Below are 115343 nucleotides of genomic sequence, written 5' to 3'. Positions count from 1 at the left end.
ACCAAGGCTGCCTCGCAGCTCGGTTCGATCTCCACGCGCATCGAACTGCAGGAAAACTTCGTTGGAGCACTGAGCGACTCGATCGACTCGGGCGTCGGCCGCCTCGTCGATGCCGACATGGAGGAGGAATCGAGCAAGCTGACGGCGTTGCAGACACAGCAGCAATTGGCGATCCAGTCGCTGTCGATCGCCAACTCCAGCGCGCAGAACATCCTTACCTTGTTCCGCAGCTAAATCGGCCGCTGAAGCTGGACCGAATCTTGCGCCGCCGTCCGGCGCTACGCCGAAAACCATCTGGACCGCGCCCGAAACGGCGCGGTTCTTTTTTTTATATCAACAACTTGTCAGGACTCATGCTTCGCTGATTTGCGCTTTGCGCCGCGCTCTTGCCGAACAGGTTGATATCGAGTTAACCTCACCTTGAGTTGATTTGCTTTTGCGACACCGGTGGAAATTTCGCCGGAGGCATGACGCCACTTCAGTCGCCGCCGGCAACCCGGCCTGCCCTTTCATCTTATTCCGAGACCCTGTCGATGACCGTAAAGATTACCAGCGCGGCCGCGGTGAATGCACTTGCAGTGCTGCGCAGCATCAACAAAGAAGCCAGTCAGACCCAGCAGCAAGTGTCTTCCGGATATCGGATCGAGACGGCCGCCGATGATGCCTCTTACTGGTCGGTCGCGACCGTCATGCGCTCGGACAGCACCAATCTCGGCACGATCGGCGACGCGCTCGGTCTCGGCGCCGCCAAGGTGGATGCGACCTATACGGCGATGACTTCGGCGATTGAACTCGTCACCCAGATCCGCGCCAAGCTCGTTGCGGCAAGAGAGCCTGGCACCGACAAGGACAAAATCAACGCCGAGATCAGCGAATACAAGGAACAGCTGAGGACCGTCGTCGAATCGACGTCCTTTGCAGGGGAAAACTGGTTGCTGAACAGTGACAAGGCAGCGCCGCCGACATGGTCGGTCATCTCCGGCTTCGTGCGCGCCCCGACCGGCGAATACCAGGCTCAGAGCATCGACTTCCCCTCATCGCAGACCATCCTCATCGACAAGAACAACGCGAGCGGCGGCCTGTTCACCAAGGCAATCGATGCCCAGGCGATCAACAACAGCGGCACAGGACCGCGGAACTATTACCTGCTGGACGCCCATTCGACGACGCCGGCGACGGGCACGGAAGTCGCGATCGGCAAGAACACCACCGACGCCCAGCTCGCCGACATGCTTGATGTGACCGACTCTCTGCTCTCCTCACTGACGACGACATCCGCCTCGATCGGCGTGATGAAGGCGCGTGTCGACGATCAGATCGATTACACCGCCGATCTGTCCGATTCGATCGACAAGAGTGTCGGCGCGCTCGTCGATACCGATATGGATGAGGCTTCGATCCGGCAGAAGGCGATCGAAACCCAGAAGCAGATGGCCGTCGAAGCGATCTCGATCCTGAACACGGCTGCCAGCAAGATCCTCATTCTGCTGGAATAGAGTTGCGCGCGATCGCGGGTGGCGGCGGCGCCATTCATCCTCGCGCAAGTTTGACTTCCTAGTTTCCGGCATGAAGGCATCGTCCGAAATCATGCCGGCGCAAGGTCAAGCCTTGTTCGCCGCGAAGGACATGTCGCGCGCAAGGTCATTTTGAACGGGGGGCAGCATGCCGCATGTCCCCCGGATGCTGGATGGTTTCTATGAGCATTTCGCTTTCTCGGTATTTGAAGGATTTCGGCGAACCGAAACCGTCAGCGCCGATCATCGACATCGACGATTTCCCCGGCGATGTTTTTGCCGAGACGCCGAGCGAACCGCCGGTCGACGTCGAGGCGGAGCGTCGCGATGCCTATGCGCAAGGCCATGCCGCGGCGACCGCTGATTTGACCGAGAAATATGAAAGCGATGCGCGCGCTCTGGCCGAGGTTCATGCGCGCGAGCTCGAAGAACTGAAGCTCCGCTATGAAGTCGAGGCGGCCGCGGTCATCGCCTCGCGCGTCCGTGATATCGCCGAAGAGGTTGCGCAACTGGTCAGTGCCGGCGCGGCTGCGGCCATTGCGCCCGTCATGACGGAAGCGCTTGCGGCCAAGGCCGCCGAAAACCTCGCCACATTGCTGCGCGACGCCATTCTCGAGGGCGCGGCCGGGCCGATCGTCGTCAGGGGGCCGACCCGGCTCTTCGACATATTGAAGGCCGAGCTCGGCGAACATGCCACGGCGGTTCGCCACTTGGAGAGCGACGATATCGATCTTGCCGTCGAAATCGATGACTCCGTCATCGTCACCCGTATGTCCGCCTGGGCGGCCAGCTTGAAGAAAGTTCTCGAATGAGCGAAGGCGAAAACCATCACCACGGCAGGAACGAGATCATCATCGTCAAGCGGCATGGCGGCGGTGATCACGATGGTGCCCATGGCGGTGCGTGGAAAATTGCCTATGCCGACTTCATGACGGCAATGATGGCGTTCTTCCTGGTCATGTGGCTGGTCAACGCCGCCAACGAGGAAACCAAGGCCGCCGTTGCGACCTACTTCAATCCGATCAAGCTCGCCGACGAAAAGCCGACGGAGAAGGGCCTGAAGAAGCCTGTCGACCATGCCGAGGGCGAGGAGAAGAACGAAAAGTCCAAACAGAAGGAAGACAATCCGACCGAGGGCAAGTCCGCCGCGGACGGTGACGACCAGACGTCGACTTCAGGCGACCAGACCAATTATTCTGAAGCAGACTTCTTCGAAAATCCTTATTCGGTTCTTGCCGAGATCGCACAGGAAGTTGGTCAGCAGGCCAATGTCAGCGCCAAGGGCGATGGCGGCGCGGCCGATTCCGGCCCGGCGACCGGCGCCGATGGCGGCGAAGCCTATCGCGATCCCTTCGATCCGGATTTCTGGACGAAGCAGGTCGAAGTGACAACGGCCGGAAAAACCCTGCCGCCCGGCAAGAGCGAGCAGCAGGCGACCGAGAGCGAAACAACCGAGGTCGCCAAGGCTGAGGATATGAAGCCGGTGCCTTTGGCGACCGACCAGCAGCCCGCCAAGGACGTCAAGGAGAGCAAGGACACCAAGGGCGCCGCCGAGACCAAGGAGGCCAAGGCGGACGGCAAGGTGCCTGACGAGAAGAAGGCGGAAGCTCAGAAGGACGCCGATCATCAGAAGGATGCCGACAAGAGCGCGGCCGAAACCGAACAGCAGAAGAAGGAAGCGGATGCGCTTCAGGAGCAGATCGCCCAACAGATCGGCGGCGTTGCCGGCAAACTTGCCGAAGGCCTGACGGTGACGGCGGCCGAAGGCGGCCTGCTGGTCAGCATCTCCGACCAGAACGACGACTCGATGTTCAATATCGGTTCCGCGGTTCCGCGCCAGGAGATGGTGCTCGCCATGGAAAGGATCGGTACCATTCTGAAGGAGAGGGGCGGCGCCGTCGCCATCCGTGGCCACACCGACGGGCGTCAATACAAGGGCGCGCAGAACGAGAACTGGCGGCTGTCGATGGACCGCGCCCAGAGTGCCTACTACATGCTCGTGCGCGGCGGGCTGGACGAGAAGCGCATCTCGCAGGTCTCCGGCTTCGCCGACCGTCGGTTGAAGCTGCCTGCCGAGCCGTTCAACGCGGCCAATCGCCGGATCGAGATCCTGGTGCAGGCGGATTAAGGATATTCGGATGGCGCGTCGGCAGCATCGCTACTTCGGATTTATGGCCCTCGGCCTGGCGATGTTTTCGCCGGCCGCAGGCCAAGCGCAGGATCCGGACGATCTCTCGCCGTACAAGATGTTGCGGTCGCTGCAGTTCGTGCAGGATTCCGTCGTTGCCGGCGATCATTCGGCCGGCGAGATGCAGCGCTTCATGCTGGGTACGATCGACGAGCGGCTACGCACGGCCGATACGTCGATCTACGACGACGACCGCAATGTCGATGCGGCGCTGATTTATGCGATGAGCGGCGGCAATCCCCAGACGCTCGAATATCTGATCGCCCATGACGTCAACGGCTATTTCGACAACCGCGTCACCGACGTGCTGCGCAAATATCTGAGCGGCAAAGGGCTCCTTGTCGCCAAGACGCTGGATGAAACCGCCAGGGAATATCGCGACAAGAAGATCGGTCCTTACCTGGCGCTGATCGGCGGCAATGTGCTGGTCGCCACGAAGCCGGCAGATGCGCTGGAACTCTACGACCAGGCGCGTCTTGCCGCGCCGGGCACGATCGTCGAGGAGGCGGCCTTGCGCCGGTCCGTAGCCATCTGCGTCGACAAGGGAATGCTCGACCAGGGGCTAGCCTACTCGCAGCGCTATGCTCGCCGTTTCCTGCATTCGCCCTATGCCAGCCAGTTTGCCGATCTTTTCGTCAAGCTCGTCGTCGCCCATGATCGCGACGTGAAACCGCAGGATGTCGTCGACATCCTGTCCTTCATGGATGCGCCGCGCCAGCGTGAGGTCTATCTGCGCATCGCCCGTGCTGCAGCGATATCGGGCAAGCCGGAGCTGGCGCGCATGGCGGTCGAACGCGTGCAGTCGCTTGGCGCAGGCACCGACAATGCCTTCGGCCCGCTCGCCGATTTTTATGGAGGCATGGCCGGCCTTCCCACGCAGGATATCGATCAGGCGGCGAAGAATGTCAGCGGCATCGACGGCAAAGCGCTGTCGCCGCGGGATCAGGCGCTGCAGGCGGCGGCGCGATCCGTCGCCGAGCAGATCCTGCGCGCGCCGGACCCGGCAAGCCTGACGCAAGCATCCGACCCTAATACTTCTCATCAAGAAATCACTTCTGACAAGGCTGCGGCAAACGCCATGCAACCGGGAGCGCCAGGCGCGCATCCCGAGCCTGTTCCGGGAGGTGTGGCATCGACTGGCCAGAGCCAGGATACCGACCCCTCATTCAACGCATTTGTGACGACCAGCCGATCCAAGCTCGACGAGATCGATGGTCTTCTGGCGCAGGAAGGCAACGAACAATGATGGATTTGAGCGTCTCGGGCGGAGCCTCTGGTGCGGAGGCGGCTGCGGCAGCGAAATCCGCCAAAACGGCGGGAAAGGGTGACGCCGCCGGTCAGAAGGGCGACTTCTCCGATGTGCTCGCCAAGGCGAGCGGCAGCGCCGCCAACGAGGCGCCCGACGATGCGCAGCCGGACCAGGGCGCGGTTGCCGATGGCGACGCGGCAAAGGTGGCGCGGACGATCCGCAGCCGCGCCAAACCGTTGATCGATCTGAGTGACGCCGCCCTGAGGGCGCAGGCCGAGGTGCAGCCAGAAGTGATCGCCCATGGCGAAAAGACATTCGCAAAGCCTGCAAAGGATCAGCGCAAATTGCCGGCCGATCTCGGCAAGCTCGATGCCAAGGATCCGTCCGCCGACGAGGCCGGGCAGGTGGCCAAGGGCGTCAAGCACGTCAAGAGCGACCTCTCGAAAACAGATGCGGATGCCGACAGCGAGGATGATGACGGCGGCATTTCCGATGTACTCGGCCTGCTGAAGCAGGAGCCCGCCGCCGAGACGGTCGCCTTGCCGACCGCAGCCGCTGCACATCTCGCCGCCACGGCCGGGGAGGCCGGGCCTGTCGACAAGAAGACCGCGGCTGACGCCAAAACGAGCGGCCACGCATCCGACGCTCTGGCCGCCGTCAGCGGCAATGTCGAAGACGTCAAGACGGATGAGATCGGGGTTCCGGGTGCGGAGAACGCCGAAGCCGCTGACGGCAGAACCTTCCGGCTCAGCCGCGCCGACGGGCGTGGCCTATCGATGGATGTTCACATCGGTGCGGATCAGGCTGGACCGAAGGACGGCGCGAAGAAGGCCGATGTCGAAAACGTCTCGGTCCTCGAATCGCGCCGCTATATCGGCCTGGCGCAGAATACCAATTCCGCCGCCGTCACCGCAGCCCTTTCCGGCGATTCCGAATGGGCGCGAGCGATGGAGCCGAGTTCGGCCCTCTCCAACGCGGCGGAATGGACGAGCACCGGCAAGGTGGTCAACACGCTGAAGATCCAGATGAACCCGATCGATCTTGGCCTGGTGACGGCGACCATGCGGCTGTCCGGCGACGCCCTGAACGTCGACCTCAAGGTCGATACCGGCGCAGCCTATCGGCAGCTGAAGGAAGATCATGGCAAGATCCTGGAAGCGCTGCGCAGCCAGGGCTATGCGGTCGACAACATCACCATCAGCATGGCCCCCGTCGAGCGTACCGACGCCGGCAACCAGGCCAGCGGTCAGGGGCAGGCCTCCCAGCAGCAGTCGCTCGCCCAGCAAGGGCAGGGCGGGGCGGCGCGCGAGCGCTACAATCAGACGGGCCAGCAGACGGATGGAGGCTTCAATGGCGCAGGCGAGACCGGTATTGAAGACGTTTCTGCTGGCGGGGCTCGCAGCAGCGGCGCTGGCGGCGTTTACCTCTGAGGCGTCCGCCTCCACCGGCGCCTGCGAACGCGAAATCCAGTCGGCTGCCGCCAAATACGGCATCCCGGAAGGCATCCTCTATTCGGTCGGTCTGACGGAGACCGGCCGCAAGGGCTCGCTCTATCCCTATGCCATGAACGTCGAAGGCAAGGCGATCTTCCCGCCATCCGAGCAGGACGCGATGAGGCAGTTCGATGTCGCCCGCAGGAGCGGCGCCAAGCTCATCGACATCGGATGCATGCAGATCAACCACTATTATCACAGCGAGAATTTCGCTTCCGCGGAGGATATGTTCGATCCGCACCGCAACGTGGAATATGCGGCGAGGTTTCTTCGCAACCTGCATGACCGTCACGAGACCTGGACGATGGCGGTAGCAAGATACCATGCGGGACCGAACAACGACCCCGCGCAGAAGCAATATGTCTGCCGCGTCATCGCCAATCTGGTGGCCACTGGCTATGGCAAATGGACTCCTAATGCGAGTAACTTTTGCCGAAATTAAATCAACCCAAGATAGAAGACACGCATTGTGACGGAAATGTGTCGTAATATGGCAGGATTCCGGCACCAATTGCATGCGCAAGCCATAATTAACGGGTCGTTAACTTTTCCACGAAATTTTTGTGTGCATAATTCCGGTCGGCCACTAGATATAGACCAAATCGCCATGCGGATCTTAATCAATTATTAGTTTCTGCCATTAACTTTAACGAGTTGTCGCCGATTCGTGCGATTCGTACCCATAGATCATCGAAGTGCCACACTGATTCGGAGGCGGACGAATGATCGTAGTGGTTGATGAGCGTGAGCTCGTGAAAGACGGATATACATCTCTGTTTGGCCGGGAGGGCATTCCCTCTACCGGTTTTGATCCATCGGAATTTGGCGACTGGGTTCAGACCGCCGCCGATTCGGATATTGCGGCCGTCGAGGCCTTCCTGATCGGTCAAGGCCAGCGCAGCCTGGAGCTGCCGAGGGCGATCCGGGATCGATCGATGGCGCCGGTGATCGCCGTCAGCGACCAGCCCTCGCTGGAAAACACGCTGGCGCTTTTCGATTGCGGCGTCGACGACGTCGTGCGCAAGCCGGTGCATCCGCGCGAAATCCTGGCCAGGGCGGCTGCGATCCGGCGCCGGCTGAAGGCGATCGCCAATTACACCGATATCGGCGGCATCCGCGTCTTCTCGGATGGTCGTGACCCCGAGATCAACGGCGAAGTCTTCGCGCTGCCCCGGCGCGAGCGCCGCATCCTCGAATATTTGATCGCCAATCGCGGTCGCCGGGTCACCAAGACCCAAATCTTCAACGCCATCTACGGCATCTTCGACGAAGAGGTCGAGGAGAATGTCGTCGAAAGCCACATCTCGAAGCTGCGCAAGAAGCTGCGCAAGAAGCTCGGCGTCGATCCAGTCGATTCCAAGCGCTTCCTTGGTTACTGCATTGATTGGGCTTGATTTTTTAGCCGGACGGAAACTGCCGACTGAAGTTGAATATTTGGCCTCGCTGTCCGCATAACAGACAGCTTCACGCAAGGCCCGCCAAATACTCTTGAGCTTAACAGGTAAAACGAGGTTTTCAGATGAGCATTTTCGGCAGCATGAAGACGGCAGTATCGGGGATGAACGCGCAGGCGAACCGCCTCAGCACCGTCGCCGACAACATCGCCAACGTGAACACCACCGGTTACAAGGCCGTTTCGACGAGCTTCTCGTCGCTGGTCCTGCCCTCCTCGGGCGGCAACTACAATTCCGGTGGCGTGCAGACCTCGGTCCGCCAGGCTGTCTCCGATCAGGGCGACATCTCCTACACCACCTCCACCACCGACCTTGCGATTTCCGGCGACGGCTTCTTCATCGTCCAAGGCCCCGACGGCACACCGGTGCTGACTCGCGCCGGCGATTTCCAGAAGGATGACGAAGGCAATCTCGTCAACGCCGCCGGTTTCCAACTGATGGGCTATTCCTACGATTCCGGCGCTCCCGCCGTCGTCGTCAACGGTTTCGATGGCCTCGTTCCCGTCAATGTCAACCAGGAAGGCCTGACCGCCATCGCTTCGACATCTGGTGTCTTCAAAGGCAACCTCGATTCGAATGCCAAGGTGGCTCCGGTCGCTCCTGCGACGCTGCCTAGCGCCAACCTGGCCACGACGACAGCCGATACCAAGAAGTTTTCGATGGTCGCCTACGACCGCCTGGGCAACAAGGTGATGTATGACTTTTACTTCACCAAGACCGCAGTCGTCACTCCGCCGCCGGCACCTCCCGGTGTTGCCAGCACCTGGGAAGTCTCGATCTATCGCAATGCCGATGCGGCGGTTGGCGGAACGACGTCGTTTCCTTACTCTACCGCCGTCGGTGATGTTGGTAACGGCTCACTAACCTTCGACGCAAACGGCAAAATGATTTCGTCCGGCGCAATTCCGATCACCGATCCTGTAACCGGTCTGACGATTAATATGGATCTCTCCGGTTTCACTCAGCTCGGCGCCGACTTTGCCGGCACCGGCACTCCCAATGGCCAGGCTGCAAGCCCCGTCAAGGACGTGACCATCGACGGCGACGGCATCGTCTACGCCAAGTACGAGGACGGCAGCACCAAGCCGCTCTATCGTATCCCGCTGGCCAATGTCGCAAGCCCGGACAAGCTGACGCTGATGAGCGGCAACGTCTACAGCGCCAACGGCCAGTCGGGCGTCACCGTCACCGGCTTCCCGCAGACCAACGGCCTCGGCACGATCAAGTCAGGCGCTCTCGAAGGTTCCAACGTCGACCTCGCCGGCGAACTGACCGAGATGATCGAATCGCAGCGCAGCTATACCGCCAATTCGAAAGTGTTCCAGACGGGTTCCGACATCATGGACGTACTCGTCAACCTCAAGAGATAAGTAAGGTAACGGATAAGCCATGTCGCTCACGTCCGCACTTAATACCGCGCAGAGCATATTCAACAATACCGGCACGCAGAGCAGTGTCGTATCGAACAATATCTCCAATGCCGGAAACAAGGATTACGTGCGCCGGCAGGCAATGCTTACCACGTCCCTGAACGGCGCTCAGGTTGTGCAGATCAACCGGGCACAGGAAGACGCCCTGCTGCGCCAGTACCTCAAGACGTCCTCTCAGGACAGCGCCCAGCAGACTTTGCTGGGCGGTCTCGAGGACCTCAAATCGATCATGGGTGGCAACGACTACGAAACGTCGCCATCCACCTATCTCGGCGTTTTCCAGGAAAAACTTCAGGCCTTCCGCACCACGCCTGGCAGCACGGTCGCTGCCCAGGGCGCCATTACTGCCGCCCAGGACGTCGCCAACTCGCTGAACAATGCCTCGCAATCCGTCCAGGATGTTCGCGCCAACGCCGATAAGGAAATCGCCACCGCGGTCGATAAGCTGAACACGCTGCTCAGCCAGTTCGAAAAGGCCAACAATGCGGTCAAGACTGCCACTGCCTCCGGCACGGACGCATCCGGCGCCCTCGATGAGCGCGAGAAGGTCCTGAAGCAGATTTCTGAGATCGTCGGCGTCAGCGCGACGACGCGCGACAACAACGACATGGTGTTGAGCACGCCTGACGGGACGATCCTCTTCGAGACGGTCCCGCGCAAGGTGACTTTCAAGTCCCAGGATGTCTATACCGCCTCCATTGTCGGCAATTCGGTCTATATCGACGGCGTTGCGCTGCCGCTCGGCAAGGGTTCGACCACGACGGGGCAGGGGAGCCTCCAGTCGCTTCTCCAGATCCGCGACGAGATCGCCCCGAACTTCCAGAAGCAGCTCGACGAAATCGCCCGCGGCCTTGTCTCGCTCTTCAAGGAGCAGAATACCGCTGCGCCCCCGGCCTATGTGCCCGGCCTTTTCACCTGGAGCGGCGGCACGGTCGATACCGGCGCCACCGCAGTTGCCGGCATGGCCTCGACCATCAGTGTCAGCAGCCGGGTGATCACCTCGCAGGGCGGCGACCCGATGCGCCTGCGCGATGGCGGCGTCAACGCCTCCGGCGCCGTCCTGAACACGTCAGGCGTCAGCGGTTACACGGCTGAACTCGACCGTCTTTATACCGCGATGAGCGCCGACATCGATTTCGATCCGGCGGCCGGAGCGCCGGTCGGTTTCGACGCGACGACGGGCATTGATTCGAATGTCAGCATCATGGAATACGCTACGAATTCCCTTGGCTGGCTCGAGCAGTATCGCAGCAACGCCACGACGGCTGCGGAAAACACCTCGGCGGCCCTGTCGCGCTCCAACGAAGCCTATTCCAACGAAACCGGCGTCAACCTCGACGAGGAACTGACGCTGCTTCTCGATATCGAACAGTCCTACAAAGCGGCGACCAAAATCCTTAACGCTGTAGACGAAATGTTGAAGTCATTGCTGGATATCGCGAGTTAAGCCATGAAGAGCTCATTTATTTCAAGTACCGCCATTCAGAATGCGATGCGCTTGACGATCCGTCAGGCGCAGAACCAGATGACGAAGGCGACGATGGAAGCAACGACGGGAGTCTATGCGGATATCGGTGTCTCGCTCGGCGGCAATGCTGCCAGAAGCGTCGACTTCACCCGCGAGACCGACAGGATCGACTCGATCAAAGCAAGCAATTCGCTTGTCAGCGCCCGCATGGAATCCTCGCAGCTCGGCCTGTCCAAGATGAAGGACGTCGGCGACGGCCTCGTTTCGAAGCTGACGGCACTCCAGGGCAGCAAGGACCCCGGCAGCATCACCGTCGCCATCCAGTCGGCAACCAGCGCGCTCTCCACCATGATGGACACGGCCAATACCATGGTGAACGGCGAATATCTGTTCTCCGGCATCAATACCGACGTGCAGCCGCTGACCGACAAGACGACCGCCACGAGTGCGGCCATCGTCACGGCGCTGAACAGCTATGCCGCTGCTCTTGTCCCACCTAAGGCCGTCAGCGATCTCACCGGCGCCGAAATGCAGACCTTCATCACGACGACGGTCGAGCCGATGTTCAGCCAGGCCAATTGGACCAATGCGGCGACCGGATGGTCGCAGGCATCGAGCCAGAACATGACGAGCCGCATCAGCAACTCGGAAGTGATCGAATCCTCGACCAACGCCAATTCCGAAGGCATGCGTTATTTTGCGCTCGCCTCGGTCATGACCTCCGCGCTGCTCGGCCAGAACCTCAGCACGGATGCAATGACGACTGTCTCCAAGCAGGCAATCAGCTACACGGCCAAGGCGACCAGTGGGCTGGTGACGCAGGCAAGCCAGCTCGGTCTTTCCCAGGAGCGTGTCAAGAAGTCCAACGACGCTCTCGACGCCCAGTCGAACATCATCAAGAACAAGCTGGTCGATCTCCAGGGCGTCGATCCGTACGAAGCCTCGACCCTCGTCAAGACTTTGGAAACACAGCTTGAAACCGCTTACACGATCGTTTCGAAGATCCAGCAGTTGAGTCTCGTAAACTACCTTTGATGAGCAAAGGCGCGCATTATAAAGAAGGATGCATGAATGTATCAGTTCTCGTATGCCGAAGTCATGCAGGACTCGGTGGCCGACGCGAAAGAGCGGGAATGGCAGGTTCTTGACCGGTCCATAGAACTGCTGGCGTTGGCGCGCGACAAGGAAAAATACGGTCGGGAAGCCATTGAAGCCCTGTTTTATACGCGTCGGGTGTGGATCAGCTTCATCGAGGATCTGAAGCATCCTGATAACCAGCTGGATGTTCAGCTCAGGGCCAATCTCATCTCGATCGCAATCTGGATTTTGAAGGAATGCGACAGGATCAGAAAACGTCTGTCTAATAACTACCAGGGCATCATCGACGTTACCACCATCATCAGGGATGGACTTAAATGAAAAGTACACTACGCATTTCTCTGAAAGCCGGAGAAAGAATCTTCATCAACGGCGCCGTCCTACGTGTCGACCGCAAGGTCGCGCTGGAATTCCTGAACGATGTGACGTTCCTTCTCGAAAATCACGTCCTCCAGCCGGAAGGTGCGACGACGCCCCTGCGCCAGCTCTACTTCATCGCGCAGATGATCCTCATCAACCCCGAGGGCAAGGACCAGTCGACGGCGATGTTCCGCAAGTCGATCACCATGCTGCTCACCTGCTTCAAGAATGAAGAGATCCTCGCCGAACTGAAGCGCGTCGATGCGCTCGTCTCGACCGGCCGCGCCTTCGATGCGTTGAAGGCAATCCGCGGTCTCTATGCGATCGAAGACAATATTATGAACAACCACGAAATGCCGCCGACGATGGTCGAGCAGATTCGCAGGGAGATCGCACCATGGCGGTAGATGCAACATCGAGTGTGAGCACTTCGACGACCAGCTCGACGAGTTCGGCCCAGAAAAAAGCGACGCTGAATTACGACAATTTCCTGCAGCTGCTCATCGCGCAGATGAAGAACCAGGATCCGACCGATCCGATGGATGCCAGCGAGCAGATGTCGCAGCTGGCAAGCTTCTCGCAGGTCGAGCAGACGATCCAGACGAACACCAAGCTCGATACGCTTCTGTCAAGCTCGAGCCTCACCCAGGCGAGCAGCTACGTCGGCAAATACATGGAAAGCGCCGACGGCACCGTCAAAGGCACCGTCGAATCCGTCAAGGTTTATTCCGACGGCATCATTGCGACGACCACGGATGGCGGTAAGATACTCGTACAGGCGGGAATCACCGTTGCTGACAAGGCGCCGACCACGACGACCACGACCAGCGACAGCAGCGATACCTGATACCGCGGCGCCGACGCGTCGGGTGATACAAATCAACAGTGGCCCGGCCATGGCGGGCTGCTTCGAGGCGATATGAGGTTGCCTTCAGATGAATGAAGCTGATGCATTGGATCTGTTCCAGGCCGCGATCTGGACCGTCCTGATTGCCGCCGGTCCCGCCGTTATCGCCGCGATGGTGGTGGGGTTGGTCATTGCCCTGATCCAGGCATTGACGCAGGTGCAGGAAGCGACGCTGACCTTCGTGCCGAAGATCGTCGCAGTGCTGATCACCGTCGGGGTCACAGCACCCTTCGTTGGCTCGCAGATCTCGATTTTCACCAATCTGGTCTTCTCGCGCATCCAGTCAGGCTTCTGAGCCACCTTCGCGCAAGCTTCGCCATTTAACTGTCGGTCCGAATTGGGCGGACCGAGTCCGCTTCCTCTCATGAAGAGACGGATCTGTTATGGCGCAACCACCTGCACTCCCCCTTCCGAAAGTCGCCCCGAGCCTGCGCGATGTCGGTTTTGCCCTGGGCATTATCGGCATCATCTGCATTCTCTTCCTGCCGATCCCGCCATTCCTGATCGACATGGGGCTGGCCTTCTCGATCGCCTTCTCGGTGCTGATCCTGATGGTCGCGCTGTGGATCCAGAAGCCGCTTGATTTCTCGTCCTTCCCGACCATTCTGCTGATCGCGACGATGACGCGGCTGGCGCTGAACATCGCCACGACGCGCGTCATCCTGTCCCACGGCAATGAAGGCCACGACGCGGCCGGCGGCGTCATTGCTGGTTTCGCAAGCCTGGTGATGTCCGGCGACTTCGTCATCGGTCTGATCGTCTTCCTGATCCTCATCACCATCAACTTCATCGTCATCACCAAGGGCGCGACGCGTATCGCCGAAGTCGGCGCACGCTTCACGCTCGATGCCATCCCCGGCAAGCAGATGTCGATCGACGCCGATCTTTCGGCCGGCATCATCGATGAAAGGGAAGCCCAGCGCCGGCGCAGAGAGCTCGAAGAGGAAAGCTCCTTCTTCGGTGCGATGGACGGTGCCTCGAAATTCGTGCGCGGCGATGCCGTCGCCGGCCTCATCATCACCGCCATCAACGTCTTCGGCGGCATCATCATCGGTTATTTCCGCCATGGCATGCCGATCGGCGAAGCCGCTGACGTCTTCGTCAAGCTCTCCGTCGGCGACGGCCTCGTCTCGCAGATGCCGGCCCTCATCGTCTCGCTCGCGGCCGGCCTGCTCGTCTCGCGCGGCGGCACCACCGGCTCTACCGACCAGGCGGTCGTCAACCAGCTGAGCGGCTATCCCCGTGCGCTCTCGGTCTCGGCGGTGCTGATGTTCGTCCTGGCGCTGATGCCGGGCCTGCCGTTTGTCCCCTTCGTGATCCTCGGTAGTCTTCTCGCCTTCGGCGCCTGGTTCATCCCGCGTCAGGTCGAGGTTGAAAACAAGCTTCGCCGCGAGCAGGAGGAAAAGAAGGTCGTCCAGAACAAGGAACTGGAAAAGGATTCGGTGAAGTCGGTGCTGCGCACCTCGGAAATCGAGCTCGCACTCGGCAAGATGGTCTCCACACGCTTGCTAGGCGCCCACCAGGAGCTCGCTTTCCGCGTCGGCAAGATGCGCAAGAAGTTCGCCACGCAATACGGTTTCGTCGTGCCCGAGATCAAGGTCACCGACGATATCGCAATCGCCGAGAAGTCCTACCAGATTCGCATCCACGGCACGACGGTCGCTTCAAATCTCTTGCGCGTCGGCGAAGTCCTGGTCGTCACCGGCGCCGGCCGCCGCCCGAGCATTCCCGGCGACGAAATTCGCGAACCCGCTTTCGGCATGCCGGCCGTCTCGATTCTCGAAAACTTCGCCGACGACCTGAAGCGCGAAGGCTTCCAGCCGATCGACAACGTCTCCGTCGTGCTGACCCACATGAGCGAGGTCATTCGCAACAACCTGCCGCAGCTTCTGTCCTACAAGGACGTCAAGGTGCTGATCGATCGCCTCGACCCGGAATACAAGAAGCTCGCCGACGAGATCTGCTCGTCGCATATGTCCTATTCCGGCCTGCAGGCGGTGCTCAAGCTCCTGCTTGCCGAACGCGTCTCGATTCGCAACCTGCACCTCATTCTCGAAGCGGTGGCCGAGCTCGCCCCCCATGTCAGGAAGACCGAGCAGATTGTCGAGCACGTCCGCATCCGCATGGCCCAGCAGCTCTGCGGCGATCTAGCCGACAATGGCGTGCTGCGTGTGCTGAGACTGGGCAGCAAGTGGGATCTCGCTTTCCACCAGGCGCTGAAGCGCGACGCCAAGGGCGAGGTGATCGAGTTCGACATCGATCCGAGAAGCCTGGAAGAGTTCAGCGAGCAGGCGAGCAAAGTTATCCGTGAGTTCATGGATCGCGGCCTGCCATTCGCCCTTGTCACCTCGCCGGAAACGCGCTCCTATGTGCGCATGATCATCGAACGGCTGTTCGCCACGCTGCCGGTCCTGTCGCATGTCGAACTGGCCAAGGGCATCGAGATAAAGATTTTGGGCTCGATTTCATGATATCAGACCCGCAAGGGACCGTTCTCGCGCTGTTTCTGGTTTTCTGCCGGATTGGCGGCTGTGTGCTGGCTCTTCCGGGATTTTCCTCGGCGCGCGTGCCCGAGCAGCTGCGCGTCTTCATTGCCGGGGCGCTGTCGATCGCCGTCTTGCCGCTGCTCTGGGACACGGTTTATCCGGCTGTCCACACGGGAGCCGGAACCTATATCGGCCTGATTTTCAGCGAATCACTGATCGGCGTGATGTATGGAATGCTGGCGAGAATCTATACGCTCGGCATGCAGTTCGCCGCGACGATCATCGCCATGATGGTCGGTTATACCCAGCCGGGCTCCGCCGACGTCATCGAAGACTCGCCGGAGACCAGCCTTTCCGCCTTCATCACCTTTGCCGGCATCATGATTCTCTTCATCATGGATTTCCATCACATCGTCTTCCGTGCGCTGATCGATTCCTACACGACCATGCCCTTCGGCGGATTGACGCAGATGCGCGCGACGCTGATCTCCTTCACCGATACGCTGGAGCAGACCACCTACATCATGCTGCGGCTGTCGAGCCCCTTTCTGATCTACGGCATGATCTTCAACGTCTCGATCGGCTTTATCAACAAGCTGGCGCCGCAGATCCCGGTCTATTTCATTTCCACGCCCTATCTGCTGATGGGCGGGCTCTTCCTGTTTTATGTCTCGGTCGCGGCGCTGGTCAGCCAGTTCGGTCAGGCCTTCAGTTCGATCTATATCGGACGATGAGGCTGATATGATCGAGAAGAGCCGCTCTCAAAAACTCAAGCGTCTGCTGTCGGTGCAGCGGCATATCGAGAGGATGGCGGAGAACGACCTGGCCGAAACCAGCCGTCAGCGCATCGAGGTCAATGCGGCGATGGACGATGTCATCGTTGCTCTCGGTTCGATGGACCCGGTTCACCACGCCTTCTCGCAGAATTATGCCGACCGATTCGGCAGGCTGACGATCAAGGATCAGCAGCTGACCGGCATGCAGCAGATCCACGAGATGCGGCTGACGCGCGAACGCGCCAAGGCCGATCGCCTGGAAGAGGGCATGAAAGAGGCCCTCGATGTCGAGCGCCGCGAGGCCGACGACAATGCCGTCTACGATGTCATCGACCAGCAATTCGCAACGCCAGCCTCCAGCAAGCTTCAAAAACCATAATCGTTACGATCTTAATTTAGAGGATTGTAACGTGGCTATTTCGCCCCCCAGTGATCTGGTCCTGGACGTTGTCAAAGCCGCCGACCCAATGGAGGTTCAGGCGGCCCAGGAAAAATTGAAGGCAAATCGCGCGGCCTTTGCCGCAACGAGCCTCGCCGAGAACGGCAAGGGCTTCTCCAATACGGTCGACGTTCTCGATCATATCGGCCAGAAGAGCGGCCTCGCCAACATCCAGAACCGCACCAAGGCCGAGGAGGTTCCGGAAAGCTACCGGAAGTTCGAGGCCATGGTGCTGCAGAACTTCGTCAAGTCGATGCTGCCAAGCGAAAGTGAAGACGTCTACGGCAAGGGCGCGACCGGCGATATCTGGAAGGGCATGATGGCCGAGCAGCTCGGCAACACCATGGCCAAGGGCGACGGCATCGGCATTGCCAAGCAGATGTACAGCGAGCAGTTACGCCGGCAGGAAGGCAAGATCGTCAATGCTTCGACCGATGATCGTGACCGCAACACCGCGCTCAGCATGATCGACGAATTCCAGCGCAAGACCTTTGGCACGCCGACGGCGGACGCCAAGGCCGATAGAACAGGATGATTTTAGGCCCGTTGGCCTGATATCTGAATCCTGTTCTAAATTAAATAGTTAGAGGATGATGTCGTCCGAAAACCGCGCACACTTTTCGGCATCATGCTCTAAGCGACGCATAATCGAGGGTACAATGGAAATAATTTCGAACGAATACAGGATCAAATCCGTCCTCGGACGCCTCGAAATGATCATCGACAATGAGAATACCCGGATCGGCAACGACCCGCAGTTCGATCTCAAGGTCTCCAATGCGCATAAGAGCCGCTGCCTCTACGAGCTGTCGATGCTTTTCCGCGATACCGATCCGGCCGAGCTTGCCGCTGCCCATCTCGATCAGCTGCACGACCTGAAGAAGAAGCTGGTGCTCAACGCGAGACGAGTCGAAGCGCATCTCGAAGCGGTTCGCGCCGTCGCCGACCTCCTGAAGAATGCCGTTCAGGACGCCGACGCCGACGGCACCTATTCCCAGGAACAATTCGCCGCGCGTGGAAACTGATGATCAAGCTCGTCCTCACCGGTATCTGGGTTTGCGCCATCACCTTGGCCTCGGTTTACTTTTCGGTGTACATGGCGACGGCGCCAGCACCTGCGGCAACGGATACCAAGCAGAGCGCGCTCGAACTGGTGAAGGGTGAAACGATCACGGTGCCGGTCATCGGCGACGGTGCGATCACCGGTTATTTCCTCGGCCGCGTTTCCTTCATGATGAACAAGGACATGCTGAAGGGCGTGACCTTGCCGCTGACCGAGATGACCACGGACCAACTTTTCAGCCTGCTCGTCGGCAACAAGATGGTCGATCTCGCTCACATCAAGTCCTTCGACCCGAAGGCCTTCCGCGAGGAGATCAAGAAGGGCATGAACGAGCGCCTCGGCGGCGAATATGTCGCCGAAGTGATGCTGGAGCAGCTCGATTATCTCTCCAAGGAAGAGGTCAAGCAAAACGCGGCCGGCGAGCCGAAGAAGCTCGGCACTCCGGTCAAGATCATCGAAGCCGCCCCGGCTGAGGATGCCCCGGCCCCGGCCGCCCATTAATATCCCAGATCAGATACATGAACGGCGCCTTCGGGCGCCGTTTGTCGTTGAGCCCGATGTGGTTAATAAACTACTTATGCGAGCATAAAAATCCAAGGAATTTTCCTAAGGGTTGTTTGAAAGCCTCCTGTTATATCAGCTGTCACAGCTTGGTATGCGCCGTTTTCCGTGATCGGGGCGACGCCGTCCATGCATGACGCGACCGGTCCTTTCGAGACCTCCGGGGTGCGGAAAAATGGGCTTGGTTTCCGGGATTTCGGGCGCATGACGCACCCTCGGCAGGAGGTAGGAATGAATTTGATTGCAAACTTCGCGGTGCTCGCGTCGCGGCGGACGATCTTCGATCTGCCGGTCTGCGATCTCGGCTGGGACGATGCCCTCGTTTTTATCAACGAGCTGGCTTCCATTCCCGTCGGCCAGACCGTGGTTTGCTTCGTCAACGCCCATAATATGCTGACGGCGTTGCGCGACGACGAATACTACCGGATCATGTCGCACAATCTGGTGCTGCCTGATGGCATCGGCCTCAACATCGCATCGCAGATTGCCCATGGCTCGCCGTTTCCCGCCAATCTGAACGGCACCGATTTCGTGCCGGCCTTCCTGACCTTCATGGAGGCTCCGCGCCGGATCGGCCTGATCGGCGGCGCGCCTTCGGTCGTCGAAGCAGCGGCAGAAAATTTCCGCAGGCACACACCCTGGCATGAATTTATCGTCATTTCCGATGGTTTTTTCGACAAGGTCGACTCCACTGATGTCACCCAGGAGATCGAGCGCCAGAAGCTCGACATTCTGATCGTCGGCATGGGGACGCCGCTGCAGGAGAAATGGGTCCACGACAACATTCGCGCCGACCATGCGCGGCTGGTGCTGACGGTAGGCGCGCTCTTCGACTTCGTATCCGGCGCCGTTCCGCGAGCGCCGAAGACGGTGCGGATGATGCGTCTCGAATGGGCCTATCGGCTGATACAGGAGCCTGCGCGCCTCTGGCGGCGCTACATCATCGGCATTCCGGTCTTCCTTTTCCACGTCCTGCGCTACCGCTTCCGCCGCCGCGAAAGAATTCTCAGCCAGCCGGAAGAGCAGCGCAGCGTCTCACAGCCGATTGTGGATCGCAGGAAGGCGAGCTGAACAGGCCCGGCTCGGTTCCCGGACCTGCGAAGGGCGTCACCGGTTCAAATTTGAGACGTCGGACCGCAATTTTTGCCAGTCGCGGTTAACCATTTCTTTGCCATGAATATTTAGAGTAGCTTAATCATCTGCATCGCATGCGGATGATTGAACTCGGCCATCATGTGCATGAGATGTGGCGCAAATGTACGATATCAGGGCGAGAAACAGCTTCCAGGATCGCGCAGCCGCGGGGCCGCGCACCTTTGACGTCCCCTATCGCCGGCGGTCGAAGGGGGCCGGTATCGCGCTGCCCGAGGCCGAATTGCTGCGCGCGATCGGCCGCGCGCTCGAAGAGCAGCGCGCAATGGCGGCGCGGCCAGTGCCACTGGTCGACCGCATCGAAACCATTCTCGGCAACCGCCTTCGGGCTGCCAACGATATCGGCCGCCCTCTTGCGCCGGAGCCGGCTGGTCATGAGGAGCCCATCGCTGCGGCCGAAGGGGCCGCACTCCCGCCCCAGCCGTTGGCCGCGATCCGTGAGGAACTCACCGGATTCCAGCCGGCAGCGCCGCGCCGCCGCGCCGGCAGCTTCGGCCTTGTCATGACGGTCGTCGCCGCCACGATCATAGGCGCAGGCCTGCCGGCATTGATGCCGGTCTCGCCCGCCCTCTACCGCGCCGAGACGACGCTTTCGGTAAAGACGGATGCGGCAAGCCGCGCTGCCTTCACCCAGGCTGCGGCCAAAGGCCTGCTGTCGGCGCGGGTGATGGCATCGACGGTCGCTGCGCTGAAACTCGATCACGACCCGGAATTTGCCGGCTCCAGTGCCAATGCGCTCGTCGTTGCGCTCGATCTGCTCTCGGCCACCGGTGCTGCAGCCGATCCGGCCTCGCGCGCCGAGGCGGCGCTGAAACATGCGGTCGAGATCGTGCCCGATGTCGCCGCCGGTGCGATCCTCGTCAGGGTGACGACCGGCGACAGCGCCAAATCCATGCGCATCGCCGCCCAGCTTGGCGAAGCGGTGTCCGCAGTGAGCGGTCCCGGCCGGAGCGCCGAAACCGACACCGCGTTGCGCAAGGCCTATGACGAGGCGAAGGCGGAGCTTGCCGCCTTCGCGGCCAAAAGCGGCGAGGGCAACGTCAAGGTGGCGATCGACCTTCGCCGCCAGATCGACGGGCTCGATGCCGATCTGAAGCAGGCCGACCAGAATATCCTTGCCGCCAAGGCGCAGGCCGACCGGCTGAAGGCGGCAAAACTCGCCGGCGTGCTGGATGGTTCGCTCCCTTCCGATATGCTCTCGCCGGCGCTGCAGGATTGGCGCGACAAATATGCCGTCGCCAGGACGACGCTGGCGCAGCTTTCGGCCGAGCTTGGCCCGCGCCATCCGCGTCTGCTGCAGCAGCAGGCCGAAACGGATGGACTGAAGGAGAACATGGGCAAGGAGCTTGCTCGTCTGGCCCAGCTCGCCAATGCCGCCGCCAAGGCTGCGGTCGATGCGCGCAAGGACCTGAACGATCGCCGCAACACGCTGATTGCCCAGAGCCGGGACACCGGCGTCGATCTGTCCCGGCTGACCGAGCTGCGCGAAAAGGCGAATGCCGCGCGCTCGCGCCTGGAAGAAGCGGCGCCGACACCGGGAAGCGATGATGGCCATTTGACCGTCCTGAAACCGCCGCTTGCGGCGGCGGTGCCGGGAACGAATGGTCTGATCGGCCGCGTGCTGGCCGGGGCCGCGACAGGCCTTGCGCTCGGTCTTGGGCTGGCCCTTCTGCTGTTCTGGCGCAAATCCGCCGCGGCTTCCGCAAGCGAGGAAATGCGGGCGCCGCCTTCGCTCGCCTCTCCGCCGGCGCTCGCGCCGGCCCCGTCGTCGGCCGACGAGATGGAGGTGCTGCGCTCCGAGATCTCCGGCCTGCGCGACCGGCTTCGACTTCACGTGATGGAAGCACGGCAGCCGCTGCGCTGAACCCGACATTTCCTTGCAAGTTTGATATTGCCTTGCCGCTTTCCGACAGGATAGGGCGTTAGCGGGCATTTGACGCTCGTCAACTATCAATAGATTGGCGCGAAACAGGGCGGAGAGACGCGTGGCGACAGTAATCGACGGCAAGAACGTAGCTGCATCAGTCATTCAGACGGTCAAGAGTGCGACGGCGGCGCTGGAAAAGAGCAGCGGCGTCACCACCGGCCTGGCCGTCATCATCGTCGGCGACGACCCGGCAAGCCACGCCTATGTCGGCTCCAAGGGCCGCATGGCCAAGGAATGCGGCTTCAAGTCCGTCCAGCACACGTTGCCGGCCGAGACCAGGCAGGAGGAACTGGCAGCTCTCGTCGCCACCCTCAACGCCGATCCGTCGATCCACGGCATCCTGGTGCAGCTGCCCTTGCCGAAGCCGCTCGACAGCGAGCCGATCATCCAGTCGATCCTGCCGGAAAAGGATGTCGATGGCTTGAGCGTCGTCAACGCCGGAAAGCTCGCCACCGGCGACCTGAAGACCGGACTGGTCTCCTGCACGCCGGCCGGCGCCATGGTCTTCGTCCGCCGCACCCATGGCGAGGATCTCTCCGGCCTCAATGCCGTGGTCATCGGCCGCTCCAACCTGTTCGGCAAGCCGATGGCGCAATTGCTGCTCAACGCCAATGCGACGGTGACGATGGCCCATTCGAGAACGAAGAACCTCGCCGACGTCTGCCGCAACGCCGATATTCTGGTGGCCGCCGTCGGTCGTCCGGAAATGGTCAAGGCCGATTGGGTCAAGCCGGGTGCGACGGTGATCGACGTCGGCATCAACCGGGTGCCGGCGCCCGACAAGGGCGAGGGCAAGACCCGGCTCGTCGGTGACGTCGCTTTCCGTGAAGTCTCCGAGGTCGCCAGCACCATCACTCCGGTTCCCGGCGGCGTCGGGCCGATGACCATCGCCATGCTGATGGCCAATACGGTCATCGCCGCCCATCGCGCCGCAGGGCAGACGCCGCCGCAGTTCTGATTATGGCTGCTGCGGGGCAGGGCCGGTCGAGGCCCTGACGATCAGCTCGGTCCTCCAGAGCTCCTGCTCGGGGAAGGGGGCGGCGTGTTTCACCGTGCCGATCAGCCGCTGGGCGATTCGAACGCCGGCGGCGCGCAGCGAGGAGCGCGTCGTCGTCAGCGGCACGGAGAAGTTTTCCGGCTTCAACAGCGGCAGCACGTCGTCATGAGCGATCAGCGAAATATCCTCGCCGAGGCGCAGGCCCGCCTGGTTGACGGCGCGGATTGCCCCCAGCGCCATGACCGTGCTGGAGCAGAGGATCGCCGTTGGCCGCTGCGGCAGCTGCAGAAAGCGTTCCATCGCCAGCATGCCCTGTTCGTCCGTCATCAGCGCGTTGCTCATGCAATCCTCTTCGAGCGTGAGGCTACGTTCGGCGAGGGCTGAGATGACGCCGTTCCTTCTGCGGATGGCGAAGTCGAGGTGTGTCGGGCCGTTCATCAAGGCAAAGCGCGTATGACCGAGCTGCAGCAGCAGCCGTGTGGCGTCGTAGAAGGCGCCTTCATTATCGATGTCGAGATAGGGATAATCCGGCTCCGCGCCGAAGGATCGGCCATGCACGACATAGGGCATGGAGAGCGATTTCAGCATGGCGAGCCGCGGGTCGTGAGCGCGCATATAAGCGATGAACAGAGCATCGACATTGCCGCTGATTGCAAGCCGCCGGAGCGCGGCCACCTCGTCATCGGGATCAGCCGGCATGATGACGAAATGGAAATCGTGGCGGACGGCCTCCTCGCCGAGCCCGGCCAGGAATTCGCCGAAATGCACGTCTGACTGGTGGCCGGGCGCCGTCGGCATGACGAGGCCGATCGAGCCTGCCTTGCCGGTCGCAAGCCGCTGGGCAGCCTTGTTCGGCCGGTATCCGGTTTCCTTGACGGCCTGGAGCACGCGCTCTCTGGTCGCTTCATTGACCTCGGGATAACCGTTGAGTGCCCGGCTCACCGTCGTCTGCGACAGCCCGAGCAATTCCGATAGCTGTTTGAGATTCACCTGTTATGCTTCCCTCCCGGCCCGCCGTCGGCCGCTCCAAAAAGGCCTGCCGCCTCCCAATGGCATCCAAAGCGCTTTCAATTATGTAGCATCTCGCGCGCTTGACTCAAGAAAAATCGCTCCATATTCCCCGATAGGAGCCTTCGGGCTGCGATATCCCGCCGCTTTAGGGCAGGTTTTCGCGAATTGACTTGACTCCATTCCACTGGAAGTGAAATGAGTTGGGTGTCAAAGCGCTTTGAAATTTCCGTTTGCGAGAAATTCGGCGCGGGTTGGGATTGTGATGGGAGGTTGATCACATGAAAAAGTCATTTCTGATGGGCGTTGCCGTTGCGGCGCTATTTGCCGGTGCTGCGTCCGCGGCCGATCTGAAATTTGCCCCGGGACAGGATTCCAAGTTCAACTGGAAAAGCTATGACGAATTCAAGGCCGCGCATGCCGATCTGAAGGGTCAGCCGCTGACGATCTTTGGGCCGTGGCGCGGCGAAGACGAGGCGTTCTTCATGAGCGTTCTTGCCTATTTCACCGAGGCGACCGGCATCGAGGCGAAATATTCCTCGTCCGAAAACTACGAACAACAGATCGTCATCGACACGCAGGCTGGCTCGCCGCCGAACATCGCCATTCTGCCGCAGCCGGGCCTCCTCGCCGACCTCGCCGGCAAGGGCTTCCTGACGCCGCTCGGCGACGACAACTCCAAGTGGATCAAGGACAATTACGGCGCCGGCGACAGCTGGGTCGGGTACGGCACCTATAAGGGTAAGGACGGCAAGGAAGCCTTCTACGCCTTCCCTTATAAGGCCGATGTGAAGTCGCTCGTATGGTATGTTCCGGAGAACTTCGAGGAAGCCGGCTACAAGATCCCGACGACCATGGAAGAGCTGCATGCCCTGACCGACCAGATCGTCAAGGACGGCGGCGTTCCCTGGTGCATCGGTCTCGGTTCCGGCGGCGCCACCGGCTGGCCGGCGACCGACTGGGTCGAGGACATCATGCTGCGCATGCAGCCGCCGGAAGCCTATGACAAGTGGACGACCAACGAGCTGAAGTTCACCGATCCGGCCGTCGTTGCCGCGATCGACGAATTCGGCAAGTTCGCCAAGAACGAGAAATACGTCAATGGCGGCGTCGCGGCCGTGGCCTCGACCGACTTCCGCGACAGCCCGAAGGGCCTCTTCTCCGTTCCGCCGAAGTGCTACATGCACCATCAGGCCTCGTTCATTCCGTCCTTCTTCCCTGAGGGCACGAAGCTCGGCCAGGATGCCGACTTCTTCTACATGCCGACTTATGCTTCGCATCCCGAACTCGGCAAGCCGGTTCTCGGCGCCGGCACGCTTGTTTCGATCGCCAAGGACTCGAAGACGGCCCGCGCTTTCATCGACTTCCTGAAGACCCCGATCGCGCATGAAGTCTGGATGGCCCAGTCGAGCTTCCTGACGCCTTATAAGGGCGTCAGCACCGAGGCTTACGCAAATCCGCAGATGAAGAAGGAAGGCGAGATCCTGACGTCTGCCACCACCTTCCGCTTCGACGGTTCCGACCTGATGCCCGGCAAGATCGGCGCCGGCGCCTTCTGGACCGGGATGGTCGATTTCGTCGGCGGCAAGTCCGCCGAGGAAGCTGCCGGCGAAATCCAGAGCGCCTGGGACGGCATCAAGTAATCTTCCAACATTATGCCGCCGGCTTGCAGGCGGCATGACCTGCCTGAGTGGCCGGGCTCATGAGCAGCCCGGCCAGTCAGGATATATTGTGATTGGGCAATATAATGGATTGACGGTGACCGGCACTGACCGGTCAGAATGACAGCCGGTCTGATTTAAGATCAGGGGAAGCAGGGGAGGGACGAAATGCTGTCGCAGATAGTGTCCGCTTTGGGCGTCGTGGTGTTCGCCGTTTTTGCGTGCTCGGCCTATTTCTATTTTTCCAACAAACTCCTGGATCTCGCCCTGCCGGTCAAGGATGGCGACATCCGCGCCGCCTCGCGCAATCTCAACCGCCGCGCCCTCATCCGGCCGTGGCTGTTCATCGGCCCGGCGCTCTTCCTGCTCTTCGTCTACCTCGTCTATCCGGTCGTTGCGACCTTCATTCTCTCCTTCTATGACCGTACCGGCCTGCAGTTCGTCGGCCTCGCCAACTATAAATGGGCGATCGGCGACCGCGAATTCCGCCAGTCGATCTTCAACAACATCCTCTGGCTCGCCGTCGTGCCGGCCGCCTGCACCTTCTTCGGCCTGGTCATCGCTGTCATGACCGACCGCATCTGGTGGGGCAATATCGCTAAAAGCATCGTCTTCATGCCGATGGCGATCTCCTTCGTCGGCGCCTCGGTCATCTGGAAATTCATCTATGAATATCGCGGCGGCAACGACGTCCAGATCGGTCTGTTGAACGCCATCGTCCAGTTGTTCGGCGGCACGCCGGAGGTGTGGATCTCGGTTCCCTTCTGGAACAACTTCTTCCTGATGGTCATCCTGATCTGGATCCAGACCGGTTTTGCCATGGTCATCCTGTCGGCGGCCCTGCGCGGCATCCCCGAGGAGACGATCGAGGCCGCCGTCATCGATGGCGCCAATGGCTGGCAGATCTTCTGGCGCATCATGGTGCCGCAGGTCTGGGGCACCATCGCCGTCGTCTGGACGACGATCACCATCCTCGTCCTCAAGGTCTTCGATATCGTCCTGACCATGACCAACGGCCAGTGGCAGACGATGGTCCTGGCGAACCTGATGTTCGACTGGATGTTCCGCGGCGGCGGCGATTCCGGCCGAAGTGCTGTCATCGCCATCATCATCATGCTCGCCGTCACGCCGATCATGGTCTGGAACGTGCGCCGCGCCAACCGCGAACTGAAGGGCCATTGAGATGACCGCTGTCGGAAGTTACTTCAAGATCGGCCCCGCCCGTCTCTTCGTCCACCTTGCAGTTCTCTTGATCGTCATCATCTGGCTGATCCCGACGCTCGGCATCTTCGTCAGCGCCCTGCGCGACAAGGACCAGATCGTTGTGTCCGGCTGGTGGACGGCCTTCGTCGGCTCGACGCAGACGGTCGCCGTGCGCCTTGGCACGCCGGACCAGCAAAAGCAGGAAGGCGATACCTACGTCATTTCAGGCAATGTGCTGGAAGGGCAAACCGGCCGCTCGGTAAAGGCCTTCGGCAACCGCGTGCAGCAGCCGGCGGCCTTCGAGGCCGGCCAGACGGCCGATCTCGGCGACGGCGAAAGCCTGCTGATCAACAGCGACGGCAGCTACCGCTACATGAAGAACGCCGCCTTCTCGCCCGATGAGCGGCCGCGGCGTATCTATGTCTCCGTCTCGGCGCCGCCAGAATTCACCTTGCAGAACTACAATACGGTTCTGACCGGCGAGGGCATCGGCCAGTCCTTCATCAATTCGCTGACTGTGACGATCCCGGCGACGATCATCCCGATCCTGATTGCCGCTTTCGCCGCCTATGCCTTGAGCTGGATGGACTTTCCCGGCCGCACGCTGCTGATCGCCCTCGTCGTCGGTCTCATTGTGGTGCCGCTGCAGATGTCGCTGATCCCGCTGCTGCGCCTTTATAATGAAGTGGGCAACATGCTCGGCCAGCCGTCGAAGACCTATCCCGGCATCTGGCTTGCCCACACCGCCTTCGGCATGCCGCTCGCCATCTTCCTGCTGCGGGCCTATATTGCCGGCCTGCCGAAGGAGATCATCGAATCCGCCCGTGTCGACGGTGCGAGCGACTTCGAGATCTTTACCCGCATCGTTTTGCCTCTGTCCTTCCCGGCACTCGCCTCCTTCGCCATCTTCCAGTTCCTGTGGGTGTGGAACGACCTGCTCGTCGCCATGGTCTTCCTCGGCACCGACAAGGACCACATCGTGCTGACCGGCAGCCTGAACGCGCTGCTCGGCTCGCGCGGCGGCAATTGGGAGATTTTGACGGCGTCGGCCTTCGTCACCATCGTGGTGCCGCTGCTCGTCTTCTTCGGGCTGCAGCGCTATCTGGTGCGTGGTCTGCTGGCGGGCTCGGTCAAGGGCGGCTGACCATTTTCGAACTTGACTTCAAACAGGATATTCCATGAACGTGGCTCCCCAATCGATCTCGACCCCCGATAAGGACTGGTGGCGCGGCGCGGTGATCTATCAGATCTACCCGCGCTCCTACCAGGATTCGAACGGCGACGGCATCGGCGACCTGAAAGGCATCACCGCCCGCCTGCCGCATGTGGCAAGCCTCGGCGTCGATGCCATCTGGATCTCGCCCTTCTTCACCTCGCCGATGCGCGATTTCGGTTACGATGTTTCCGACTATGAGAACGTCGATTCGATCTTCGGCACGCTGGTGGACTTCGACACTATGATCGCCGAGGCCCATCGCCTCGGCATCCGCGTGATGATCGATCTAGTCATCTCGCATAGCTCCGACCAGCATCCCTGGTTCGTGCAGAGCCGCTCCAGCAAAACCAACGCCAAGGCCGACTGGTATGTCTGGGCCGACGCCAAGCCGGACGGGACGCCGCCGAACAACTGGCTGTCGATCTTCGGCGGCTCGGCATGGGCGTGGGATCCGACACGCATGCAATATTACCTGCACAATTTCCTGACGTCACAGCCGGACATGAACCTGCATAATCCCGAGGTGCAGGACCGTCTGCTCGATGTCGTGCGCTTCTGGCTCAATCGCGGCGTCGACGGCTTCCGCCTCGACACCATCAACTTCTATTTCCACGACCCGTTGTTGCGCGACAATCCGGCATTGGCGCCTGAGCGCCGCAACGCCTCGACGGCGCCGGCGGTCAATCCCTATAACTTCCAGGAGCATGTTTACGACAAGAACCGGCCGGAGAACCTCGCCTTCCTGAAGCGCTTCCGCGCCGTTCTCGAGGAATATCCGGCAATCGCCGCCGTCGGCGAAGTCGGTGACAGCCAGCGCGGCCTCGAAATCGTCGGAGAATATACCTCCGGCAACGACAAGATGCACATGTGCTACGCCTTCGAGTTCCTGGCGCCCGATCCGCTGACGCCCGAGCGCGTCGAAGAGGTAATGGAGGATTTCGAAGCCGCCGCCCCCGATGGCTGGGCCTGCTGGGCCTTTTCCAATCACGACGTCATGCGCCATGTCAGCCGCTGGGGCGGACTGGTCGCCGATCACGACGCCTTCGCCAAGCTCTATGCCTCGCTGCTGATGACGCTGCGCGGTTCCGTCTGCCTCTATCAGGGCGAGGAACTGGCGCTGACCGAAGCCGATCTCGCCTATCAGGATCTGCAGGATCCCTATGGCATCCAGTTCTGGCCGGAGTTCAAAGGCCGTGACGGCTGCCGCACGCCGATGGTCTGGGATAGCCACGTTGCCCAGGGCGGTTTTTCGACAGTCAAGCCCTGGCTGCCGGTGCCGGTCGAACATATTCTGCGCGCCGTCAACGTCCAGCAGGGCGACGAGACGTCCGTGCTCGAGCACTATCGACGCTTCATCGCCTTCCGCAAGCTGCACCCGGCCTTTGCCAAGGGCGAGATCGAATTCGAGGAGACTGAGGGCGATACCCTGGTCTTCACCCGCGAATACGGCAATGAAAAGCTGCTCTGCATCTTCAACATGAGCCCGTCCGAAACAGGCGTTACCCTGCCTGCCGGGGAATGGCAGGCGTTGACGGGGCACGGCTTTATCAGCAACAACTATGGCGACAAGATCGATATTCCGGCTTGGGGGGCGTATTTCGCCCGTCTCGCTTAAGGATCAGGAGGGGAGTGAGACATGACTGGACTGACGCTGAAGGATATCCGCAAATCATACGGTTCCGTGGACGTTCTCCACGGCATCGACCTCGATATCAAGCAAGGCGAATTCATCGTCTTCGTCGGTCCATCCGGCTGCGGCAAGTCCACGCTTCTGCGCATGATCGCCGGTCTCGAGGCGATTACCGGCGGTGAGATGTATATTGATGGCCAGCTCGTCAATGACGTGCCGCCGTCGAAACGCGGCATTGCCATGGTCTTTCAGTCCTACGCGCTCTATCCCCATATGACCGTCTACGACAACATGGCCTTCGGCATGAAGATCGCCGGTGAAAGCAGGCAGGAGATTGACCGCCGCGTCCGGGCGGCGGCCGAAAGCCTCCAGCTGAGCAATTATCTCGAGCGCCTGCCAAAGGCGCTCTCCGGCGGCCAGCGTCAGCGCGTGGCGATCGGCCGCGCCATCTGCCGCGATCCGAAGGTCTTCCTGTTCGACGAGCCGCTGTCGAACCTCGACGCCGCGCTGCGCGTCGCCACCCGCATCGAGATCGCCCGCCTCAACGAGCAGATGGCCGATACGACGATGATCTACGTCACCCATGACCAGGTCGAGGCGATGACGCTCGCCGACCGCATCGTCGTTCTTTCCGCCGGCAATATCGAACAGGTCGGCGCGCCGCTGGAACTCTACGAGCGCCCGGCAAACCTCTTCGTCGCCAAATTCATCGGCTCGCCGGCCATGAATATTATTCCGGCGACGATATCAGCCACCGGCAGCCAGACGACCGTGACGCTGACCGGCGGCATGTCGGTAACGCTCGATGTCGCGACCGACGCGTCCGAGAAGGGCAAGCAGGCGAGCTTCGGCGTTCGTCCGGAGGATCTGAGGATCGCCGACGGCGCCGATTACGTCTTCGAGGGCGAAGTGTCGATCGTCGAAGCGCTTGGCGAAGTGACGCTGCTCTATATCGAGGGCCTGGTTCCCGGCGAGCCGATCGTCGTCAAGCTCCCGGGCATTTACGATGTCCATAAGGGCCAGAGGATGCGCTTTGCCGCCGACCGGCAGAAGTTGCATCTCTTTGACGCAAGCGGCCATACCTACCGGAAATGAGCGAGCCATTTTTGGGGTAATATTCCCCGGAATTATACTTGGCGGAGCGGATTCTCACTTTCTGTTAAAGATCGGCTGCTACCTTTTCCCAGTCAATTTATGAGGGGGATAAGCAAGTGGCCGCTTCCAATCCGTCACAGCCAAGGTCTCATTTCCTGAGCAAGGAAGAATCCTTCATGTACGACCGCGAGGCGCGGTTCAAAATGGAGGACACGATGAATGCCGCGCGCATCGAATATACGGAAAAGGGCGTCATGCACGCGGCTTCGCGCCGTTGCGACATCGTCCGGATTTCGATGAGCAGCGCGACGCTCGCGATTCTCACCCAGTTCAACCTGCCGAAGCAGTTCTATCTGGACATTCCGGATGCCCGCATCACCAAGGTCGGCTGCCTGCTGATGAAGGTGAATGCCAACAATACGATCGAAGTCCGCTTCCTGCGCCTGCTGACGCAGAAGGAGCTGAACAAGATCTTCGTCTACAGCACGCATCCGGCGCACAAGGACTATGTTCTCGACATCCGCGCCTGACGGATAGATCGGGACTGCCAATAGCAAAAACCCGCGGGACGTTTCGCGTCTCGCGGGTTTTTGCTTATTTGCGTTGGTTACGTTCAGTGGAAGAGAACGCTCGCCCCTTGGTCCGAAGCGCCGACGGCGCGGCGGAACGGCGCGAAGAGCTCGCGGCCCATGCCGAATTCATTGTCGGAGAGATCGACGGTCACCGGCTCGCGCTCGGCCATGTCGGCCGCATCGACGAGCACTTCCAGCGTGCCCTTGATCGCGTCCAGGCGAATGATGTCGCCGTTCTTGATGCGGGCGATCGGGCCGCCGTCGACCGCTTCCGGCGTGACGTGGATCGCCGCCGGCACCTTGCCGGATGCGCCGGACATGCGCCCGTCGGTCAGAAGCGCCACGCGGAAGCCGCGATCCTGCAGCACGCCGAGCGGCGGCGTCAGCTTGTGCAGTTCCGGCATGCCGTTCGCCTTTGGGCCCTGGAAGCGCACGACGGCGACGAAATCGCGGTTGAGCTTGCCTTCCTTGAAGGCGTCCTGCAGTTCCTGCTGGCTGTGGAAGACGATCGCCGGCGCCTCGATAATGTGGCGCTCCGGCTTGACGGCGGAGATCTTGATGACCGCCTTGCCGAGATTGCCGCGCAGCATCTTCAGCCCGCCATTCGCCTGGAACGGCGTCTCGATGCTGGAGAGCACCTTCGGATCATGGCTCTTCTCCGGCGACGGCTCGCGCAACACGCCGCGGTTTTCGCCGAGGCGGGCATCGACCGTATAGGCCTGGAGGCCCTGGCCGAAGACGGTGCGTACGTCGTCATGCACCAGGCCGTGCTTCAGGAGTTCCTTGATCAGGAAGCCCATGCCGCCGGCCGCCTGGAAATGGTTCACGTCGGCAAGCCCGTTCGGATAGACGCGGGCCAGCAGCGGCACGATTTCGGAAAGCTCGGCGATGTCCTGCCAGGTGAGCTGGATGCCGGCTGCCCGCGCCATGGCGACGAGGTGCAGCGTGTGGTTGGTCGAGCCGCCGGTCGCATGCAGGCCGACGACACCGTTGACGACCGAGCGTTCGTCGATCATCTCGCCGGCCGGCGTGAATTCGTTGCCGAGCGCGGTGATCGCCAGCGCCCGCTTGGCGGCCTCGCGTGTCAGCGCTTCGCGCAGCGGCGTGCCGGGATTGATGAAGGAGGAGCCCGGCATATGGAAGCCCATGATCTCCATCAGCATCTGGTTGGAATTGGCGGTGCCGTAGAAGGTGCAGGTGCCGGGGCCGTGATAGGATTTCGATTCCGCCTCCAGGAGCTCGGCGCGGCCGACCTTGCCCTCGGCAAAGAGCTGACGCACCCGCGACTTCTCGTCGTTCGGCAGGCCTGTGGTCATCGGCCCGGCCGGAACGAAGATCGACGGCAGATGCCCGAAGGAGAGCGCCGCGATGACGAGGCCGGGAACGATCTTGTCGCAGACGCCGAGGAAGAGGGCGGCATCGAACATATTGTGCGACAGGCCGACGCCTGCGGCCATGGCGATCAGGTCGCGCGAAAAGAGCGACAGCTCCATGCCCGGCTGCCCCTGGGTGACGCCGTCGCACATGGCAGGCACGCCGCCTGCCACCTGGGCGACGCCGCCTGCTTCGGCGGCGGCCTCACGGATGATTGCGGGATAGGTCTCGAACGGCTGGTGGGCCGAGAGCATGTCGTTATAGGCAGTGATGATGCCGAGATTCGGAATGCGGTCGCCGGCAAGCGCGTCCTTCTCGGCGGGGGAACAGACCGCAAAGCCATGGGCGAGGTTGGCGCAGCCGAGCACCGAGCGTTGCACGCCCTTCGAGGCGGCGGCGCGCAGCCGTTCCAGATAGCGCTCGCGGGTCGGCTTCGAGCGTTCGACGATGCGGTTGGTGATCGCAGCAATGCGTGCGTGAGCGGACATGGAAGATCCCTGCCTTGTTCTGGTTCGTCTCAATGTGTTCGCCGGCTCCGGCGGCCGTCAGGCCGTATCAGGGAGCCCAGTAGATCTCGACCGGGGAAGTGGCCCGGCGCAGAACGGCGCGGATCGGCATGTCTGCCTCGTCACCGCTGCCTTCCGCCTTGGCGAGAACGTCTTTTTTGCCTTCGCCCTCGATATGGAGAACCAGCAGTGCCGCATCCTGAAGACTGGAGAAGGTGAAAGTCAGGCGCGGCTCGCCGGCTCCTTCTGCCTCCATGGTGATGACGCCGCGCGGCGTCGAGGCATCGAGCGCCTCGGCAAGATTGCTGCCGCCGGGAAAGAACGAGGCCGTGTGGCCGTCGCCGCCCATGCCGAGGATGACCACATCGAAGGGGATACCGATCTCGGCGCTTTTTTCCGTCGCCAGCCTTGCCGCCTCCTCGACCGAGGCTGCCGGCTGGTAAAGCGGCACGAACCGCGCCGCCTTTGCCTTGTCCTGCAAGAGATTGGCATCGACCAGCAGATGGTTCGAGCGGGTATTGTCGGCTGGCACGAAGCGTTCGTCAACCAGCGTGATCGTCACCTTGTCCCAGGCGATGTCGCGTGTCGACAGCGCCTGGAAGAAGGCCTTTGGCGTCGAGCCGCCGGAAACGGCGATGGAGGCGGCGCCACGGGCGGCGATCGCCGCCGAAAGCGTGTCGGCGACCTTGTCGGCGAGGCTGCCGGCGAGATCTGCGGGGCTGGCGAAGGAATGCATGGTCGATGCCATCGATGTCGTCCTAGATATCGTCATGCCAGGTGCGGCCGTCGCGCTCGATCAGCGCGATGGCCTGGCTCGGGCCCCAGGTGCCGGCCGTATAGCCCTGCACCTGCTGGCCGGTGGTTTCCCAACCTTTGAGGATCGGGTCGACCCATCTCCATGCTGCCTCGACTTCGTCGCGGCGCATGAACAATGTCTGGTTGGAGCGGATCACGTCCATCAGCAGGCGTTCATAGGCGTCGGGATTGCGAACGTTGAAGGCCTGGGCGAAGCTCATGTCGAGCGAAACGTTGCGCAGGCGCATGCCGCCCGGACCCGGGTCCTTGATCATCAGCGACTGCTTGACGCCCTCGTCCGGCTGCAGGCGGATGATCAGCTGGTTCTGGCTGATGCGGCCGGCGGCCTGATCGAAGATCGCATGCGGGATCGACTTGAAGGTGATGACGATCTCGGACATGCGCCCGGTAAGCCGCTTGCCGGTTCTGATGTAGAAGGGAACGCCGGCCCAGCGCCAATTGTTGATCTCGGCCTTGATGGCGACGAAGGTCTCGGTGTTGGAGACGCCGCCTTCGAGCTCTTCGAGATAGCCCTTGACCGGGCCGCTGCCCGAGGCGCCGGCGCGATACTGGCCGCGCACCGTCGCCTGCTCGACATTCGAGGCATCGAGCGGCTTCAGCGCCCGCAGCACCTTCAGCTTCTCGTCGCGAACGGCTTCCGAATCCATCGACGAGGGCACTTCCATCGCCGTCAGGCAGAGCAGCTGCAGAATGTGGTTCTGCACCATGTCGCGCAGCGCGCCCGCCGTATCGTAATAGCCTGCGCGGCCCTCGAGGCCGACCGATTCGGCCACAGTGATCTGCACGTGATCGATGTAGTTGGCATTCCACAGCGGCTCGTAGAGCGCATTGGCAAAGCGCAGCGCCATCAGGTTCTGCACCGTTTCCTTGCCGAGATAGTGGTCGATGCGGAAGATCTGCTCTTCCTTGAAGGCCCGGCCGATCATGTCGTTGAGCTGCAGCGCCGAGGCGAGGTCGCGGCCGATCGGCTTTTCGACGACGATGCGGGTCGATTTGGTAATCAGCTTATGGTCGGAGATCTTCTGCGAAATGTCGCCGAAGATGCCGGGTGCGACCGCCAAATAGAAGGCGCGCACCCGATCCTTGCTTTCGTCGAGCAGCTTCTTCAGCTGATCCCAGCCGCTGTCGGAGCGGGCATCCACCGAAACGTAATAAAGGCGGGCGCAGAACTTCTCGACTTCATTCTCGTCATATTCGCCCTTCTTCAGGTGTTCCTGCAGCGCGTCGCGGGCGAATTTGCGGTATTCCTCGTGCGTCAGCGGGCTGCGCGAAGCGCCGATCACCCTGGTCGGTTCGCCAAACTGGCCTTCGATCTGGCGGTGATAGAGGGCCGGCAGCAACTTGCGTTCGGCAAGGTCGCCGCTGCCGCCGAAGACGACGTAATCAAAAGGCTCAACGGGAATGATCTGGCTGCTCATGAGCTTGGTCTCTCAATCAGGCTGGTTGGCGGCCCTTTTAATCTAATCGATTTAAAAAAGCCAGTGTGCAGTGCAATGAATCTGTCAGGCACCGGTTTTAAAGCGAATTTCCATGAGAGGAAATCCGCAATCGGACTAAAACTTGTCGCGAAGCGCAAACCACGACAAGGCGAGGAAAAGCAGCGGCGCTCGCATACGGGCTCCACCGGGAAAGGCCGGAATATCGAGCGATTTGAACAGATCCAGATCGCCGGATTTGCCAACAACCATTTCCGCATAGAGCTTGCCACAGTAGTTTGACAGCATGACGCCATGGCCGGAATAACCGCCGATCGAGGTGACGCCGGGCATCACCTCTCGCACGAAGAGCTGGCGTGGCATGGTGATGCCGACGCTGCCGCCCCAGGCATGGGTGATTTCGATGTCTTTCAGGGCGGGATAGATTTCGCCGATCTGTCGGCGGATATGCTGCGAAATGTCTCGCGGATTGTCGGCCGTATAAGCCTCGCGTCCGCCGAACAGCAGACGGCCTTCGAATCGGCGGAAATAACGCACGACGAAGCGCGAATCGGCGACGGCCTCGCCGCCCGGCAGCACTTCGGGATGTTTATCGAGCGGGGCGGTGGCGCCGATGAAGGAGCGGATCGGCATGACATGGCTTGCCGTCACCGGTTCGAGGCCGTCGATATGCCCGTCGCAGGCAATCAGCGCCCGATCGGCGGTGATCGTGCCCCTTTCGGTTTCGACCGTCACCTTGCCGCCGCCCTGGCGGATCGCCTTTGCCGGCGTCATCTCGAAGATGGCAGCCCCCGCATCGGCGGCCACCCGCGCCAGCCCGACGAGCAGTTTCAGCGGATGGATGTGGCCGGTGCCGACATCGCGCACACCGCAATAAAAACGCTTCGAGCCGAGCCGCTCCTGCGTCTCTTTCTTGTCCATAAAGCTGATGTGCGGATAGTCGTACCGCCGCGCGGCGATTTCGGCATTCTCGCGATAGTCGCGTTCATAGCTTGCCTTGTGCGCGACGTTGAGCTGGCCGGGCACATAATCGATCTCGATCCGATGGTCCCGAGCGAAATCGAGAAGATGGTGCTTGGCCGCCTCGGCAACGTTAAACAGCGCCTTCGAGCGTTCATAGCCGATCTTTTCCTCCAGCTCTTCCGGCCACCATCGCTGGCCGGTCCCGAGCTGTCCGCCATTGCGCCCGGACGCCCCGTCGCCGAAGCGCCAGGCCTCGATCAGCACCACAGAAACGCCTGACTTGGCCAAGCGATAGGCGGCCTGCAGACCGGTATAGCCACCGCCGATGATGGCGACGTCGCATGTTCTCGAGCCGTCGAGAGCGGCATAGGTCGGCCGCTCGCCGACGGAGGCCTGATACCAGGATAGCCCGGGCGCGATCGGGCTTTGCCACATCTCATCAGATGCCATCCTATCCCTCACACGTTGAGCAGAAGGAATTCCCGCTCCCAGGGGCTGATCACCTGCATGAAGGTCTCGAACTCGCCGCGCTTGACGCCGGCATAAAGGCCGATGAACTGCTTGCCGAACACCTCTTCGAAGGCGGGCTCATCCTCCATCAGCGCCACCGCTTCCAAGAGGCCGCGCGGCAGGTCGATCGAGCCCTCATTGGCAGAATCCTCCGTCGGCGCCGTCGGCTCGATCTGCTTCATGATGCCGAGCAGGCCGGAAGCGAGCGAGGCGGCGAGCGCCAGATAGGGATTGGCGTCCGAACTCGGCAGCCGGTTTTCCACCCGGCGTGCCTGCGGATCGGACACCGGGACACGGAAGGCGGTGGTCCGGTTGTCGTAACCCCAGGCATTGTTGACAGGGCAGGACATGTCCGGCTGCAGGCGCCGGTAGGAATTCACGTAAGGGGCAAGCATCGCCAGCGCGCTCGGCACGAATTTCTGCATACCGCCGATGAAGTGGAAGAATTCCTTCGATGCCGATCCATCCGCATTGGAGAAGACGTTCCGGCCCGTCTCGATATTGACCACCGACTGGTGGATATGCATTGCCGACCCCGGCTGGCCCTGCATCGGCTTGGCCATGAAGGTCGCATAGATGTCGTGTTTTAAGGCCGCCTCGCGGATCGTGCGCTTGAACAGAAACACCTGGTCGGCAAGCTCGATCGGATTGCCGTGGCGCAGGTTGATTTCGAGCTGGGCCGGTCCCTCTTCATGGATCAGCGTGTCGATCTCCAGCCCCTGTTTCTCCGAGAAATGGTAGATGTCGTCGATCAATTCGTCGAATTCGTTGATGCCGGCGATCGAATAACCCTGGCCGCCGAGGATCGAGCGGCCGGAGCGGCCCTTCGGCGGATGCAGCGGATAGTCGGGGTCGTCATTCTTGGCGACCAGGTAGAATTCGATCTCGGGCGCAACGATCGGCTTCCAGCCGCGGTCGTGATAAAGGCTCATGATCCGCTTCAGCACGTTGCGCGGCGTATAGGGCACTTCGCCGCCGTCCGAATCGACGATGTCGCAGATCACCTGCGCCGTCGGGTCACTCTCCCAGGGCACGACCGAAAGCGTCGAAAGATCGGGCATCAGCTTCAGGTCGCTGTCGCGCGGCTCGTAGCGGAAGCTCTCCGTCTCTTCCGGGTACTCGCCGGAAATCGTGTGCCGGTAGATCGCGGAAGGCAGCGCCAGCGAGGTGTTGGAGGTGAATTTCGAACTCGGCATCATCTTGCCGCGCGGCACGCCGGCAAGGTCGGGCGTGATGCATTCGATGTCTTCGATGCCCCTGGCTCTCAGCCACTGCGCCGCTTCCTTCCAGTTCGCAACGCCGCGCAGGGATCCGGGTTCCGGGGGAGTTTTCGTCGAGGCGGGTACGGTTCTGGCAGGCTTCAGCGTCGTCTTTTTTGGGGACATGACACACCGGTTTGGTTGATCTTGGCGCCATCATAGCCGGACTTTGCCAATTGGCGAGAGGTCGAGAACGTTGACTTTCGCTCTTCGATGGAAAAGAAGACGCCGAATTTGATTAAGGAAACGGGTTTGCAGCGCAAAAGCGACGTCATCGTCATCGGCGCCGGGGCGGCGGGCATGATGGCGGCCATCCGCGCGGGAAAACGCGGTCGCTCGGTCTTGGTTCTCGACCATGCGCGAGCGCCCGGCGAGAAGATCCGCATCTCCGGCGGCGGCCGCTGCAATTTCACCAATATCCATGCCGGGCCGAAGAATTTTCTGTCCGCCAATCCGCATTTCTGCAAGTCGGCGCTTGCCCGTTTCACGCCTGCCGATTTCATCGCCATGGTCGAGCGGCACCGAATTGCCTGGCATGAAAAGACGCTGGGCCAGCTGTTCTGCGACGACAGTGCCAAGGACATCATCCGCATGCTCTTGGACGAGATGCGCGCCGTCGGCGCGGTGCTGCAGCTCGGCACCGATATATCGGCCGTCGAAAGGCTGGAGACGGGTTTCCGCGTCTCGACCGGCGACGGGGTTTACGAAGCCGCATCTGTGATCGTCGCCACCGGCGGCAAATCGATCCCGAAGATGGGAGCCACCGGCTTTGCCTATCGCCTCGCCGAGCAGTTCGGCCTGGCCGTGCTCGAAACCCGCCCGGCTCTGGTGCCGCTGACGCTCGATCCGGGCCTGCTCGCAAGCATTGCGCCGCTTGCCGGCATTTCCGCTCCGGCCGAAATCCGCCATGGCAAGACAGCCTTCCGCGAAGCACTGCTGTTTACCCATCGCGGCTTGAGCGGACCTGCCATCCTGCAGATCTCCTCCTATTGGCGCGAAGGCGACGAGATCGTCCTTGCCATCGAACCGGATATCGACATCGCCGCGCAGCTGAAGAGGGCAAAGCAGCTGAACGGCCGCCAGTCGGCCCAGACCGCGCTTGGCGAGATCCTGCCGAAGCGGCTGGCGCAGTTTCTCGTCGAGCGCGAAAAGATCTCAGGTAATATGGCCGACCTAGCCGACAAGGCGCTGCTGCGTCTTGCCGCGAGCGCCCAGAACTTTGCGGTCAAGCCTTCCGGTTCTGAAGGCTATCGCACCGCCGAAGTGACGCTCGGGGGCATCGATACGGCTGCGCTCGACTCACGCAGCATGGAGGCCAAGGCCGTGCCCGGCCTCTATTTCATCGGCGAATGCGTCGACGTCACCGGCTGGCTCGGCGGCTATAATTTCCAATGGGCCTGGGCCTCGGGATTTGCCGCGGGCGAATGCGCCTGAAGCTTTCGCTGCCTGCATATCGGCGGAACTGCTGCCGCATATATTAGCAATACGATTCAAGACTTCTTAAGAGAGGTGCGCCATCCTGTCTCAATTGGCGGTTTGCAAAGCTCTTCCTAGATTAAGCTTTACCCGCAAGCCGTTTTGATGGATTGTTGTGTCAGAAGAGTGAGGTTCGAGCATGACCAGAAACGCACGACGCGCCCGCGCCATCGCAATCACCCAGGCAAAGCCTGACATCAGGATGGCCGTCCTGCGATATTTGATGCTCGCAGCCGGCGCCACAGCCGCCAGCCTGGCGCTGTTGCTCGCGCACCTCCTCTGACCTGTCCTCGCATCTGAAAGTAACCTTGGCGCCTTTCGATCGCGGCATCGCGGTCCTGTGGCGCCTAAATTGCAACTATTTCACCGTCTTGGCGGAACCCGCCGTCACCGCTTATCCGAAAATTAATACCTAAGCTGACACAATTGCCCGCGTTATTTGGGCATCTCCAACTTGCTTGGACATGAACCGGCAATGACTGCCGCCTGGCTTCCGGGTCCCCCGATGTAAAAAGAATAGCTCGATGTGCACTCGGCTGGCGCGCCTGATGGCTGCCCGCGGGAGGAGTTGTGTATGAAAGGCCCGGAACGCCATGTTGATTGACAAGATTCTTTCCCGCTTCAGGATCAAGACGAAGGTTCTGATCTTCGTTCTGCCCTTCGTTGTGACCATTTCGGCGGTGGGCCTGACGGGCCTTTATGCTTCCGGACTTCTGCAGGGCCGCATGGAAATCTCCAACAGCGTGCTGCAGTCGCTGAGCGGGTTCAAGGATCTCTACGGTTCGATGGACGATTTCCTGCGCATTACCAGTCAGCAGGCGCGCGACAAGCTGCTCACCGATCTGAAGACTCAGCAGGGCGTGCTCGACCAGACGCTGAACCAGGTGGGCGAAGAGGCTGCCGGCCGCGACAGCCTTGCGGAAGCCTCGAGCCGTACCAAGGATATATCGGGCGTCGTCGACAAGCTCTGGGCCCTGCATGAGCAGGAAGTCGCGCTGCACGAGCAGATCGACGCAGCGCAGAAGAGCCTGATCAGCACCCGCTTCACGGTCTCCTACCAGGCCGAGGAATTGCAGACCGCGCTCCAGCGCGATGAGAGTGCTGCCACCGTCACTCTTCGCACCGCCGACCGCCTGCTGAAGGGCGGCGATTTCCTCGGCACAGTCGCCAGCGGCTTCAGCAAGCCGCAGACGCCGCAGGACAAGATCGCCTTCATCAACGAGCAGATGCCGGAGATCATCAAGGCCCAGCGTCTGATCGCCATTTCGGTCCCAACCAACCAGAAGAACGTCATCGACGCCCTGGCGGCGACGATCGACAGCATCAAGGCGATTGCCCAGATGCCCGCGCCGACCGACGAGAACGTCGCCGAACTCGGCCGTCTCGTCTCCCGCTTCCGCCAGACCTCGACCTATACGCAGCTCACCGCGACGCAGAAGATGCGCGAGGCAACCCAGCGCTTCGCCGAGCTCGAGGGCCGCATCGCCCAGACCAACTCCGTCCTTCAGGACACGCGGCGCCTGGAAAATTCCGTCTATGCGCTGCAGATCGTGCTGTCCGACTTCCTCTCCAATTCGAGCAAGGATAATCTCGTGCGCCTGCAGCAGCAGGCCGGCACGCTCGGCAAGGACATGCAGGTTCTGACCACCAGCGCCAAGGGCATGGGCTTTGCCGAAGGCATCTCCGGCGCGATCCAGCCGGCCCTCGACGCCATTTCCGGCGGTGGCTCGAAGATCGTCGATACGATCGGTGAGCGCGTCTCGGCCTATGCCGCCGCCCGCCAGGAACTCGACCAGATCTGGACGAAGCTGACCGATTTCGCCGAGCTGCAGAAACAGACGGCCGGCACCGAGCGCACCCAGGCAAACAGCATCTCGGTGCTCACCACCGGTCTCGGCATCTTGCTGTCGATCCTCGGCGGCATCGCCCTGGTGCTGACGCTGCAGCGCCCGATCAGCCAGATCACGGCCGCCATGCGCCGCATCGCCGAAGGGTCGCTGGATACCAGGATTTCAGGCGAGCAGCGCTACGACGAAATCGGCGACATGGCCCGCGCGCTCGGCATCTTCAAGGAGAATGCCATCTCGAAGATCCGCATCGAGGAGCAGAGCGACGAGGAACGCGCCGCCGCCGAACACGAGCGCCAGCGCAACGACGCCGAAAAGCGCGAGATGGACCGGCAGATCGAATTTGCCGTCAACGCGCTTGCCGCCGGCCTCGAACGCATGTCGCAGGGCGATATCTCGACGACGATCGAAACGCCCTTCATCGGCCGCCTCGAACAGTTGCGTCAGGACTTCAACGGTTCGATGCTGCGCCTGCAGGCAACGATGAGCCAGATCCGCGACAATGTCGAACTGATCCAGGGCAACGGCAACCAGATGGCCCAGTCGGCCGAAGATCTCTCCAAGCGCACCGAACAACAGGCGGCTTCGCTCGAAGAGACGGCGGCTGCCGTCGATCAGATCACCGTCACGGTGCGCTCGTCGGCCGAACGCGCCAAGGATGCCGACCAGATCGTCCGGCAGGCCAAGCGCAGCGCCGACGATTCCGCCGTCGTCGTCAGCAATGCGATCGACGCAATGGGCCGCATCGAGGATGCCGCGCGCCAGATCGAGCAGATCATCGGCGTCATCGACGAGATCGCCTTCCAGACCAACTTGCTGGCGCTCAACGCCGGCATCGAGGCGGCGCGCGCCGGCGAGGCCGGCAAGGGTTTCGCCGTCGTCGCCATGGAAGTCCGGGAACTCGCCCAGCGCTCCGCCGCCGCGGCGCAGGAGATCAAGGGACTGATTAACAAGTCGACCAACGAGGTCAGCTCCGGCTCACAATTCGTGCAGGAGACCGGCACGGTGCTCGCCAAGATCAGCGCCCAAATCGTCACGATCAGCCAGCATGTCGAGATGATCGCCCGCGCCAGCCACGACCAGTCCAACGCGTTGCAGAGCGTCAACTCGACCGTCAACCAGATGGACCAGATGACGCAGAAGAACGCCGCCATGGTCGAGGAGACGACCGCCGCCAGCCGCGAACTGGCCGACGAGGCCGATGCGCTGCGCCGCCTCATCCAGCAGTTCAAGATCGACGGCGGGGTGGGTGAAGCGCGGGTCTACCGCGCCGCCTGATCAGCGCTTGATTTCCATTGTTTCGACGGCCCCGGTTTTCCGGGGCCGTTTGCGTATTGGTAAGGCACGATCGGCCGCCTTGGCAGGCCGATCGGAATGTCCGAAAACGGGGCGGTTATTATCCCGGCCAATTCAGATTTACGGAAAATTTTCCTTAACGCTTTTCCTCTAATTTAGCCCTTGTTGTGTCGCCGGGGGTTTTGATGCCGCGCCTTTTCTCTACATCCATCGTCCGCCAGATCGTTGCGATCACGCTGTTTCTGCTGGCGATCAGCACGGCGGCGATTGTCGGCGTGACCTATTACAATCTGAGCGGCCATGTGATGGATGGCGCCGTCTCCGACGCCAGGGACGCCGCCCGCGCCATGGCCGTCCTCTACGGCGCGGCCGATCAGGCCGCCAAGGTCGAGGTCAAGGACAACAAGCTCTCTGCCGTCACCGAAGAGGCCATTCCGGCCCTTGCCGATCATTCGCTGGTCGACCGCACCGCTCAGTCGATTGCCGGCGTTGCGACGATCTTCCAGAAGCAGGGCGGCGACTACGTCCGCATATCCACCAACGTCAAGAAGGAAAACGGCGACCGCGCCGTCGGCACCAAGCTTGCAGCCGAGCACCCGGCTCAGAAGGTCCTGGCGCGGGGCGAAGCCTATTTCGGCCCGGCCCAACTGTTCGGCCGCGAATTCATGACCGGTTACTTCCCGATCAAGAACGCATCGAACGCCAATGTCGGCATTCTCTTCATCGGCATTCCGATGGAATTCTATTATCAGCGCATGAATGAGCTGCTGATCCTGGTTCTCGGCATCGGCGCCGTCGTCATGCTCATCGTCGGTGTTCTCGCCTTCTATGCGATCCGCTGGTCGGTTAAGCCTTTGCAGACGCTGACCGCGAGCGTCCACTCAATCTCCTCGGGCAATCTCGAAGGGGCGATCCCCTGTCTCGAGAAGAAGAACGAGTTCGGCGAGATCGGCCGCGCCCTCTCGCTCTTCCGCGACAGCGCCCGCGCCCGCCGCGACCTGGAAACCGAGGCGGCCGAACAGCGCGCGCTCAGCGATGCCGAGCGCGCCAGGAACGATGCCGACAAGCGTTCGCTCGACGGCCAGATCGACTTTGCCGTCAACCAGCTTGCCGCCGGCCTTGGGCGTCTATCGCAGGGTGATGTCTCGCAAACGATCGGCACGCCTTTCGTCGGCCGGCTGGAGCAGCTGCGCGTCGATTTCAACGCCTCGCTGCTGCGGCTGCAGGATACGCTCTCCGGCATCCGCGACAGTGCCTCGACGATCCAGCGCAACAGCGGCGCCGTCTCGGCTTCCGCCGATGAGCTTTCGAAACGCACCGAAGCGCAGGCGGCAAACCTCGAGGAGACCGCCGCCGCAGTCGAAGAGATCACCGTCACGGTTCGCTCTTCCGCCGAGCGCGCCCGTGAAGCCAACAGCGTCGTCGCCGCGACCAAGAAGACGGCCGACAATTCCGGCGCCGTCGTCGGCGATGCCGTCGCTGCCATGGGGCGCATCGAAGAGGCTTCGCAGCGGATTGAACAGATCATCGAGGTGATCGACGATATCGCCTTCCAGACCAATCTTCTGGCGCTCAATGCCGGCATCGAGGCGGCGCGGGCCGGCGAGGCCGGCAAGGGTTTTGCCGTCGTCGCCCAGGAGGTTCGTGAGCTTGCCCAGCGTTCGGCCGATGCGGCGCGCGAGATCAAGTCGCTGATCGAGACATCCAGCCGCGAAGTGACGGCCGGCTCCGAGCTGGTCCAGAAGACCGGCAGCGTTCTTGCCTCGATCAGCCAGGAAATCATCGCGATCAGCGGCCATGTCGAGACCATCGCCACCGCCAGCCGCGACCAGTCAGCGGCGCTGCAGGAGGTCAACGGTTCGGTAAACGCTATGGACCAGATGACCCAGAAGAACGCCTCGATGGTTGCCGAGACGACGCAGGCAAGCCGCCTGCTCGCCGGCGAAGCCGATACGCTGATGACACTGATCGAGCGTTTCCGCATCGGCGGAGAGCCGGCGACCGCTCACCTCGGCGCAAGGAAAGTCGCCTGAGGAGCAAGGCCGTGACGGCCGCAGGATTGCGCCGCAATGCTGCGGCGCCTTCCGTTCGCTGCGACCCGCCTCAAAATGAGGTCGAGCGAGGTCAGCCAGGCGGCGAAGCGGATGATGCCGCTGTCTCCGTACTCGGCATAGAACCGCTCTTCATCCGCCTTGGAGCCGCTTGGCTTGGAGAAATGCCGGTATCCGTGGACGCCGGCGACGGTGATCATGTCGAACATGGCGATGTCCTTTCTGTTAGACATCACGTCATTTAGGCCTCAAAATTCTCTTCATAAACAGGAAAAATCCCGCTATGTTTTTCATCAATGAAAAACGCGAATTGGGATTCCTATCAGCTTTTCCTGCAGGTCGCCCGGCTCGGCGGCCTGACGGGAGCAAGCGCTGCCAGCGGGCTCAGTCCCGCGACCGTTGGCCGGCGCATGCTCGATCTCGAGCAGGAGGTCGGCCGCGCCTTGTTTTCGCGCAGCCAGACCGGTTATCGGCTGACGCAGGATGGCCAGGCGCTGCTCGATCATCTTCAGGAAATGGAAGCTGCTGCCCGCAAGGTGGAGGCCTGGCGCCAATCCGGTGAGGGCGGCACGACGGTCAGGATCACCGCCGGCACCTGGCTCGCTTGGCTGCTGACCGAAAATTTCGCCGCAATCCGTATGCCGGGGGATGCCTTCGCCATCGCTCTCTCCATCGGCGAGGCGCGGGCGAGCCTTGCCTATCGTGAGAGCGATATCGGCATTCGCGCCTTCGAGCCGGAAGAGGGCAATCTGGCCGCCCGCCAGCTCGGCGAGGTGGCCTATGCCGTTTATGCCAGACGCAACGCCGCCGAGACCGACGAGCGCTGGATCGCCGTCGGCGAGGAGGAGGCGATCTCGGCCTATCTGCGCTGGCCGCACGCCCATGCAGCATCCGGGATCGTCGCCACCGTCAATCGGCCGCGTTCGCTGCCGGATCTGGTGCGCGCCGGCGCCGGCAAGACCGTGCTTCCCTGCTTCGTCGGCGATCTCCATCCGGAACTGCAGCGCCAGGGCGGCGAGTTGCCGGAATTGCGCCACCGCCAATGGATCGTCATGAATGCCGAGGACCGTCATCGCCCCGAAATCCGCACGGTTGCCGACCGAATGACCAAGCTCATCCGAAGTTATGCCGATCTCTTCGCCGGAAAACGGCCGAGCCGCGGCTGATCGTCAGGGCATTTTATGTTTACGGCAAAGCGCCCGCACACTCATCGAATGCGCGGGCGCTTTGGTTGAAAGTCGGGCCGCGTCGGCCGTCCCGGTCAGTGCCGGTTGGTGACGACGACCGGAATGAGCAGGTCGCCCCAGTTGCCGTCGCCGCCGTGATGACGGGCCGAGCGCACCAGTTCGACCGAAACGCCGGCCTCGACGGCTTTCATGACCGACTGGTTCAGCCGGTGCAGGTCGTTGGCGAGCATGCGGATCGTCGTCTGCTGATCCTCGCTCATGCTGGTCGTCTGCTCTTCGGCCCGTTCCCGGACGCGTGAAATGGATGCCATGGTCTTGTCCTCCTCTTCGGGTTATTCCGCAGCCGGTTTGAACTGCGCATGTTCGGTTGAATCGTGCATCGCCGTGGTCGATGAGCGGCCGCCGGTGATGGCGAGCGACACGGCGTCGAAATAGCCGGTGCCGACCTCGCGCTGATGTTTGGTGGCGGTATAGCCGTAGTCCTCTGCGGCGAATTCCGCCTCCTGCAGCTCGGAATAGGCCGACATCTGTCGCTGCCGGTAGCCGCGCGCCAGTTCGTACATGCCGTAGTTCAACTGGTGGAAGCCGGCGAGCGTGATGAACTGGAACTTGTAGCCCATCGCCCCGAGTTCGCGCTGGAACTTGGCGATCGTCGCCTCGTCGAGGTTCTTCTTCCAATTGAACGAAGGCGAGCAATTATAGGCGAGCAGCTTGCCGGGATGGACCTTGTGCACGCCCTCGGCAAAGCTGCGCGCCTGCTCGAGATCCGGCTTGGAGGTCTCGCACCAGATCAGATCGCAATGCGGCGCGTAGGCGACGGCCCGGGCGATGCACGGCTCGATGCCGTTTCTGACCTGGTAGAAGCCTTCGACCGTGCGCCCGGCATCGTAATCGACGAAGGGCTGGTCGCGCTCGTCGATATCCGAGGTCAAGAGCTTTGCCGCTTCCGCGTCGGTGCGGGCGATCACCAGCGTTGCCACGCCCATGACGTCGGCGGCAAGCCGGGCGGCGTCGAGATTGCGGATATGGGCGGCCGTCGGGATCAGCACCTTGCCGCCGAGATGGCCGCATTTCTTCTCCGAGGCGAGCTGGTCCTCGAAATGCACGCCGGCAGCACCTGCCTCGATATAGGCCTTCATGATCTCGAAGGCGTTGAGCGGTCCGCCGAAGCCGGCTTCCGCATCGGCAACGATCGGCGCGAACCAGGTGTCGACGGAAAGCCCGTTGCCTTCCGAGGTCTCGATCTGATCGGCGCGCTGCAGCGTGCGGTTGATGCGCTTGGCAAGCTCGGGCCCGGCATTGGCGGGATAGAGCGATTGATCGGGATACATCGCCGATGCCGTATTGGCGTCGGCCGCCACCTGCCAGCCGGAGAGATAGATTGCCTTCAGCCCGGCCCGTACCATCTGCATCGCCTGGTTGCCGGAGAGCGCCCCGAGGGCATTGACGAAATCCTCCTGGCGCAGCAGCCGCCACAACCGGTCCGCCCCCATTTCGGCCAGCGTGTGGGTCAGCGCCACCGAGCCTCTGAGCCGCTGCACATCGGCGGCCGAATAGGGCCTTTCGATGCCGTCGAAGCGGCCCGCCGGTGCATTGGGAACAAGTTTGTAAAAATCGGTCATGCTGATCTCCTCGCTGCAAAACCTAAATCAGGGGTGTTGATGACAAGATTGACAACATCGTGCGGGATGACCAGAAAAACCTTTGATTTCCTAGCCGGAAAGAGGTTAAGATGACGAGGATTGACAGAGTGGCGCTGTGAATTTGTAAAGTTTTGTAAACGTTGGCGCCGCTTGCTTGTCAAAGGGTGTGACAATGGCGGAACGGAAGATATTCGCAGGCCCGAAATTGCGGCGCATCCGCAATGCGCTGGCGCTGACGCAGACCGCCATGGCCGAGGCGCTCGAAATATCGCCCTCTTATCTGAACCTGATCGAGCGCAACCAAAGGCCGTTGACGGTGCAACTGCTCTTGAAGCTCGCGGCCGTCTACAGGGTCGATCTGGAGGAGTTGCGCGGCCAGACCGGCGGCAGCCTCGGCCAGCTCAAGGAGGTCTTTGCCGATCCGCTGCTTGCAGGCGAATTGCCCGGCGACCAGGAGCTGGTGGAAGTGGCCGAGGCCGCACCCAATGCCGCAAGCGGCATGATCAAGCTCTATCGCGCCTATCGCGAACAGGCCGCCCGGCTGTCCGATCTGACGGCGCTGATGGCCGCTGAGGGACATGCACCCGTTGCCGCCGGCCGGTTGCCGCTCGACGAGCTGCGCGAGGCGCTGGAGCGCAGATCGGCCTATTTCGGCCGGATCGAGACGGCGGCGGAAGCCTTTGCCGCGACGCTTCCCGGTGGCGCTGATCTTGCCGCCGGGCTGAAGGACTGGCTGCGCGCCGAGCGCGGCATTGCGGTGCGCGTCCTGCCGGTGCACGTCATGCCGGATCTGCGCCGCCGTTTCGATCGTCATTCGATGCGGCTGTTCATTTCCGAGCGGCTGTCGCCGGCCGACCGCGCGCATGAGATCGCAATCGAGGCGGCCAACCTGGCTTTGCTGCCGGCCATCGATGCCGAGCTCGACGATCTCTCGCTCTCCTCTGCCGAGGCGCGCCGCATTGGCCGTTTCGAGCTGGCCCGCATCGCGGCCCTGGCGCTCGCCATGCCCTATGAGGCCTTTCTGTCGGCGGCCAAGGCGACGCGCTATGACATCGATATTCTTCGTGCCCGCTTCGGCGTGTCCTTCGGCCATGCCGCCACGCGTCTGACCATGCTGCAGCGTCCTGGGGCGGCGGCCATCCCCTTCTTCCTGATGGAGATCGATGCCGCCGGCCACCGGCTGCGGCGAGGCGGCGCCCAGGGTTTTCCGCAGGCCCGTTTCGGCGGCGGCTGTCCGAAGCTCAATATTCACGCCGCCTTCCTGCAGCCGGGCCAGATTCTTGCCGAGACGGTGGTCATGCCGGATGGAGCATCCTTCCTGACGGTCGCCCGCACGCTCGAGGGGCCGAGCGTCGAATTCGGCGAAAGGGTCAGGCGCACGGCGATGCTGATCGGCTGTGACGCCGCCCTTGCAGACGGCCTGGCCTACGGGCAGATGACGGCGGTCGATCCGGTCGCGATCGGCCCGGCCTGTCGCCTCTGCGAGCGGCGCGGCTGCCTTTCCCGCGCCGAGCCGCCGGTGACGAGACCGCTCGGGCTCGACGAGATGGTGGCGGGGCTCAGCGCCTTCGACTTCCAGTGATTGTGAAATCGTTGAGAGCGCAGTTTTTGCGCTTGTGGGCTTAGAAATTCCTTCTTAGTCTGCGGGCAAACCAGAGGGAAAAGACGTCCGGGAATGCGGACGCTTTGAACAAACAGGAGAAGTCATGAGGTCAACCATCGCAAATGTGACGGCCGCCGCCATTGCCGCGCTCTTTGCCGCCGCTCCGGCCTTCGCCCAGGAGCGCGTGGTCAATGTCTACAACTGGTCGGATTATATCGACGACAGCATCCTGACCGACTTCACCAAGGAAACCGGCATCAAAGTCGTCTACGACACCTTCGATTCGAACGAGACCGTCGAAACCAAGCTGCTTGCCGGCGGCACCGGTTATGACGTCGTCGTTCCCACCGCCGACTTCCTGCAGCGCCAGATCCAGGCCGGCGTCTTCCAGAAGCTCGACAAGTCGAAGCTGCCGAACCTGTCCAACATGTGGGACGTGATCCTGCAGCGCACCGCTGCCTACGATCCGGGCAACGAATATGCGGTCGATTACATGTGGGGGACCGACGGTATCGGCTACAACGTCAAGAAGGTCGCGGAAATCCTCGGGCCCGACGTTAAACCCGGCCTCGAAGTGATCTTCGATCCGAAGGTCGCCGAAAAGTTCAAGGACTGCGGCATCTACGTGCTCGACACGCCGAAGGACGTCATGACCACGGCGCTGCGCTATCTCGGCCTCGATCCGAACTCCACCAAGGCCGAAGATTTCAAGAAGGTCGAGGAACTGCTGACGGCGGTCCGCCCGTATATCCGCAAGTTCCATTCGTCCGAATATATCAATGCCCTTGCCAACGGCGATATCTGCATCGCCTTCGGCTATTCCGGCGACATGCTGCAGGCCCGCGACCGCGCCGCCGAAGCCAAGAATGGCGTCGAGGTCAACTATTCGATCCCCGCACAGGGCGCCCAGATGTGGTTCGATATGATGGCGATCCCCGCCGATGCCAAGCATGTGGCCGAAGCGCATGAGTTCCTGAACTACATGATGAGGCCCGAGGTGATCGCCAAGGCGAGCGACCACACTTTCTATGCGAACGGCAACAAGGCTTCGCAGCAGTTCATCAGCAAGGAAGTGCTGGAGGATCCGGCTGTCTATCCGACCGAAGAGGTGATGAAGAACCTGTTCACCGTCAAGCCGTGGGACCCGAAGACCCAGCGCACGGCGACGCGGATCTGGACGAAGGTCGTCACCGGCCAGTAAGTCAATGCCAGGCCCGGACGGCAACGTCCGGGCCTTTCAATTGGCGGCCGAATACGCATATTTTTCGGGGAATAATATGAAATCCTTAGGCAATATCCGCCGCGCTTTCGCGCCTTGGACCGATCCGTCCGCAAAACCTTTCATTGCCTTCAAGAATGTCACCAAGCGCTTCGGCGATTTCACCGCCGTCAATGATCTGTCGCTTGATATCTATCACCGCGAGTTCTTCGCGCTGCTCGGCGCGTCCGGCTGCGGCAAGTCGACGCTTCTGCGCATGCTCGCCGGCTTCGAACAGCCGACATCGGGCGAAATCGTTCTCGATTGCACCGACCTCGCCGGCACGCCGCCCTACAAGCGGCCGGTCAATATGATGTTTCAATCCTACGCGCTTTTCCCGCATATGACCGTCGAGAAGAACATCGCCTTCGGCTTGAAGCAGGACGGCATGCCGAAGGACGAAATGGCCGAGCGCGTCGCGCAGATGCTGAAGCTCGTCAAGCTCGAGCAGTTTGCGTCGCGCAAGCCGAACCAGCTCTCCGGCGGCCAGCGTCAGCGCGTGGCGCTCGCCCGTTCGCTCGCCAAGCGCCCGAAAGTGCTGCTGCTCGACGAACCGCTCGGCGCGCTCGACAAGAAGCTGCGCGAGGAAACCCAGTTCGAGCTGATGGACCTGCAGCAGAGCCTCGGCCTCACCTTCGTCGTCGTCACCCACGACCAGGAAGAGGCGATGACCATGGCCGACCGCATCGCCGTCATGAGCCACGGCAAGGTCGTGCAGGTGGCTACACCGGCCGAAATCTACGAGGCGCCGAATTCCCGCTTCGTCGCCGATTTCATCGGGGACGTGAACATCTTCGACGGCAAGGTGACGACATCGGGGAACGGCGCAACCGAGATATCAGTCGACAGCGGATTCACCATCCGCATCACCGCGCCCGACGCTCCGGCGATCGGCAGCACGGCCGGGTTTGCCATCCGCCCCGAGAAGATCCGCGTCAGCCGCGCGGCGCCGGCGAACGCCGCGGTCAACGCGGCCAAGGGCGAGATCTGGGATATCGGCTATCTCGGCGACATGACCGTCTTCCATATCAAGCTGGCGAGCGGCCAGTTCGTCAGAGCCTCTTTGCTCAATGCACAGCGTTCCGTCGAAGACCCCTTCACCTATGATCAGGACGTCTGGGTCTCCTTCGATGAAGATGCCGGCGTGCTGCTGAAGGATTGAGATCATGGGCACGCTGGCCTCACGCTTCTATAACCGCCTCGTCATCGTCATTCCCTACGCCTGGCTGCTGCTCTTCTTTCTGGCGCCGTTCTTCATCGTCTTCCGCATCTCACTGTCGACGACGGCGATTGCCATACCGCCCTATGAGCCGGTCTTCTCCCTTGCCGATGGCTGGGCCGGCTTCTGGAGCAAGGTCGCGACCTTCTCCTTCGACAATTACGGTTATCTCACCGACGATCCGCTCTACTTCAACGCCTATCTGTCGAGCGTCATCATCGCTGGTATCTCGACCTTGCTGATGTTGTTGATCGCTTATCCGATCGCCTATGGCATGGCGCAGGCGCCGCGCACCATCCGCCCGACGCTGCTGATGCTCGTCATCCTGCCGTTCTGGACGAGCTTCCTGATCCGCGTCTATGCCTGGATTGCCATTCTGAAGCCCGAAGGCCTGCTGAACCAGCTTCTCCTGTCGCTGCATGTCATCGACACCCCGCTGATCATTCTCAACACCCCGACGGCCGTCTATATCGGCATCGTCTATTCCTACCTGCCCTTCATGGTGCTGCCGCTCTATTCGGCGCTCGAAAAGATGGACGGCACGCTGATCGAAGCGGCCCAGGATCTCGGCTGCACGCCGATCCGGGCCTTCTGGCGCGTCACGTTCCCGCTGTCGATCCCAGGCGTGGTGGCAGGCTGCATGCTGGTCTTCATCCCAGCCGTCGGCGAATTCGTCATCCCCGATCTTCTCGGCGGTTCGCAGACGCTGATGATCGGCAAGACGCTCTGGAACGAGTTCAATGCCAATCGTGACTGGCCGGTTTCCTCGGCGGTTGCAACCATCCTGCTGATGATCCTGGTGATCCCGATCGTCTTCTTCCAGAATGCACAGGCCAAGGCCGAAGAGCGGGGGAGATAGACCATGCTGCGATGGACCCGTTTCAACATCATCTCCGTCGTGCTCGGCTTTGCCTTCCTCTATCTGCCGATCGTGCTGCTGGTAATCTTTTCCTTCAACGAGTCGAAGCTCGTTACCGTCTGGGGCGGCTTCTCCACCAAATGGTACGTCTCGCTGCTGTCGAACCAGGCTTTGCTCGATGCCGCCTGGGTGACGATCCGCGTCGGTCTGCTGTCGGCCACCTTCGCCACCATCCTCGGCACCATGGCGGCGCTGACGCTGGTGCGTTACACCCGCTTTCGCGGCCGCATGCTGTTCTCCGGCATGGTCTATGCGCCGCTCGTCATGCCCGAGGTCATCACCGGCCTGTCGCTGCTGCTGCTTTTCGTGGCGATCGGCTTCGACCGCGGCTTCTGGACGATCACACTGGCGCATACGACGCTGACCATGTGCTTCGTCGCCGTCGTCGTGCAGTCACGGCTTTTAAGCTTCGATCAGTCGATCGAGGAAGCGGCGCAGGATCTGGGGGCGCCGCCGGTGCGCACCTTCTTCGAAATTACCCTGCCGATCATCTCGCCGGCAGTGTTTTCCGGGTGGATCCTGGCGTTCACGCTGTCGCTGGATGATCTCGTGATCGCAAGCTTCACCTCAGGCCCGGGCGCAACCACGCTGCCGATGAAGATCTACAGTCAGGTGCGCCTGGGGGTGACGCCGGAGATCAATGCGATCTGCACCATCCTGATCGGCATCGTCGCGGTCGGCGTCATCTGCGCCTCGATCATTACCAAGCGCCGCGAAATCCAGCGGGACCGGGACGAGCGGGCGGCTGCCGCCGCGGCCTGATTTACTGCGCGTGAGGGCTGTTGCCGAACAGCGGGACCGGCGAAATGACCGGGTTTGGCCAGGAGCCACCGATGAAGAACGGCAGAAGCGGCAGCTCGGCCGCCTTGGCCGGATCGGTTGCCTCCAGCGATCCGGAAAGCGCCAGCCCGTTGGACTGATAGGTGATGACACCGGAGAGCGTCAGCGTCTGTGCTGGCCCGGTGATATGAGCGTCGTGGATCTCGGCCGAACCATTGGCGAAATCGGCCTGAAGATCCAACCGGCCGAAGGCAAACGCGCCGCCTGCCGCCGCACTTAGCGGGAAGAACTGCTTTTCGGCCGCCTGGCTCCGCAGTGCTGCGGCGTCGATGCCGGGGAGCGTGCCCTCTTTCGTCCAGAAGTGCAGCCTGCCGGTAACGTCGGCAAGGCCGGTCGTCCAGATCGCCTTCGGCGACTGCAGGTCGAGATCGAGCGACCCGGTCGCAAGCGGCAGCGGCCCTTTGAGCTGCAGGCGCTCGGCAAGGGCTGCGAAGTCGGCGTCGCGGATCGACAGCTGCAATTTGCCGCCGCCGTCGAAATCGCGGCGCGTCGCTTCCAGATGGGCGGTCATCTCACCGCCTTCGAAGGCGCTGTCGCCGATATCGAATTTCGCCTCGCCACCGGTCACGATCATGCTGGCGCCGACGTCGGAAAGCTCGAAGAGGCCCATCTGCGCGCGTAACGCCGAAAGCCTGACGTCGATGTCGAGCAGTTGCAGCGGTTCGCGCATGCCCGAGATTTCCTCCGCCTCGCCGGCGGCAAGTCTCAGCGCAAAGGCGTCGAGGAATGGCTTGAGGTTCATCTGGTCGAAGGCAAGCGTGCCGCCGATCTTCGGACGTTTGCCGGGTTGGGTCAAAAAATCCATGACGCCGGTGGCGCTTGCCTCGTTCAGCGACAGGCTGAGGTCGTTGAAACGCAGGCCGCTGCCCGACGACACAATGTCGGATTCCAGCGACGCGCTCTTCAGTGTCCCGATGCCGGGGATCGATCTGCCCGACCATGTGAGAAGCGCCGGCACATCGGGAATGCTGGCGGCGATATTGCCGGAAAGGGCTGAAAGGCTGGCGATGCTGGCAATCCCCTGGAAACGCGCGGTCAGCAGGTTTGACGTCAGCGATGTCCGCGTCTCGGCGCTCTTGCCGGCAAAGGCGAGCAGCGGCTGGCGCGAGGCGAAATCGACCTTCAGGTCCTCGCCGTCAATGCGGGCGATGACGACAGCCGAGATCGCGCCCGAGAGCCGCGGCCAGGCAATATCGGCCGTGATGCTGTCGAAACGGTAGGTCTTGGCGCTCATGATGTCGGTGACTGCAAGCGTGCCGTCTTCGACGGTCACCGCGCCGATCTCGGCGTCGAGAGCGGGATCGAGCACCTCCGCTCCGTTTTCGTAACGCACGCCGTTGATCGCACGGGCAAGCAGGCCGGCATAACTCCAGTCGATCAGCCCCTTTTCGTCACGCGTCAAAGCCAGGTTCGGCCGCACCAGATGGAATTCGTGGAAACTGGTTCGGCCTCTCAGCGCATCGATGAGGCTGAAATCGGCCGAGAGGCTTTCAATGCTGCCGAGCAGCTTGTCGCCGCTTTCGCGCGGCTGGCGGATCGTGACCTCGTTCAGTATGATGCGTGGAGTCGGCCAGAATTCGAGAACTGGATCACCTTTGATCTCGGCCTGATAGCCCGTCCATTTCGACAGCGCGTCCTCGATGCCGGAGCGCACGAAACCGGTCGTGATGAGATAGGGCGCGGCCACCCTCAGCGCCACGAAAAGCCCAAGCACAATCAGCAGCAGCACGGTCGAAACACGCGCAAAAGTCGGCAGCCAGCGCGAAACGGGTCCGATCTTCCTGCGCCACCTGCGATGTCTTGACGTACCCATGATCTCCGCCGGTCATTCAGCCGGTTAAGCCGTTAAGCGCTGATTTCGCCGGATATAGGAAATATCGGGCAGATGCAAATCCCTCCAGCGCCGCGTGTGCGCGGGTATTTTGGTTCGACGCTGAGATCGGTTGCGCTTTCCGCCCTGTTCGCCGGACGTCGGATGCGCTCGGGTTCCGCCCTTTATAATGCAATGCAGCATGATATAAAGGCGAGATTGGGGAGGAGGATTGAATGCAGGACAACAGACCACTTTGGGTGCCATCGGACGAAGCCGTCGCAAAAAGCCCGATCCATGCCTTCATGGAGCGCTGCAATAGAGACTTCGGGCTATCGCTTTCAGGCTTTGAGGACCTGCATGCATGGTCTGTCGCCGAGCGGGAGAAATTCTGGTCGACCGTCTGGGATTTCTGCGGCGTGAAGGGAAAACGCGGCGCGGAAGTGCTGATCGACGGCGACAGCATGCTCGGCGCCCGGTTCTTTCCCGAGGCGACGCTGAACTTCGCCGAAAACCTGCTGCCCGGCCGCGGCGAGGGCGACGCCATCCTCTTTCGCGGCGAGGATAAGGCCAGCGATCGCTGGTCGTGGGATCGGCTGCGTGCGCTGGTCTCGAGGCTGCAGCAGGCCTTCAAGGCGCAGGGTATCGGCGAGGGCGACCGTATCGCGGCCATGATGCCGAACATGCCGGAGACCGTCGCCGCCATGCTGGCGGCCGCCTCGATCGGCGCCATCTGGTCGTCCTGCTCCCCCGATTTCGGCGAACAGGGCGTGCTCGACCGTTTCGGCCAGATCGGCCCGAAGCTCTTTATCGCCTGCGATGCCTATTGGTATTCGGGTAAGCTGCAGGATGTCGGCGCCAAGGTCGCCGCGGTGGCGAAAAGCTTGGGCGTGCCGACGATCGTCGTCCACTATGCCGGCGATGCCGAGGCGGTGGCGCGCGCAACGCCTGGCGCTTCGACGCTGGAGACCTTCATTGCGCCCTATGAGGCGAGCGAAATCGAATTCACCCAACTCGCCTTCGCCCATCCGCTCTACATCCTCTTTTCCTCCGGCACGACGGGCGTGCCGAAATGCATCGTCCATTCGGCCGGCGGCACGCTGTTGCAACACCTGAAGGAGCAGCGGCTGCATTGCGGCCTCGAGGCCGGCGAGAAGCTCTTCTATTTCACCACCTGCGGCTGGATGATGTGGAACTGGCTGGTCAGCGGTCTTGCCAGCGGCGCCACGCTGTGCCTGTTCGACGGATCGCCATTTGCGCCCGACGGCAATGTGCTGTTCGACTATGCCGAGGCCGAGAAATTCGCAATCTTCGGCACGTCGGCGAAATATATCGATGCGGTGCGCAAAAGCGGCCTGACGCCGCGCCAAAGCCACGATCTCTCCAGCCTGCGGCTGATGACCTCGACCGGCTCGCCGTTGTCGCCCGAAGGATTCACCTTCGTCTATGAGGGCATCAAGGCAGATGTGCAGCTCGCCTCGATCTCCGGCGGCACCGATATCGTCTCCTGTTTCGTGCTCGGCAATCCGCTGCAACCGGTCTGGCGCGGCGAGATCCAGGGGCCGGGCCTCGGCCTTGCCGTCGACGTCTGGAATGATGACGGCAAGCCGGTGCGCGGCGAGAAGGGCGAACTCGTCTGCACCAAGGCCTTCCCCTCGATGCCTATCATGTTCTGGAACGATCCCGACGGCGCCAAATATCGCGCCGCCTATTTCGACCGGTTCGACAATGTCTGGTGCCACGGCGATTTCGCCGAATGGACGGAGCATGGCGGGCTGATCATCCACGGACGCTCGGATGCGACGCTCAATCCCGGCGGCGTGCGCATCGGCACGGCCGAGATCTATAATCAGGTCGAGCAGATGGAAGAGGTGGCCGAGGCGCTCTGCATCGGCCAGGAATGGGAGGACGACGTGCGCGTCATCCTTTTCGTTCGCCTGGCAGCGGGCGTGACGTTGACCGAGGATCTGGTCAAGGCGATCAAGACACGGATACGCACCGGCGCCTCGCCGCGCCATGTGCCGGCCAAGGTCATCGCGGTTGCCGATATTCCCCGCACCAAGTCAGGCAAGATCGTCGAGCTTGCCGTGCGCGAGGTCGTGCATGGCCGGCCGGTGAAGAACCAGGAAGCGCTCGCCAATCCCGAGGCGCTGCGGCTCTTTGCGGGCTTGAGCGAACTCAAGGATTGATAAGGAATCGTAAACCACAAGCTTTCACCATTCAGCAATCCCCTGTCATGGAAACCTTTCGTTAAGAAAGGTTAGGCAAAGGTTTGAGTAACTTGGGGGCCGTACATGAACGAGGCGGCCTGAAGCCCTACAGCGCCGCGCGGGTTCAGCCGCGCAAAGGACGCTGTAGCACTTTAAGTTGCTGCATGATTCCTAAATCGATTCCGATTTAAGAATCATGCAGGCGGGCTTACGAAACATGACGTTGATCGACTGAGCTCTTGTTGAACAGCACCAAATTCAAGGCAGCCTCTGGCTGCCTTTTTTTTCGCTGCACCAGAGATTAAGGATCAGCCGGCCAGCACGCGCTGCGACGGGAAGGTGATCTCGACGAGCGTGCCTTCGTTCGGCGCCGAATTGATCGAGAATGTCGCCCGGTTGGCATCGACCATCGCCTTGGTCAGCGGCAGGCCGAGCCCGGTGCCGTCGCCGCGATGACGCGCCTGAGTCGAGGAGACCTGCCGGAACGGCTTCATCGCCTGGTCGAGCTCGGCCCGCGTCATGCCGACGCCGGTATCGCGGACCCGCAACACGACGCTGCCGTTCGCCTCGTAGGAGGTGGAGACGACGATCTGCCCGCCCGAGGGGGTGAAGCGGATGGCGTTCGACAGGATGTTGAGCGCGATCTGCTTGATCGAGCGCAGATCGGCTACGACATCAGGCACCGCATGCGACAGTGCAGTGCGGATGATGACGCGCTGGCCGTTTGCCTGCGGCTGCACCAGGGCCACGGCCTCCGAGACCGCTTCGTTGAGGCCGACGGCGGCAAAATCGAGATCCATCTCGCCCGCCTCGATCTTCGAAATGTCGAGCAGGTCGTTGACGATGTCGAGGACATGCCGGCCGGAGCGGCCGATGTCGTTGGCATATTCGATGTAACGGGGGTGGCCGATCGGACCGAAGCGCTCGCCGGCCATCATATCGGAAAAGCCGATAATGGCGTTGAGCGGCGTGCGGATTTCGTGGCTGACGCGGGCGAGGAAATCGGTCTTGTGGGCGTTTGCGGTTTCGGCCGCCCCCTTGGCATTGCGCAACTCCTCCTCGGTGCGCTTCCACTGGGTGATGTCGCGGATGACGGCGCAATAGCCGTTCGAGGAGGTAAGCCGGCCCATCGTCATGAACAGCGGCACGAAGCCGCCGGCAGCCTCGCGGCCGATCACTTCGCGCCCGTCGTTCAGGACGCTGGCGACGCCATGGCCGGAGAGTCCGTTCAGATAGTCGAGAACCGCTTTCTGGCTCTCATGGGCAAACAGCATGACAAAGGGTTTGCCGCGCGTCTCCTGTTCGTCGTAATTGAAGAGCGCGCTCGCCGATCGGTTCATCGAGCGGATGTCGCCCTCGGTGCCGATGACGACGACGCCATCGGTCGCCGTTTCAAGGATCGAGCGCAATTCCTCCACTTCGACCTGGAGCTTGGCGACCTTCTCGACCATCCGTTCCGGGCGCGCTTCCGACCGGCCCGCTTCGGCGCGGGCGTCTTCCTTGCGTTCCACCGGCATCAGCGCCAGCATCAGGGCGTTGGCATCTTCCCATCGCACCGATTGCAGCCGCGCGGTCACCGGCGTCAGCGTGTCGTCGGCCTTGACCAGCATCATGGTGCCGGAGCCGGTCGCGTTCTCCTCCAGATCGCGGCGCTGCAGCAGGGCCTCGATGCCGCCCACCTCGCGCAGCGCATCGAGGGACGCGTAGCCCGTCAGCCGCATGAATTCGGGGTTGGCATGGAGCAGCGCATCGCCGACATGGATGAGCACCGCGACGGGCAGCTGATCGACCGTTCCGGCCGACAGCCCGTCGGTCATCTTGACCCGCGGCGGAATAAAGCTCGTGAGAACCTCGATCTGGCTCACTGTCTCCTCGAGCCCTTCCGTCACCTGGTCCTCTTCTATGGCGGCGGGCTCTTCAGCCTCTTCTCGCAGCACTTCGGCCGCGTTCTCGAAAATTGCTTCCTGCGGCGCCATTTCCTCGGCCGAAGCGATGTCGGCCGCATCGCCGACGGGCGTTTCGTCCGTGAAGGTTTCCGGGTTCGAGCTTTCTTCGTAAGCCGCCGTTTCCGTGGCGCCGGCGTCGCTCGGCGCCGGAGCGGCAGGATCTTCGCTGCGGGCGCCGAAGGCTTCCAGGCGCTTGGCGATCTCGCGGAAATTCGCCTGTTCGGCGGCCGTCAACGCGGCGCCCGTACTGTGAAGCTGAACGACCTTGTCGGTGAAACGGCGGTTGGGTGTTTCGACGACGCGAAGCGCCGGCGGTTCGTCTGCGGCATTTTCCTGGGCTGATGTCTCGAGGGTCGTCTCTTCGCCGGACACTGCTTCCGCGGCCGTCTCTTCGGCCTGCGGCGCGGCTGCTGCCCGCGTCTCATTCCTGGTCTCAATCCTGTTCTCGTCCGCCGCAGTCGGTTCCGCTGCGGCCTCCCCGGATGTGGCTTCCATGTCAGGCGCCGGGTCGGCGACAGGCTCGGCGATCGGGCCGAGGCTTGCCGCATCATGGCCGACGCCATCCGGGCCGAGCGTCAGGCCAAGCGCCAGCGGATCCTCCTGGGCGTCGGAGAGCCTGACGACGCCGAAGCCGCGAAAACCATCGAAGTCGCGGTTGCGGGTATAGGTCGGCAGTGCCGCGAGATCGACCGGAACGACGAGGCTAGTGCCTTCGACCGGCCAGAGGATCGTCTTGCCCGACCACGTGTCGCGGCGCGCGAGCGCCTCGGACAGCTTACCGTCCGTATCAAGGTTGAAGAGAGCGGCGATATCGCTGAAGGCGGAGCCGATGATGGCGGATGCATGCGGACCGACGGCCTCGGCAAATTCATGGCTGACCTCGTTGAAGCGGCCTTCCGCATCGATCTTCCAGACGAAGCGCGTGGCGCGGCTGTTCGGCCGGAAGACGAAACCAGGCTCCGGTGCGGGTGCCGGGGCAAGGGACGCGTCGGCAACCAGCGGCGCTGCGATGACCGGCTCTTGGTGCATGGTTGCCGGCGCCTCTTCGGCGGGCATCTGACCGGCTTCGGCAGATTCCGCCGCCCCGTTCGTTTCCGCGGCCTCGTCAGCGGACTGGGCCGTATCGCCGTCGACGAGGCGGTCAGGCTCGTCGGCCTCATCCGCACTGCTGTCAATCGCGCCGTCATCGTTTTCCGGCGCCGCGTCTTCAGCCGGATGCATCCCTGCATTCATTTCGGCGGGGGCGGCCGCTTCTGCCGGCTGTTCGCTTTCGCCGGCGATCTCCTCAAGGGTCTCTTCGACTTCTTCGATGTCAGACACCGCGTCGATGATCTCGGTGAAGCCGGTTGCTGCGACCGGCTCTTCCGGGGCAGGTTCGGTCGGCGGCGCGCTTGCTTCCGCAACCGGCGCGTCAGCCGCCGGTGCATCGACGGCGTCAAGCACGGGTGCATCAACCGCATCGAGCACGGGCGCATCGACTGGGTCGAGATGACCGATCGCGGTTTCCACGGCAAACAGCAGATTGAGCGCCGGATCGTCGCTGAGTTTGCCGACTGCGGCAGGGAGATAACCCTTGCCGGTGGCGACGGGGCGTTTCACCAGCCGGTCTGGATGGGCACCGGCAAGGTTGATCAGCGTCTTGGCGGTCTCGCCCGATATGGCGAGCGAGGCAAAGCCCGGCGAGGCGGCGATGACCTCGCCATAGGCGCCGATGACAGCCATATGCGTGTCGGGGTCGTCGAGCCCCTGCAGCATCTGGGCCGCCGAAGCGCCTGCCGTCAGCGGCCTTGCCGCAACCGGCACTGAAAAGAGGATGGCCTTCTCGCCCTGGGAAAGCCGGATTAGTTCGGCCGCCGCCTGCACCTGCGCACGCTGGAAGCCTTTGGCGACGCGGATCATCAGGCTTCTGTTGTCGCCGACGTCGGCGAGCTGGCGCGCCGCTGTTTCCAGCTGGCGAAACGTGATATCGGTGCGATCGACACCTTGATCGAGCAGATCATAGACCGCCGAATGACCAAAAAGCTCCGCACCCGCACCGTTCGCCCAGAGCAGCCGGGCAAGATCGGCCGAAAACAGCACCATCGCCTCGCCGCGTGAAAAGCGTTCCCGCACCCGCGCATGCACGGCGATATCGATGAACGGATATTGGACTGCGGGCATGATCGAACCTTGTCGCTGTAGGCCTTCTAAATTAACGGCTTATTAATAACTGCAGGTCGCACGCCGGTCCAGAACAGCGGGGTAGTTTCGGCCCACAGGGTTAACGTCTTGTGCGTTGCACAATAATTGTTGCAATGCACAATGAAATGCCCTATATAGACGTCATTCGATGATCACAGGCAGCGGCTGCCTCAACCCAAAAGGAATGCGACATGGCTACCATAAAGACCGATGACGTTTTTTCAATCGCTTCTTTCGACCCGTCCAAGCTCACGGAATCCTTCCGCGAATTCGCTGAAAAGGGCGCACAGCAGTCGAAAGACGCCTACGCCAAGCTGAAGACCGCCGGCGAAGAAGCCGGCAAGACGCTCGAAGCCACCGTCCAGACGGCCCAGGCCGGCACCGTCGAGATCGGCCTCAAGGCAATCGACGTTCTGCGCGTCAACGCCGAGAGCTCGCTCTCGCACATGGAAGCACTGCTCGGCGTCAAGTCCGCAGCCGAGTTTTTCGAACTGCAGACCTCGTTCTTGCGCAAACAGGCCGAACTCGCCGTCGAACAGGCGAAGTCGATGCAGGAAACCACCAAGCAGGTGGCCGAAAAGCTCGCAAAGCCTTCCAAGGACGCCGCCGAAAAGGCCATGGCCTCCTTCAAGGTTGCCTGATCGGTCTTTGCCGACTGCAAACAAAAAGGCTGGACCTCGCGTCCAGCCTTTTTGTATATTGACGAGGAATGGGGCTTGAATTCATCGCCAAGTCCTCGTATGTGACCCCCATCGCGCCCGGCGCGGTTTATGCGGTTGTAGCTCAGTTGGTTAGAGCGCAGGTTTGTGGCACCTGAGGTCGGAGGTTCGAGACCCCCCAACCGTACCATCTCTCCCACGTCAAGTCGCTTTCGAGCAAGTCGTTTGAACGTCATTTCGAACGAAATTGTCGCAGCAGATGCTGAGGTATTCTGCAAATCGCAAGCTTTTGGAAGCTAATTGCGCGGCGCCCTCAAGAGTCGACGCTCCGACCGCGAGTTGCTGCTTATTTGCCACATCAAATCGAACATTTGGAAAGGCACAACCGCCCATATGGTGCGATAGTGCCATCTGAGCTACATGTGCAGCACAGCAGCACCAAGGTCCGCAATTGCGACGATCCGCCACTCGATCCGGAAGAATCCCCCACGCCAGCATGTCGCGGAAGATGCGAACAGCGAAGCCTACCTCGCGGCAAGAGAGGCGGAGATAGCGTTCGGAGCGTCGAAACGTGCGGAGCCGATATCGCCGAGCCTGAGACTTACTAAATTTCAGCACACGAATGTAACGTCAATTTAAGTGCCGTCATGCCAGCAATTGCCGAGGTTCGGACGGGCAGAGCGCAGAATCCTGGAATATGTCTTGTAGCCCTTGAAAGAGGTTGCGGAGGAAGCGTTTCATTAGCGCTAGTTGCCAAGATCAAAAACATTCCTGAACAGAAATGAAGCTTTTAGTTGAAGTTTCTCTCTTTATGGAGCAGAGGGAAACTGGCATTAGGCGCGGCCGAATGGAATAGGCAAACGGGGATTTTATGACGGACCTTATTACTCCGACGAAGATCGTTAACGTGACTGGCGATAACAAGGTTGACGGGCTTCTTGATGCCTTTGCCTGGGACGGAACGATAACCTATTCGTTTCCCTCGACCTCGACATTTTATGCCTATGGCGAGGAAAAATACTATTCTTTCTCTTCAATTTCGTCGCAGCAGCAAGCTCTCGCCTTGTACTTTATGGAGCAGTCCTATGGGAGTGCGGCAAATGACGGCTTCTCCGTAGAGGGGTTCACGAACGCCAACTTTGAGGCCGGGAACGCGGGTACCGCAACGGTGCGGTTCGCTCAATCGTCTCTGCCTGACACGGCATGGGCCTATATGCCAAATGGCACCGCCGGCGGCGATGTCTGGTTCGGGACGGGATATGCTGGCACCGAAGATGATCTTCGCTTCCCGAGGTTCGGCAACTATGCGGGCCATACCTTGGCGCATGAGTTGGGTCATGCTCTCGGGCTGAAACATGCTCACGAAGCGGGTGATTTCAATGGGATAGTCGTTCCGAGCGCCTACGACTCGCTCGAATACACGATCATGACCTATCGCACATATGTCGGAGACGATGCGAATGGGCTCGAGTATGAGCATGATGGCGCGCCACAAACCTTCATGATGCTCGACATCGCCGCCCTGCAGGAAATGTATGGTGCGGACTATACGACGAACAGTGGCGATACCGTCTATAAGTGGAATCCCAACCAGGGCATTACCTATGTCAATGGGGTGGCAGCCATCACGCCCGCTGCCAACAGGATCTTCGCAACAATCTGGGACGGGGGCGGTACCGACACCTATGATCTGAGCGCTTATACCACCGCCCTCAAGATCGACTTGCATGCAGGGGGGTACTCGGTCTTTTCCCAGAGCCAGTTGGCCGACCTGGGAGGAGGTCCGAATAATGGCTACGCCCGCGGCAACATTTTCAACGCGCTTCTTTATCAGGACAATACTGCGTCCTTGATCGAGAACGTTAAGGCCGGCTCCGGCAGCGATACTATTGTCGGCAACGAGGCGGACAATACGCTCTGGGGCAACGCCGGAAACGATTCCCTTACCGGCGATTCCGGCAATGACACACTCGACGGCGGGACCGGAATCGACAAGATGTCGGGCGGGGTGGGCAACGACGTCTACATCGTCGACAATGCCAACGACACCGTGATCGAGAATGCCAATGAGGGGACGGACACGGTCCGGACGACGGTTGGGGATTTTACACTCGGCGCTAACGTCGAAAACCTGACCTACATCGGCACCGATGGGTTCGCCGGTTATGGCAACGCGGCGGACAATGTAATTACCGGCGGGACGAGGTCTGATTGGCTGGATGGGAAGGCCGGCGCCGACACGCTGATCGGTGGTGCGGGTGATGATACCTATACCGTCGATAGTCTCGGCGACGTCGTGGTCGAGGCGGCCGACGGCGGAGTTGACAGGATCTTGACCGATCTTGCCGTTTATTCGCTGGCGGACATCGCCAATGTCGAGGACCTATCCTTCCGCGGTAATGGCAATTCTACCGGTACCGGCAATAGCCTCGACAATATGATCACTAGTGGGTGGGGCAATGACACGCTCTCTGGTGGGGCAGGCAACGACACTCTGGACGGTGGCCAGGGAGCCGACTCACTTACCGGCGGGACCGGCAACGATATTTTTGTCGTTCGCGATGCCGGCGACACTATCATTGAAAACGCCGACGAGGGCATCGATACGGTGCAGACGTATCTTACGGGCTACACACTGGGCGCCAACCTCGAGAACCTCACCTATCGCGGACCTTGGGTGTTTGGTTTTGTGGGCACGGGCAACAATCTCGATAACGTGATCACCGGGAGTGGTTCCGCCGATACGCTTTCCGGCGGCGCCGGCGATGACACGCTGGACGGCTGGGCAGGTGCGGATACCTTGATCGGGGGTGTGGGCAACGACACCTATATCATCAACAATGCCGGCGTCCTCGTCACCGAAGAGGCCAATGGGGGGATCGACACGGTTCGCACGGCATTGGCGAACTATACGCTTGCCGCCAATGTCGAGAACCTCACCTATACCCGCACGGCAGCCTTTACCGGGACAGGCAATAACCTCGCCAACACGATCAAGGGCGCAGCAGGTGCGGACACCTTGGACGGAAAGGCCGGCGCAGACATACTGATCGGCGGTGTGGGCGACGACACCTATATTGTCGACGACGTTGCCGACGTGGTGACTGAAAGGCCGAATGAAGGAGCCGATCTGACCAAGACGACGCTTTCTTCCTATGCTTTGACCAATAATGTTGAAAATCTGACCTTCATCGGCACCGGCGATTTTGCTGGTACCGGAAACAGACTTGCCAACACGATCACCGGCGGTGCTGGCAACGACACGCTTGACGGCGGCGTCGGCAACGACACGCTTGATGGCGGCGCCGGCGACGACATCTATGTGGTCGACAGTGCGAGCGACGTGATCAAGGACAGCGCCGGCACGGATGAAATCCGCACGGCGCTTGCAGCTTACTCGATCGCCGCATTGGTCAATGTCGAGAACCTGACCTACACGGGGTCCGCCAGCTTCACCGGCACCGGCAATGCGCTTGCCAACATGATCACCGGCGGTGCCGGCAATGACACGCTTGATGGCGGGGCCGGTGCGGACAGCTTGATCGGCGGTGAGGGCGACGACACCTACATCGTCGACAATGCCGGCGACCTCGTCAGCGAAGCCGCCGATGAGGGAACCGATACGGTTCGCACGGCATTGGCAAACTATACGCTTGGCAGCGATGTCGAGAACCTCACCTATATCGGAAAAGCAGCCTTTGCCGGGACGGGCAATAGCCTCGACAACACGATCACGGGTGGCGCAGGTGCCGACACTCTGGACGGCAATGCCGGCGCAGACATACTGATCGGGGGGGCTGGCAACGACATCTATATTGTCGATGACGGTGCCGACGCGGTCACCGAAGGGCTGAATGCAGGAACCGATCTGATCAAGACGGCGCTTTCAAGCTATACGCTCGGCAACAATGTCGAGAATCTGCTCTATACGGGATCCGCCAGCTTCACCGGCACCGGCAATGCGCTCGTCAATACGATCACCGGCGGCGCCGGCAACGATCTTCTGGACGGCGGCGCCGGCAACGACACGCTTGACGGCGGCGCCGGCGACGACATCTATGTGGTCGACAGTGCGAGCGACGTGATCAAGGACAGCGCCGGCACGGATGAAATCCGCACGGCGCTTGCAGCTTACTCGATCGCCGCATTGGTCAATGTCGAGAACCTGACCTACACGGGGTCCGCCAGCTTCACCGGCACCGGCAATGCGCTTGCCAACACGATCACCGGCGGCGGCGGCAACGATACGCTGAATGGTGGAATTGGCGCCGACAGCTTGATCGGCGGGGTGGGTGGCGACGCCTATATCGTCGACAATGCCGGCGACCTTGTCAGCGAAGCCGCCGATGCGGGGATCGACACGGTTTGGACGACATTGGCCGCCTACACACTGGGGACCGATGTCGAGAATCTCACCTACTTCGGTAAGGCAGCCTTTGTCGGGACTGGCAATGATCTCGCCAACACGATCACGGGTGGCGCTGCCGCCGATACGCTTTCCGGCGGTGTCGGCAACGATACGCTGAATGGCGGGGCTGGGGCCGACACGCTGATCGGCGGGACCGGCAACGACACCTATATCGTCGACCATGCCGGCGATATCGTCACCGAGGCCACCAGCGCCGGGACCGACACGGTTCGCACGACACTGGCAAGCTATACGCTTGGCAGCGATGTCGAACATCTCACCTACATCGGCACGTCAGCCTTTGTCGGGATAGGCAATAGCCTCGACAACACGATCACGGGTGGCGTTGCCAGCGATACGCTTTCCGGCGGTGACGGCAATGATACGCTGATTGGTGGAGCCGGGGCCGATCGTTTGATCGGCGGGACGGGCGACGACACCTATATCGTCGACATTGCCGGCGACCTCGTCACCGAAGCCGCCGACGCAGGGACCGACACGGTTCGCACGACACTGGCAGGCTATACGCTCGGCAACAATGTCGAGAACCTGACCTACACCGGATCCGCCAACTTCAGCGGCGCCGGCAATGCGCTGGCCAACACGATCACCGGCGGCGCCGGCAACGATATGCTGAACGGTGGGGCCGGTGCGGATACCTTGATCGGGGGGGCTGGCCACGACACCTATATCGTCGACAATGCCGGCGACATGGTCACCGAAGCCGCCAATGAGGGAACTGACACGGTTCGAACGAACCTTGCGAGCTATACGCTTACCGGCAATGTCGAGAACCTGAGCTTTGTCGGCACAGGAGCTTTCGCTGGTACCGGTAACAATCTCGACAACACGATCACGGGTGGCGCTGCCATCGATACGCTTTCCGGCGACGCCGGCAACGATATACTGAATGGTGGAATTGGCGCCGACAGCTTGATCGGCGGGGTGGGCGACGACGCCTATATCGTCGACAATGCCGGCGACCTTGTCACCGAAGCTGCCGATGCGGGGACCGACACGGTTTGGACGACATTGGCCGCCTACACGCTGGGCAGCGATGTCGAGAATCTCACCTACTTCGGTACGACAGCCTTTGCCGGCACAGGCAATGATCTCGACAACACGATCCGGGGCGCGGCAGGTGCCGACATTCTGGACGGGAAGGCCGGCGCAGACATACTGATCGGCGGAGCGGGTAACGACACCTACATCGTCGATGAGCTGGCTGACGTCGTCACTGAGGCCATCAATCAAGGCACCGATCTGATCAAGACGGCGCTTTCTGTCTATACGCTGACCAACATTGCCAACGTCGAGAACCTGACCTTTGCCGGGACCGGCGACTTTGCCGGGACTGGCAATGGTCTCGCCAACATCATCACCGGCGGTGCCGGCAACGACACGCTGGACGGTGGCGCCGGCAACGACATGCTGATCGGCGGCGCCGGCAACGACATCTATATCGTTGACAACGTTTTCGACGGCGTCGTCGAGGCGGCCAATGCCGGTACTGACGAGATCCGCACCTCGCTTGCGACCGGCTCGATCGCCGCCTTGGTCAATGTCGAGAACCTCACCTACACGGGATCTGCCAGCTTCACCGGCATGGGCAATGCGCTTGCCAACACGATCACCGGCGGCGGCGGCAACGATACGCTGAATGGTGGAATTGGCGCCGACAGCTTGATCGGCGGGGCGGGTGGCGACGCCTATATCGTCGACAACGCCGGCGACCTTGTCAGCGAAGCGGCCGATGCGGGGATCGACACGATTTGGACGACATTGGCCGCCTACACACTGGGGACCGATGTCGAGAACCTCACCTACTTCGGTAAGGCAGCCTTTGTCGGAACAGGCAATGATCTCGACAACATGATCACGGGTGGCGCTGCCAGCGATACGCTTTCCGGCGGTGTCGGCAACGACACGCTGAATGGTGGGGGCGGAGCCGACACGCTGATCGGCGGGACCGGCAACGACACCTATATCGTCGACCATGCCGGCGATATCGTCACCGAGGCCACCAGCGCCGGGACCGACACGGTTCGCACGACACTGGCAAGCTATACGCTTGGCAGCGATGTCGAACATCTCACCTACATCGGCACGTCAGCCTTTGTCGGGATAGGCAATAGCCTCGACAACACGATCGCGGGTGGCGCTGCCAGCGATACACTTTCCGGCGGTGCCGGCAATGATACGCTGAATGGCGGAGCCGGGGCCGATCGTTTGATCGGCGGGACGGGCGACGACACCTATATCGTCGACAATGCCGGCGACATCGTCACCGAAGCCGCCGATGCAGGGACAGACACGGTTCGCACGACACTGGCAGGCTATACGCTCGGCAACAATGTCGAGATCTTGACCTATACAGGGTCCGCCAGCTTCAGCGGCGCCGGCAATGCGCTGGCCAACACGATCACCGGCGGCGCCGGCAACGACATGCTGAACGGTGGGGCAGGTGCGGATACGTTGATCGGCGGTGCGGGCCACGACACCTATATCGTCGACAATGCCGGCGACACCGTCACCGAAGCCGCCGACGCGGGGACCGACACGGTTCGCACGATACTGGCCGCCTACACAGTGGAGACGAATGTCGAAAACCTCACCTTTATTGGAACGGGGCCCTTTGCCGGAACAGGGAATGCGCTGAACAACGTTATCGTCGGCGGGAGTGGTTCCAATACGCTGACGGGCGGCGCCGGCAACGATATCCTCACTGGTGGAGCGGCAGCCGACGTCTTTGTTTATTTGGCGAACTGGGGCCATGACACGATCACAAACTTCCTGGCAGCAGGCTCGGCACATGACACGATCTCGATCGATCACGGCATCTTCGCCGACTGGGAATCACTTTTTGCGGCATCCGAGCAGTCCGGCAATGATACAATTATCACGGCCGATTCCGACAACTCCATAACGTTGAAGAATGTTGCTCTTTCAAGCCTGCAGTCGTGGGACTTCTTGTTTGCTTGATGCTCGGATCTCGCGGCAACATGTTTGCCGAGAAGGAGGCTGAACCCGTAACAGCGTGCCCTTTCGGCCAACGGCAGGCACTGCAGGGAGGTTGGTGCAACTGCGGCGTTGACGCATCTGTCTGAAACACGTCTTCGCCGGTGCCATTTGGGCCAGCCGCAAGTCGCTGCAAGAATGAGCTTCCGTCGCACGAGTTCCACCATGAACGCTAAAACGGATTGACCTCGATCGACGCCGCCAGCCTCTAAAAGGTTCGCACAGTGAGATCGGGAAGCGCACGTGCGACTTCCTGAGTGCATGAACGAGAACCAGGGCCTAGTCGACGAGATGGAACCCCTTGCCGTCCCGGGCCGTTCTCTAGGCTGACGGGAGAATTTGCATGTCCAAAACCCTTCTCTACGGCGCGACCAAGATCGATGAGACGAACAGCGCCTATGCGCCGATCGAAAGCCTCGCCGCGTTCCAGTGGAAGAACCGCGTCTTCGTCCTTTTCGCCGACAGGGACAATTCCCGCGCGGCGCGCCAGGAAAACCAGTTGCTTTCTGATCGCGCGGCACTTGAAGAGCGCGATATGGTGATATTGAAGGTCTCGGCCGGTAATGTCCGGCCGCTTTTCGGCGCTGCCGATGGCCTCGATGGCGAAGCGATCCGCCACGATCTCGAGGGGCCGGAGGCCGGAGAATTCGCCGCCTTCCTGCTCGGGAAGGATGGAACCGTCAAACTGAAGGTCAGCGAGCCAATCACCAATGGCGAGCTCTTCGCCATCATCGACAGCATGCCGATGCGCGCTGCCGAGACGCTGAAGTCGGACTAATAGCCCGACGAACATCGCAAACATGAAGGGAGGCGGTCATGTCCGTGCCCAACGAACCCATTCCCGATCAGCCGCCGATGCCGGCCCCCGGCTGGAAGCCGGTGCCGCCGATCACCGAACCGGAGCCGGACCGGCTGCCTGATGAAGCGCCGGTTCCCAATCCAGATGAGAATGACGAGCCAGCCAAGCACGCTTCCGGGAGGTAACTAGAGGAAGATCTGCCGCTCGGCGCTGACGAGTTCCTGCAGGAAGTCGACGACACTGCGGACGCGGACGAGGTCGCGCGCTGTTTCGTGATAGGTCGTCCAATAGGCGCGGCGGATCGAAATCTCAGGCAGGATGCGCTGAAGTTCCGGATATTGCCGGGCGATATAGTCATGCAGGATGCCGATGCCGGCGCCTGACCGCACCGCCTCCGTCTGGCCGATCGCCGTCGAGATTTCAAAGCCGGCATCCCAGCTGCGCATCACCTCGCCGGAGAAATTCAACGAGGCGGTGAAGATCAGATCTTCGACATAGCCGATGCGCGGATGCGCCTTCAGCGCCTCGACCTCGCCAGGCCTGCCGTGGCGGGCGAGATAATCGCGCGAGGCATAGAGGCCGAGCGTGTAATCCGTAAGTTTGGACGAAACGAGGCGGCCCTGTTCGGGACGTTCCAGCGTGATGGCGATATCCGCCTCGCGCTGCGACAGCGAGAAGGAGCGTGGCACCGGCACCAGCTGGATCTTCAGTTCCGGATGGCGCTCGATCAGCCTGCCCATGCGCGGCGCGAGAAACGAGACGCCGAACCCGTCGGGCGCGCCGACGCGCACCGTGCCGGCGATCGCCGTGTCGGTGTGGCCGAGATTGGCCTGCACCGCCAGCATCTCGGTTTCCATACGCTCGGCGGCGTGAAGGAAGATCCCGCCTTCGGCTGTCAACTCGCAGCCGTTCGTGCGGCGGATGAAAAGCCGCGTCTTCAGCGCCTCTTCGAGCGACGTCAGCCGCCGTGAAAGCGTTGCGTGATTGAGTCCCAATCGCTTCGAAGCTGCAAGGATTTGCCCGGTGCGCGCGACGGCGAGGAAGATGCGGACGTCGTCCCAATTCATGGCTTCGCACGCATCGCGATCGGATCGACGTCGATTAGCGTCAGCGAAATCACCATACCGGCCGTCTCACGCTTATATTTGAGGAAATGCGATGTCTGCAGATGGGCCTCGTAGGCTTCCTGGTCGGCGTAGACCTCGAGGATGCGGATCTGGTTTGGATTGTCGCGAATGCTAACGGCGCTGAGCGAGAGAACGCCGTCTTCCAGCGCAAGCGATGCTTCGATTTCTTGCGCGAGCAAGGCGCGATAGGTTTCGAGCGTCTCCGGATCGATCTCCAGCTCCGCCATTCTGACGACAGGTTTCCTGCTCATCGCTTGACCTTCCAGGGGTTTGACTTGTCCTCACGCCGTACCAAATTTCACGCAGTAATATGTGGTGATCGGGACTACAATATACGCACAACGGTTCCTTATATCAGCGCATTGATTTGTGCAAATTGAAGTGTGATTGTGGACCATCCCAAAAACAGGAGGAGCATCCATGCGTGAGATCGGTCATTTCATCGGCGGCAAGGAAGTCGCCGGCACCAGCGGCCGCGTGAGCAATGTTTACAATCCGGCAACCGGCGAAGTGCAGGCGACCGTCGCGCTCGCAAGCGTCGAGGAATTGCGCGCCGCCGTCGAAAACGCCAAGGCCGCTCAGCCGAAATGGGCTGCCACCAACCCGCAGCGCCGCGCCCGCGTCTTCTTCAAGTTCGTCGAACTCCTGAACAAGCACATGGACGAGCTGGCCGAAATGCTCTCCAAGGAGCACGGCAAGACGATCGAAGATGCCAAGGGCGACGTCATTCGCGGCCTCGAAGTCTGCGAATTCGTCTGCGGCATTCCGCATCTCGCCAAGGGCGAGTTCACCGAGGGCGCGGGTCCTTCGATCGACATGTATTCGATCCGCCAGCCGGTCGGCATCGGCGCCGGCATCACCCCCTTCAACTTCCCCGGCATGATCCCGATGTGGATGTTCGCGCCGGCGATCGCCTGCGGCAACGCTTTCATCCTGAAGCCGTCCGAGCGTGATCCCTCCCTGCCGATCCGTCTCGCCGAACTGATGATCGAGGCCGGACTGCCGGCCGGCATCCTCAACGTCGTCAACGGCGACAAGGGTGCCGTCGATGCGATCCTCACCGATCCGGATATCGGCGCCGTTTCCTTCGTCGGCTCGACGCCGATCGCCCGCTACGTCTACGGCACGGCAGCGATGAACGGTAAGCGCGCCCAGTGCTTCGGCGGTGCCAAGAACCACATGATCATCATGCCGGACGCCGACATGGATCAGGCCGTCAACGCGCTGATGGGTGCCGGTTATGGTTCGGCCGGCGAACGCTGCATGGCGATCTCGGTTGCCGTGCCGGTCGGCGAAGAAACCGCCAACCGCCTCGTCGAAAAGCTGACACCGAAGATCGAATCGCTGCGCATCGGCCCCTACACCGACGACAAGGCCGACATGGGCCCGCTCGTCACCAAGGACGCCTATACCCGCGTTCGCGGCCTGATCGACCGCGGCGTCGAGGAAGGCGCCAAGCTCGTCGTCGACGGCCGCGATTTCAAGCTCCAGGGCTATGAAGACGGCTATTTCGTCGGCGGCTGCCTGTTCGATCACGTCACATCCGAGATGGACATCTACAAGACCGAAATCTTCGGGCCTGTTCTCTCCGTCGTTCGCGCCCAGAATTACGAAGAGGCACTGTCGCTGCCGATGAAGCACGAATACGGCAACGGCGTCGCCATCTACACGCGTGACGGCGATGCCGCCCGCGATTTCGCCTCGCGCATCAATATCGGCATGATCGGCATCAACGTTCCGATCCCGGTTCCGCTCGCCTACCACTCCTTCGGCGGCTGGAAGGCCTCGAGCTTCGGCGACCTCAACCAGCACGGCACCGACTCGATCAAGTTCTGGACCAAGACCAAGACCGTCACCGCCCGCTGGCCGTCCGGCATCAAGAGCGGCGCCGAATTCGTCATGCCGACGATGAAGTGATCTGCACGACAGAGCGATCTGCAATTCGGGGGCCTTTCGGCCCCCGTTTTCGATTTAAGGTTGTTGATTTCTCCGGCCTTTGCTTTTCTGTTGCTGCGCCCGACACGTGATTCCGATTATGGTCTGTTGGGCAATGTGCTGGGGAAACAAACATCATGGATAACAGAGTGTCCGCGGGCGCCGCGGCAAATGCGTTTGAGCGTGCCCGGTTCACGGGAACGGCATCGGAATATTTTGGCATCTGGATCGTCAATGTCCTTTTGACGATCGTAACGCTCGGCATCTATTCAGCCTGGGCGAAAGTGCGGCGCAATCGCTATTTCTACGGCAACACCGTCGTGCTCGGCCGCGCTTTCGAATATCACGCGAGCGGCATGCAGATATTCATCGGTCGCGTGATCGTGTTCGCCTTCATCGTGGTGGCCAACATTCTGGCAGCGATCCATCCGCTGTTCTCGGTCGTGACCACGATCCTTGTGCTCATCGCGCTCCCCTGGCTGATCGTCAGAGGCCTTCGCTTCAATGCCCGCGTGACCAGCTACCGCAACGTGCGATTTGATTTTACCGGCACCGCCGGCGGCGCCTTCGTCTGCGTGATGCTCGGAAGCCTCGTTGCTTTCCTGTCGCTCGGACTGCTTGCCCCCTTCGCCAGCCGGTGGCTCAACCGCTATGTTTTCAACAATCTCCGCTACGGCAATCGGCCTTTCGAGACCGATCCCAAGATCGGCGCGTTCTACCGCGCGCTTCTCATCCCGGCCCTGATGGTCGTGCTGGGCCTGGTCGTTCTCGCCGGGTTGGTTGCGATCGCGGTCGTCGGGATGCAGGCCAATGACCCCGGCGCATTCGAACATGACGCCGCTATGTTAATGATAGTGTCGGGAATGTATATTGTCACCTTCGGCCTCCTGATCATCTACGCACTTGCTGGCCTGATCTATCGGGCGGCCGTCCACAACGTCGTCTGGTCCTCGACGCGGATCGACGGCCGGCATCTCTTGCGCAGCGATCTTTCGCGGGCACGTTATGCCTGGATCGCCATATCGAACGTCGTGGTAACGATGCTCACCCTCGGCCTGATGCGTCCCTGGGCGGCGGTTCGTCTGGCGCACTATGTCGCCGAGCACACGGCAATTCGCATCGACGGCGAGATCGGCGAGGTCTTTACGCAGTTTCAAGCCAGCGGCGCCGCCGTCGGTGCGGAATATATGAGCATGGAAGGGATCGATTTTGGTTTCTGACGCAGAAATCATCGCGAGAGGGGAATGGTATCCGCCGCATTCGAGCGGCTCCGTTCCCGCCCGCCTGCTGTCGCGCGGGGGGCGCATGCTCGCCGTAACCGAAGAGGATGTCGCTCTTTCGGATAGCGCGGCCGGAGAGGTCTCCTTCACATCGCGCGTCGGGTCGATCCCCCGACGTGCCATCTTTGCCGACGGCTCGATCTTCGAGAGTGGCGAGAATGATGCCATCGACGCCTTTCTTGGCGGCGGCGGAAGAAGCGGCTGGGTGCATCGGCTGGAGGAATTTCATCCCCGCATCTTCGTCTTCGCGGTCGCCGTCGTTCTGCTCGCCGTCGCAATTTATCGTTACGCGCTGCCGGCCCTCGTGGAAGTCGCCATCTTCGTGACACCGCCTGTGGTCTCCGAAGCGATGTCCCGTGGCGCTCTCAATACGCTGGATGCGACGGCGCTGTCCCCCAGCCACCTGACGGCCGCCCGGCAGGCCGAAATCGCTGGCCGCTTTAACCAAGTGGCTGCCAGTGCCGAAGGTGGTGCTAACCGCTATGTGCTGAATTTCCGTGATGGCGGTCTGATCGGTCCCAATGCTTTCGCGCTTCCCGATGGCAATATCGTCATTACCGACCAGTTGATCGAACTGGCGGATGGCGATGACGAGATGATATCAGGCGTTCTCGCTCACGAACTCGGTCATGTCGAATACAAGCACAGCCTCCGGCAGCTCTATCGCGCCGCAGGTGTGGCCGGCCTCGTCATGCTGATTGCCGGCGATGTCGGCTCCGGTGTCGAGGATATCCTGACACAGGGCGGCGGCCTGCTTGCATTGTCATATTCACGCAGTGCCGAGGCCGAAGCCGACCGGCGCTCGGTGGAACTGATGCGCAAGGCCGGCATGGATCCCATAGCGATCGCTCGTTTTTTCGATCTCCTGGAAACGAAACTAGGCGATCATTCCGGAACCAGCATGCTCTCGACCCATCCAGGCACCCCCGAACGCAAGCAGGCCATCCTCGACTATAATGAGACACTGCAGCGGAATTGACGTCGCGGCATTTGGCCTCATAAGCTGAATGCGAATTTCATATTTTGGAATTGTTCAAAACTACCAAACCGCCTATATAGGTCTGAATAGCACGAGTCAGGAGAATGGCATGCGGTTGACGAAGCAGACCAACTATGCGGTGCGCATGTTGATGTATTGTGCTGCCAACGACGGGCAGCTGAGCCGGATTCCGGAAATCGCCAAGGCTTACGGGGTTTCCGAGCTGTTTCTTTTCAAGATTCTCCAACCGCTGAATAAGGCGGGCCTTGTCGAAACCGTGCGCGGTCGCAACGGCGGCGTGCGTCTGGGCAAGCCGGCGGCCGACATCACCCTCTTCGACGTCGTGAGGGTGACGGAAGACAGTTTCGCCATGGCTGAGTGCTTCGAGGATGACGGCGTGGTCGAATGCCCGCTGGTCGACAGCTGCGGCCTGAATTCGGCGTTGCGCAAGGCGCTCAACGCGTTCTTCGCCGTGCTTTCGGAATATTCGATCGACGACCTCGTCAAGGCGCGTCCGCAAATCAATTTTCTTCTCGGGATCACCGGCGAGCAGCCCTATCGCAAACCCGAAATCATTGCGCCCGCCGCCTGAATTTGAAGAGCAGGACAGAATTGTTAAAACCGCGGTTGCTCCGGCAATTGCGGTTTTTGCTTTTCTGGCATTGACGTGGGGATTGCCGTTGGTGCCGCGTTTAAGAGGGCAATTATCCAAAATGCGACGAAATTGCGGTGATTTTTATCCGAATATTTCCGATTGATGCCGGTTTTCGACGGAAAATTTCTAAAATTGTCCAGATGGAAAAATTTTCTCCGTAGCCCGTTGCTTTCAGTAGATAAATATCGTTCCATCAACCTTCGATCGGGATGCCATTCTACGATCTCCAAACATCAAAAAAGAACAACCGGGAAACAATATTATGAAAAAGATCTCTGTCCTGTTGGCAGCGACGGCCCTGATGTCAGTCATGGCGACGTCGGCCTGGTCCAAGACCCTTGTTTATTGCTCCGAGGGCTCGCCGGAAGGCTTCGACCCGAGCCTCTATACGGCAGGCACGACCTTCGACGCGTCTTCACGCACGGTCTACAGCCGCCTGGTCGAATTCAAGCACGGCGGCACCGAGATCGAACCCGGCCTGGCCGACAGCTGGAGCGTTTCGGCTGACGGCAAGGAATACACCTTCAAGCTTCATCCCGGTGTCAAGTTCCAGACCACCGACTTCTTCACCCCGACGCGCGATTTCAATGCCGACGACGTCGTATTTTCCTTCGAGCGTCAGCTGAAGTCCGACAACCCCTGGAACAAGTATGTCGAGGGCGGCTCCTACGAATACGCGGCCGGCATGGGCTTTCCCGAACTGATCAAGTCGGTCGAAAAGGTGGATGACCTCACGGTCAAGTTCACGCTCAACCATCCCGAAGCGCCGTTCCTGGCCGACCTCGCCATGGACTTCGCCTCGATCGTCTCCAAGGAATATGCCGACAAGCTTGCCGCCGACGGCAAGATGGCGCAGTTGAACCAGCAGCCGCTCGGCACCGGCCCCTTCACCTTCGTCGCTTACCAGCCGGATGCCGTCATCCGCTACAAGGCCAACGAAACCTATTTTAAGGGCAAGGAAAAGATCGACGATCTGGTTTTCGCAATCACCTCTGATGCCGCCGTGCGCGCTCAGAAGCTGAAGGCCGGCGAATGCCACCTCATTCCTTATCCGAATGCCGCCGACGTTCCCGAACTGAGGAAGGATGAAAATCTGGTCGTTCAGGAGCAGGCCGGTCTCAATGTCAGCTACCTCGCCTACAACACCCAGATGCCGCCGTTCGACAAGCCGGAAGTTCGCCGCGCGTTGAACATGGCGATCAACAAGCAGGCGATCGTCGACGCCGTTTTCCAGGGTGCGGCCACCGTTGCCAAGAACCCGATCCCGCCGACGATGTGGTCTTATAACGACGCCGTTGAGGACGACAAGTATGACCCGGATGCCGCCAAGAAGGCGCTTGCCGATGCCGGCGTCAAGGATCTCAGCATGAAGGTCTGGGCGATGCCGGTGTCGCGTCCTTACATGCTGAACGCGCGTCGTGCCGCCGAACTGATCCAGGCCGATTTCGCCAAGGTCGGTGTCAAGGTCGAGATCGTCACCCATGAATGGGCCGAATATCTCAAACTCTCCTCCGATGTGAAGCGCGACGGCGCCGTAATCCTCGGCTGGACCGGCGATAACGGCGACCCTGACAACTTCATGGATACGCTGCTCGGCTGCGATGCCGTCGGCGGCAACAATCGCGCCCAGTGGTGCAACAAGGAATATGACGACCTGATGACCAAGGCCAAGCTGACCGCCGATGTCGGCGAGCGCACCAAGGCCTATGAGCAGGCGCAGCTGATCTTCAAGAAGGAAGCCCCCTGGGCGACCCTCGATCACTCGCTCGTCTTCGTTCCGATGAGCAAGAAGGTCTCCGGCTTCCATATGGACCCGCTCGGCATTCACCGCTTCGACGGCGTCGACGTATCCGAATAACAAGAATAATGTAAGAATGCCCGGCAGAGCTGGGCGCAGCCGGCGGTCAGGAACCCCCTGACCGCCGGAAACTATTGGACATCTGCCATGTTGCGTTTTTTCATCGGCCGCCTTGCGGTGCTGATCCCGACATTCCTCGGCGTTTCCCTGATTGCCTTCTCGTTCATCCGCCTGCTCCCCGGCGATCCCGTCATGCTGCTCTCGGGTGAGCGTGTCATGGCTCCGGAGCGGCACGCCCAGATCATGCACGACCTCGGCTTCGACCGGCCCATGTATGTGCAATATTTCGATTATCTCGGAAAAGTGCTGCAGGGCGATCTCGGCACCTCGATCGTCACCAAGCGACCAGTGCTCGGCGAATTCCTGACGCTGTTTCCGGCGACGCTGGAGCTTTCCTTCTGCGCCATCATCCTCGCCGTCTGTCTTGGCGTGCCCGCCGGTATCTTTGCCGCCGTCAAGCGAGGCACGTGGTTCGACCAAAGTGTGATGGGTGTCGCGCTGATCGGTTATTCCATGCCGATTTTCTGGTGGGGTCTGCTGCTGATCATCTTCTTCTCCGGCTATCTCGGCTGGACGCCGGTGTCCGGCCGCATTTCGCTGATGTATTTCTTCAAGCCGGTCACCGGCTTCATGCTGATCGACAGCCTGCTGTCGGGCCAGAAGGGGGCGTTTGCCTCGGCCGTCAGCTATCTCATCCTGCCGACCATCGTGCTCGCAACCATCCCGCTTGCCGTCATCGCGCGCCAGACGCGCTCGGCGATGCTCGAGGTTCTCGGCGAGGACTATGTCCGCACCGCGCGCTCGAAAGGTTTGAAGCCATTGCGCGTCGTCGGCGTGCACGCGCTGCGTAATGCGATGATCCCCGTTATCACCACCATCGGCTTGCAGATCGGCGTTCTTCTTGCCGGCGCCATCCTCACCGAGACGATCTTCTCGTGGCCGGGCATCGGCAAATGGATGGTCGATTCGGTGTTCAAGCGCGATTACGCCGTGGTCCAGGGCGGCCTTCTGCTGATCGCTGGCGTCATCATGCTGGTCAATCTGATTGTTGACGTCCTTTACGGCTTCATCAATCCGCGCATTCGTTACTAGGAGCGGTCCATGAGCACGGTCACCGTCAAAACCGGCCAGCCATCCGCTCTTGCGGAATTCTGGCATTACTTCTCCCGCAACAAGGGCGCCGTCATCGGCCTCGCGATTTTCATCCTCATTCTGGTCGTTGCCGTCTTCGCGCCGGTCTTTGCGCCGCATGCGCCGAACGAGCAGAACCGTGAGGCGCTGCTAGCCGTGCCATCCTGGATGGAGGCCGGCAGCATCTCCTTCCCGCTCGGAACCGATGCCGTCGGCCGCGATATCCTCTCGCGCCTGATTTACGGCGCGCGCTTCTCGCTCTTCATCGGCGTCGTCGTCGTCACGCTGTCGGTCGTCTGCGGCGTTCTGATCGGCCTCGTCGCCGGCTATTTCCGCGGCAAGATCGATACCGCGATCATGCGGCTGATGGATATCATCCTGGCCTTCCCGTCGCTGCTGCTCGCTCTCGTGCTGGTGGCGGTGCTCGGCCCGGGTCTTACCAATGCGATGATTGCGATTTCGCTGGTCAACCAGCCGCATTTCGTGCGGCTGACGCGCGCCTCGGTCATTTCGGAGCGCGAGAAGGAATATGTCATCGCCTCGCGTGTCGCCGGTGCCGGCACGCTGCGCCTGATGTTCAAGACGATCCTGCCGAACTGTCTCGGGCCGCTGATCGTGCAGGCGACGCTCGCCTTTTCGGCGGCGATTCTCGATGCCGCGGCTCTCGGCTTTCTCGGCATGGGCGCTCAGCCGCCGACACCCGAATGGGGCACGATGCTTGCCGAATCGCGTGAGTTCATCTCGCGCGCCTGGTGGGTGGTGACATTCCCGGGTCTTGCCATCCTCATCACCGTTCTCGCCATCAACCTGATGGGCGACGGCCTGCGCGATGCGCTTGACCCCAAGCTGAAGAGGTCGTGATGCCGCTCCTCGAAATCGAAAATCTGACCGTCGAGTTCCAGACCTCTTCCGGTCTTTTCCGCGCCGTCGACGGCGTCTCGCTTGCCTGCGACAAGGGTGAGATTCTCTCGGTCGTCGGCGAATCCGGCTCGGGCAAATCCGTCGCCATGCTGGCGCTGATGGGGCTTCTGCCCTGGACGGCGAAGATCACCGCCGATCGCATGCAGTTCGACGGCCAGGATCTGCGCGGCATTTCCGGCCGCCAGCGCCGCAGGATCGTCGGCAAGGACATGGCGATGATCTTCCAGGAGCCGATGTCGAGCCTTAACCCGTGCTTCACGGTCGGCTTCCAGCTGGGCGAGACATTGCGTGTCCACATGGGCCTCAACCGGAAGGAGCGCCGCGAACGCTCGATCGAGCTGCTGAACCTCGTCGGCATTCCGGCGCCGGAAGATCGGCTGTCGAACTTCCCGCATCAGATGTCGGGCGGCATGAGCCAGCGCGTGATGATCGCCATGGCGCTTGCGTGCAATCCGAAGCTCCTGATCGCCGACGAGCCGACGACCGCGCTCGACGTGACGATCCAGGCGCAGATCCTCGATCTGCTGGTGCGCCTGCAGAAAGAGCAGGGCATGGCGCTGGTGCTGATCACCCACGATATGGGTGTCGTTGCCGAAACCGCCGAACGCGTGCAGGTGCAATATGCCGGCCAGAAGGTCGAGGAGCAGCCGGTGAAGGCGCTGTTCCGCGATCCGCACCACCCCTATACCGCAGCCCTGCTCGCCGCCCTGCCGGAACGGGCCAAAGTCGGCCAGCGCCTTCCCTCGATCGCCGGTGTCGTGCCCGGCCAGCATGGCCGCCCGACAGGCTGTCTTTTCGCGCCGCGCTGCGGCTACGCCACGGTCGAATGCGATCGCGGCGTCGTGCGCCAGGGGCCGGAGCTCGGACTGGCATTGTGCAATTATCCTTTGAAGGACGGCAAGCCGCTCGGGCATCCCGGCGTCATGGCCAATGAAACTGCAGGAGACCTGGTATGACGGGCGCTGTTCTCGAGGGCAGGGATCTCGCCCGCTTCTACACCGTCAACCGCGGACTCTTCAAAGCCGACGCCACCGTCAAGGCGCTGAACGGCGTCAGTTTCAGCCTCCACTCCGGCAAGACGCTCGCCGTCGTCGGCGAATCCGGCTGTGGTAAGTCGACACTTGCCCGCCTCGTCACCATGATCGAGGATCCGACGGCCGGGGAATTGCTGATCGACGGCAAGCCTGCGCGCATCGGTGACCGCAGCCTGCGCAGCCAGGTGCAGATCGTCTTCCAGAACCCCTACGGCTCGCTCAACCCGCGCCAGAAGGTCGGCGCGATCCTCGAAGAGCCGCTGAAGATCAACACCGATCTCAATGCCGCCGCCCGCCGCCGCAAGGTGGAGGAGATGATGGCCCGTGTCGGCCTGCGTCCGGAACACCATGGCCGTTATCCCCATATGTTCTCCGGCGGCCAGCGCCAGCGCATCGCCATCGCCCGCGCCCTCATGCTGCGGCCGAAGGTGCTGGTGCTCGACGAACCGGTTTCTGCCCTCGACCTGTCGATCCAGGCGCAGGTATTGAACCTGTTGATGGACCTGCAGAAGGAGATGGGCCTTGCCTATCTCTTCATCTCGCACGGCCTCTCCGTCGTCCACCACATCGCCGACGAGGTGATGGTAATGTATCTCGGCCGTCCCGTCGAAACCGGTCCCGCCGCCGAGGTCTTCGCCCGGCCGCGCCATCCCTATACGGCAGCCTTGCTGTCGGCGACGCCGATCGCCGACCCCGAGCGCGCCAAGAACCGCATCCGGCTCCAAGGCGAGCTGCCGTCGCCGCTGAAGCCCCCGTCCGGCTGTCACTTCAACCCGCGCTGCTGGAAAGCGCAGGACTATTGCCGTCAGGTTTCTCCCGAACTAAGTGGAGAGGGTGAGCAAAAATATGCCTGTCACTTCCCCCTCGATTGAGCGGGAAGCCGGAGCCTCGGAGGGATCATGCCGGAAGAGCGGTTGAACGAGCCCCATGCGATCATCGTCATGGGGGTCAGCGGCTGCGGCAAGTCCTCCGTCGGTGAGAAGCTGGCGGAAGCCCTGCACCTAGCCTTCATCGAAGGCGATGCACTGCATCCGACCGCCAATGTCGAGAAGATGTCGAAGGGCATTCCACTGACCGACGAGGACAGGATGCCCTGGCTCGATCGCATCGGCGAAGACATCCGGGCTTCGCTGGAAAAAAGCGAGGGCATCATCGTCTCCTGCTCGGCGCTGAAGCGCATCTATCGCGATAGGCTGCGGGCTGCGGCTGGCGGCAACCTGTTCTTCGTTTACCTCGAAGGCTCCAAGGCGCTGCTGACCAAACGGATGGGCGAGCGCAAGGGCCATTTCATGCCGGTCTCGCTGCTCGAAAGCCAGCTGGCGACGCTGGAGGTGCCGACAGGCGAGCAAGGCGTAGTCACCGTCGATATTGACGACACGGTGGAAGGCATCGCGGCGACGGCCCTGAACGGGCTTGCCGCTCTCGGCGTCACGGGTTGAAACGCTGCGGCGAATAGGCCGCAATATCGATGAACGGTTTTTCGCCGGTGATCAGCTCCGCCAGCACGCGCCCGGTCACCGGCCCGAGCGTCAGCCCGTGATGGGCATGGCCGAAAGCGAACCACAGGCCTTGATGGCGCGGCGCTTTGCCTATGATCGGCATCATGTCGGGTGTGCAGGGACGCGCACCCATCCACGGTTCGGGATCGAGCCTGTCGCCGAGCGGGAAGATCGTGCGGGCGACGACCTCGGCCCTGTCGAGCTGGACCGGCGTCTTCGGCGCGTCGAGAGTTGCGAACTCCGCTCCCGTCGTCAGCCGGATGCCGCGCCGCATCGGCGCCAGGAGATAGCCACGTTCCGCATCGAGCATCCAGTTGTTGAGCACGGCAGCGCCCTTAGCGGCATAATGCATGTGATAGCCGCGCTTGACGCCGAGCGGGAAGGAATAGCCGAGCCTGCGTGTTGCGACGGCCGCCCAGGGGCCGAGCGCGATCACCGCATCCTCGGCTCCGAGCGCGCCCTCTGCCGTCATCATCTTCCAGCCGGAGCCGAATTGGCCGAATGAGGCGGCGTCACCGGTGACGAAGCGGCCGCCGAGGCTTTCGAAATAGCGGCGATAGGTTGAGGTCAGCGCATGTGGGTCGAGCACCGACCAGGGATCGCGCCAGCGAATGCCGCCGGCAAAATCGCCTGTCATGTCGGGCTCCACGCGGGCGATATCGGCCGGGGTCAAGCTATCATAGTCCACCCCGAATTCATTCTGCCAGAGTGCTGCCTCCGCCAGGGCCTGGTCGCGCTTGGCCTCAGTCCGGAAAAGCTTTATCCAGCCATCCCTGCGGATCAGCGCTTCGGCGTTTGACGCCTCGATCAGATCCTTGTGTTCGGCAATCGAATGTTCGATCAGCGGCGCATAGGCCCGGGTGATGACCGCGTGGCGCCGGGCATTCGAATTCCACCAGTAACGGGCGAGAAAGGCGATCTGGCTCGGCAGCGTGCTAAGGTGATAATGCGCATCGATGCGGTTGTTGAGCGCATAACGCAGCAACAGCCCGAGCTGTTGCGGAAAGCCGTAAGGCGCAACACCTTCGCGCTGGATCAGGCCGGCATTGCCGAAGGAGGTTTCGCTGCCCGGATCCTTGCGGTCGATCAGCGTCACCTGCCGGCCGCGCCGCTGAAGGTGGATGGCCGCCGAGACCCCGACGATGCCGGCGCCGAGCACGATTGCGTTTTTGGTCATTCCCTTGCATTCCGCTTTGTGTCGGGGGTGAAAATGCCCGTGCCGATATTGCTGCGCAAACGAAAAATCGCATTCATTTCACAATCAATACGCTTTTCAGTGCGGCATTTTCGGCCTTCATGCGGACAAGGAGGACGCAAGCGTTGAGAAGTGAAAAGCCGATCGCGTAAAGCGGCAGCCCGAAGACGAGAGGAAGGGCGAAGATCTCGCCGACGACGATTGCGTAGTTCGGATGCCGGAGGAAGCGATACGGACCTGACGTCACGAGCGGCGCGCCGGGCAGGATGATGATGCGCGTCGTCCAGCGATCTTTCAAGGTCGCCAGCACCCAGAGCCGCAGTGCCTGCAGCCCCATGAACACCGCAAGCCAGAAGAGATCGACCGGCCTGCCCGGCGCCAGCAGCCAGAGGCCGATGATCCAGCCGGCATGCAGCGCCACCATGGCGGGATAGTGCTCCGGCGCCACTTCCCTGCCGCCTCTGGCGAGAAGGGCGGCAGTGTTGCGCCGGGCAAGGACGAGCTCGCCAAGCCGTTGCAGCGTCACGAAGGTAAGCAGCGCGATCGACGGCCACATCATGCGGTCCTCTTGAGCGTCACGCAGCTCGCTGAAAAGCCCGGCCCCATGGCGATCATCGCCGAGCGCTCCGGCAATCCGGCGCGGATCGCCCGCTCGAGCACGAAGAGAACGGTCGGCGACGACATATTGCCGTAGTCGGCAAGCACGCCGCGCTCGTGATCGAGAGCGCCCGGCGTCAGCGACAGCGCGCTCTCCATCGCGGCCAGCACTTTCGTGCCACCGGGATGGCAGATGAAGCGGTCGATATCGTCTGGTGCCAGCCCGTTCCGCGCCAGAATGGCCTTCACCGCCGGGCCGAGCTCCTGCTCGGCAAAGGGCGGCAGGGCTTGCGCCAGCACGATGCCGAAGCCGCCGTCGTCGATCTTCCAGCCCATGATATCGAGGGTGTCGGGAAAGAGATGCTCGCCGGTCGATTCCACTTCCGCCAGCCCGCCGTCGCCCGATCGCAACACGCAGGCGGCGGCGCCATCGCCGAAAAGCGCCGTCGCGATAATGTTCGGCCGCGTCAGCTCGTCGAGGCGGAAGGCGAGCGTACAGAGCTCGATCGAGACGAAGAGCACGACGGCGCCCGGCCGGCTGCGCGCCAGTCGCGCCGCGATGGCAAAACCCGACACGCCGGCCGCACAGCCGAGCCCGAACACCGGCACCCGCTCGATATCGGCCCTGAAACCCATCCGGCGGGCCATCTGCGCATCGAGGCTCGGTGTCGTAAAACCGGTGGAGGAGACCGTCACCACACAGTCGACATCGCCGGCCTCAAGCCCGGCCTGCTGAAGGGCTGAGCTCGCGGTCTCGACGAAGAGCCCGCCTGCCACCTCCGCATAGGCCTGCATCCGGTCCTGCCAGCCATGCGCTTCGTCGAACCAGGCAAGCGGCCGCGCGGCATGGCGCTTTTGGATACCGGTACTGTCGAAGACACGGGCAAGATGGCGAAAGTCCTCGAAACGGTCGGCAAACAGCCGGGCGGAAGCTTCGAGCGCTTGCTTCTGGAAAATGACATGTTCGGGTGCGGCGACCGCGAGGCTGACGAGTTTTACAGTATCGGTCACGGAGTTCTCCTTGTCGTTCCCGGCGCAACGCTGAGAACACCCGGTCCCGATGATTTATTCGGCTTCGGTGGCTTCACGAAGCCGTTATGGAGAAAATAGGGGGCCGGCGAATAAAGTCCGGGGCAGCGGTGTTTTCTCCTCGCAACGTCACTTTCGAGGAGTTTCCCATGACGATCATGACAACCCGTTTTGCTTCCATCCTTCTCGGCGGCTGCCTTGCCGCTTCCCTCTTCTCCGGCCCTGTTTTTGCGGTCGGCGATGACAACAGCACGATGCCGACCTGCAAGAAGGGCGAGATCTACGACCAGAAGACCAAGAAATGCGTCAAGCAGCAGAGCGCCAACGTCTCTGACGAGAACCGCACCGACTACGCCTATTCGCTGGCCAAGGCAGGCCGTTATGAGGAGGCGCTTGCCATGCTCGACACGGTCAAGGACCAGAACAGCGCCGAGGTGCTGAATTATCGCGGTTATACCAGCCGCAAGCTCGGCCGCACCGACGAAGGCATCTCCTATTACCTCCAATCGGTGAAGCTGGATCCGCAATACGCCAAGGTCCGCGAATATCTCGGCGAAGCCTATGTCATCAAAGGCCGACTGGATCTCGCCAGGGAACAGTTGGACACCATCAAGGCGATCTGCGGCACGACCTGCGAGGAATATCAGGACCTGAACGCGGTCATCCTCGATCCGTCGAAGATCTGATTGCCGGTATGGGCGGGAAGACGGAACCAGAAAGGCATGTGAGAATGTCGGTCGCGTGCGCGTCATTTCCTGCCTATAGTCGCGCGAGAACGGAATCGCGGGTTCATCCGGCGGCTCCGAAAAACGCAGGATCGTCGGAGGCGGCCATCGCCAGCGCAGCGGATATCAGGAGCGGCCTGACGGAAAATCTGGCAAGGCTCTGGCGTTATGGTCTTGTTCTCTCGCATCAGCGCGATGTCGCCGACGACCTGGTGCAGGCGACCTGCCTTCGCGCGCTGGAGCGCGCCGATCAATTCGTCCCCGGTACCCGGCTCGACCGCTGGCTGTTTTCGATCCTGCATTCGATCTGGCTGAACGAGATCCGCTCGCGCCGGGTGCGCCAGGGCCAGGGTTTCGTCGATGCCGGCGCGGTGCTGATCTTCGACGGCGCTTATGATACCGAGACTCATGTGATGGCGGGACAGGTGCTGAAACGGGTGAGCGCGCTGCCCGAGGCGCAGAGAACGGTGGTTTTCCTCGCCTATGTCGAAGGACTTTCCTATCGCGAGGTTGCAGGCATACTGGATATCCCGATCGGGACCGTGATGAGCCGGCTGGCGGCAGCCCGCGCCAAGCTCGCCAGTGACGAGCGGGAAGGGGGACGGCAATGAACAGGAAACACACCACTCCCTCCGACGAGGACCTGACCGCCTTCATCGATGGCGAACTGACGGCCGAACAGGCGGCCCGCATTGAGGCCATTGTGAAGGAAGACGAGCGCGTTGCCGAACGGCTGGAGTTCCTGGCGCGCGCCAGCCTGCCGTTCGAACAGGCTTTCGCGCCGCTGCTCCAGGAAGCGCCGCGCGAAAAGCTGGAGAGAATGCTCGACGCCATCCCTGCGCGGGAGGATGCAAAAGCTGTCTCGGCGCCTGCTGCCAGCCGCCGCCGCTTCCTCGCCGCGCTCGCCGCTGCGCTCGTCGCCGGCATCGCCATCGATCGCGCCGTCCTCGGCCTCGGCAGAGGCTTTTCGGCAAAGGACAAAAGTAGCGAATGGCGCGCCGTGGTCGCCGATTACATCTCGCTCTATACCGCGGAAACGCTCGCCGGCCCGTCGCCCGCCTGGGAGTCTCAGGCCGCCCAGCTCGCCCCCCTCGACGAAAAACTCGGCCTGTCGCTCTCTCCCGAAGCCGTCTCGCTTCCGGGCATCGATTTCAAACGCGCCCTGCTGCTGCAATATGACGGCAAGCCGCTCGCCCAGATCGCTTATCTCGATCCTGATACCGGGCCGATGGCGCTTTGTATCGTCCGTTCCGATGCCGGCCCCAAAGCGCCGGACCTCGAAAGTCGCAAAGGCATGCACGTCGTTTACTGGTCGACCGGGAGGCACGCCTTCATGCTGATCGGCCATGCGGCGGCCGACAGGATGGCAGCGATTGCGGATGGGCTGCGCGGGAGGGTGGCTGCCTGACCAGCGATGGTCGTGTGTCAAATCTGACGTGATGCGCCCTGCTATCGATTTCGTGTGAGGAACTGGCCGAGGCGGTTCACAAGCTTCGTTGCCCAGAATACAGGTGTCGAGACCCTGAAGCCGTGGTCGGCAAGCGCGCGCAGCACTTCCTTGTTCTGACGCGATATGTTCTGGACGTTTTTGTTTGTGGCGCCCCCAAGGCGCATCCTGACCAACACGTGGGGGATATAAATGGTTTTGATGCGCGCGACTTCCAGAAATCGCATCATAAGCTCGACGTCGGCTGCCAGTCGATAACGCAGATCGAACGTCCCGAACCGGTCATAGATACGACGCCGGACGTAGAATGTCGGATGCGGCGGGCACCAGCCGCGTCCAAAGGAACCGGGTTCGAACGCACAGGATTTCCAATAGCGGACTTTGCGGTCGGTATTCTGGTTGGAAACATAGATGAGATCGCCATAGCAGCCGTCATATGCCTCGTCTTCCAGCGCGGCGGCCACGGTTTCGAGAGAGTCGCGGCTCTCGAAGGTGTCATCCGCATTCAAGAATCCGATAATGTCGCCGCTCGCAAGACCAATCCCCTTGTTCATGGCCTCATAGATGCCACCGTCTCGTCCCGAGAGTACGCGGCGGTTCTCCGCTGGCGCCGAAGCAATGATCGCGAGGGTGGAATCGCTCGAGCCACCGTCAATGATGATGTGCTCGAAATTGCGGTAGGTCTGAGCGTCGATGGACCGCAACGTATCGGCAATGGTATGCTCGGCGTTCCAGCAAACAGTAATAAGGCTTATCCGGGGAGGGCGTGGATCGACGGTGTCTGCGGCCATTTTGACGAGTGTCTTGTTACATTCCAGGGCGAAATCTAGCAAACCCGTAGCAGACGGAAAGGCGGCGTCGCAATCCGGTACTGCAGATTATATCCGTGTTCAATGCTGGAGGTCCCTTGCCTTCGAAGCAACCTCTTCCGGCTCCTGACACACCAAACCATATTGTATACAGGCCTCGCGGTGTGAGCTTGAACTGCACCCGTGCCTGAATATCCGCTCCTATGAGTCGAGCGTTCCGTTGAATTTCTACTGCGATCAACTGACCTTGCGGGCGAGCGGAATTTCTAGTTTGGCCTCAGTACGAACAGAAGGCTGTCGCCCTTGCCCACGGCATCCAGAATTCGATTGCCCAAACCCATCACCATCCCGGCCCCACGTGCGCCACGCGATAGGGCTACGTTCTTCAGCCGAGTTAAGAAGGGCGGCCTGACTTGGATTGCATCAATATTGTGCGTCCAGGTGGATGATGACTTGCCCTCCTGCTTCCGCTCGCGTGCGGTGCGCAATTGCAGGACCGACCAGAGATTAGGCGTGATCGTTCTGACGTTTTCGACCCTGTAACCAAACTTGCCGGCGAGCTTGGTAAAAGAGGTACGGTTGAAATGATTTTGGTGATAGGGAATGTGCCAATTGATCCAGCGGTCTTTCCAGATCTTGCGATGAAACGAGCCCGTATTGGGGAACGCCATGATCACGCGGCCCTGGGGGGTGAGACGGTCTCTTACCGCCTGCAGCATGGCCGAGGGATCCGGGACATGTTCCAGCACCTGATTCAATACGATCAGGTCGAATTTCATGTCGGCAAAAGGTAGATCGTAAATGTTACCGATATGGACTTGCAAACCGAAGTGATCGGCAATCGTCCGTACATTCGGATCGGCCTCAATCCCCCAGCTTTCGATACCCTTGTTCTTCATTTCGAGCAGCGAAATGCATGAGCCGCAACCGACATCCAGCACCTTCTCGCCAGGCTTCGCCAGATAGTGACCCTGGTGATCGGTGCCGTTTATCCAGCGCTTGAAAGCGGCGAAAGGCTTGTTTACCAACGCAGCTTCTTGCTCTATGGCCGAGAAATCAACCTCCCGGCGGGGATAATACGTGCTGTAGAGCCCAGGTAGATCTTCCTCCGTCAGCGGCGGCGTCGTCGTCATATGACCGCAAGACACGCACCTCTTGATCGAATATACACCAGGGCAACCGTATCGGTCGTCGGATATGCGCTCAATGAATGTTTCCATATTTGAGCCGCAGGCCATACACTGCATCTGATGATCGTTGTTCATCGCGTCGTTGCTGTCCGTTGTTTTCATTTCTTTGCCCGCAGAACGGATATCGTCCGGATAACCATGAAAGCTGCCATACGCAATGGCGCTGTGAACCGTTGAAGAGGCGTGCCGATCAAAGAGTAGAACGCGATCCGCTGAAAGACATTGTGGGGCGAGCGCCGGCCAAAATGCTTCTTCCACGACGATATATTCGACACATGCGCGCCGTAGACAGGCGGTGAATAAACGATAGCTTCGCTGGAAACAAGGAGCGGCGCACCTGCTCGCGCAAAGCGCATGGAGACTTCGTAATCGGCCATATAGTGGGGCAGGAGGTTCGGACGCATCGTCCCATGCCGCTTGAAGAGTTCTGCAGGGAACAACGTTCCACGGCCGCTCAGGGCGTCGGCTTTATACAGAGGCTCGGGATTGCGGCGTTCCTCTTCGCTCAATTCGGCGAGAATGTCCCACACCGCAATGCGATTTATGTTCAAGCGCGGCCCCACGCCAGTCAGAGGAGGATTGCTCTCCTCCTCGTGAACGACACTGCCTACAATAGCATTTCCATTTTCGCGCGAGCACCGTATCAGAGTTTCGACGTAAGTCGGGCCGAACCACGTGTCGTTGTTGACGAAAAGGATATAATCTTCGGGGCCGCAGTCGGGCAGAATCTTCTTCAGGCCGACATCCATGGCCCCGCCCCACCATAGATTGCCGTCGGTTCGTATGCTTGTCACATCTGGCTGCGCTGCGAGGAATTCAGCCGTGCCGTCGGTGGAACCGTCATCGATGATGACAATTCGAATATTGTCGACAAGGGTTTGGACCCTCAAGGCCGCGATAACTTTGCGAGTGTGCTCAAGTCGGTTGAAGACCGGAATTAGGACGTTTATGCGCATCAAATATTGTCGTCTTTCCTAACGAACCAACCGAAATCTGGCCGTTGCACAAAAGACACGTCAGCGACAGCGAGCCGCGCGTTTGTCCCATCAACCATTATTGGTGCAGGATGAAGGCCCTTCATTCTTCGAACCAAGCCTGGAAAGGCCGCCTCTCAAATTCGTCCAGTGCTCCACCGGGTGTGGAATTGAAGACGCGGATACCGTTCGCCTTGCCGATATTTGCGATGGCTCGATACTGCCGCCACAGTCGCGCGAGCTGTTGGAACTCATCGTGATAGCCCCTTGTTAAGGTGCCGTCCGCATTTACGGTAAAATCCTTCCCCTTTTGGACCTTGAGATCGAACGCGTACTGGTAAGTTGATGACAGGAAACGATCATGGTCGACGCCGAGCAGGATGATCTCTTTGAAACCAAGATACATCGCTATCATCAAGGCCATCACCGGCACCGACTCGACACGAGGGACCGGCTGAGAGATATCGACGATTTCCTCGGATGTTCTTTCGTCGAAGCTTTCACCGAGTACCAGATAGCGAACTTTCCGTCCTGCAAATAGATTGTGTTTTCGAACGAGCTCCGCTTCAGTGGAACTGAGAAACAGTTCCTGGGCGCCCAGGTGCGAATGCATCTCGTTAAACCAGCGGACCACGTCCTCCGATGTCATCGTTACGTAGGTAATTTGCGGAACACAATGATAACGCGACTGGAACTTGTCAAAATCGGAGTGCAGATAGCCGTTGGAAACGGTTATAACATTTTCGCCGTGAAGTCGCGACAGATCCAAGCCCTTCACGCTCGGGCCATTGCCTAGAATAAAACAGCGCTGCCCCGCGTGCAGACCAGCAAGCTGTCTATTTTCTGCCAACGATGTCGCGACATCAGCAGATAACTTGTGGCGATTATTGAGCCTGCGCCTCAGCTCATGCACACCATAGGGGAGCAGCATGGAGCCAAAGGTCAAAATCTTTCTCAAGGCTGCAGCCACTTCACGACCTCAAATACTTCGGCATATTTTACCCCGATGCGCTGGCCGGCGTTCTCAGCTTCATTGCGGAAGAAGCTTACCCATTTCCGCCCTGTGCGCTCCATTTCGGATTCGTGGGCAAGGATTGCCCTTTCCTTCCGGTCCCAGTGGGCGGTGATATCGACGTAGAAGTTCCCCCTGAAATCGACCGTCGAATGATACCAGTTGCTGCGGTACATCAGCAGGCGCGGCACATGGCGGCAGCTGTGCAGCGACGCCCGCGACAAGGCCAGATGGTCATGGTGGATGTCTCCGACCCAGTGGGTGTAGACCATTTCGATCTTCAGGTCCTGCACGAGTTTGAGGATCTCGATATTCAGCGGATCGACGAATTCGATCTGCAGCGTCTTGAACTCGCCGCAAAACATCTTGTGGACGCCGAGAATTTCCATCGCGGCATCCGCTTCGGCTCTGGCGACCTGGCTGCTGCGCACGGACTGGTCATACTGATTGGAAAAGCCGGATACGGTTGCAACATAGACGTAAACCGTGTCGCCGTTTGCCGCGTGGCGCGCCAGGGCACCGCCACAGCCGAGTTCCACGTCGTCAAAATGGGCACCGATCGCGAGAATATTCATTTGCAACTCCAGAGCAGATCACGCGTGCCTGCAATACCACAATTCAGCAGTGTGTCGAGGATACTGAGATAGGGCATGAATTCGCCGAACGGCTGTGGATAAACCGGGTGGACGAAATGCTGCCATTCGATTTCGATTCCGGCTGCCTCGAATAGTTCCGGCTGCATATAGCCGCGCGCCCCGAGACCCGAGAGATAACGTGTTGCTCCGACCTTGCGCAGCAGTTCGATCAGCAATTCGTTCCTATGCCCCTCCGGGCTTAAGGTGCTCGACCGCACTGTCGGCATCGTGATCTCAAGCATATCCAGGATGCCGTCGAGGAAATGCATGTTGAAATCGGCCAGCAGATCGAACCGCTTGCCGTAGAGAGCCTCGATGCGCGGAAACACCTCACCCCAACCGGCGGACTTCCGATAGTTTTCGCGCAGCAGGGAAAGGTTCTGGTCGATCCACCCGCTGCCCGGCGCCAATTCCACCTCGTTGATCGCCGTGCCGAAAGTCGGCTTCCTGATTCCGACGGTGAGCCACCGATCGCCTTGCGCCGTCTTTATTTTATCGCGGTGCGTCCAGCTCTTGCTCGTGCCATGGACGAACTGAACGTGATCCAGAACGATGTAGAGATCGGCGTTCAGGAAACGCTGGAAAAAGCCGAGATATGATGCGAAGTCCGGCTGATGAATAACCGCTGTAATGGTCATGCAACCAAACTTTCCAGCAAATCGGCGACGCGTCCGACCCCACCAAGGTCGACCTTGGTCATGGCAGTCTCGCTCATGCGTCTGATGGGAATAGCCATTTCCATGATGCCGAGATCGAATTCCGAGTGGTGTCCGGCAAAGAACGCTACGCCCAATTGTTCAAGAGCCCGGCCGACCGGGATTTCAAAAGGTTCATTGGCGATCACCACGCAGGGCAGGCCGGCCGCACAGGCTTCGAAGGGCGTAACGCCGCCACCGGTAATCGCCAGGTCGTGCCGATACATCTCTGCCGCAAGCGACGGCACCTGATCCAGCAGTTTGAACCGGTCCGGCGCGGCAGTCGAGACGACCTCTTCAAGCTCCGCCATGTGCTGGAAGCTCGGGCCCGTGACGATGGTGACCGGAAAAGGCTTGCTGCTCAGCCATTTGGCGACGCTGACCGTCACGCCATAGGTATCGGCGCCTCCGAGCGTGACGAGGATCGATGCAAGACCTTGCCGAACTCTGCGATATCTCTCGATTTCAGGATTGAGTATCATGTACTCCACCCCCAGCCGAACATCCTTGCCCCTCAAATCCTCCGTCTTTGCGAAAAGGAGCGCGCAGATGTTGATGTCGGCGAGTTCCGCGCCATCGCCGCGATCATCAAAAGTGACGAGCTTGGCGCCCAAACCCTTGATCGTTTTGGCGTGAGATCTTTGCGTATTCAGACGGTCGTTGATCCAGATCGGCGACGGACCGGCGGCGTCGACGAAAGCCTCCTCCCATCCCGTGACGGTGGCGAGATCGTAAAGCGCGACCTCAAAGCCGCGCTCCCGAATGATTCTCAGTGAATTCGGATGATCATTCGCCAGGAAACGGACCGAATGACCGCGCGAACGCAGTTCGGCGGCGAGCGTCAATGACCGAAACAGATGCCCCATGCCGCGTGCATGCGAACTCTCTATGCAGAAGACGAACATAGTCTGATCGCTTCCTCTGTCCCAAGCCAGGTCCCACCCGCCTGCGCGGCGAGCGCACAGGCACGTCGCCAGTCTTCCTCGGTATCCACCGTTAGGCGCAGGCTCGGAGCGACTTTAGCCGAGGGAATATCGAGCTGGCCGATCTTGAACAACTCCGGCCGATCGGTGAAGTATTCGTTCACATGTTCGCGATGGTGCGGCAGCTTCCCCTCGCAATGACTGCGCGCCAGGGCTTCAAAGGTAAATATCTCGGCGCCGACGCCAATCGGTAACAGGCCGAACGCGTGCGTGTAGTCAAATCCCTGCTTCTGGTGCAGATCGATCAGCCTCTCCAGCTCCTCGACATCTGTAAACGGATTATCGGCGGTCAATCGCACGATATCCGACATCCCAAGCGACCTTGCACATTCGAAATAGCGACCGAGAACATCGGCCTCGTCGCCGCGAAAGCAGCTTACGCCGTGCTCGAGGCACCAAGTTTCGATAATGTCGTTCTCGCCGGCCGTCGATGTCGCGACGACTAATTTGGCCGGCCGCGTCAACAACTGTAGCCTGCCAAGCACATGCCCGAGCAGGGGCCTGCCGGAAATGTCGCGAAGGACTTTTCCCGGTAGCCGCGTCGATCCCATCCGCGCCTGGATGATGATTCCAAGCGTCACGCCAAATCGCTCCACTGAAGGACGGCGTCGCCATCGAGATCCCTTATCACCCGTCGTCCGGCGAGAGTTTCGAGATGCTTTGGCTCGATCCCCGTTCCCGGCCGCTTAACCGAGATGTCGCCGGCGGAGATGACATCACCGGCTTTGAGCGGTCGACTGAGGACGACGCTCTTTCGGTTGTTCAACCTAGTGGTCGCCTCGCTTGCCGCCGGCTCCTTGCGGCCACTGCCTTTCATGACCTCGAACGCGCGTATCGCATGCACAAGCCATTTCATCTCCACTGGATCCGCCGAAAGCATATGATCGGGACCGTCGGCGGCCTTGTCATAGGTGAAATGCCGCTCGATGACGCGGGCGCCCATTGCGACCGCGCAAAGGCTTGCGACAGGGTTCAACGTATGGTCGGAATAGCCAACGTCGAGATCCGGAAACGCCTCCATCATCGTTTGCATTGCGCCCAGGTTCACATTTTCCGGATGCGTCGGATAGCTTGTAATCGCGTGCAGCAGAATGAGCTTGTCGTTGCCGGCTTCCTTGATTGCTGCGACGGATTCCCGAACTTCTTCGAGCGTCGACATGCCCGTTGACAGGATGATCGGCTTGCCCGTTTTTGCCAGATAGCGGAGAAAGGGGATGTTGACCGCATCGTCCGAACCCACCTTATGGGCGCCAACTCCGCACTTCTCGAGCAAGTCGACATCGGTTTCGTGGGACGGCGACGAGAACCAGTCCAGCCCATGCTCCTCGGCATAGCGGAAAACCGCTTCATGAAGCTCGTGTCCGATTTCATATTTACGGAAGAGGTCGAATTGCGAGGTAACGCCGGTGTTTTCCATATCGAACATGGCATTGCGGCTCGACAGCGTCTCCGCCCGATAGGTCTGGAGCTTGACGGCATCCACCCCTGACGCCTTTGCCTCGTCGATCAGGCGCTTTGCCTGATCAAACGTCGTAAAGTTGCCGCCGATCTCGGCTATGATATAGCAGCGATCAGGCCGGTAGTTGCGGAACATTCGTCACTCCCTGTAATTCACGAGCGGCAAAATTGCCTGGCGCCCTGGTGGATGCGCCGGCCCAATCTGCCGCCTATCGCCCGATTTCCTGGTTCCGGTCGACGTAATTCCGGACAATGACCTGTCTGCCGCAAATCTGTGCGGTTTCGTCGTTGGTCTCTCTCGGCAGGTAGCACCTGCGGCAGACCTCGCTCTTCAGGAAGCCCTGCGGTTCCTTGTGCAGAGCACGGACGGCGTTCATTTTTTCCCCGTGCCATATCTGATGCACGGTTTCGGTGTTCGCGTCGCCGATAACCTCGCGGTTTTCTTCGTCGTTCGAGCACTTCATGACCAATCCGTCGGCACCGATCACCAGACGCTGGTATTGCTGCGGGCAGGTGAAGTTGTCGAGATAGGCGATGTCTGAATCGTTGCCGAGGTAATCGATCAGCGGATTGAAGGCGACCAGATCCACGTGGGGCGCGAAGGTATCGTAATAGAGATCGGGGTTTTCCCGGATCGCCGGCCAGATGCCCTGTACCTTGATAACAGGACGGTGGAGGCCGCGCTCGTCCTTGTACTTCTTTATGTCCTTGATCTTGTCGAGCAGGGCTTCGAACTTGATCGGCTTGCGGATCTTCTCATAGGTCTCACCGGTGCCGTCGATCGAAACGGTGATCCAGTCGATGCCGGCATCGACGAGCTGGGCGAAATAGTCTCTGTTGAGCTTGAAGCCATGCGTGAGGGTGGAGACTTCCTTGATCCCATGGTCCTTGGCATAGCGCACGCAGTCGGCGAAGCGCTTGTGTAGCGTGGCTTCGCCGCGCAGCGACAGGCGGATCGCCGGAACCTTGCCGCCGATCTCGTCGATGATGCGGCAGTAGAGGTCCCAGTCCATCCGGGTGGTGTTGACGCTCTTCTTGAATTCGTCGCTGATCGTATAGCACATCGGGCAGCGCAGATTGCAGATCGACGCCAGCTCGAGATCGACCAGCAGCGGATAATCCGAAACATGCTGGTTCAGGGCATATTCCGACCACTTGCGACGGTAATCCGCATATTCGGCTTCCCAACCCTCGCCACGGTATCTGTCGAACGCGGCTTCGCGCTCGTCCGTGTCCATCGAGTAGTTGCCTTTGTTGATCGGAACGTAACGCTCGTTCAATTTAAGACTCCTTCATCAGTTCGCGGATGCCGGCCGGCAGATCCCATTCCGGCCGCCATCCAAGAACAGCGCGAGCCCTTGTAATATCGGCCCGCACGTCAGGTATTTCATTCCGCCGAACGGCGCAAGATGACACTACAGGTAGAGCAGTGCCGGCGGCCTCTTGCAAGATATCGATTATTTCCTGCACCGAATACGACCTGCCGGAGCCGATATTGATGCAGTGGTAACCTTCAGGCACGTCCATGGCCTTGGCGAAGGCGCTCAGGACATCGTCAACGAAGACGTAGTCCCGTCGCGGACTGAGGTCCATGACCTCTATGTCCTGCTTCGCCCGTATCCGGTTCAGAAGCGTCGGTATCAGGAACTCCGGGCGCTGCCCAGCCCCATATATATTGAAAAGGCGCAATACCACGACCGGTATTTGCTCGTGTGTGGCAGCGAACTCACAGAGTTGTTCGGCAAGATGCTTGGAAAGCGCGTAAGGGTTATTCGGCCTGACCGGATCGCTTTCCTGGATCGGCAGTCGCTCCGGCACTCCGTAGACATAGGCGCTTGCGAATACGAGCTTGGCCTTGTGCCGCTTGCACCAGTTCAGAGCATGCTGCGTACCGAGAACATTGGCGGCCATGAAGGCCGGGCCTTGCGTCCAACTGTCGGGAACGAATGTCCTGCCTGCCAGATGAAACAGCGTACGCGCCGCGGGGAGCTCCTGCCACATCCCCTCCTCGCTTATGTCACCATGCGTTCGGTCAACCGCAAGCACATCGACGCCGGCCTGTTTAAGCCGCTCAACCAGACGCTTCCCGAGAAAGCCGCCAGCACCGGTGACGATGGCATCAACCATTCAAGAACCTGGACTGCATGGTTTCGAACTGCTCGATCGCCAAGGCATAATCGTCAGGGCGTCCGATATCGAGCCAATAGCCCGCAAAATCGCGAACAGTGGCCGGCTTTCCGGCCGCCAGAAGATCGAGCATCAACTGGTCAAAGCCGTAGGCGCCGCGTTGCGGTATGTGTTCGACGGCCCCCGACGACACCATATAGACGCCCATGCTGACCTTATACTCGGCCGTCGGCTTCTCTCGAAAGCCGGTCAGCAGCCCGCTCTCGCCGGTGTCGAGAACGCCGTAATCGATGCGATGCTGGCGTGTCTTGGACGAAATCGTGAAAATATTCCCGTCGCGGACATGCGCGTCATGAAAATCGGCGTAGTTCAGATCCGTCAGAATATCCCCGTTCATCACCAGGAAATTCTCCGGCAGATCCTTGATCAGCCGCAGCGGTCCCATGGTGCCAAGCGGTTCGTCCTCGAGCGAATAATCGATGCGCACGCCCCATTTGTCGCCGTCCTGGAAAAACGCCTTGATCAGCTCGGCCTGATGGTTGACGGCAAGCGTTATGTGCTGAAAGCCGCCTGCTATCAGCTGACGGATGATGACCTCGAGAATAGGATAATCGCCGATCGGCATCAGCGGCTTTGGAAGCACGACGGTGTAAGGCCGCAGCCGCGTTCCCATTCCGCCCGCCAGAATGACCGCGCGTCTAGACATTGAAGATATCCGCCTTGTATCTCGCCAGATTCTGCGGCTGACGCAGCCATTCGACAGTCGCCTTCAGACCTTCTTCCAAGCTATAGCGGGACGAAAATCCTGTTAGAGACTTGATCAGGCTGTTGTCGCAGCACAGACGTTCCACTTCGCTGTTTACAGGACGCAACCGCTGTTCATCGCATTCGATCTCGACGCTGACGCCGATGATGTCTGCGATCAGCCGAACGGTATCGCCGATCGAGATCTCGCTGCCGGAGCCGATATTGACCGTCTGCCCGACCGCTTCGTCGCAGGCAGCGAGGGCGAGAAAACCGTCACACGTATCCTGAACGAAGTTGAAATCCCGCGTGGGTGAGAGCGCCCCCAGTTTCAGCGTCGTCCGTCCGCTCAGAAGCTGTGAGATCACCGTCGGAATAACTGCTCTCGCCGATTGTCTCGGTCCGTACGTGTTGAAAGGCCGTGCGATCGTCACCGGCAGATCGAAGCTCGAATGATAGCTGTAGGCAATCGCATCGGCGCCGATTTTGGATGCCGAATAGGGCGACTGCGCCTGCAGGGGATGGCTTTCGCTGATCGGGACGAAACGCGCCGTGCCGTAGACTTCGCTCGTCGAGGTCTGGATCACTCTTCCGACGCCTGCGTCGAGGGCTCCTTGGAGGACGTTCAGCGTCCCATGCACATTGGTGTCAACGTAGCTTGACGGAGCTTGGTAGGAATAGGGAATCGCGATCAGAGCGGCGAGGTGAAAGATCGTGTCGACGCCTTTGGCGACGGAGCGCATCTGTGCGGGATCGCGGACGTCTCCGAGGATCACCTCGAACTTGCCGCGGTATTCGGAGTGGTCGAGCCAGCCCCAGCTGGAAAACGAGTTGTACTGGCAGAGTGCGCGGACTTCTACGCCCGATCTCACCAGCGTCTCGACAAGATGAGAGCCGATGAACCCATCTGCTCCGGTGACAAGCGCCTTCTTCATTTCAAAACACCTTCAGAATCGCGCTGGAAGACCTTCTCAACCTCCCAAGGCAACTGTATCGCCGAAATCGACGGCTTCCGCTGTTGACCGAGCATCTGGATAATTCCGACATTATCCTCCACGTCAAACCGAATACCCTCGGCGACGGAATATATCGAGAATCGACTCGATATGCCCAATCGCACGTAAAAAGTGCCGGTGTTGAGCAGATATCCGGGGAATTTCACGCGGGCTCGATAGTAACCGGCAGGCCGGGCGTCCAGGCGGCTGACGTCGAGCTCGGGATCGGAAAGGCTGACGAGTGGGGTGTAGCCGTCCTCCATCATGATCTGCATCCCGACCGAGAGGCCGGAAAGCGGCTCTCTTAACTCGTACTCGACCTCGACGGAGAATCCCTTCGACAGTTCCAGCGTTCCCGAAACCTCATCCTTCTCGTTCAGGACCGCGACACGGCATATGACCGCCTTCCCATCGACGTCCTCGGGATTGACCGCGTAAGTCGCCGTGCCGCCGAATTCAGGGCGATCGAGATAGGCTTTTATCACATCTGCAGTATCGCCCATTGCCGCCAGCTTGCCATCGGCCATCAAAATCGACTTCGGGCAGATGCTGCTTATCGCGGTCATATTGTGGCTGACGAAGATGATCGTTCGGCCAGCCTTCGTGACCTCTTGCATGCGGCCCATACATTTGTTCTGGAAGTTGACGTCGCCGACGGCCAGGACCTCGTCAATCAGGAGTATCTCCGGTTCGAGATGCGCCGCGACGGAGAAGGCCAGACGCACATACATGCCGGAGGAATACCGCTTCACCGGCGTATCGATGAATTCGCCAATCTCGGCAAACTCGACTATTTCGTCGAATTTCGATCTGATCTCGGCACGGCTCATACCGAGAATGGCGCCATTGAGATAGACGTTCTCCCGACCGGTGAGCTCTGGATGAAATCCGGTGCCGACCTCAAGCAGGCTGGCAATTCTGCCCCTTATTCCTATGAAACCCGAATTGGGCATGGTGATCCGCGACATTACCTTCAGCAGCGTGGATTTTCCGGCCCCGTTCCTGCCGATAATCCCAACGATCTCGCCTTGCCCGACCTGGAAGGAGACGTCGTCGAGCGCATGGAAAATATCTCCCTTCAGCCGCGACTGCTTGCCCTTGGCGGACGCATAATCCGATACCGAAATGTTCGGATCCGGAAGATTGCGCCACTTCGCCCACCAGCTCTGAAGGTCGCGATAGAGGGTGCCGTGATTGATCACACCAAGGCGGTACAGCTTGCTGACATGCTCCGCTCGAATAACGATATGGTTCATCAGACGGTATCCATCGCGGTTGCCTCGGCTCGCGCGAAAAGCATCAGGCCACCGATCAAAACAATCAGGGTGACAACGACATTCGCCAGGCAAACGCTAAGTGGGAGTGGCGATGAGTCGAACAGTGCCCAACGGAAAAGCTGAACCGGCGTCGTCATCGGATTGAGGTGGTAAATCCATTGATATCGTTCGGGAACCTGGCTGAAAGAGTAGACGACGGGTGTGGCATACATCCAAAGCTGAGCCATGAAGCCAACGGCATAAACTAGATCACGATATCGGACCGTCAGCGCAGAAATCGCGAGCCCCGCGCCCACGCCAAGTGTTGCGACATATGCCAAAATCAGAGGCGTCGTGAACACAAAACGCAGGCTGATCACTATGCCATCCTGGCTGAGCCAGAGAGCAAAGGTAATTAAAAGCAGAAGCATGAATTGAATAACAAACGCTACCAGGCTGCTCATCGCGACCGCCAGCGGGACAACCAGTCGGGGGAAATACACCTTTCCGAACAAACTCGAGTTCTTTGAAAATGTTTCCGCATTGTTGGTTAGACAAGCCGAGAAATAATTCCAGATGATGGTTCCGGACATATAAAAGACAAGCGGTGAAATCCCATCGGTGGAGAGATTGGCAATCTTTCCGAAGACGACATAGTACGTTATTGCCGTCAGTGTCGGTTGTATGAGATACCAAACCGGTCCGAGCACCGTCTGCTTGTAGAAAGTCGTGAAATCCCTTTTGAAGAACATCCAAACAAGTTCGCGATATTTCCATGCGGCCGTCAGCCGGCCGCTTACATTGCCGGACGGCTTGATGATGATATCCCAGTGTTCGGTGCCGCTTTCTCTTCGCGGCTTCGTCACGTGACCTGTCATATTATAGGCTCAAATTCTCCGGTAGCCGCTGCCCGGGCCATATTTCGACGGCTCACGGGCTGCGTAGACAACGCCATCTATCATGCGATTTGATCGAGGACACGCCCCAAAATAACTTTCAGACGGCGGTCAAAATCCTCTTGCTTCCATAACGAAGCTCTTTCAAGCCCCTTTTTAATCAAGGAAGTATGCAGGTCTTCGTCTTCCCACAGACGGTTCATTGCACCTTGTATTTCCTCGATGGATTGCGGCGCGAAATAGAGGGCTGCGTCACCGCACTGTTCCCGCATACCATACTTGTCCGAAATCAGGACGGGGCAACCGCATGCCATTGCCTCAAGAGGCGGAATATTGGTTGGGCCGAAGAAAGTCGGCATGACCAGTCCTCTGGCTCGATGATAAAATCCAGCAAGGTCCGCGTCGGGGACATAACCGACGAAATGAATTGCCTGGGAGAGACCAAGCTCGCCCGCCATGGTTTTGACAGTGTCATATTCGCGCGTTGGGCTGCCCGCCAAGACCAATTCCATATTGGGGTGGATCGTGCGCGCTGAGGCAAGCGCTCTTATGAGCCGCGCGTGGTTCTTGTGAGGCCAGAATTGTGCTGGGTAAAAATAGAATTTTTCCGGAAGCCGGTAGCGTTCTGCGAAGTCGACGGTCTCGACGGAGCCTGTCAGATAACTCGGAGCAACATAAGGCAGCGGATGGATGTAGTCTTCCCTTGTCCCGTAACTTTCCATGACATGGTGTCGCCCCATCTCCGAATCGACAAGTACGGCAGCGCTTTGCTTTGCCAGGTTGCGGAAGCGGCTTTCTCTCAGCTGAAAGCGCAACCAACTTCCAGCTTCTGGAAAGCCGCGCTCGTATCGGTGCATTAAGTCGTGGATGGTTGCGACCGAGGGCTCGTTGATCTGCCAGGTCAGTGGGTCCTGAGCCGGGAAAATCCACAAGTCGCATTGCAAGGACGACAATTCGCGAACGAGCGGATTTATCCATCCGGCAAGGGTACGCGCAACGGAGCCGGGCATGACCATGAAGATCTTGGCAAGCAGTTCACCACGCTTCCAATGACGCAGCGGGACAGCCTTGAGGGCGTTGGCGTCGAACTGGGGGCGCCATGCTTCGTCGCCGTAGGCGACGATGACGTCGGCTTCGGTGCCATCGATCGAGGACAAGGCGTGAACAACGCTCTGCGCATACTGAAACATGCCGCCGGCATGGCGACCTACTCCGAGATAGAAACCAATTCTTTTTCGACGCAAGGTATCTCGGCCGCTCAAATATGTCGTCAATGGTCAGTCGCGTTCTTGCGGGCTACGACACAGACGCCCCAGGTGTCAGTCCCCGGGGCCGCGCCGGACATCCATTCCTCGGCAACGACACGGCTCATCCCCGCATTTGCGAGCAGGCGATCTATCTCATTGAGGAAGAGGTAACGCATGCGGTGGGTTTCACGAACCATCTCTGTCTTGGCACCCAGCTTCTCCGTCGCGAAAATCGTGTAATTGACATCTACGACGCTCTCAGTGTCGTGCACGACCGACTCCGCGACACGGACGATTGAAATTTCATCATTTTCAAGGCGTTTGGCCCGCGTGCTGGGGCGTTGCCACAGCACTGCAGGCCCGTACCAGAAGTCGAAGATGAAAATCCCACCCTCCTCAAGGTGGTGGGAAACAGTCTCGATCATTGCTTCCAGGTCGGCGTCCAAAATCTGATAGCTCAGAACGTGAAAGAGCGAAATCACCGCCTGAAATCGTCGATCCGTCCGGAAGGTACGTGCGTCGCCCAGCGAGAAATCAAGTTTGCCCTTCGCCTGGGCCGCCCTCGGCATGGCTGCGGCAAGCATGGTTTCCGAAAGCTCAACTCCGAGCACCTCGTATCCAGCTTCGGCAATCATGCCGGCATGGATGCCGGTGCCGGATCCCAGCTCCAAAATTTGGGTAATGGGTCTGGTTGCGTGGCGATCCAGCAGAGCTTTCACATAGGATGTTTCGCCCTCATAGTCCTTGTCTTTATAGAGAAGGTCGTAATACTGGGAATATAATCCGAAGCTGGTGGTCAACGAATGACCTCCGCGACGATGCTCGCGACTTCGCGAATTTGATCTTCCCTGAGCGCGAGACCGCTTGGAATATAGAAGCCGCGTCGCGCAAGCCTCGCCGCAACCGGAAGATCGACATCCCTGAAGAAGCCCATTTTCTGCAGAACGGGCTGCTCATGCATCGGCCAGAAAAATGGTCGGCAGCCGACGCCCTTCGCAGCCAGTCGCTTCATCGCTTCGGCCGCGTCGAAATCGATATCGTCCTTCAACACGATGCCGTAAACCCAATAGATATTTCGAGCGTAGGATGTCTCGGCCAACGGCAATTGAATGCCCGGCAGATCCTGAAGCAGTTCGGTATAGAGGCTGCCCATCGCCCGCTTGCGCTCGACGAATTCCGGCAGGCGCTCGAGCTGCGCGCAACCAAGAGCCGCCTGCATATTCGTCATGCGCATATTCCAGCCCAGCTCCTCATGAACAAAGCGGCGGGCAGGAAGGAAGCAAAGATTTCGCAGGCCGCGGCATCGATCGGCAATCGCGTCGGAATCGGTGACGATCATGCCACCTTCGCCTGTGGTGATATGCTTGTTCGGATAGAAGCTGAAAATGCTGACATCACCGAAGCTGCCGCAAGGCTGGCCGTTATATGTCTGGCCATGCATTTCTGCAGCGTCCTCAATGATCTTGAGGTTGTGGCGGCGGGCGATCTCGTTGATGGCGGCCATATCGCAGGGCAGGCCATAGATATGCACCACCATGATCGCGCGCGTCTTTGGAGTGATTGCCGCTTCGATTTTCGTCGGATCGATATTCCAGGTCAGAGGATCCGAGTCGACCGCGACAGGCACGCATCCGGCTCGCACGATGGCTGCGGCGCAGGAAATGATCGTGAAGGATGGCAATATCACCTCGGAGCCTTCCTCCAGACCAAGTGCCATCATACCGGCATCGAGAGCCATTGAGCCGTTGGCGACAGCGATCGCGTGCCTGCGGCTGACAGATGCAGCAAACTCACGCTCAAACCGCGTGATGAAGGGACCTTCGGAGGAAATCCAACCGGTCTCGATGCATTCCAGCAGATACTTGCTCTCATTGCCATTCAGGAGGGGTTCATTGACGGGGATCATTCGGCACCCTTTATCTTGAGTTCCCGCGCCGACGGCACAAATCGCGTCTTGTCGGATTCCCCGGCATAAGGCCCCTGCTTAACTTCGATGATTTCAGCTTCTTCGATAATTTCGAAGCCATGTCCGCCAAAGGCGAGCAGTATGACGTCGCCTGCGCGGAGGATCGCGCTTTCGTAATATTCCTGCGCGTCGGAATAGAAGTCCACACGAACGACGCCGGACTTTATGAGCAGAACCTCCTTCGTGTAGAGAACCTCACGCGCGACGGCGTTGTGGACGTGCGGCTGGATGACATAGCCGGTCGGCCGCTTCATATAGGCGAGCTGCTGCGAAAATTCGTCCGGCGTGAAAAACTGGATACCATCGAACGTGTAGTTCGACCGCAATATTATGGCCTGCAGTTCGCCACCGTTCGTGATCTTTTCTATCATGTTTTTCTTTCCCAAATCGACCGAGACGTCAGGACGCCGCCAAACCGGTCACTTTGCGTATGCGCCTAACCCCGGCCGAGAAGACGAGTTTGTAAAAATCTTTCATTCGCTGACGGCGCATTTTCTCGAAAAAGCCGACCACCCGCAGCCGCATTTGTTCGTTAACTTCTACGCGGATTTTTTGCAATTTCTTTGGCGCTTGTCCGAGACTGCTCTCGTAATAATCTACATCGCTGCAATGAACCCCACTGTCATCAAAGCCTGAGTTCACCACGAGGCTTTGGCGGGGGTAGAGGGTCAACATGTTGTCGATATAGGCACTGGCATGCCACCGGATCGCCCAGGATTGATTCTTGCCGTCAACTTGATTGCGCAGCATCCTGACGAAGAAGGCGTTCCCGCCATGGTCGAAACCTTTGGTGAGGCCTTTCTCTTTCAGGGCCGTCAGCAGCTTAGCTCCATCGGGTTCGAAATGTTTCCACGCCCGAGCCCAGGTGGCCCATCCCCAACAGTCCGCCCCACGTAGGAAGTAGCTCTCGGGAGCATCGTCATTCGGAACCGGATAGGCGTAACCGTGGATGCTGGCGACGCGCTCCTCGCTGGCATAAAGGTCGAGCCCCTGGTTCATGTAGCGCAGGAAGTCGGGCGAGGTTATCAGATCATCTTCGACGACAATGACGCGACCATATTGCTCGCACAGACGCCCCACGCCATCGATGATGGAACCTGCCAGGCCATAATTTCTTTCGCGTTCGACGACGGTGACCGACTTGAAACCTGTTACCGCCTTTGCCTGCTCACGGACCTGGCGCACGCGCTCGGCTTCTTTTTCATTGCGCGCACCGTCGCAGTAAATGAACAATGGCGTTTCTTCGGCCATTTCGTTTGCCTGCAGAGCTGCCACGGTCCTTGCCATATGCAGGGGCCGGTTGAAGACGAAAAGTATGACTGGTGCACATTCCATGGCTATTCCCAGCACTTCCTGCGTTGTGCAAATTGCTCGAGCCTGCGAACGAAGAGAGCCTCGGCTTCGAGCCGCTCCGTATCGACCACCTCAAGCTGCTTACGCCCTTTTTCGATCAGATCAACTGCCACCGCAGGATCTCGTATGCGCAGCATGGCGTCGGCCCACTGCTCTGCGTTATCAGCGTCGGCAAACAATGCCGCATTGCCGACCTGTTCATTGAGGTGCGCCGAATAGATCAACGGCCGGCCGACTGCCCAGGCTTCCAGCGGTGGTAGATTGGTCGGGCCAAAATAAGTCGACATCACGACGGCCAAGGCACCTTCGTAAAGCGCGCGCATGTGATCGACCGGCACAAAGCCGAGAAATGTCACATTGTCAGAGACCCCCAACTGCTGCGCTTGCTGCTTAATCCGGGCCAAGTTACCGCTGTTCCCGCCCGAAAAGACCACACGTATGTCGGAATTAACGGCGGTCTTTTGCTTTAACAACGAGACCGCTTCAAGAATGCGTATATGGTTCTTATGAGGCCAGAATTGCGCGGGATAGAAATAGTAGCCGTCTCTCAGCCCGTAATTGCCGAGCACCGCCGCGCGATCGATCGAATGCGCTTCGCTTAAGAACGGTGAGGGCTCGAACGGCATAGCAATCATGCGCTCTTCGTCAATTCCGTAGCGAACGACAATGCTCTTCAGTAGCTGATGTGATGCCACCAAGACGGCGACGGCACGTGGCAGGCAGGTGGAAAAGTGCCGCTCTCGTTCTTCGAATCTGCCATCGGCGCTAACTTCCGGAAACTCGAGATCGTCCCGATGACAGAGATCAAGGACGGTCGTGATGTAGTTGAGCTTGCGGAAGTAATTCGGAGTTGAGGAATGTGTAACAAAATACGCCAGATCCATGCCTGCTTTCAGCAGCGCATTTTCGATCTTCTTTGCCATCCACGCTTTGCCAATTTCCTTGTGGGCTAAGCGACGCAAAACGGCGAGTGCAATTCGAGATGGCCTTCCGGCGGCAGGCAGGTATGCTGCGGGAACTCCAATCCGCTTGAGATGCTGCAGACTGGCTTTGATCGTCGTGAAAACCAGGACCTCATGCTGTTTTCCGATAATACGCTGGAGTTGTACGATCGCGTTGATTGCTTGATTGAATCCGCCGCCGACCTGGATCGGGTTTTCTAACAAGATGCCAATTTTCATGCTTTGACTAACCTCAGCGTCCGCGTCAGCAGACGCCTACTTCACATTTCGATCAGGCCGGAGAACCGCGTCGTTTTTCACAGATATCTGACACAGCGGATGTCGCGCCTCAATTTCTCGTCCCGTTTGTGAGAGGGGCACAGCCAGCGGATGCTGTCACGAATTCATCGTCACGGAGATCCGCAGGAGGGCTCTCACCAATTGGCGCGAGGGGTCATCCGCGTCATCCATTCAGTTGCACCTAATTAATTTCGGGTATTTGCCTTAGCATATCCTGCGATCACGACAACACCCACAACGGCCGGGTCACACGCAAAGTTGGAGCTGTTTAGCGGTTGTCGTTGCAATCCTGAGACACAGTGATCGACATTTTCTTCCAGGGTGCTGATAGCCATCAAAACCTGGAGCGGGAGAGCAAACTGAAGGGCTGGTGGATCGATCGACACCATTTTCGGCCGCGAAAATCAGGATTGCGCGGGACGATACGAAGGCAGCACTTTCTGTTCATCGTGAAGCGCAAGCCCAGTCGGGCAGCCCGATGAAGCCGACCCTTTCCGTCACCATAATCATATTTAACCCTTGGACATCTGACAAATGGATGCTCTAGTCTCGTTGTGCCAGTCTCACGTCAACCGAAGGGATCGACGATGCTCATTTCGCCGGCCTGGCCGCAGTTACATGGGGGTTGCACTCGTTCGGTCATTTCCATAAACACATCCCGAAGATTGCATCGAAAGACGACGTGAAAAATGACGAAAACCGCGCTTATTACTGGGGTAACTGGTCAGGATGGTGCCTACCTGGCCGAATTGCTTTTGAGCAAGGGCTACACGGTGCATGGCATCAAGCGGCGATCCTCGTCTTTTAACACCGGCCGTATCGAGCACATCTATCAGGATCCGCATGAAGCCCATCCGCGCTTCATCCTTCACTATGGCGATATGATCGACTCGACCAATCTCCTGCGGATCGTGCAGCAGACGCAGCCTGACGAAATCTACAACCTTGCCGCACAGAGCCATGTTGGCGTCAGTTTTGAAACGCCTGAATATACGGCAGACGCCGACGGCATTGGCACGCTGAGGCTGCTTGAGGCGATCCGTATCCTCGGTCTTGAGCAAAAGACCCGATTTTACCAGGCGTCGACATCGGAGCTGTACGGCCTTGTTCAGCAAGTGCCGCAGAACGAGAAGACGCCGTTTTATCCTCGCTCTCCCTATGCCGCTGCCAAGCTCTATGCCTATTGGATCGTCGTGAACTATCGCGAAGCTTACGGCATGCATGCGTCGAACGGCATTCTGTTCAACCATGAAAGCCCGCTTCGCGGCGAAACCTTCGTTACCCGCAAGATTACAATGGCGGTGGCTGCCATCCATCTCGGCCTTCAGGATAAGCTTTTCCTCGGCAATCTCGACGCCAAGCGCGACTGGGGCCATGCGCGCGAATATGTTGAAGGCATGTGGCTGATGCTGCAGCAGGATAAGCCGGAGGACTACGTATTGGCGACGGGCGAGACGACCAGCGTGCGCCAGTTTGTCGAATGGGCCTTTGCCGATGTCGGTATCACCCTGGAATGGAAGGGATCCGGCGTTGACGAGAAGGGCTATGACGCGGCCTCCGGTCGATGCCTGGTCGAGATCGATCCCCGGTATTTTCGCCCGACCGAAGTCGACCTTTTGCTCGGCGACCCGACCAAGGCGCGTCAGAAACTCGGCTGGCACCATAAGACGCCGGTTCGCGACCTCGCTGCCGAAATGGTGCGTGAAGATATCAAGCACTGGAAGGCTCAAAACTTCAGGAAAGAGAGCTGAGTGTCCGACTTGTCCAACAAAAAAATCTGGGTGGCCGGCCATCGGGGCATGGTGGGCAGCGCACTTGTGCGCAGGCTTCACTCAGAAAATTGCACCGTCATCACGGCAACGCGGCAGGAGCTTGATCTAAAGCGGCAGGACGAGGTCGAAAGGTTTGTTCAGGCGAACAGGCCGGATGCGGTCATCCTCGCGGCCGCGAAGGTTGGCGGTATTCTTGCGAACGACACCCTTCCGGCCGATTTTCTCTACGATAACCTGATCATCCAGGCCAATATCTTCGAAGCCGCGCATCGCAGCGGCGTCGAAAGGCTTCTGTTCCTGGGCTCAAGTTGCATTTACCCGAAATTTGCGCCGCAGCCGATTTCTGAAGATGCGCTTCTGACCGGCCCGCTCGAGCCGACCAATGAATGGTATGCGATCGCTAAGATCGCCGGCATCAAGCTGGCGGAAGCCTACCGCAAGCAGCACGGGCGCGATTATATTTCTGCCATGCCCACCAATCTTTATGGCCCGGGCGACAATTTCGATCTGCAATCCAGTCACGTTCTGCCGGCGCTGATTCACAAAGCCCACCTGGCTAAGGTGACGGGAGCTTCCGAAATTACCATCTGGGGAACCGGAACGCCCCGGCGGGAATTTCTTCACGTCGACGATTGTGCAGATGCGCTCGTTTTCCTGTTGAAGAATTATTCGGGCGCTGAGCACGTGAATGTCGGATCGGGAGAGGATATCGAAATCCTCGAGCTCGCCCAGCTGGTTTGCCGCGTTGTCGGTTATGAGGGAAAAATCGCCCACGACCTCTCCAAGCCGGACGGTACGCCGCGCAAGCTCATGAGCAACGACAAGCTGAAGAACATGGGCTGGAAGCCGCGCATCTCGCTGGAGGAGGGGGTTCGCGCCGTATATGAATGGTTTCTGCAGGTCGAAGGCAACGGCGCCGCGGTGCGACAGTAGCGATCGAGCCGTTTAGACTCTCATCGAGAACGATTGCGTCGCCGATCCGTCGGCTCGGCGACGACGTCGGCGTGCCGTCAGCATCGGACGCGGCGCTGGTCTGATGTTTTCCACTGAGCGGAGCTGTTGATCGAAGCGCACGATCACGGCCGGAAACGCGGCAACTGTTCGCTGCTTTGACAAGCAGCAGTTCAGGCATCCGCATCGACGGCTGTCGTCTCATCAATTTGGGAGAATTGGCTGGGGAACCTGGAAAGTAATCCAACTTTCAGTAAGCCCATGATGCAAAACAACCTATTGCAAACAAACAGCTTATTTTCTAGGACTGTTCCGGTTGGGTGTTCCGGAATAGTGCTACGGATGGGCGGATTTGGCAAGGGTTACATATCTCGAACGGCGAAACGCTACCTACTACGCGAGGCTGGATGTCCCGCTCGATCTCGTCGGGCATTACGGAACCACGACGCGCAAGAAGTCTCTGCGCACCAAGGATGAGAACGAAGCGAAGAAGCGCCTCTGGCCCGTGATAGAGGGTTGGCGCGCTGAATTCGAGGAGGTTCGTGCGCGCCGAGAAATTACCTCGGACGATAAGGCGATCGCCGTCTGGCAGCACTACGAGGCTACGATTGACGGCTATGATCGCAAACAGCGGTCCATGCCGACACCCGAGCAGATGGACGCCGAGTTGCAGCACATATATCGCCAGATCGATATGGGGGAGATCACGTCCGAGAACCTTTTCGGCATGATCAACTCCTACACCGACTATGAACTCATGCTTCGCGCACGCACCGATGACGCAAACCTCCGTGCGCGGCGTCTCAACGCATTGAAGGGCGCGCTCACGGCCGGCGATACGAGGTTGATCGAGCCTGCAGTAAAGAAGTTTGTTGCCCAGCATCGGCTGCTTGTCGATACGGGTTCTGATGAATACCGCGAGCTTTGCACCTTGATGACGCGGGCGGAGATCGAGGGGCTGCAGCGCACCCTGGAGCGTGACAAGGGGGATTTTTCCGGTGCTCCAAAAGATCCGATCGTCAGGCCTGCGACCGGCGGAGCTCGCGAAGCTGCGGCGCCAGGCGAAACCATCGTGGAGCTGTTCGAAAGCTACTCGCGCGAGAACCCGAACCAGATCAAGCCCGACACGCTGGCGCAGGCTCGCAGAGACGTGGGTCTGTTTGTCGAGTCTGTTGGCAGCACCTTCCCGGTGCATCGGATCGACAAGAAGGCCGTCCGCGAGTGGAAGGCGTTATTGCTGCAATTTCCTGTCAAGGCAGCCGAGACTAAAGCGTTCGAAGGGATGACGCTCACCCAGATCGTCAAGCACAATGAGACTGTGAAGAAGCCGACAATCAGCACGGCGACCGTCAACCGCTATCTTTCCGGCTTCAGCGCGTTTTGCACCTGGTTGACCAACCATGGCTATATCACTGCGAACCCTGCGGCCGACATGTTTCTGAAGAAATCGAAGGAGAAGACCACCAAGCCGTTCACGGTCGCGGAGATGAACGCCCTGTTCAAGTCGCCGTTCTTCACCGGATGCCAGAACGATGAGGCGCCACGGTTCTGGAGCAAGCCAGGGAATGTCCTTATTCGCGATCACCGCTTTTGGGTGCCACTCGTGATGCTTTATTCCGGTGCACGTCCCGCGGAGATTGCGCAGCTCGGCGTTGACGACGTGCGTGAAGATTGGGGCCACTGGATCATGCACATCACGACCGAAGGGGACGGCGACAAGTCCGTCAAGACTGCCGGCTCGATGCGCGTTGTGCCGGTGCATCCGGAATTGGTGAAGCTGGGTTTCCTGACCTACCACGCCACGATAAAGGAGAAGGGTGGCCAGCGCCTCTTCCCGTTGGCTGAGCGTAATGATCGCGGTCAGATGATTGCAGATTTCAGCCGCGACTTCCCACGTTATTTGACAAAGATCGGCCTGAAGGATGGTCGCGGTTTGTCTCTATACAGCTTCCGGCATGGTGCGGCCGACGCGCTTCGTCGTGCTGGCTTTCTTGATGAGCAGTTTGGCTTCATTCTGGGCCATACGTCCGGCACGATGACACAACGCTACGGCACCTTGCCACAGGGGATGCTCGAGGATCGCGTCAAGCTGGTGAACTCGATCTCCTATCCGGGATTGATCTTGGATCACTTGAGGACCGCAGATGCGCTGGAGGACGTGGCATAGTTTCACCCTTTTGGCTGTCCGCGATCGAGCCCAAGGTCCAGTAGATAGCCGCGGCGCCAGTTGGGAGCCGCTTCAACCGCGGCCTTATAGCGCCACCGTTGTTTCGTGCGCGGCTTGACCCAAGCGGCGGACATTCGCTTGCCTTGATCAAGAGCCTGCTTTATGGCCTGCTGCATTTCTGTTGTCGGCTTCACAGGCACGACACGCAGACCGCTAGTCTCGATCTGCTCCAGCATGAAACGCGCGATCAGGGATGCTTCTTCGGCGTCGATTGTGAAGCCTCGATCTGAAAGTCCTGTTTTCAGCGCCTTCTTGAGTATGCGCCACGTATCGATGTCAGCCTGGGAGCAAGCAGGGTTCCGAACTTCATTTGTCGTTTGTGTCATGAGAAATGCTGAGCTCGTCCCCTGATCAACTCGCCGCGGTGCTAGCGAGACTTCGTCCGCTTCTTCTTCTGTTTTTCGCGTCTTTCATCCAATCCTTCCTCACCTGATTCCTGCTGTGCAAAGATGTGCGTGGCAATAGCTTCCCAAATGGCGTCTACCCCCACTTTAGGGAAATATTGCAGCAGAATGGAGTAGATGAGTTCGCCCTGGGCGATGCCGAGAGCTTCTGCGACCGGTTTCGCAAATTCTACAGGGAGGTAATGTCTGCCTGTCACAAAGTAGACCACCTTAGTGTCTGACACTCCCAGTCGATGGGCGAGATCTCGATACGACCGCTCCGATCTCGTGAGATGTGCCTCTATGATCTGACCGACGCGCAATGCGGCGTGGGGATTTCTATACGGGGTCATCGCAGTGGCTCAATGGATTGTCGGCGTATTATTATAATGTATTAGTTTGGTTTGCAATATTGTCCTTGGATATGCAAATAGTAAGTAATTATTTACTTACTATTGGCCTGAATTTTCCGAATATAAAATGAAGGCCTCCGTTTAGTATTCGCTATATTTTAATTCGAGAGAAGCAATATATGAGACACATTAGATGAATTCAGAACGCAATTCGGAAGTTACGAAGTTCATTCAGGCGCACCTGGAAAACTCCCCCTACACCGTGGAGGAAATCACTCTCCTCCTTGGTTTTCGCGGTCCTGATATGGTCGAAGGTTTTCTTCGTGGGGAGCGAAAGGTTCCGCTGGATAAGGTGCTGCCATTGGCCGAGGCACTTGGGTGCGATAAGCGGCAGTTGTTCGAGTCAGTTCTCAGGAGTTGGTTTGATATTGAGTTCCTTGACGCGATCAAGGAAATATTTGCCGGCGGCTCTTCTTCATCTACTGAGCAGGAATGGATAAGATTCCTGCGCGAACTCTACGGCGAGAACATTCCGGAGCTAACGCCGGCATTGCGCCGTCGCCTTCGACTGTTCGTAAGCGTGCCCAGCTAACAGCATGGCGAGTAATCTGTCAGGCGCGCTGGTTCACCTTGGGTCCGGCGGGTGTGGACAATTAATAGCAATGGCAGGATGGAATCGCCGGGGAACGTCGGCCGGGGTAGGGAAGACCCGGCTAGATAGCGGGGTGAAGGGTGGCGCGTTTAAAAGGAGTTCGAAGCCAATCGATCGCTCGGTTGATCCAAACGACGTAGGTCAGCGGAGGATGGCTGCTGCGGGCGCTATAGAACGAGTTGATCACGTTCATCGAGAAGACCCGTTTCTCATTGTTCTCGATGTCGACCATGCTAGTTGCGCCGTTAGCATCCTTCCCCACCGGCAATGCAGTCTTGAGCTTGATGAAACATTGCCGGCTGGTGCCGGTCACTACGCTTCCGTCGAGCGTCCTTCCAGGGAACGACAAATCCTCATTTCCTCCGCGCTGGCACGGCGCGTCGAAATGCTCGATCAGCTTGTCACCTTCCATGACATCGCCCTGAACATGAATCGAAGTAATCGTCCTGCTCCGGTCAGCGTCATACATGAGCATGATAAACAGCTGTCCCCGCTGGAAGGGCTGCATCGAGTTCATTGTATCGAAAGCAAGAGATAGGGGTTCGATGACCCGCGGCTGTATATCGATCACCGCTTTCTCGGTCATAGCGGCGTCAACGTAACCGTAGGCTATGACCCCCGCCAAGACGACGGCACAGAATATCGCGGCTTTGCGCATCGATCGAATCCCCAGACTGTATCGCCCATCTAGCCGAAAGTGGACAGGCATGGAAGAGATCGCTCCTAGCCAGGTAGCTATCAAGCTGGCTAGGAGGCTAGGACACCTGGAAACGTCTGCCGGGTAGGGCTATCGCTGGGTAGATCGGCGCTCGAGGATCCACAAGCGAATGCAGACAAAGATGAGAGGGAACGCCAGAACCAGCGGATGGCTGATACCCCACTGTGGGATCTCGGCAATCTTCTCGACGGCAACGGCGAGCGCCACCGCTAGGCATGCGAAACCCAGAATTCCGGAGATCCAAAGGGCGACTTCGCGAAAAATGGTCATGAGATGATCCCGTGGCTGACAGCTGGATGTAGCTCAAGGGCAGAGATTCGGGAAGGGGATACCTGGCTAGATAGCTGGGCAGCTGCCTCAGCGCTACGACGAGACCAAATTCCAGCGCACAAGTGCACAGTCCGATTGCCTGACCGCACCTGTTGCAGACCCGACGTTCATGCCTCCGAAGCCATTCTTGGCCCGGAAAGTCATGACGACAAAATGCTCGCCTTGCGTATTGACGGGCGCGATCCTCGTTTCGTCATGCTCGAAACTGCTCGGATCCCGTAGCGACTCTTTCACAGCATCGACCAGCTGACGGTCTGAACCGTCCCAGGCAGAAAGACAGTGGAAGCCCTTTCGTTTGTCTTCAGCCTTCTTGGCGCTCGCCGCTGCAGCATCTTGCCTTTGCTCCTCCGGGCTCTTGCTCCCGATGGATGATCCCAGCCACCACAACCCGCCGATGATGATCAGCAATACGAGGATGCCGCTTCCAACATCTCCGCTTTTCTTCGGCGTTCGGCGTGCGTGAAAATGTAGTGGTTCAGTCGGCACCGCCGGCGATAATAACTTTCGCGCGTCCTCGAATTGCTCATCGGTGAGTTCCTGGCGTGCTCTCATCGCAGCGAGTTCTGCCAAGGATTTCGAATTGTCAGTCATTCCCCTTCCCCTCAAATGCTTCGGCTGTTGAAGCATGATGATCCTCAATTATTAAGGGAAATTCCGTAACCGGTGTCACACCCGCACCTTGACGCCGCAGCCTATTTTTTGTGGCGAGCGGGTTCAGACTGAGACGTAATTGCAAAATTGGACTGCGTGAGCTACTTAGCGTCATCCACAAGGACCCGGTGA

The 115343-nt window shown here is 60.2% G+C and carries 104 protein-coding genes and 1 tRNA gene (1 of these 105 running past the window's edge); 63 read left to right on the top strand and 42 right to left on the bottom strand.

Annotated features, from left to right (window positions below):
- The 24 genes from C4N04_RS19525 to folD all read left to right on the top strand — a co-directional run.
- Nucleotides 1-234 carry the final stretch of a flagellin gene (locus C4N04_RS19525; protein WP_077992525.1) on the top strand. It extends 678 nt beyond the left edge of the window, so 234 of the gene's 912 nt are visible here — the last part of the coding sequence; its start codon lies beyond the left edge, outside the window; its stop codon occupies nt 232-234.
- Nucleotides 235-533: 299 nt separating this feature from the next.
- Nucleotides 534-1496 carry a flagellin gene (locus C4N04_RS19520; RefSeq protein ID WP_096763683.1) on the top strand — a complete coding sequence of 321 codons (963 nt, stop codon included), beginning with the start codon at nt 534-536 and terminating at the stop codon, nt 1494-1496.
- Nucleotides 1497-1696: 200 nt separating this feature from the next.
- Entirely contained in the window at nt 1697-2326 is a 630-nt protein-coding gene (locus C4N04_RS19515; RefSeq protein ID WP_096763656.1) for a hypothetical protein, read from the top strand.
- On the top strand, nt 2323-3642 hold the full coding sequence (locus tag C4N04_RS19510; RefSeq protein WP_039617915.1) for a MotB family protein: 1320 nt from the start codon (nt 2323-2325) through the stop codon (nt 3640-3642). Before C4N04_RS19515 ends, C4N04_RS19510 begins: the two co-directional genes overlap by 4 nt.
- Nucleotides 3643-3652: 10 nt before the next feature.
- On the top strand, nt 3653-4948 hold the full coding sequence (motC, locus tag C4N04_RS19505; RefSeq protein WP_106796801.1) for a chemotaxis protein MotC: 1296 nt from the start codon (nt 3653-3655) through the stop codon (nt 4946-4948).
- Complete coding sequence (locus tag C4N04_RS19500) at nt 4945-6381, top strand: flagellar hook-length control protein FliK (RefSeq protein WP_096763658.1); 1437 nt, start codon at nt 4945-4947, stop codon at nt 6379-6381. The genes motC and C4N04_RS19500 overlap by 4 nt, the downstream gene beginning before the upstream one ends.
- On the top strand, nt 6323-6886 hold the full coding sequence (locus C4N04_RS19495; RefSeq protein ID WP_038686916.1) for a lytic transglycosylase domain-containing protein: 564 nt from the start codon (nt 6323-6325) through the stop codon (nt 6884-6886). Before C4N04_RS19500 ends, C4N04_RS19495 begins: the two co-directional genes overlap by 59 nt.
- Before the next feature lie 280 nt (nt 6887-7166).
- A complete protein-coding gene (locus C4N04_RS19490) occupies nt 7167-7838 on the top strand; it encodes a winged helix-turn-helix domain-containing protein (protein WP_009993745.1) in 672 nt (223 codons plus the stop codon).
- Nucleotides 7839-7963: 125 nt separating this feature from the next.
- On the top strand, nt 7964-9268 hold the full coding sequence (locus tag C4N04_RS19485) for a flagellar hook protein FlgE (RefSeq protein WP_096763659.1): 1305 nt from the start codon (nt 7964-7966) through the stop codon (nt 9266-9268).
- Between the two features lie 19 nt (nt 9269-9287).
- Nucleotides 9288-10775 carry a flagellar hook-associated protein FlgK gene (gene flgK, locus C4N04_RS19480; protein WP_106796800.1) on the top strand — a complete coding sequence of 496 codons (1488 nt, stop codon included), beginning with the start codon at nt 9288-9290 and terminating at the stop codon, nt 10773-10775.
- A gap of 3 nt (nt 10776-10778) precedes the next feature.
- Nucleotides 10779-11831, top strand: coding sequence for a flagellar hook-associated family protein (locus C4N04_RS19475; protein WP_039617924.1), 1053 nt, complete (start codon nt 10779-10781; stop codon nt 11829-11831).
- 36 nt (nt 11832-11867) lie between these two features.
- Nucleotides 11868-12215 carry a flagellar biosynthesis regulator FlaF gene (gene flaF / locus C4N04_RS19470; protein ID WP_009994672.1) on the top strand — a complete coding sequence of 116 codons (348 nt, stop codon included), beginning with the start codon at nt 11868-11870 and terminating at the stop codon, nt 12213-12215.
- Complete coding sequence (gene flbT, locus C4N04_RS19465) at nt 12212-12661, top strand: flagellar biosynthesis repressor FlbT (protein WP_009994670.1); 450 nt, start codon at nt 12212-12214, stop codon at nt 12659-12661. The genes flaF and flbT overlap by 4 nt, the downstream gene beginning before the upstream one ends.
- Nucleotides 12652-13101: a flagellar hook assembly protein FlgD gene (flgD, locus tag C4N04_RS19460; protein ID WP_039617925.1), complete on the top strand. Its 450-nt coding sequence runs from the start codon at nt 12652-12654 to the stop codon at nt 13099-13101. The genes flbT and flgD overlap by 10 nt, the downstream gene beginning before the upstream one ends.
- A gap of 88 nt (nt 13102-13189) precedes the next feature.
- Nucleotides 13190-13456 carry a flagellar biosynthesis protein FliQ gene (gene fliQ, locus C4N04_RS19455; RefSeq protein WP_009992823.1) on the top strand — a complete coding sequence of 89 codons (267 nt, stop codon included), beginning with the start codon at nt 13190-13192 and terminating at the stop codon, nt 13454-13456.
- An 88-nt stretch (nt 13457-13544) separates the two neighbouring features.
- Nucleotides 13545-15632 (top strand): flagellar biosynthesis protein FlhA, encoded by a 2088-nt coding sequence (gene flhA, locus C4N04_RS19450; RefSeq protein WP_038686924.1) that lies wholly within the window; start codon nt 13545-13547, stop codon nt 15630-15632.
- Nucleotides 15629-16381, top strand: coding sequence for a flagellar biosynthetic protein FliR (locus tag C4N04_RS19445; RefSeq protein ID WP_039617927.1), 753 nt, complete (start codon nt 15629-15631; stop codon nt 16379-16381). The genes flhA and C4N04_RS19445 overlap by 4 nt, the downstream gene beginning before the upstream one ends.
- Nucleotides 16382-16388: 7 nt before the next feature.
- Nucleotides 16389-16802, top strand: coding sequence for a hypothetical protein (locus C4N04_RS19440; protein WP_009996114.1), 414 nt, complete (start codon nt 16389-16391; stop codon nt 16800-16802).
- A 31-nt stretch (nt 16803-16833) separates the two neighbouring features.
- Entirely contained in the window at nt 16834-17397 is a 564-nt protein-coding gene (locus tag C4N04_RS19435; RefSeq protein ID WP_039617930.1) for a rod-binding protein, read from the top strand.
- Between the two features lie 124 nt (nt 17398-17521).
- Nucleotides 17522-17887, top strand: a complete 366-nt coding sequence (locus C4N04_RS19430; protein WP_106796799.1) for a hypothetical protein — start codon at nt 17522-17524, stop codon at nt 17885-17887.
- Entirely contained in the window at nt 17887-18426 is a 540-nt protein-coding gene (locus C4N04_RS19425; protein WP_086155930.1) for a hypothetical protein, read from the top strand. Before C4N04_RS19430 ends, C4N04_RS19425 begins: the two co-directional genes overlap by 1 nt.
- 291 nt (nt 18427-18717) lie before the next feature.
- Nucleotides 18718-19557 carry a WecB/TagA/CpsF family glycosyltransferase gene (locus tag C4N04_RS19420; RefSeq protein WP_009994323.1) on the top strand — a complete coding sequence of 280 codons (840 nt, stop codon included), beginning with the start codon at nt 18718-18720 and terminating at the stop codon, nt 19555-19557.
- Between the two features lie 184 nt (nt 19558-19741).
- Nucleotides 19742-21502, top strand: coding sequence for a succinoglycan biosynthesis protein exop (locus tag C4N04_RS19415; RefSeq protein ID WP_106796798.1), 1761 nt, complete (start codon nt 19742-19744; stop codon nt 21500-21502).
- 121 nt (nt 21503-21623) lie between these two features.
- Entirely contained in the window at nt 21624-22523 is a 900-nt protein-coding gene (gene folD, locus C4N04_RS19410; RefSeq protein WP_106796797.1) for a bifunctional methylenetetrahydrofolate dehydrogenase/methenyltetrahydrofolate cyclohydrolase FolD, read from the top strand.
- Here folD and C4N04_RS19405 read toward each other — a convergent pair whose 3' ends face one another.
- Nucleotides 22524-23552 (bottom strand): substrate-binding domain-containing protein, encoded by a 1029-nt coding sequence (locus tag C4N04_RS19405; protein ID WP_106796796.1) that lies wholly within the window; start codon nt 23550-23552, stop codon nt 22524-22526. It abuts the gene before it with no gap.
- A 299-nt stretch (nt 23553-23851) separates the two neighbouring features.
- On the opposite strand from C4N04_RS19405, the gene C4N04_RS19400 reads away from it, so the two are divergent.
- The 6 genes from C4N04_RS19400 to C4N04_RS19375 all read left to right on the top strand — a co-directional run bounded on the left by C4N04_RS19400 (nt 23852) and on the right by C4N04_RS19375 (nt 30905).
- The gene (locus tag C4N04_RS19400; RefSeq protein ID WP_077992506.1) at nt 23852-25213 is read left to right on the top strand and encodes an ABC transporter substrate-binding protein; all 1362 of its coding nucleotides are present in this window, start codon (nt 23852-23854) and stop codon (nt 25211-25213) included.
- A gap of 186 nt (nt 25214-25399) precedes the next feature.
- Nucleotides 25400-26413: a sugar ABC transporter permease gene (locus C4N04_RS19395; protein ID WP_038686942.1), complete on the top strand. Its 1014-nt coding sequence runs from the start codon at nt 25400-25402 to the stop codon at nt 26411-26413.
- Between the two features lies 1 nt (nt 26414).
- Nucleotides 26415-27578 carry a carbohydrate ABC transporter permease gene (locus C4N04_RS19390; protein ID WP_039617935.1) on the top strand — a complete coding sequence of 388 codons (1164 nt, stop codon included), beginning with the start codon at nt 26415-26417 and terminating at the stop codon, nt 27576-27578.
- A 34-nt stretch (nt 27579-27612) separates the two neighbouring features.
- Nucleotides 27613-29265 (top strand): alpha-glucosidase, encoded by a 1653-nt coding sequence (locus C4N04_RS19385; RefSeq protein ID WP_039617938.1) that lies wholly within the window; start codon nt 27613-27615, stop codon nt 29263-29265.
- Between the two features lie 21 nt (nt 29266-29286).
- Nucleotides 29287-30375 carry a sn-glycerol-3-phosphate ABC transporter ATP-binding protein UgpC gene (gene ugpC, locus C4N04_RS19380; protein WP_038686946.1) on the top strand — a complete coding sequence of 363 codons (1089 nt, stop codon included), beginning with the start codon at nt 29287-29289 and terminating at the stop codon, nt 30373-30375.
- A 176-nt stretch (nt 30376-30551) separates the two neighbouring features.
- On the top strand, nt 30552-30905 hold the full coding sequence (locus C4N04_RS19375) for a hypothetical protein (protein WP_009996042.1): 354 nt from the start codon (nt 30552-30554) through the stop codon (nt 30903-30905).
- 83 nt (nt 30906-30988) lie between these two features.
- Here the strand turns inward: C4N04_RS19375 and edd are convergent, their stop codons facing one another.
- The 5 genes from edd to C4N04_RS19350 all read right to left on the bottom strand — a co-directional run bounded on the left by edd (nt 30989) and on the right by C4N04_RS19350 (nt 37937).
- Entirely contained in the window at nt 30989-32809 is a 1821-nt protein-coding gene (gene edd / locus C4N04_RS19370; protein WP_106796795.1) for a phosphogluconate dehydratase, read from the bottom strand.
- A gap of 67 nt (nt 32810-32876) precedes the next feature.
- On the bottom strand, nt 32877-33575 hold the full coding sequence (pgl, locus tag C4N04_RS19365; RefSeq protein WP_106796794.1) for a 6-phosphogluconolactonase: 699 nt from the start codon (nt 33573-33575) through the stop codon (nt 32877-32879).
- Between the two features lie 10 nt (nt 33576-33585).
- The gene (gene zwf / locus C4N04_RS19360; RefSeq protein ID WP_038686952.1) at nt 33586-35061 is read right to left on the bottom strand and encodes a glucose-6-phosphate dehydrogenase; all 1476 of its coding nucleotides are present in this window, start codon (nt 35059-35061) and stop codon (nt 33586-33588) included.
- Between the two features lie 135 nt (nt 35062-35196).
- Nucleotides 35197-36492 (bottom strand): FAD-binding oxidoreductase, encoded by a 1296-nt coding sequence (locus C4N04_RS19355; RefSeq protein ID WP_106796793.1) that lies wholly within the window; start codon nt 36490-36492, stop codon nt 35197-35199.
- A gap of 8 nt (nt 36493-36500) precedes the next feature.
- On the bottom strand, nt 36501-37937 hold the full coding sequence (locus C4N04_RS19350) for a glutamine synthetase family protein (RefSeq protein WP_038686957.1): 1437 nt from the start codon (nt 37935-37937) through the stop codon (nt 36501-36503).
- A gap of 87 nt (nt 37938-38024) precedes the next feature.
- Here C4N04_RS19350 and C4N04_RS19345 point away from each other — a divergent pair, with 87 nt between their 5' ends.
- The 4 genes from C4N04_RS19345 to C4N04_RS19335 all read left to right on the top strand — a co-directional run bounded on the left by C4N04_RS19345 (nt 38025) and on the right by C4N04_RS19335 (nt 44463).
- A complete protein-coding gene (locus tag C4N04_RS19345) occupies nt 38025-39245 on the top strand; it encodes an NAD(P)/FAD-dependent oxidoreductase (protein ID WP_106796792.1) in 1221 nt (406 codons plus the stop codon).
- Between the two features lie 181 nt (nt 39246-39426).
- Nucleotides 39427-39570, top strand: coding sequence for a hypothetical protein (locus tag C4N04_RS31895; RefSeq protein WP_170961360.1), 144 nt, complete (start codon nt 39427-39429; stop codon nt 39568-39570).
- A gap of 310 nt (nt 39571-39880) precedes the next feature.
- Nucleotides 39881-42412 (top strand): HAMP domain-containing methyl-accepting chemotaxis protein, encoded by a 2532-nt coding sequence (locus tag C4N04_RS19340; RefSeq protein WP_106796791.1) that lies wholly within the window; start codon nt 39881-39883, stop codon nt 42410-42412.
- A gap of 203 nt (nt 42413-42615) precedes the next feature.
- Nucleotides 42616-44463, top strand: coding sequence for a methyl-accepting chemotaxis protein (locus C4N04_RS19335; RefSeq protein WP_106796790.1), 1848 nt, complete (start codon nt 42616-42618; stop codon nt 44461-44463).
- On the opposite strand, the gene C4N04_RS19330 is transcribed toward C4N04_RS19335, so the two are convergent.
- On the bottom strand, nt 44436-44690 hold the full coding sequence (locus C4N04_RS19330) for a hypothetical protein (protein WP_199852488.1): 255 nt from the start codon (nt 44688-44690) through the stop codon (nt 44436-44438). The two genes, C4N04_RS19335 and C4N04_RS19330, sit on opposite strands and share 28 nt — an antisense overlap.
- 87 nt (nt 44691-44777) lie before the next feature.
- Here C4N04_RS19330 and C4N04_RS19325 point away from each other — a divergent pair, with 87 nt between their 5' ends.
- The gene (locus tag C4N04_RS19325) at nt 44778-45647 is read left to right on the top strand and encodes a LysR family transcriptional regulator (RefSeq protein ID WP_106796788.1); all 870 of its coding nucleotides are present in this window, start codon (nt 44778-44780) and stop codon (nt 45645-45647) included.
- Nucleotides 45648-45742: 95 nt separating this feature from the next.
- On the opposite strand, the gene C4N04_RS19320 is transcribed toward C4N04_RS19325, so the two are convergent.
- Nucleotides 45743-45979, bottom strand: a complete 237-nt coding sequence (locus C4N04_RS19320) for a hypothetical protein (RefSeq protein WP_004673767.1) — start codon at nt 45977-45979, stop codon at nt 45743-45745.
- Nucleotides 45980-46000: 21 nt separating this feature from the next.
- Complete coding sequence (gene aceA, locus C4N04_RS19315) at nt 46001-47290, bottom strand: isocitrate lyase (protein WP_077992488.1); 1290 nt, start codon at nt 47288-47290, stop codon at nt 46001-46003.
- A gap of 193 nt (nt 47291-47483) precedes the next feature.
- On the opposite strand from aceA, the gene C4N04_RS19310 reads away from it, so the two are divergent.
- The 5 genes from C4N04_RS19310 to C4N04_RS19290 all read left to right on the top strand — a co-directional run bounded on the left by C4N04_RS19310 (nt 47484) and on the right by C4N04_RS19290 (nt 53072).
- Nucleotides 47484-48893 (top strand): XRE family transcriptional regulator, encoded by a 1410-nt coding sequence (locus C4N04_RS19310; protein ID WP_038686971.1) that lies wholly within the window; start codon nt 47484-47486, stop codon nt 48891-48893.
- A 124-nt stretch (nt 48894-49017) separates the two neighbouring features.
- The gene (locus C4N04_RS19305; protein WP_038686972.1) at nt 49018-50115 is read left to right on the top strand and encodes a polyamine ABC transporter substrate-binding protein; all 1098 of its coding nucleotides are present in this window, start codon (nt 49018-49020) and stop codon (nt 50113-50115) included.
- A gap of 76 nt (nt 50116-50191) precedes the next feature.
- Nucleotides 50192-51334, top strand: a complete 1143-nt coding sequence (locus C4N04_RS19300) for an ABC transporter ATP-binding protein (RefSeq protein ID WP_106796847.1) — start codon at nt 50192-50194, stop codon at nt 51332-51334.
- Nucleotides 51335-51338: 4 nt separating this feature from the next.
- Entirely contained in the window at nt 51339-52250 is a 912-nt protein-coding gene (locus C4N04_RS19295; RefSeq protein WP_038686974.1) for an ABC transporter permease subunit, read from the top strand.
- 3 nt (nt 52251-52253) lie between these two features.
- Complete coding sequence (locus C4N04_RS19290; protein WP_106796787.1) at nt 52254-53072, top strand: ABC transporter permease; 819 nt, start codon at nt 52254-52256, stop codon at nt 53070-53072.
- A gap of 1 nt (nt 53073) precedes the next feature.
- Here the strand turns inward: C4N04_RS19290 and C4N04_RS19285 are convergent, their stop codons facing one another.
- Entirely contained in the window at nt 53074-54963 is a 1890-nt protein-coding gene (locus C4N04_RS19285) for an AsmA-like C-terminal region-containing protein (protein WP_106796786.1), read from the bottom strand.
- A gap of 233 nt (nt 54964-55196) precedes the next feature.
- Here C4N04_RS19285 and C4N04_RS19280 point away from each other — a divergent pair, with 233 nt between their 5' ends.
- Nucleotides 55197-57149 carry an acetoacetate--CoA ligase gene (locus C4N04_RS19280; RefSeq protein ID WP_106796785.1) on the top strand — a complete coding sequence of 651 codons (1953 nt, stop codon included), beginning with the start codon at nt 55197-55199 and terminating at the stop codon, nt 57147-57149.
- A gap of 329 nt (nt 57150-57478) precedes the next feature.
- Here the strand turns inward: C4N04_RS19280 and C4N04_RS19275 are convergent, their stop codons facing one another.
- Nucleotides 57479-61276: an ATP-binding protein gene (locus tag C4N04_RS19275; protein ID WP_106796784.1), complete on the bottom strand. Its 3798-nt coding sequence runs from the start codon at nt 61274-61276 to the stop codon at nt 57479-57481.
- Nucleotides 61277-61488: 212 nt separating this feature from the next.
- On the opposite strand from C4N04_RS19275, the gene C4N04_RS19270 reads away from it, so the two are divergent.
- The 5 genes from C4N04_RS19270 to C4N04_RS31890 all read left to right on the top strand — a co-directional run bounded on the left by C4N04_RS19270 (nt 61489) and on the right by C4N04_RS31890 (nt 70366).
- On the top strand, nt 61489-61938 hold the full coding sequence (locus C4N04_RS19270) for a phasin (RefSeq protein WP_039617976.1): 450 nt from the start codon (nt 61489-61491) through the stop codon (nt 61936-61938).
- A 131-nt stretch (nt 61939-62069) separates the two neighbouring features.
- A tRNA-His gene (locus tag C4N04_RS19265) sits at nt 62070-62146 on the top strand.
- A gap of 681 nt (nt 62147-62827) precedes the next feature.
- Nucleotides 62828-69346, top strand: a complete 6519-nt coding sequence (locus C4N04_RS19260) for a M10 family metallopeptidase C-terminal domain-containing protein (RefSeq protein WP_106796783.1) — start codon at nt 62828-62830, stop codon at nt 69344-69346.
- Between the two features lie 379 nt (nt 69347-69725).
- Nucleotides 69726-70160: a DUF4174 domain-containing protein gene (locus C4N04_RS19255; RefSeq protein ID WP_106796782.1), complete on the top strand. Its 435-nt coding sequence runs from the start codon at nt 69726-69728 to the stop codon at nt 70158-70160.
- Between the two features lie 38 nt (nt 70161-70198).
- A complete protein-coding gene (locus C4N04_RS31890) occupies nt 70199-70366 on the top strand; it encodes a hypothetical protein (protein ID WP_096764873.1) in 168 nt (55 codons plus the stop codon).
- Here the strand turns inward: C4N04_RS31890 and C4N04_RS19250 are convergent, their stop codons facing one another.
- Nucleotides 70367-71248 (bottom strand): LysR family transcriptional regulator, encoded by an 882-nt coding sequence (locus C4N04_RS19250; RefSeq protein WP_096764874.1) that lies wholly within the window; start codon nt 71246-71248, stop codon nt 70367-70369.
- A complete protein-coding gene (locus C4N04_RS19245) occupies nt 71245-71559 on the bottom strand; it encodes a putative quinol monooxygenase (RefSeq protein WP_106796781.1) in 315 nt (104 codons plus the stop codon). The genes C4N04_RS19250 and C4N04_RS19245 overlap by 4 nt, the downstream gene beginning before the upstream one ends.
- Before the next feature lie 169 nt (nt 71560-71728).
- On the opposite strand from C4N04_RS19245, the gene C4N04_RS19240 reads away from it, so the two are divergent.
- The 10 genes from C4N04_RS19240 (at nt 71729) to C4N04_RS19195 (ending at nt 82540) form a co-directional block, all read left to right on the top strand.
- Entirely contained in the window at nt 71729-73225 is a 1497-nt protein-coding gene (locus C4N04_RS19240) for a CoA-acylating methylmalonate-semialdehyde dehydrogenase (RefSeq protein ID WP_106796780.1), read from the top strand.
- Nucleotides 73226-73380: 155 nt separating this feature from the next.
- Entirely contained in the window at nt 73381-74463 is a 1083-nt protein-coding gene (locus tag C4N04_RS19235) for a DUF898 family protein (RefSeq protein WP_106796779.1), read from the top strand.
- The gene (locus C4N04_RS19230; RefSeq protein ID WP_106796778.1) at nt 74453-75502 is read left to right on the top strand and encodes a M48 family metallopeptidase; all 1050 of its coding nucleotides are present in this window, start codon (nt 74453-74455) and stop codon (nt 75500-75502) included. The genes C4N04_RS19235 and C4N04_RS19230 overlap by 11 nt, the downstream gene beginning before the upstream one ends.
- 109 nt (nt 75503-75611) lie before the next feature.
- On the top strand, nt 75612-76094 hold the full coding sequence (gene rirA, locus C4N04_RS19225; RefSeq protein ID WP_039617995.1) for an iron-responsive transcriptional regulator RirA: 483 nt from the start codon (nt 75612-75614) through the stop codon (nt 76092-76094).
- A gap of 325 nt (nt 76095-76419) precedes the next feature.
- On the top strand, nt 76420-78015 hold the full coding sequence (locus tag C4N04_RS19220) for an ABC transporter substrate-binding protein (protein ID WP_106796777.1): 1596 nt from the start codon (nt 76420-76422) through the stop codon (nt 78013-78015).
- Nucleotides 78016-78102: 87 nt separating this feature from the next.
- The gene (locus C4N04_RS19215; protein ID WP_106796776.1) at nt 78103-79107 is read left to right on the top strand and encodes an ABC transporter permease subunit; all 1005 of its coding nucleotides are present in this window, start codon (nt 78103-78105) and stop codon (nt 79105-79107) included.
- A 9-nt stretch (nt 79108-79116) separates the two neighbouring features.
- Nucleotides 79117-80007 carry an ABC transporter permease subunit gene (locus C4N04_RS19210; RefSeq protein WP_096768763.1) on the top strand — a complete coding sequence of 297 codons (891 nt, stop codon included), beginning with the start codon at nt 79117-79119 and terminating at the stop codon, nt 80005-80007.
- A complete protein-coding gene (locus C4N04_RS19205) occupies nt 80007-81023 on the top strand; it encodes an ABC transporter ATP-binding protein (RefSeq protein WP_106796775.1) in 1017 nt (338 codons plus the stop codon). The genes C4N04_RS19210 and C4N04_RS19205 overlap by 1 nt, the downstream gene beginning before the upstream one ends.
- Nucleotides 81020-81973, top strand: coding sequence for a peptide ABC transporter ATP-binding protein (locus tag C4N04_RS19200; RefSeq protein ID WP_039618005.1), 954 nt, complete (start codon nt 81020-81022; stop codon nt 81971-81973). The genes C4N04_RS19205 and C4N04_RS19200 overlap by 4 nt, the downstream gene beginning before the upstream one ends.
- A gap of 27 nt (nt 81974-82000) precedes the next feature.
- Nucleotides 82001-82540 (top strand): gluconokinase, encoded by a 540-nt coding sequence (locus tag C4N04_RS19195; RefSeq protein WP_106796774.1) that lies wholly within the window; start codon nt 82001-82003, stop codon nt 82538-82540.
- Here the strand turns inward: C4N04_RS19195 and C4N04_RS19190 are convergent.
- The 3 genes from C4N04_RS19190 to C4N04_RS19180 all read right to left on the bottom strand — a co-directional run bounded on the left by C4N04_RS19190 (nt 82530) and on the right by C4N04_RS19180 (nt 85403).
- On the bottom strand, nt 82530-83777 hold the full coding sequence (locus C4N04_RS19190) for an FAD-binding oxidoreductase (protein WP_106796773.1): 1248 nt from the start codon (nt 83775-83777) through the stop codon (nt 82530-82532). The two genes, C4N04_RS19195 and C4N04_RS19190, sit on opposite strands and share 11 nt — an antisense overlap.
- Before the next feature lie 73 nt (nt 83778-83850).
- Nucleotides 83851-84354, bottom strand: a complete 504-nt coding sequence (locus tag C4N04_RS19185; RefSeq protein WP_106796772.1) for an isoprenylcysteine carboxylmethyltransferase family protein — start codon at nt 84352-84354, stop codon at nt 83851-83853.
- Entirely contained in the window at nt 84351-85403 is a 1053-nt protein-coding gene (locus C4N04_RS19180; RefSeq protein WP_106796771.1) for a type III polyketide synthase, read from the bottom strand. The genes C4N04_RS19185 and C4N04_RS19180 overlap by 4 nt, the downstream gene beginning before the upstream one ends.
- A gap of 167 nt (nt 85404-85570) precedes the next feature.
- Between C4N04_RS19180 and C4N04_RS19175 the strand changes: the two genes are divergently transcribed.
- The 3 genes from C4N04_RS19175 to C4N04_RS19165 are packed head-to-tail and all read left to right on the top strand — an operon-like array spanning nt 85571 to nt 87554.
- Complete coding sequence (locus C4N04_RS19175; RefSeq protein WP_106796770.1) at nt 85571-86107, top strand: tetratricopeptide repeat protein; 537 nt, start codon at nt 85571-85573, stop codon at nt 86105-86107.
- A gap of 44 nt (nt 86108-86151) precedes the next feature.
- Nucleotides 86152-86757, top strand: a complete 606-nt coding sequence (locus C4N04_RS19170) for an RNA polymerase sigma factor (RefSeq protein WP_106796769.1) — start codon at nt 86152-86154, stop codon at nt 86755-86757.
- A complete protein-coding gene (locus tag C4N04_RS19165) occupies nt 86754-87554 on the top strand; it encodes a Fis family transcriptional regulator (protein ID WP_106796768.1) in 801 nt (266 codons plus the stop codon). The genes C4N04_RS19170 and C4N04_RS19165 overlap by 4 nt, the downstream gene beginning before the upstream one ends.
- 41 nt (nt 87555-87595) lie before the next feature.
- On the opposite strand, the gene C4N04_RS19160 is transcribed toward C4N04_RS19165, so the two are convergent.
- The 21 genes from C4N04_RS19160 to C4N04_RS19060 form a co-directional block, all read right to left on the bottom strand.
- The gene (locus C4N04_RS19160) at nt 87596-88384 is read right to left on the bottom strand and encodes a glycosyltransferase family 2 protein (RefSeq protein WP_106796767.1); all 789 of its coding nucleotides are present in this window, start codon (nt 88382-88384) and stop codon (nt 87596-87598) included.
- A gap of 284 nt (nt 88385-88668) precedes the next feature.
- Entirely contained in the window at nt 88669-89694 is a 1026-nt protein-coding gene (locus C4N04_RS19155; protein WP_106796766.1) for a class I SAM-dependent methyltransferase, read from the bottom strand.
- Entirely contained in the window at nt 89691-90548 is an 858-nt protein-coding gene (locus C4N04_RS19150) for a glycosyltransferase family 2 protein (protein ID WP_106796765.1), read from the bottom strand. The genes C4N04_RS19155 and C4N04_RS19150 overlap by 4 nt, the downstream gene beginning before the upstream one ends.
- A gap of 121 nt (nt 90549-90669) precedes the next feature.
- Nucleotides 90670-91536 carry a hypothetical protein gene (locus C4N04_RS19145; protein ID WP_106796764.1) on the bottom strand — a complete coding sequence of 289 codons (867 nt, stop codon included), beginning with the start codon at nt 91534-91536 and terminating at the stop codon, nt 90670-90672.
- Nucleotides 91521-92153 (bottom strand): PIG-L deacetylase family protein, encoded by a 633-nt coding sequence (locus C4N04_RS19140; RefSeq protein WP_106796763.1) that lies wholly within the window; start codon nt 92151-92153, stop codon nt 91521-91523. Before C4N04_RS19140 ends, C4N04_RS19145 begins: the two co-directional genes overlap by 16 nt.
- Nucleotides 92150-92851: a WbqC family protein gene (locus C4N04_RS19135; protein ID WP_096768745.1), complete on the bottom strand. Its 702-nt coding sequence runs from the start codon at nt 92849-92851 to the stop codon at nt 92150-92152. The genes C4N04_RS19140 and C4N04_RS19135 overlap by 4 nt, the downstream gene beginning before the upstream one ends.
- On the bottom strand, nt 92848-93813 hold the full coding sequence (locus C4N04_RS19130; RefSeq protein WP_106796762.1) for a glycosyl transferase: 966 nt from the start codon (nt 93811-93813) through the stop codon (nt 92848-92850). Before C4N04_RS19130 ends, C4N04_RS19135 begins: the two co-directional genes overlap by 4 nt.
- The gene (locus C4N04_RS19125) at nt 93795-94472 is read right to left on the bottom strand and encodes an acylneuraminate cytidylyltransferase (RefSeq protein WP_106796761.1); all 678 of its coding nucleotides are present in this window, start codon (nt 94470-94472) and stop codon (nt 93795-93797) included. Before C4N04_RS19125 ends, C4N04_RS19130 begins: the two co-directional genes overlap by 19 nt.
- Nucleotides 94469-95485, bottom strand: coding sequence for an N-acetylneuraminate synthase family protein (locus tag C4N04_RS19120; RefSeq protein WP_106796760.1), 1017 nt, complete (start codon nt 95483-95485; stop codon nt 94469-94471). The genes C4N04_RS19125 and C4N04_RS19120 overlap by 4 nt, the downstream gene beginning before the upstream one ends.
- 73 nt (nt 95486-95558) lie before the next feature.
- On the bottom strand, nt 95559-96629 hold the full coding sequence (locus C4N04_RS19115) for a radical SAM protein (protein ID WP_010030941.1): 1071 nt from the start codon (nt 96627-96629) through the stop codon (nt 95559-95561).
- Between the two features lies 1 nt (nt 96630).
- A complete protein-coding gene (locus C4N04_RS19110; protein ID WP_106796759.1) occupies nt 96631-97476 on the bottom strand; it encodes an NAD(P)-dependent oxidoreductase in 846 nt (281 codons plus the stop codon).
- Nucleotides 97469-98182 carry a nucleotidyltransferase family protein gene (locus C4N04_RS19105; protein WP_064681055.1) on the bottom strand — a complete coding sequence of 238 codons (714 nt, stop codon included), beginning with the start codon at nt 98180-98182 and terminating at the stop codon, nt 97469-97471. The genes C4N04_RS19110 and C4N04_RS19105 overlap by 8 nt, the downstream gene beginning before the upstream one ends.
- Entirely contained in the window at nt 98175-99155 is a 981-nt protein-coding gene (locus tag C4N04_RS19100) for an NAD-dependent 4,6-dehydratase LegB (protein WP_106796758.1), read from the bottom strand. Before C4N04_RS19100 ends, C4N04_RS19105 begins: the two co-directional genes overlap by 8 nt.
- A complete protein-coding gene (locus C4N04_RS19095; RefSeq protein WP_106796757.1) occupies nt 99152-100471 on the bottom strand; it encodes an ABC transporter ATP-binding protein in 1320 nt (439 codons plus the stop codon). Before C4N04_RS19095 ends, C4N04_RS19100 begins: the two co-directional genes overlap by 4 nt.
- Nucleotides 100471-101349: an ABC transporter permease gene (locus C4N04_RS19090; protein ID WP_106796756.1), complete on the bottom strand. Its 879-nt coding sequence runs from the start codon at nt 101347-101349 to the stop codon at nt 100471-100473. The genes C4N04_RS19095 and C4N04_RS19090 overlap by 1 nt, the downstream gene beginning before the upstream one ends.
- An 80-nt stretch (nt 101350-101429) precedes the next feature.
- A complete protein-coding gene (locus C4N04_RS19085; RefSeq protein ID WP_245425621.1) occupies nt 101430-102641 on the bottom strand; it encodes a glycosyltransferase family 1 protein in 1212 nt (403 codons plus the stop codon).
- On the bottom strand, nt 102638-103414 hold the full coding sequence (locus tag C4N04_RS19080) for a class I SAM-dependent methyltransferase (RefSeq protein WP_106796754.1): 777 nt from the start codon (nt 103412-103414) through the stop codon (nt 102638-102640). Before C4N04_RS19080 ends, C4N04_RS19085 begins: the two co-directional genes overlap by 4 nt.
- Nucleotides 103411-104520 carry a DegT/DnrJ/EryC1/StrS family aminotransferase gene (locus C4N04_RS19075; RefSeq protein ID WP_106796753.1) on the bottom strand — a complete coding sequence of 370 codons (1110 nt, stop codon included), beginning with the start codon at nt 104518-104520 and terminating at the stop codon, nt 103411-103413. The genes C4N04_RS19080 and C4N04_RS19075 overlap by 4 nt, the downstream gene beginning before the upstream one ends.
- Nucleotides 104517-104951, bottom strand: a complete 435-nt coding sequence (locus tag C4N04_RS19070; protein WP_016734708.1) for a hypothetical protein — start codon at nt 104949-104951, stop codon at nt 104517-104519. The genes C4N04_RS19075 and C4N04_RS19070 overlap by 4 nt, the downstream gene beginning before the upstream one ends.
- 28 nt (nt 104952-104979) lie before the next feature.
- Nucleotides 104980-105915, bottom strand: coding sequence for a glycosyltransferase (locus C4N04_RS19065; RefSeq protein ID WP_106796752.1), 936 nt, complete (start codon nt 105913-105915; stop codon nt 104980-104982).
- A 2-nt stretch (nt 105916-105917) separates the two neighbouring features.
- On the bottom strand, nt 105918-107114 hold the full coding sequence (locus tag C4N04_RS19060; RefSeq protein WP_106796751.1) for a glycosyltransferase family 1 protein: 1197 nt from the start codon (nt 107112-107114) through the stop codon (nt 105918-105920).
- Nucleotides 107115-107863: 749 nt separating this feature from the next.
- On the opposite strand from C4N04_RS19060, the gene gmd reads away from it, so the two are divergent.
- The 3 genes from gmd (at nt 107864) to C4N04_RS19045 (ending at nt 112064) form a co-directional block, all read left to right on the top strand.
- The gene (gene gmd, locus C4N04_RS19055; RefSeq protein WP_106796750.1) at nt 107864-108925 is read left to right on the top strand and encodes a GDP-mannose 4,6-dehydratase; all 1062 of its coding nucleotides are present in this window, start codon (nt 107864-107866) and stop codon (nt 108923-108925) included.
- Nucleotides 108926-109879 carry a GDP-L-fucose synthase gene (locus tag C4N04_RS19050; protein WP_106796749.1) on the top strand — a complete coding sequence of 318 codons (954 nt, stop codon included), beginning with the start codon at nt 108926-108928 and terminating at the stop codon, nt 109877-109879.
- A gap of 370 nt (nt 109880-110249) precedes the next feature.
- The gene (locus C4N04_RS19045) at nt 110250-112064 is read left to right on the top strand and encodes a site-specific integrase (protein ID WP_106796748.1); all 1815 of its coding nucleotides are present in this window, start codon (nt 110250-110252) and stop codon (nt 112062-112064) included.
- Nucleotides 112065-112066: 2 nt separating this feature from the next.
- Here C4N04_RS19045 and C4N04_RS19040 read toward each other — a convergent pair whose 3' ends face one another.
- Together C4N04_RS19040 and C4N04_RS31600 are read right to left on the bottom strand one after the other, a co-directional pair.
- The gene (locus tag C4N04_RS19040; RefSeq protein WP_106796747.1) at nt 112067-112450 is read right to left on the bottom strand and encodes a hypothetical protein; all 384 of its coding nucleotides are present in this window, start codon (nt 112448-112450) and stop codon (nt 112067-112069) included.
- A gap of 41 nt (nt 112451-112491) precedes the next feature.
- On the bottom strand, nt 112492-112725 hold the full coding sequence (locus tag C4N04_RS31600) for a hypothetical protein (protein WP_158775568.1): 234 nt from the start codon (nt 112723-112725) through the stop codon (nt 112492-112494).
- 328 nt (nt 112726-113053) lie between these two features.
- On the opposite strand from C4N04_RS31600, the gene C4N04_RS19030 reads away from it, so the two are divergent.
- Nucleotides 113054-113452, top strand: coding sequence for a hypothetical protein (locus tag C4N04_RS19030; protein ID WP_106796745.1), 399 nt, complete (start codon nt 113054-113056; stop codon nt 113450-113452).
- A 121-nt stretch (nt 113453-113573) separates the two neighbouring features.
- Here the strand turns inward: C4N04_RS19030 and C4N04_RS19025 are convergent, their stop codons facing one another.
- The 3 genes from C4N04_RS19025 to C4N04_RS19015 form a co-directional block, all read right to left on the bottom strand.
- A complete protein-coding gene (locus C4N04_RS19025; protein ID WP_106796744.1) occupies nt 113574-114170 on the bottom strand; it encodes a hypothetical protein in 597 nt (198 codons plus the stop codon).
- 129 nt (nt 114171-114299) lie between these two features.
- Nucleotides 114300-114500 carry a hypothetical protein gene (locus C4N04_RS19020; RefSeq protein WP_106796743.1) on the bottom strand — a complete coding sequence of 67 codons (201 nt, stop codon included), beginning with the start codon at nt 114498-114500 and terminating at the stop codon, nt 114300-114302.
- Between the two features lie 93 nt (nt 114501-114593).
- Nucleotides 114594-115151: a hypothetical protein gene (locus tag C4N04_RS19015; protein WP_158775566.1), complete on the bottom strand. Its 558-nt coding sequence runs from the start codon at nt 115149-115151 to the stop codon at nt 114594-114596.
- Between the last annotated feature and the right edge of the window lie 192 nt (nt 115152-115343).

The organism is Rhizobium sp. H4, from assembly GCF_003013335.1.
In the GTDB taxonomy this organism is placed as follows: Bacteria; Pseudomonadota; Alphaproteobacteria; order Rhizobiales; family Rhizobiaceae; genus Rhizobium; species Rhizobium sophoriradicis.
Note: the sequence above shows the minus strand (reverse complement) of the source record. Positions and strands in the feature narration are given on the sequence as shown.

What these genes read in the sequence shown, in the direction of transcription:
- C4N04_RS19095 (WP_106796757.1), bottom strand. Translation starts at nt 100,471, where the DNA reads ATGAACCATATCGTTATTCGAGCGGAGCATGTCAGCAAGCTGTACCGC.
- C4N04_RS19070 (WP_016734708.1), bottom strand. Translation starts at nt 104,951, where the DNA reads ATGATAGAAAAGATCACGAACGGTGGCGAACTGCAGGCCATAATATTG.
- C4N04_RS19335 (WP_106796790.1), top strand. Translation starts at nt 42,616, where the DNA reads ATGCCGCGCCTTTTCTCTACATCCATCGTCCGCCAGATCGTTGCGATC.
- C4N04_RS19090 (WP_106796756.1), bottom strand. Translation starts at nt 101,349, where the DNA reads ATGACAGGTCACGTGACGAAGCCGCGAAGAGAAAGCGGCACCGAACAC.
- C4N04_RS19490 (WP_009993745.1), top strand. Translation starts at nt 7,167, where the DNA reads ATGATCGTAGTGGTTGATGAGCGTGAGCTCGTGAAAGACGGATATACA.
- C4N04_RS19245 (WP_106796781.1), bottom strand. Translation starts at nt 71,559, where the DNA reads ATGAGCAGGAAACCTGTCGTCAGAATGGCGGAGCTGGAGATCGATCCG.
- aceA (WP_077992488.1), bottom strand. Translation starts at nt 47,290, where the DNA reads ATGACCGATTTTTACAAACTTGTTCCCAATGCACCGGCGGGCCGCTTC.
- C4N04_RS19240 (WP_106796780.1), top strand. Translation starts at nt 71,729, where the DNA reads ATGCGTGAGATCGGTCATTTCATCGGCGGCAAGGAAGTCGCCGGCACC.
- C4N04_RS19075 (WP_106796753.1), bottom strand. Translation starts at nt 104,520, where the DNA reads ATGATCCCCGTCAATGAACCCCTCCTGAATGGCAATGAGAGCAAGTAT.
- C4N04_RS19170 (WP_106796769.1), top strand. Translation starts at nt 86,152, where the DNA reads ATGTCGGTCGCGTGCGCGTCATTTCCTGCCTATAGTCGCGCGAGAACG.
- C4N04_RS19355 (WP_106796793.1), bottom strand. Translation starts at nt 36,492, where the DNA reads ATGGCATCTGATGAGATGTGGCAAAGCCCGATCGCGCCCGGGCTATCC.
- C4N04_RS19515 (WP_096763656.1), top strand. Translation starts at nt 1,697, where the DNA reads ATGAGCATTTCGCTTTCTCGGTATTTGAAGGATTTCGGCGAACCGAAA.
- C4N04_RS19395 (WP_038686942.1), top strand. Translation starts at nt 25,400, where the DNA reads ATGCTGTCGCAGATAGTGTCCGCTTTGGGCGTCGTGGTGTTCGCCGTT.
- C4N04_RS19500 (WP_096763658.1), top strand. Translation starts at nt 4,945, where the DNA reads ATGATGGATTTGAGCGTCTCGGGCGGAGCCTCTGGTGCGGAGGCGGCT.
- C4N04_RS19475 (WP_039617924.1), top strand. Translation starts at nt 10,779, where the DNA reads ATGAAGAGCTCATTTATTTCAAGTACCGCCATTCAGAATGCGATGCGC.
- flbT (WP_009994670.1), top strand. Translation starts at nt 12,212, where the DNA reads ATGAAAAGTACACTACGCATTTCTCTGAAAGCCGGAGAAAGAATCTTC.
- C4N04_RS19270 (WP_039617976.1), top strand. Translation starts at nt 61,489, where the DNA reads ATGGCTACCATAAAGACCGATGACGTTTTTTCAATCGCTTCTTTCGAC.
- C4N04_RS19290 (WP_106796787.1), top strand. Translation starts at nt 52,254, where the DNA reads ATGCTGCGATGGACCCGTTTCAACATCATCTCCGTCGTGCTCGGCTTT.
- C4N04_RS19175 (WP_106796770.1), top strand. Translation starts at nt 85,571, where the DNA reads ATGACGATCATGACAACCCGTTTTGCTTCCATCCTTCTCGGCGGCTGC.
- C4N04_RS19325 (WP_106796788.1), top strand. Translation starts at nt 44,778, where the DNA reads ATGAAAAACGCGAATTGGGATTCCTATCAGCTTTTCCTGCAGGTCGCC.
- C4N04_RS19260 (WP_106796783.1), top strand. Translation starts at nt 62,828, where the DNA reads ATGACGGACCTTATTACTCCGACGAAGATCGTTAACGTGACTGGCGAT.
- C4N04_RS19275 (WP_106796784.1), bottom strand. Translation starts at nt 61,276, where the DNA reads ATGCCCGCAGTCCAATATCCGTTCATCGATATCGCCGTGCATGCGCGG.
- flgD (WP_039617925.1), top strand. Translation starts at nt 12,652, where the DNA reads ATGGCGGTAGATGCAACATCGAGTGTGAGCACTTCGACGACCAGCTCG.
- zwf (WP_038686952.1), bottom strand. Translation starts at nt 35,061, where the DNA reads ATGAGCAGCCAGATCATTCCCGTTGAGCCTTTTGATTACGTCGTCTTC.
- C4N04_RS19120 (WP_106796760.1), bottom strand. Translation starts at nt 95,485, where the DNA reads ATGTTCCGCAACTACCGGCCTGATCGCTGCTATATCATAGCCGAGATC.
- C4N04_RS19430 (WP_106796799.1), top strand. Translation starts at nt 17,522, where the DNA reads ATGGAAATAATTTCGAACGAATACAGGATCAAATCCGTCCTCGGACGC.
- C4N04_RS19190 (WP_106796773.1), bottom strand. Translation starts at nt 83,777, where the DNA reads ATGACCAAAAACGCAATCGTGCTCGGCGCCGGCATCGTCGGGGTCTCG.
- C4N04_RS19015 (WP_158775566.1), bottom strand. Translation starts at nt 115,151, where the DNA reads ATGACTGACAATTCGAAATCCTTGGCAGAACTCGCTGCGATGAGAGCA.
- C4N04_RS19110 (WP_106796759.1), bottom strand. Translation starts at nt 97,476, where the DNA reads ATGGTTGATGCCATCGTCACCGGTGCTGGCGGCTTTCTCGGGAAGCGT.
- C4N04_RS19220 (WP_106796777.1), top strand. Translation starts at nt 76,420, where the DNA reads ATGAAAAAGATCTCTGTCCTGTTGGCAGCGACGGCCCTGATGTCAGTC.
- C4N04_RS19165 (WP_106796768.1), top strand. Translation starts at nt 86,754, where the DNA reads ATGAACAGGAAACACACCACTCCCTCCGACGAGGACCTGACCGCCTTC.
- C4N04_RS19185 (WP_106796772.1), bottom strand. Translation starts at nt 84,354, where the DNA reads ATGATGTGGCCGTCGATCGCGCTGCTTACCTTCGTGACGCTGCAACGG.
- C4N04_RS19440 (WP_009996114.1), top strand. Translation starts at nt 16,389, where the DNA reads ATGATCGAGAAGAGCCGCTCTCAAAAACTCAAGCGTCTGCTGTCGGTG.
- rirA (WP_039617995.1), top strand. Translation starts at nt 75,612, where the DNA reads ATGCGGTTGACGAAGCAGACCAACTATGCGGTGCGCATGTTGATGTAT.
- C4N04_RS19280 (WP_106796785.1), top strand. Translation starts at nt 55,197, where the DNA reads ATGCAGGACAACAGACCACTTTGGGTGCCATCGGACGAAGCCGTCGCA.
- C4N04_RS19160 (WP_106796767.1), bottom strand. Translation starts at nt 88,384, where the DNA reads ATGGCCGCAGACACCGTCGATCCACGCCCTCCCCGGATAAGCCTTATT.
- C4N04_RS19100 (WP_106796758.1), bottom strand. Translation starts at nt 99,155, where the DNA reads ATGAAGAAGGCGCTTGTCACCGGAGCAGATGGGTTCATCGGCTCTCAT.
- C4N04_RS19150 (WP_106796765.1), bottom strand. Translation starts at nt 90,548, where the DNA reads ATGCGCATAAACGTCCTAATTCCGGTCTTCAACCGACTTGAGCACACT.
- C4N04_RS19130 (WP_106796762.1), bottom strand. Translation starts at nt 93,813, where the DNA reads ATGTTCGTCTTCTGCATAGAGAGTTCGCATGCACGCGGCATGGGGCAT.
- C4N04_RS19425 (WP_086155930.1), top strand. Translation starts at nt 17,887, where the DNA reads ATGATCAAGCTCGTCCTCACCGGTATCTGGGTTTGCGCCATCACCTTG.
- ugpC (WP_038686946.1), top strand. Translation starts at nt 29,287, where the DNA reads ATGACTGGACTGACGCTGAAGGATATCCGCAAATCATACGGTTCCGTG.
- C4N04_RS19020 (WP_106796743.1), bottom strand. Translation starts at nt 114,500, where the DNA reads ATGACCATTTTTCGCGAAGTCGCCCTTTGGATCTCCGGAATTCTGGGT.
- C4N04_RS19510 (WP_039617915.1), top strand. Translation starts at nt 2,323, where the DNA reads ATGAGCGAAGGCGAAAACCATCACCACGGCAGGAACGAGATCATCATC.
- C4N04_RS19345 (WP_106796792.1), top strand. Translation starts at nt 38,025, where the DNA reads ATGGAAAAGAAGACGCCGAATTTGATTAAGGAAACGGGTTTGCAGCGC.
- C4N04_RS19390 (WP_039617935.1), top strand. Translation starts at nt 26,415, where the DNA reads ATGACCGCTGTCGGAAGTTACTTCAAGATCGGCCCCGCCCGTCTCTTC.
- C4N04_RS19420 (WP_009994323.1), top strand. Translation starts at nt 18,718, where the DNA reads ATGAATTTGATTGCAAACTTCGCGGTGCTCGCGTCGCGGCGGACGATC.
- C4N04_RS19300 (WP_106796847.1), top strand. Translation starts at nt 50,192, where the DNA reads ATGAAATCCTTAGGCAATATCCGCCGCGCTTTCGCGCCTTGGACCGAT.
- C4N04_RS19210 (WP_096768763.1), top strand. Translation starts at nt 79,117, where the DNA reads ATGAGCACGGTCACCGTCAAAACCGGCCAGCCATCCGCTCTTGCGGAA.
- C4N04_RS19445 (WP_039617927.1), top strand. Translation starts at nt 15,629, where the DNA reads ATGATATCAGACCCGCAAGGGACCGTTCTCGCGCTGTTTCTGGTTTTC.
- C4N04_RS19250 (WP_096764874.1), bottom strand. Translation starts at nt 71,248, where the DNA reads ATGAATTGGGACGACGTCCGCATCTTCCTCGCCGTCGCGCGCACCGGG.
- C4N04_RS19520 (WP_096763683.1), top strand. Translation starts at nt 534, where the DNA reads ATGACCGTAAAGATTACCAGCGCGGCCGCGGTGAATGCACTTGCAGTG.
- edd (WP_106796795.1), bottom strand. Translation starts at nt 32,809, where the DNA reads ATGTCCGCTCACGCACGCATTGCTGCGATCACCAACCGCATCGTCGAA.
- C4N04_RS19340 (WP_106796791.1), top strand. Translation starts at nt 39,881, where the DNA reads ATGTTGATTGACAAGATTCTTTCCCGCTTCAGGATCAAGACGAAGGTT.
- C4N04_RS19065 (WP_106796752.1), bottom strand. Translation starts at nt 105,915, where the DNA reads ATGGAATGTGCACCAGTCATACTTTTCGTCTTCAACCGGCCCCTGCAT.
- C4N04_RS31890 (WP_096764873.1), top strand. Translation starts at nt 70,199, where the DNA reads ATGTCCGTGCCCAACGAACCCATTCCCGATCAGCCGCCGATGCCGGCC.
- C4N04_RS19195 (WP_106796774.1), top strand. Translation starts at nt 82,001, where the DNA reads ATGCCGGAAGAGCGGTTGAACGAGCCCCATGCGATCATCGTCATGGGG.
- C4N04_RS19255 (WP_106796782.1), top strand. Translation starts at nt 69,726, where the DNA reads ATGTCCAAAACCCTTCTCTACGGCGCGACCAAGATCGATGAGACGAAC.
- C4N04_RS19030 (WP_106796745.1), top strand. Translation starts at nt 113,054, where the DNA reads ATGAATTCAGAACGCAATTCGGAAGTTACGAAGTTCATTCAGGCGCAC.
- flaF (WP_009994672.1), top strand. Translation starts at nt 11,868, where the DNA reads ATGTATCAGTTCTCGTATGCCGAAGTCATGCAGGACTCGGTGGCCGAC.
- C4N04_RS19215 (WP_106796776.1), top strand. Translation starts at nt 78,103, where the DNA reads ATGTTGCGTTTTTTCATCGGCCGCCTTGCGGTGCTGATCCCGACATTC.
- C4N04_RS19135 (WP_096768745.1), bottom strand. Translation starts at nt 92,851, where the DNA reads ATGACCATTACAGCGGTTATTCATCAGCCGGACTTCGCATCATATCTC.
- C4N04_RS19285 (WP_106796786.1), bottom strand. Translation starts at nt 54,963, where the DNA reads ATGGGTACGTCAAGACATCGCAGGTGGCGCAGGAAGATCGGACCCGTT.
- C4N04_RS19385 (WP_039617938.1), top strand. Translation starts at nt 27,613, where the DNA reads ATGAACGTGGCTCCCCAATCGATCTCGACCCCCGATAAGGACTGGTGG.
- C4N04_RS19155 (WP_106796766.1), bottom strand. Translation starts at nt 89,694, where the DNA reads ATGAAAACAACGGACAGCAACGACGCGATGAACAACGATCATCAGATG.
- motC (WP_106796801.1), top strand. Translation starts at nt 3,653, where the DNA reads ATGGCGCGTCGGCAGCATCGCTACTTCGGATTTATGGCCCTCGGCCTG.
- flhA (WP_038686924.1), top strand. Translation starts at nt 13,545, where the DNA reads ATGGCGCAACCACCTGCACTCCCCCTTCCGAAAGTCGCCCCGAGCCTG.
- C4N04_RS19485 (WP_096763659.1), top strand. Translation starts at nt 7,964, where the DNA reads ATGAGCATTTTCGGCAGCATGAAGACGGCAGTATCGGGGATGAACGCG.
- C4N04_RS19415 (WP_106796798.1), top strand. Translation starts at nt 19,742, where the DNA reads ATGTACGATATCAGGGCGAGAAACAGCTTCCAGGATCGCGCAGCCGCG.
- C4N04_RS19350 (WP_038686957.1), bottom strand. Translation starts at nt 37,937, where the DNA reads ATGTCCCCAAAAAAGACGACGCTGAAGCCTGCCAGAACCGTACCCGCC.
- C4N04_RS19040 (WP_106796747.1), bottom strand. Translation starts at nt 112,450, where the DNA reads ATGACACAAACGACAAATGAAGTTCGGAACCCTGCTTGCTCCCAGGCT.
- pgl (WP_106796794.1), bottom strand. Translation starts at nt 33,575, where the DNA reads ATGGCATCGACCATGCATTCCTTCGCCAGCCCCGCAGATCTCGCCGGC.
- C4N04_RS19295 (WP_038686974.1), top strand. Translation starts at nt 51,339, where the DNA reads ATGGGCACGCTGGCCTCACGCTTCTATAACCGCCTCGTCATCGTCATT.
- gmd (WP_106796750.1), top strand. Translation starts at nt 107,864, where the DNA reads ATGACGAAAACCGCGCTTATTACTGGGGTAACTGGTCAGGATGGTGCC.
- C4N04_RS31895 (WP_170961360.1), top strand. Translation starts at nt 39,427, where the DNA reads ATGACCAGAAACGCACGACGCGCCCGCGCCATCGCAATCACCCAGGCA.
- C4N04_RS19305 (WP_038686972.1), top strand. Translation starts at nt 49,018, where the DNA reads ATGAGGTCAACCATCGCAAATGTGACGGCCGCCGCCATTGCCGCGCTC.
- C4N04_RS19205 (WP_106796775.1), top strand. Translation starts at nt 80,007, where the DNA reads ATGCCGCTCCTCGAAATCGAAAATCTGACCGTCGAGTTCCAGACCTCT.
- C4N04_RS19140 (WP_106796763.1), bottom strand. Translation starts at nt 92,153, where the DNA reads ATGAATATTCTCGCGATCGGTGCCCATTTTGACGACGTGGAACTCGGC.
- C4N04_RS19025 (WP_106796744.1), bottom strand. Translation starts at nt 114,170, where the DNA reads ATGCGCAAAGCCGCGATATTCTGTGCCGTCGTCTTGGCGGGGGTCATA.
- C4N04_RS19400 (WP_077992506.1), top strand. Translation starts at nt 23,852, where the DNA reads ATGAAAAAGTCATTTCTGATGGGCGTTGCCGTTGCGGCGCTATTTGCC.
- fliQ (WP_009992823.1), top strand. Translation starts at nt 13,190, where the DNA reads ATGAATGAAGCTGATGCATTGGATCTGTTCCAGGCCGCGATCTGGACC.
- C4N04_RS19060 (WP_106796751.1), bottom strand. Translation starts at nt 107,114, where the DNA reads ATGAAAATTGGCATCTTGTTAGAAAACCCGATCCAGGTCGGCGGCGGA.
- C4N04_RS19310 (WP_038686971.1), top strand. Translation starts at nt 47,484, where the DNA reads ATGGCGGAACGGAAGATATTCGCAGGCCCGAAATTGCGGCGCATCCGC.
- C4N04_RS19105 (WP_064681055.1), bottom strand. Translation starts at nt 98,182, where the DNA reads ATGTCTAGACGCGCGGTCATTCTGGCGGGCGGAATGGGAACGCGGCTG.
- C4N04_RS19200 (WP_039618005.1), top strand. Translation starts at nt 81,020, where the DNA reads ATGACGGGCGCTGTTCTCGAGGGCAGGGATCTCGCCCGCTTCTACACC.
- flgK (WP_106796800.1), top strand. Translation starts at nt 9,288, where the DNA reads ATGTCGCTCACGTCCGCACTTAATACCGCGCAGAGCATATTCAACAAT.
- C4N04_RS19235 (WP_106796779.1), top strand. Translation starts at nt 73,381, where the DNA reads ATGGATAACAGAGTGTCCGCGGGCGCCGCGGCAAATGCGTTTGAGCGT.
- C4N04_RS19320 (WP_004673767.1), bottom strand. Translation starts at nt 45,979, where the DNA reads ATGGCATCCATTTCACGCGTCCGGGAACGGGCCGAAGAGCAGACGACC.
- C4N04_RS19375 (WP_009996042.1), top strand. Translation starts at nt 30,552, where the DNA reads ATGTACGACCGCGAGGCGCGGTTCAAAATGGAGGACACGATGAATGCC.
- C4N04_RS19330 (WP_199852488.1), bottom strand. Translation starts at nt 44,690, where the DNA reads ATGTTCGACATGATCACCGTCGCCGGCGTCCACGGATACCGGCATTTC.